The organism is Lacipirellula sp. (assembly GCF_965279485.1).
Classification (GTDB): domain Bacteria; phylum Planctomycetota; class Planctomycetia; order Pirellulales; family Lacipirellulaceae; genus Lacipirellula.
This window is the reverse complement of sequence record NZ_CBDIIC010000002.1, coordinates 4,027,128-4,142,470: the sequence shown is the minus strand read 5'-3', so window position 1 is coordinate 4,142,470 and position 115,343 is coordinate 4,027,128. Positions and strand designations below refer to the sequence as shown.

Below are 115,343 nucleotides of genomic sequence, written 5' to 3'. Positions count from 1 at the left end.
TTGAAAAGCCGGATCGGGCGATAGTCCCGGATGGAAGTATTCGTAGGTCGGGTTCACGTTGCCCGCAGGCGGTGGGCCGCCGATCCCACCGGTGGGACTTGCGACGCTTCCTTCGCGCAGTCGCCAACCGTAGTTCTCGCCGCCCGCGCTACTAGCTGGCTGGAAGTTGATCTCTTCGCGGCGGTCTTGGCCGACGTCGCCGATCCAGAAATCGCTCGTCTGCCGATCGAAGCTCGCCCGCCACGGATTGCGAAGGCCGATCGCCCACAGTTCGTCGGCGCCATCGACGCCGACGTACGGATTGTCGGCGGGAATTGCGTAGTTCCGCTCCGGATCGGCCGGAAAGGCGTCGCCGTTTACGTCGACGCGCATGACCTTGCCGAACCAACTGTTCTTGTCCTGCCCATGGTTCGACGGGTCGCGCTGCATGCCGCCGTCGCCCTGCGTGATGTACAAATTGCGCTCGCCCGCCGCGACTTCCTGCGGGCTGAAGCCGAGCCAGCTGCCGTTGTGATTTGAATGGGGCTGGTTGAGCGACAAAATCGTCCGCGCACTCAACGGGTTGGCGAAGTTCGGATTGCCGGGATCAACCGTGTACTCGCGCACGACCGTCTTGAACTCCGACAGGCTGCCATCGACCGTTGGCGGCGTGCCGACGTGATTCACCGCCACGTTGACGTAGAACTTGCCGTTCGTCTGGAAGTCGGGATGAAACGTCATCCCGAACAGCCCGACCTCGGGAACCGCATATTCCTCGAGCAAGCTCGTGTCGTTGATCGTCAGAAACGGATTGTTGTAATCCACGAGTCCCGTCGTCCGATCGTAGATGACGATCCGCCCCAGGCCGCTCGTGATCGGGCTGCCATCGGTCCCGTCGGCCGCCACGCCGCCGAGTTGGGCGATAAAAATGCGATTATTATCGCCTGGCGCCGTCGTCGCGTAGACGGGGATGTGGAGATCGTCGGTCAGCCGCTTCACATGGTAGCCGGCGGCCGCGAGCGGAGTGACGCAGAGCAGTGGCGCAGCGACGGCGAGAAGCGTCGCCGTCGCGGTTCGACGTAGCATCGTCACGGGTTGATCCTCGGAAGAGAGCGGACCGATCAAGATTCGAAGAGAGGCGAACGAAAAGGCATCGAGCGAGTCTGCAAGCGCGCTCGCGCGACGAAGCTATCTATAGCTGCACGCAATCATCGATGCAAAATCGTTGCGCGATCTCTAAATTTATTTCCGCGATATCCGATTGCGACAAATCGACGATCGAATCATCATACGGGCGCTGAAGTTATCTGATTCGACTCCAACTAGTCGTATCGCGTGCTTCGGCGCTTATCGACTCCTTTTCCTTCGCGGCGTCATGCAACGCAACCGATCGTCGCCGACGTTGGTTCGCACGCAAGTCATGCACTGCTCTCTCACCGCGTGAAACGCTTCGCGCGGACAGCGTCGCGGTGCGTACCCATCGAGTCGTGATCGTTTGGTTCAAGACGAGGCAACCGTGCGCGTCGCCTAAGACGCATCTCTCTCTGAGTCTTCAACTGAGGTCTGTTCTCATGAAACTGAGTCGCATCGCTGGTGCTCGTCGCGGCGGAGTCTGCCGCTGGGTTCGTCACGCCGTAGTCCTTGCCGGAACGCTTTCGGCGACCGGTGCGTCGGCCGCGACGATCGCCCACTGGACGTTCGAGACGGACATGATCGCCGGCTCGGCGACGACCGGACAAACAGTGTCGCACCCATCGGCCAACGGGCTGCACGACAACGCGATTCCCGATCTCTCTGGCAACGGCAACCACCTGTCGGCGTTCGCCCAGAACGGCAGCTTTACCGCAATGCTGTTCAGCAACGTCGTGGCGCCGAATGCTCAATCGGGAACGACGCTGAGCATCGAGAATGCTCCGACGGCTTGCTGCGGCGTGCTCGGCACGCAAGACGACCTCGAGATCGGCGGCGTCAACGTCGGCGCCTTGCCGCAGTGGTCGATCGAGGCTTCAGTCAACTTCAAAGGGGTCGGCGGTTACCAAACAATCGTCGGCAAAGACGGCTTCGGCGAAGCAACGAACGGCGACACGCGGCAGGCAATCCTCTACCTGCAGAAAACCAACACGAACGTGTTTCGGATCAACTTCGTCGACGTCCAAGGTTACGTCCACATCGCTGACGGCACGACGCAAGCGGCGATCGGTCAGTGGTACCACCTGTCGGCGACCAGCGACGGCAACTCGCTCAAGCTGTTCGTCAACGGCATCCTCGAGAAGTCTTTTGACATGACGACGACGTTGTCGACTGATCGCTCGATGGCTGCCTTGAACGAAGCAGGTTTCGAGGGAACAGGGACGGTGGCGCCGTACGGCTGGACGACGCACCGTGGCATGTACAACGACGGCCACGGCGATCGCGTGAACGGTTACATCGACGATGTGCGAATCAGTAATGCCGCGCTCGCTTCAGCGCAGATGCTGTTCGTCGCCATTCCAGAACCGGCGACGCTCGCTCTAGCGGGCTTCGCCGTCGCGGGGATCTTCGCGAGTCGCCGCAGAGCATAAACGTCGGCCAAGAAAACACTGGGCACGGAGCAATCTGGCCCCCTCATCGGTCACTCATCGCACTTACAACTCACAACAGTTTCCCTATCGGAGGAGACGATGGCGATACGAACTTTCTGCCTGAGCCTTGCCGCGGTTGCGACGCTGTCGAACTCGGCTTCGGCCGCGCTCAAGCATCTTTACACGTTCAATGACGGCACGGTGACCGACTCTGTCGGCGGGGCCAACGGGACGCTCGAAGCGGGCGCGGTGGTCGTCGCCGGCCAGCTGACGCTCAGCGGCAGCGGCCAGTTCGCCAACCTGCCCGCGGCGACGATCGGCATCAACGCCTACACGAAGACGACGCTGGAGTTATGGGTCAACGCCGCGCCAGCCAGCAACAATCAGTTCACCATGGCCGCCGCCTTCGGTCGGCATGGCAACGCGGGCGCGGGTGAGGACGCTAACCTCGGCTACGATTACATCATGGTTCAGCCGACGCGCGGAGGCGGCGAGCTTTTCAGCCGCGTCGCGATCACCGACGGCACCTACAGCGAAGAGACCGGCGTCAACGGCTCAATCCTCGCCGGGACAGGCCAGAAGTACCTCGCCGTAACGATCGACTCCGCCGGCGTCGACAACACGACGCTCTCCTACTACATCAACGGCGCCCTGATCGGCACAGCAAACGGAACAGACGATTTGGCGGATGTCGGCAACGCCGTCGCCTACCTCGGCAAGTCGGTCTACGCGAACGATCCCTATTTCACCGGATCGATCAACGAGTTCCGCATTCATGACACGATCCTGACGCCGGCCCAGATCGCGGCGAGTTCCACCGCCGGCCCCGCTGGTCTCGCAGGGCCGACGCTGACGATCAATCGCGATACGGGCGCCGTCACACTCTCCAACCAGCAGGCGGCGATTCAGGTCTTCTCCTATTCGATTACATCGGCGTCGGGCGGGTTGAACCCTGCGAGTTGGACGACGGTCGCCGGGCATTTCGATTCCGCCGGCAACGGCTCGTTCGACTCGAACGACGTCTGGTCGACGACCGCGCTCACCAAGACGGCGATCACCGAAGAAGAACCTTTCGGCGACGGCGGAGCCGAAGATGGCGGCACGCTCGGCACGGTCACTTTCAGTACGAACGGCGGCTGGATCAAATCGTTCCGCGAAGACGTCGCCATTACGACGCAAGCCCTCGTCAACGGCGTGCCGACGACGCTGATTCCTGACATCAAGTACGTCGGCAACGGCGGTCAGCCCTTCAAGCGGAGCGACCTTAACTTCGACAACGTCATCAACGGCAACGATTGGATCGTCTTCCGCAACAACAATCTTGTGTCGCTCGATCCGAACCTCTCCGACGCCCAAACCGCCGCGCTCGGCGACCTCAACGGCGACGGCGTGAGCAACTTTCTCGACTTCCGCGTGTTCCAAGCCGACTTCGACGCCGCCAACGGCGTCGGCGCCTTCACCGCGCTGGTTGGCGCCGTGCCGGAACCATCGAGCGTCGCCCTGGGCCTCTCAGCCGTCAGCGCTCTGCTCTTGAGCGGGCGGGCATCACGCCGCCGCACGACGGCCTGATTCGCCCGCCGCAGCCTAAACAACAGCACTCGCACACTGAACTCAACGCCATAAGCGCATAGGGGATACAGCAGATGTTCGGACAACGACGTTACCTCAAAGCAGGACGAATTGCAGCGGCCTCGCTGACGATCGCGGCGGGCGCCGTGGCCGCGCCGCTTCACGCGGCGACCGTCGCTTACTGGCGGTTTGAAGGCGACGGCGTCACCACGCCCACCGACGGCGCCTTCGTTCGCGACACCAACGGCCGCACCGCCGTCCAACCCGACGGCATCCCGGTGATCGACGTCTCCGGCAACGGCAACACGCTCTACACCTGGGACAATAACGCCACCGGTCACCAGTATCGTCCGAACGTCCCGCAAACCACCGTGCTGCAGTCGGGGCTGCCGAACAACTGGAGCATCCAGAACAACGGCGGCTTCCCCGCGTCGTTTACCTGGTCGCAGCAATCGAACCCGAGCGGCATCAACGTCCAAAACTGGGCGCCGACGACGTGGACGATCGAAGCGTCGGTCAACACGACGACGCTCGGCGGCTGGCGGACCTTCGTCGGCCGCGACGGCAACGACGTCAATCCGAACGAAGCAGGCCTGGCGCCTTTCTACTTCCAAAAGGTCGGCGCCGATCTGCCGGATACCGCGTTCAACGATATCGATCACGTTCGCATTCAGTTCGTCGATGCGGCGGGAATTCCTCACGCGGCAATCGATCCCAATCCAATGTCTGCCAATCAGTGGTACCACTATTCCGCCACGAGCGACGGCAACACGCTGAAGCTCTTTAAGGATCAACTCGATGGCGCCGGGTACCAAATGGTGGCCTCGACCGACATCAGCGCTAGCGCCAATCGCGCCATGATCAACCCCGGGGTCGACGTCAACGGCGATAGCTGGGGTTGGACCGTCGGCCGCGGTCGTTACGGTACGAGCGATAACCCGAATGACAACCACGGCGACCGCTGGCTTGGTTACATCGACGAGGTCCGCTTCAGCGACGTGGCCCTCGCCCCGACGCAGTTCCTGTTCAAGCCGCAGCCGAACATGGTGCTGACGGTGAACAAGAACACCGGGGCCGTCGCGATCAAAAACACGAGCGCGTCGCCAATCACCTTCGACTACTACCAAATTGAAAGCCCCGACGCCGACGGGCCCGGCGGGGCGCTCAGCGTCGCCGGTTGGAATAGCCTCAACGACCAGAACATCGATGGCGGACTGGCGGCCGACTTCAATGGCGTCGGTGGCGTCAATGCGGCCGATCTCGCCGTTTGGAAAGCAGCTTACGGCGCGAACGCGAACGGCGACGCCAACAACGACGGCAAAACTGACGGCGCCGACTTCCTCGTTTGGCAACAGCAGTTCGGCCAAACGGCAGGCGAGGGCGATAGCTGGGATGAATCAGCCGGTTCGTCGAACACGATCCTCGCCGAACTGTTTCTCAACGGCTCGACGACGCTCGCTCCCGGAGCGCAGATCAACATTGGCAATGCCTTCAACACGGCGATCTTCGGCGCCGGCCAAAACGGCAATCTCACTTTTAAGTACGGCGTGAAGGGTGATCCAGCGCTCAGCGGCGGCGGCGTGAACTACGTGACCACCGGGCCGATCGTCGCCGTCCCCGAGCCAAGCTCGCTGCTGCTCGCGGCGGGCGCGGGCGTCATCGCGTGCGGCATGCGGACGGGGGGCCGCCGCAAGTCGCACTAACTGACGTCGCAGAAGCCCCGTCTCTCCGAGCCGCTCGCAGGGGCAGCCTCGGAGAGACGGGTCGCTGCGCCTGTACGCCTTGCTTCTCGTTCCCGCGTTCCGCGTGAAAACGAGGCGATGGCGTCAGTGCCGATGCTCGCGACGAAACTGCGCCGGCGTCTTGTGTAACTGCTTCTGAAACACCTGCGCCAAATACGCCCCGCTGCCGTACCCCGATAGCTCCGCCACCTTCGGAATCGGAAAGTCGGTCTCCAACAGCAACCGCTGCGCCCGCACGAGCCGCACCCGCTGCAACTCGTCGTACGGCGTCCGATTGATCGTATTCTTGAACTTCAGCTCTAGGGCTCGTCGCGAAATCTGCAGATGCTCGACGATGTCGTCGATGCCAATCTGCTCGGCGGCGTGGTTGTGCATCAACTGCAGGGCTTCGGCCACTTCTGGGTCGTGCACCGCCGAGGCTTCGGTGGATCGCCGCTCGACGACGTAGGTCGGCTCGACGACGAGTCGTTCGCGCTTCTTCACTTCGCCGCTCATCATGCGGTCGAGCAGCGCCGCGGCGCGATAGCCGCCTGCCTCGGCCGCCAAGGCGACGCTCGACATCGGCGGATCGGCCAGCTCGCACAGCAGTTCGTCGTTGTCGACGCCAATCACCGCCACCTCCAGCGGCACCGAAATTCCCGCCGCGCGGCAGGCGTCGAGCACCTGCCGTCCGCGATCATCGTTGCATGCCATCAAGCCAATCGGCTTGGGCAGCTGCGACAACCAATCGGCGAGGATCGACTGCTCGCGATCCCACCGCCCGCCGTGCCGTCGCCGCGGGCAATCGTAGATGATCGGCTGGAAGCCTGCCTCGGCCAGCCGCTCGCAAAATCCTCGTTCCCGATTGTGCGACCACAGCCGCCCCGGTTCGCCGACGAACGCATACTGATGAAAGCCGCGCTCCATGAGATGCTCTGCAGCCAGCCTTGCCGCTGCGACAGAATCGGAGCAAATCTCGCTGAACTTCGCGAGCTGCGGCAAATCGGTCGGCAGATTCTGCGAGATGTCGAGGGCAATCGTCGGCAGCTTGGCCGCGGCGATCACTTGGGCGATCTTCGCCGTCTCGATCCGCGCGATGATTCCCGTGCCGCCCCACTGTTTCATCTGCGGCAATGCCTGCTCAAAGTCGCCCGGCGTCACATAAAAACGCCACGGCCCGTGCAGTCGGCCGTAGCGCACAATGCCGCGGAGCATCGCCCGGCCGTAGCCGCGCGAGGTCTCGATCAGCAAGGCCACCTTGGGAATATCTTGCTTCATGCGGCGATTGGAGAGGAGGGGAGGCAAAAAGCCAGAACGGGCCCGCGCCTTTGGGCTCCAACTTAACCACGCCGCCGCGAGCCGTCAAAGCAGCGTCATGAGTTCGCCGGTCACCGCGGCCGATCGTTCGTTTCGAGCTCTCCGGCGTCGCAGACGATGACGCCGGCGTCCCCTTCCAGCAACAACCGGCCGTCGTCGTCGATGCCGAGAACACGGCCCGTTACGTCGCCGCGCGGCGAACGCCAGCGGCGTATTTCCCCGATGTAAGCTAGTGCGTCGCGCAACTCGTCGAGCAACGAACTTCGGCCCTCCGCGGGTGTTCCAGCGAAACCGCAAGCTTCCAGCTGCTCCATCGCCGCCGCGACTTCCAGCGCCGTCCGCTCAATAACTTCCGGAACTTCAATGCGACGCCCGGCGGCGTTCGACAGCGTCGTCGCGCGGTGCCGCAGCGGTTCTCCGCTCGCTGGTTCGTCGAGAATCTCCTGGCTGAACTCGACATTCACGCCAATGCCAATGAAAATCGCGTCGCCGCCGTGCTGCGCGCCGACCGACTGCTCGCACAAAATGCCTGCCACTTTGGCGTCGTTGATCAGCAGATCGTTCGGCCACTTCACGCGGACGTCGAGCGCGAACGCCGCCGCCTCGGGCGGCATGCCGCGCGTCGCGAGTTCCAACAGCGATCGCCGTACGCCCACCGCCGTCGCCAGCGACGCCGTGCGGTACGCACTCGACTCCAGCCGCATCGGCCAGGCGATCGTCATCCACGCTCCGCCGCGCGGGCTGAGCCACTGCCGCCCCTGCCGCCCGCGGCCGGCGGTCTGTTCCGCCGCGGTCACCAGCACGCGTTCGCCGGGATGAATCGCCGCGAGCAGCCTCGCTTGGGTGTTGGTCGAATCGGTCACGTCGAAATGAATGCGTCGCATGGTGAGGCCCAGCATACCCCACGTGCGGCGGGGCGAGCAGGCTGCGATTACCGCGTTTTGGGGGCTGAACTTGCCCCCCGCTTCCCGAGTACAATGCTGGCATGCGGTCCGCCGCTCGCTTTTGCTGATCCTCCTCCGATAGATGCAGAACAGGCCACCATGCAAGTTTCGCGTTTGATGCGGCTCGCTGTTTCCGCTCGGCTCACTTCGTTCACGCTCGTAGGCTTCGCCGTTTCAATCGCCGCTGCTGGCTTTGCTGCGCAGGCACTCGCTGAAGAACCACAGAGCGACGGGCCCATCTCGCAAGCGGCCAAACTCTCCGCCGCGTCGTTTCAAGTCGAGCCTAGCTACACCGTCACTCCCGTGGCGAGCGAGCCGCTGTTCGCCAACCCGGTCGCCTTCTGCTTCGATCCCACGGGCCGCATCTTCATTGCCGAGACGCATCGCGTGCACCATGGCACCGAGGACAATCGCAACCACATGGATTGGCTCGACGACGACCTCGCCGCGCAGACCGTTGCCCAACGTCGCGCGTACATCGAACGCCGCATGGCAGACAAGCTGAATCACTACACCGAATCGAGCGAACTCGTCCGCTTGCTCGAAGATCGCGACGGCGACGGAGTCTACGATCACTCAAGCATCTTCTCCGAGGGTTACAACCAAATCGAAGATGGCGCCGCGGCAGGCGTACTCTGGTTGGGCGATCGGCTCTGGTTCACCTGCATCCCCAATCTGTGGGAACTGCGCGACGCCGACGGCGACGGCAAAGCGGAGGAGCGCAAGTCGCTCGCCTCGGGCTTCGGCGTTCACTTCGCACTGTTCGGCCACGACCTGCACGGGCTAACCGAAGGTCCCGACGGCAAGATCTACTTTTCGCTCGGCGATCGCGGGCTGCATGTCGAAACGCCGAACGGGGTGCTGACGAATCCCGACTCGGGCTCCGTGTTGCGTTGCAATCCTGATGGCTCGGACCTCGAACTGTTCGCCACGGGTCTGCGCAACCCGCAGGAGCTCGCCTTCAACGAGTACGGCGACCTCTTCTCGGTCGACAACAACTCCGACTCGGGCGACCGCGCGCGCGTCATTCAGATCGTTGAGGGGATGCGCACCGGCTGGCGGATGTCGTACCAATACCTGCCCGATCGCGGGCCGTTCAATCGCGAGAAAATCTGGCATACGCAAAACGACGAGCAGCCGCGCGGGATCGTTCCGCCGATCGCCCACATCAGCGACGGCCCTTCGGGCCTCTGCTACTACCCCGGCACCGGAATGACGGACGAATGCCAGAACTGCTTTTTCCTCGCCGACTTCCGCGGCGGCGCGGCAGCGAGCGGCATCATGCGGTTTCGCCTCGAACATCAGGGCGCCGGCTACAAATTGGCCGATCACTCGATGTTCATGAAAGGCATCCTCGCCACCGATTGTGACTTCGGTCCCGACGGCAACTTTTACGTCGCCGACTGGATCGACGGCTGGAACGGCACCGGCATGGGCCGCTTCTATCGGGTCGCCGACGACAAGCCGGAACTCGTCGCCGCACGCGAGCAATCGGCGCGTGAGCTGAAAGAGATTCCATCGCTCGCCGTCGACAAGCTGATCGCGCTGCTCAGCAACGCGAACTTCCGCGTACGGCAAGCAGCGCAGCGGCGGCTGGTTGCCATCGGCGCCGATGCCGCGGGGCCGCTGCAACAACTCGCTGCCGATGGGCAGGCCAACCAGTTCGCTCGGCTCCACAGCATTTGGGCGCTCGGCTCGCTCGCGATTAAGCGGCCGGCGCTCTTCAACGAGTTGGCTAAGCTATGCCAAGACGCCGACGCCGAGGTGCGCAACCAGGCGGCCCGCGCCTTAGGACGTGCTCGCAACTTGCCCGACCAAGAGCGCAGCAAGTTCGGCCCAACGCTCGTCGCGCTACTCGAAGATCCCTCGCTCCGCGTGCGAGCCTCCGCGGCGACTTCACTCGGTTCCCTCAAATTCGAAGCGGCGCTCGGCCCCTTGCTGAAAGCAGCCGGCACGGACGCCGCGGCAAACGATCCGATCGTTCGCACCGGCATCGTCGTCGGCCTCGCGGGGAGCCAGCCGGCCGCAGCGCTCGTCGCCTCAGCCAAAGACGCCAACGTCACGCAACGGATCATCCTGACGCTCGCCCTCGGCAAGCAACAATCGACGGAAGTAGCAAAGTTCCTGAACGACGCTGATGAAGCCGTCGTTCTCGAAGCCGCTCGCGAGATCTGGGACGTGCCGATTCCGGCAGCGAACGCGGCACTGGCCAACGTGCTAAACAAGGTGAAACCGACCAACGAGCCGCTGGTCCGCCGCGCCCTCGCCGCGAGCCAAGCGATGCGCACCGCCGAGAATATAAAGCAAGTCATCGACTTCGCACGCAGCCCGCAGGCGCCCGCCGCGATGCGCGAGCATGCTTGGGATCTCGTCGGCCACTGGGCCGAACCGTCACCGCGCGATCCGGTCCATGGCCAATGGCGAACTCTCGCCCCGCTGCCGCAAGCGGAGGTAGTCGCCGCACTTGCGGCGGCGTGGCCGGCAGGGGAAGGGGCGAAGTTCTCTGATTCGACCGGGGCCGTCGTCGCCGCCGAGCTCGGCCTACCGGCGGCGCTAAATGCATTGCCAAAGCTCTTGGCCGAGGCCAAGCTCGACGGCGCCCTGCAAGCCCGCGCGATCGCCGCGCTCGACAATGCCGACGATGCGATCGCCGAACAAGTGATCGCGATCGGCCTGCAGTCAAAGTCGCCCGCGGCCCGCACCGCGGCGGGACGTTTGCTCGCCAAGCGGTTCCCAGCAAAGGCCGTGGGGCAGCTCAAGCAAACAGCCGAGCAAGCTAAAACTGCCGAACGGCAAGCCGCGCTCGAAACGCTCGCGAAGATCGATCTCCCCGGGGCGCGCGACGTGATCGCCGCCTGGATGAGTCGCGTCGAAGATGGCAGCTGCCCGCCGGAGCTGCTGCTCGAAGTGCTCGATGGCGCCAAAGCTTCGGCCGACAAGTCACTGGTGGAGCGTGCTGAGAAATTCGCTGCTAAGCAAGCGGCTAGCGATGTTCCCGCCGAGATCTACGCCGGCTCGCTCGCCGGCGGCAACCGCGCCCATGGTCGCGAGTTATTCCTTTCCAACGAATCGCTCTCGTGCCGGCGTTGCCATTCACTGAAGCCGGGCGAGCAACTCGTCGGCCCCAGCCTCGCCGACGTCGGCGCCAAGCGAACGCCGAGCGAGATCATCGAATCGATCATCCGTCCCAACGCGAAGATCGTCGAAGGCTTCCAAACCACCTCGATGCTTCTCGACACCGGCATGGTCGTCACCGGCATCATCCGCAGCGAAGACGATAAGCGGGCCGTCCTGCTCAATGCCGACGGCAAAGAAGTTGAAGTCGATATGGAAACCGTCGAAGATCGCGTTCAGGGACTCTCGGCAATGCCGGAAGATCTCATGAAGTACATGTCGCCGCATGATCTGCGCGACTTGGTGGCGTTTCTCAGTTCGCGCCAGAAAACGTCCGGCGACGAAGCGGCGGACTCCGCAGCGGGGCACAAGATTGAAGAATAGCCCTAGTCCCCGGCTCTGCCCGCGCGTCGCGTGACATTGGGCAACGGCCCGCGGTGTGGTGACCGACCCCCAGGCGAACCCCCGGGGCTAGAATGCGGGCATGGCCGCTACGCGTTCGCGAAGTTGAACCGAATCTCTGATTGCGTCTCGTCGATCCGCTCGAGCAGCCCCACGTCGACCGTCAGCTCGCCCCACGGGCAGACGTACGGGATGCTGATCTTCCGCAGCACGCTGCCGAAGTCGATCGTGTGGTTTCTGCCGACGACGACGCGCGGCAGGCCGAGCCGCATCTCCAAGTGTTCGAGACCAGCCTTCGCGCGGCCGGCGATCATGTTCGTCACTTCGCCGATGGCGTCGGCTACTTCGGCATTGAGCGATGCGGGCCGTTCGCCCAGCATTTGCTCCGCCACGCAGAGGGCAACCTCGCGTTCGACGCTGAAGACCACCGTGCCGCTGGCCTTCCCCGAGAGACTAATCACTCCGCTAATTTCGTGCGCCGGCTGAAAGTTCGCCCCCAGCGCGAGCGGGCCGCGCTGCAGTTGGCAGTTCAGCATCGTGGAGAAGACGTCCACGGCTGCGCTGAGGAACGGATTGATGTGCTCGGCTTTCACGGTTCTATCGATCAGCTCATGGACCATTCACGGCTTATGTCTGAGTGATTGTCAAACCTAGCACATGCCTATTACGGAATAACGTGGGAAGATACTACCACCCCCGAACTGTGGGGTAACGATCGTATCAGCTTTGATGCGCATAAATTTTCATCATCTCACAAGCAAATACACCGGCTTGACCTAGCTTTCGTTTGTCCGCAAACCTCGCCACGCGTCAACCCGCACGTTTTGAGCGTGCTAGCGCGGCGGGCCCTCAGCGAACTACGGAAACTTGATATGGCCGACGACGATCTCGACCTGATTGCAGAATTTGTCGCCGAATCACGCGACCATCTGAGCAACATTGAAGGCCAATTTCTCGAAATTGAAGCCAATGGGGCCGATATCGACGTCGACCTCGTGAACCAGGTCTTTCGAGGCATTCACTCCATCAAAGGCGCCGCGGGCTTCCTCGGCCTGGTGACCGTGAATCGGCTCGCCCACAGCCTCGAGAATGTCCTCGGCCTGATGCGTACCCGCGAGTTGACGCCCGATTCGGTGAAGGTCGACGTCATGCTCCGCGCGTCGGACGCCTTGGCGAAGCTCGTGAACGACCCCGCGGCGTCGGAAGGCGCCGACATCGATCAACACGTCAGCCAGCTCGACGATATCTTCGCCGGCGCTCAGTTGACGCTCGAAACCGTCGCCGTGAAGACGCATGTCGCCGTCTCCGCGGAGGAGCAACGTCAACTCGATATGACAGCGGCGGTCGACTTCGTCGAGCAAGCGATGTTCGTCGAAGAATGCGAAACAACGCTGGCCCCGGCGCCAATCGTCGAAATGCCCGTCGCGCAGCCGATCGCTGCTCCGGTTGCAGCGGCTAATCGTTCCGATGAGTGTGATCAGCCCACAGCTCCCGCCACGAACGGCGCAACGACGGCCCCCGCCGAATCGAGCATTCGCGTGCAGGTCGGCGTCCTCGACAGCCTGATGAATCTGGCCGGCGAGTTGGTGCTCGGCCGCAATCAGTTGATTCAAGCCTTGAACGCCGACGGGCACGCCGGCATCGATGCGGTCGCCTCGCGGCTCGATCAGGTGACGACGGAACTCCAAGAAGCGATCATGCGGACCCGCATGCAGCCGATTGGAGCCGTGTTCAGCAAGTTCCCGCGCGTCATCCGCGACCTGAGCGCGAAGCTCGGCAAGCAATGCAACATCATCATGGACGGCAAAGAGGTCGACGTCGACAAGACGATCCTCGAAGCCATCGGCGATCCGTTGACGCATCTCGTTCGCAATTCGATCGATCACGGCGTCGAGCGTCCCGAAGCTCGCACCGCGGCCGGCAAGCCGGCGATGGGAACGATCTTCCTGCGGGCGTACCATGAAGCAGGCAAGGTCCGCATCGACATCGCCGACGACGGCGGCGGCATTCACCCGGAAAAGCTGCGGTCGAAAGCTGTTGAGAAGGGAGTCGTCACCGCTGAACAAGCTTCGCGGCTCAGCGATCGCGATGCGATTCGCTTGATCTTTCACCCTGGTTTCTCGACCGCAGAGAAGATCACTGATATCAGCGGCCGCGGCGTCGGCATGGACGTCGTCCGCACGAACATCGAAAAGCTCGGCGGCGCCGTCGACGTCGATTCCCGCCCCGGCATGGGCACGACGATCCAAATCACGCTGCCGCTCACGCTGGCCATCATCCCGTCGCTAATCATTCAGTGCGGCGACGAACGGTTCGCCATTCCGCAGGTCAACATCTCGGAACTGGTGCGCCTCCGCCGCGAAGAGATCGGCAAACGACTCGATCGCGTCAAGTCGGCCGAAGTGCTGCGGCTCCGCGGCTCGCTGCTGCCGCTGGTGCGTCTCAATAACGTGCTGCGTGCCGACGGGTCGACCGGCAGCGAGGCTGACCAAGAGCGGGCGACGACTCACATCGTCGTCGTGGAATCGGGACAGCAACGTTTCGGCATCGTCGTCGACGCACTGCACGACTCCGAAGAAATCGTCGTGAAGCCGCTTGGTCGGCACATCAAAAACGTGCCGTGCCTCTCGGGCGCTACCATCCTGGGCGACGGGCATGTCGCGTTGATTCTCGACGTGGCGGGCATCGCCATCCATCAGCAAATTCGCGCAGCCCACGACGAGGCGATGGCGAGCAAAGGAGACGATGGCGCCGGCGTCAACGCCGACTTGCAATCGGTCCTCTTGTTCACGAACCACCCGAAGGAACACTTCGCCGTTTCGATGGACGTCGTCTCGCGGATCGAGCGGATTCGCTGCGATCAGATCGACGCCGTCGGCGGTCAGGAGCTGGTGCAGTACCGCCAATCGAGCGTGCCGCTGCTCCGGCTGGAAAACATCATCACCACGCGGCCGACCGATCCGCAAAGCTGGGTATACGTCATTGTCTTCACGATCGGCGCGAAGGAAGTCGGTCTCGTGGCCCCCTGCCTCGAAGACATTCGCCGCGTACCGACCGACGTTGACACGCAAACCTTCCAAGAGGTCGGCGTCATCGGTTCGCTGGTGATCAACGACCGGGCGACGCGCTTGGTCGATCTGTTCAAGCTGGCTGAGCGCGTCCACCCCGAGTGGTTCGCTGATCAGCCGAAACCGACCAGCGAGCCCGGCAAGGCGCCGGTCGTGTTGCTGGCCGAAGACTCGACGTTCTTCCGCAAGCAAGTGAAGGCGATGATGGAAGAGCGAGGCTATACCGTCATCGACTGCGAAGACGGGCAGATCGCCTGGAATCGCTTGAATGAAGAGAAGCTTGAAATCGACGTCGTCCTCACCGACATCGAGATGCCGAACATGAACGGCTTCGAGCTCTGCCAACGGATCAAGGATTCGTCGGACTGGGGCAAGGTACCGGTGATCGCCCTTACCTCGCTTGCCGGCGCCGCCGACATGCAACGAGGCATGGACGCGGGCATCGACGATTACCAAATCAAGATGGATCGCGAGAAGCTGTTGACCTCGCTTCACAATTTCACCGGAGCGAAAGCGGGCGCCAACCGCCGCTGCCTGCAGCCCGCTTAACATCAGACCACGTCGACGCCGGCCAACGCCGCGTCGAATCGCCCCCTCGGAGTCGTTTTCATGGTTGCCGCCAAACCCGTTAATCGCCAGAAGAGCCTCGCCGAACAGCAGTTCGCGACGTTCTACGTCGGGCACATGCTGCTCGGCGTCGATATTCGCGTGGTGCAAGAGATCAATCGCCAGAACGAAATTACGCACGTTCCGCACGCGCCGGAGTATGTCTGCGGCGTGATCAATCTTCGCGGCGACGTCGCGACAGTAATCGACCTGCGATCGGTGCTCGGCCTGCCGCGCACGGTCGCCAATCGCGATCGCCGCAACTTGATCGTCCATTCGGGAGACGAAGCGATCGGCCTGCTGGTCGACCGCATCTCCGACATTCTGACGCTTCGTTCCGATGAAATCAGCCCGGCCCCAGCCAACGTCGACGATCTCGACGGACGGTTCATCGCCGGTGTCCATACGCTTCCGACAGGCATCCTCGTACTGCTCGACATTGAAAAGGTACTCGCCGACCAACGCGCCGACGCCTAACGCCATCGCCTCGCATTTACATCCGTTACCAAAACAATCTGCCTCCAACGTTTTCCAGGAGTGACTTCCATGCCCGCTGCCACGCTGAACGCTAAGACCAAGAAGGCGCCTCAATCGAAGGCGAAGACCACCAAGACGAGTCCGAAGTCTGGCGCCGCCAGCGTCGAGTTGCTCGGCCAGATCAACGCCATCAACAAGGTGATGGCCGTCATTGAGTTCGAACTCGACGGCACGATCCTCACCGCCAACGAAAACTTTCTGAACGGTCTCGGCTACGGACTCGACGAGATCCAGGGCAAGCACCACCGCATGTTCTGCGACCCGGCCTACGCCCAAACGAGCGAATATCGCCAGTTCTGGGATTCGCTGGCTCGCGGCAACTTCCAAGCCGGCGAGTACAAGCGCTTCGGCAAGGGGGGTCGCGAGATCTGGATTCAAGCCTCGTACAATCCGATCTTCGACGCCGCAGGCAAGCCGTTCAAAGTGGTGAAGTACGCCACCGACGTCACCGCCGCGAAGTTGCAGAACGCCGACTACCAGGGTCAGCTCGCCGCGATCGGCAAAGCTCAGGCAGTGATTTCGTTCAACCTCGACGGCACCGTCGTCGAGGCGAATGATAACTTCCTCGCTTGCCTTGGCTACTCGCTCGACGAGATCAAGGGAAAGCACCACCGCATGTTCTGCGAGCCGACCTTCGCTCAGTCGCTCGAGTACCGCGCCTTCTGGGAAGCCCTCAACCGCGGCGAGTACCAAGCCGCTGAGTACAAGCGGCTTGGCAAGGGTGGGCGTGAGATCTGGATTCAAGCTTCGTACAACCCGATCCTCGATTTGAACGGCAAGCCGTTCAAGGTCGTGAAGTACGCCACCGACGTCACCGAGCAGAAGCACGCCGCTGAACGGGCCTTGGCTCGCACCGCGAAGCTGGCCGCTTACCAAGAAGGCGAAGTGACGAAGGTCTCGACCGTCTTGAGCGCCGTCGCCTCGGGCGATCTCACCAGATCGTACGACGTGGCCGCGGCCGATGACGACACCCGCGAAGTGTGGGGCACGTTCACCAAGATCGCCGGCGCCGTCAACGCGATGGGCGAGAACCTGCGGCACGTCTTCGGCGGGTTGACGAATAACGCCAACCAACTGGCCGCCACCTCGACTGAACTCTCGGCCACGGCGACGCAACTCGCCAGCGGCGCCGAAGAGACCAACAGCCAAGCCGCCACGGTGGCTGCAGCTGCCGAAGAAATGTCGACGAACATGACCAACATGGCCGCGTCGACCGAAGAGATGACCGCCAACGTGAAGAACGTCTCGACCGCAGTCGAAGAGCTGACCGCCAGCATTGGCGAGATTGCCAAGACGGCCGGCCAAACCTCGGCGATCGCCAACACGGCTGCCCAGCTCGCCGATTCGAGCAACGTGACGATCGGCCAACTTGGCTCGGCTGCCGACGAAATCGGCAAGGTGATCGAGGTGATTCAGGACATCGCCGAGCAGACGAACCTGCTCGCGTTGAACGCCACGATCGAAGCGGCCCGCGCCGGCGAAGCTGGCAAGGGTTTCGCCGTGGTCGCCACGGAAGTCAAGGAACTGGCCAAGCAAACCGCCAGCGCTACGCAAGACATCCGCAGCCGCATCGAAGGGATCCAAGCTTCGACCAGCGAAGCGGTTCGCTCGATCAAGGAAGTCGGCGAAGCGATTCAGCGGGTAAATTCGGCGTCGACCACGATCGCCGCCGCGGTGGAAGAGCAAAGCATCACCACCCGCGAGATCGCGTCGAACGTCAACCAAACGGCCGCCGCTGCGAGCACGGTGTCGACCGCCGTCACCGAATCGGCTTCCGCCTGTGCGGAGATCACCCGCAACATGGTGGGCGTCGATCAAGCCGCGAAGCAAACCGCTCAAGGGGCTTCGCAGACGCAAGTGGTTGGTTCGGAATTGTCGGCTCTGTCGGAACAACTCCGCAGCATGGTCGCTCAGTTCCAACTGTAAGTCAGGACGCAACGGCTGAGGGACGCTCGTAGTCCCACGACGCGCGCCCTGCGTAACGGCGATGAAGGGGGAGAACCCGCAAGTTCTCCCCCTTCTTGTTGCGCGGCTGCAATGTCGTAGTAGGCTTGCGTTGGTTGCTGACTTTTTCGACATCCGTGTTTGTAAATGACTCGCCATGAATCCCTCTCCGCTACGCGTCCTGGTCGTCGATGACTCCGCTCTGTATCGCAAGGTCGTGCGGTCGGTCGTCGAGCAGTTGCCGAACGTTGAAGTGATCGGCCACGCCCAAAACGGCCGGCTCGCGCTCGATCGCATCATTGCCGACAAGCCCGATGTGATCACGCTCGACATGGAGATGCCGGAGCTCGACGGACTCGGCCTGCTCCGCGAGTTGAAAGAGCGGCAGATCAAGCTCTCGGCGATCATGATCAGCACGCTCACCACCGCGGGCGCCCAGGCGACGAGCGCTGCATTGCAGTTGGGAGCGTTCGACTTCGTGCTGAAGCCGACGCTGCCCGATATGGAAGCGAACGCCCGGCAACTGCGAGCCGACCTCACGCCGCGGATCGAAGCGTGTCGGATTATCAGCCGCGGCAAGCTGCCGGTCAGCGGCGACGCAAGAACGCCCGCTGCCGCTGCAATGGGGGCGCCGCTGGCGGCACGCATGGCCGCTGCCGCGCCAAAGCTGCCGTGCCCGTCGCTTCGCAAGACTCCAGAAATCATTGGCATTGGCGTGTCGACCGGCGGGCCGGTCGCCCTCCACAAACTGTTGCCGCTGCTGACGCCCGCGACGCCGCCGGTGGTGCTTGTCCAGCACATGCCGCCGATCTTCACGAAGACGCTGGCCGACGATCTCAATCGCCGCTGCCAAATCGAAGTGGTCGAAGGTCGGCATGGCATGGTGGTTCAACCGGGTCGCGCGATCATCGCACCGGGCGGCAAGCAAATGCGGATCGTGCGCGACGAGTTCCGCACGACCGTTCAAATCACCGACGATCCGCCGGAACGGAACTGCCGGCCGGCCGTTGATTACCTCTTCCGTTCGATCGCCGCCGAGTATGGTTCCCGCGCTTGGGGAGCGATCCTCACCGGCATGGGAGACGACGGCACGCTTGGCGCCCGCGCGATGAAGGAACGGGGCGCCGCGATCTTCGCCCAGGACGAAGCGACCTGCGTCGTTTACGGCATGCCGCGCTCGGTTGCCGAGGCAGGGCTCGTCGACGTCGTCGGCCCGCTGGAGACGATCGCGAGCCGCATCAATGAATCCGTGCTGCAAGGAGCCGGGGTATGAGCAATCTCACGCCAGCCGACGTCGACGCCGTCTGCGACCTCGTCGACAACCTGTGCGGCATCTGTTGGGATAGCTCGAAGAGCTACCTCATCGAATCGCGTCTGTCGAACATCTTCAAGCGGAGCGGCTGCGCGAACTACAGCGACTTCGCGCGCAAGGTACAAGCAAACCTGCTGCCGCAACTGCGCGGCGAGGTGATCGACGCAGTCACGACGCATGAGACGCTCTGGTTCCGCGACAACTCGCCGTACGAAGCGCTCAAGCACAAAATTTTTCCGGAGTTGATCGACGCGAAGGCCGGGACGCCGTATCCGAAGCGGATTCGCATCTGGTCGGCCGCGTGCAGCACGGGGCAGGAGCCGTACAGTATCGCAATGACGCTGGCCGACGTCGTACCCGACGTGCACCGCTGGGACGTGCAAATCGTCGGCACCGACATTTCGCCCGCTTCGGTCGAAACGGCGAGCCGCGGGATGTACAGCGAAATGGAAATGGGCCGCGGTATGGACCCGCAGCGACTGAACAAGCACTTCACGAAGCACGGCGCGCAGTGGAAGATCAGCGACGAGATCCGCTCGATGTGCAACTTCAGCACGCGAAACTTGCACGATCCGTTCGCTGGCTTCGGTCCGTTCGACGTCATTTTCTGCCGCAACGTCGCGATTTACTTCACGGCGGCGGATCGGAAGAACATCTTCACCCGTATGGGGCAGATTCTGCATCCGAACGGCTGGATTCTGGTTGGTTCGTCGGAATCGCTGACCGATGTCGGCCCCAAGTGGTCGCCGCAGTTTCATTGTAAGGCGAACTGCTATCGGCCGACGTTGACGGCCGAGGCGGCGTTGGCGCTGGGCGTGCGGCGGTAATGTCGCGTGTCACGTCGTGTCGCTGATGTCGTATTTCGCATTTTAGGCGACACTAAGCCGAAGTTAGGTAGGTTGGGCGATCTTGCTCGACTCGCCGTGCGTAATGGTCCGCAGCGCAAGGCGCGCTGCGAACTACCCCCCGGATGAACCGGGGGGCTCGCAGACCGGAGGCCCCACGACGCGCCTACTTGGTGCTGTGAACTCGGGTTCACGTTAGCAGAAATGGTGGCCTGGTTTCGACAACTAAATTTGGCCACTTAGCACTTTTACTCGTCGGGCGTGGGAAGGGTGGCCGCTGCGTAAGTCGCTCCGGCGGGTCGTTGACCCGCGGCTACTTTGAGAGGTCTTCGAAGCGTTTGTTGACGATCGGGTATTGCTGCCAATCGTTGTAGTCGAAGTGCCACCATTCGATCGGGTTCACCGTGAAGTTTTGAGCCTCCATCGCTTCGCGGAGGAGCTCGCGGTGGTAGCGCTGCAGCGAGGTGCCGCCGGGGTAGAGCGGGAACGATCGCGGCGACATCTCGTCGTAGACGCCGACCATTTCTATTGGCTCGCCCGTCTTCAGGTCGTAGAGCGTGAGGTCGACGGCGCAACCGCGGTTGTGGCGGGAGCCTTTTTCGGGATCGGCGACGAAGCCGTGGAAGTTGTCGGGAACCGAATCCCAGAACATCTTCGTGACGTACCACGGGCGATAGCCGTCGTGGATCAGCAGGCCGTAACCTTGTTCTTTGAGCGCCTGGTGAGCGCGAACGGTTGCTTCGGCGGCGGGACGCTGCAGGAATGATTGCGCCGACTCGTAAACGGGGACGCCGGTGAAGTTGCGGTCGGTGGCGTAGCGGACGTCGAGTTTGATCGTCGGATCGAGCTTACTCGGCTCGGCGAGGTCGGGCTTGCGGAAGGGGCGGGCCTCTTTCGGAGGCGTTGCGGCGAGGGCTTCAGTCCGCAGCACGTCCATCGGGCGGAGGGGGCGAATCTGGAAGACGCCGCCGGGGAAGTCGCCAAAGTTGCGGCGTTTGAACGTCACGTCGGCGGCAACCGCCTCGGTCGCGGCGCCATTGGCGTCGCGTTTGAAGACGATTTGCTCGGCGGGGTACAGGCCGGCGTTAGGGAAGGCGAAGACATTCTCCGAAACTTCCGTGAGCGGGTAATTGTAGAACCACTCGATGAGCGCCCAGAGTTGGCCGCGGTCTTCGTAGATGTAGAGGATGTTGTGATCCTCGCCGTATTCGCCGAGAAGGCCTTCCCAGCGGCCAGGGCAGGGGGCGGGCTTCGCGTCGGGGAGTCGAGTCCAAGTTTCGCCGGCGATCGCGATCGATTGGCCGTCATCGGCAGGCGTGATCTCGGGGCCAGAGGTGTGCGGATCGTCGACGATGAGCCGCTCGCCGAGGGCGCGGACTTCGCTGAGCAGATAATCGTGGCTCAGCAGCAGTTGGTTGCCGTCGGCGAGCAGGCGGAGCGTGCGGTCGCCGTTCTGGTAGAGGCCGGCACGCGCGCGGGCTTGGCCGGCGGGTAGCGGCGTCGTGAGATCGATCGCGGGGAGCGGCTTCCCTTCGCGCTGCGCGAGCATCAGCCGCAACGCATACTCGGTCAGCCGGCGAACGAAGCCGCCGCCGCCGTCGAGCGCACAAACGGTGGCGACGCCGATCTTTTCTTCCGGCAGGCCGATGAGGTTTGTCGAGTAACCGTAGACCGCGCCGTTGTGGCCGAAAGTGGGGTGACCGTCGAACTGATCAACGCGGAAGCCGACGCCGTAGAGGGGTTTTGCTTCCGTGCCGGCGCCGACCGGCTTGAGCATCGCGGCGAGCGTGGCAGGCGAAATAATCTGTTGGCCATTGAACTTTCCGCCTTCAAAGAGGGCAATCAGAAAATTGGCGAGATCGTCGACGCTGGCGTAAAGGTTGCCGGCGGGAAGCGTGCCGAGGTCGAAGGTCGGCGCCGCGAAGCGGGCCCGCGGCGGGTCGTGCGGGAAGTGGGGCGCCCACATCCAGGCGTCGGGAATCTGTTCGGCGGGAACGCCGGCGCGGAGGAAAGAACTTGCATCCATGCCGAGCGGTTCGAGCAGCGTCGTTTGCAGATGCTCGGCGAACGGCTTGCCCGCGAGACGCTCGACAATGAGACCGGCGGCGGAGACGGCTGTGTTGGAGTACTTGGTTTTCGCGCCGGGTTCGTCGACAAGGGCCGTCTCGTTGAGCGACGCGACGGTCTCGGCGATTGACGGTTGGTTGGCGTCAAAATAGTTGCCGACGGGCGACTCGCGGATGACGCCCGACTGGTGATTCATCAACTGGCGAACGGTCGGCTCCTTGCCGAAGCGGTTTTCCGGTTTGAAGTCGGGGAGGTACTTCGAGACGGGGGCATCGAGGTCGATCTTGCCCTGTTCGACGAGTTGCATCACGGCAACGTCGTTGAAGAGCTTTGAGACTGAGCCGACGCGGTAGATCGTGTGGCGATCGGCGCGGGAACCGTCGGCAGCGTGCTGCTCGCCGAAGCCGGCGGCGTAAACGATTTGGTCGCCGGAAACGATGGCGATCGAAACGGCGGGGAGATTCTTTGAGGCTTGTTCAGCGGCGACGAACGCGGCGAGTTTTTCCGCGATCGCTTCGTAGCCGGGGGCGACGTCGGCTTGCGGGGCGGGCGCGTCGGCGGCGTGCAGCGACGAAATCCGGTGCGCGCCGAGAGTGGCGACGATCGTACACGCGAGCAGCATGGCGGCGCGGGGGGTTCGGATGATGCTCACGCGGGGGATCTCCTGTGATGACTTCTGCGCAACGACGCCGCCGTGCGAGACATTATGCCTCGAATGCCGTCGAGGGCCAACGCACCTGCGGTACGCATCACGGGTTCGATTTTGCGCACAGTGCGCCGCGACGGGGGAATTCGTGCGACAATCGGGCGGTCGTCAGTTGTCAGTGGTCCGTTGTCAGTTGCGAAATGCGCTGGGGGATTAACCCGTGATGTTGCCAAGTTCCATGAAGACGTTGTGCGTGTTGCCGATGGCGTTGTTGCTGTGGATCTCGATGGGGCAGGGCGATGAACCGGCGCAGCACTTTGATGTGTTGATCACCGGCGGGCGCGTCGTCGATGGGACGGGGGCGCCGTGGTATCGGGCCGACGTTGGCGTACGCGACGGGCGGATCGCGGCGATTGGGCGGCTCGAAGGCGCCAAGGGACGCGAGACGATCGACGCGACCGGGCTTATCGTGGCGCCGGGCTTCATCGACATGATGGGGCAGACGGCGAACCCGATGTTCGACGATCCGAAGACTTCGCTCAACTTGCTGACGCAGGGGATCACGACGATCAACGCCGGCGAGGGAGATTCGGCGGCGCCGCTCAGCGACAAGGAAGCAGCCGAGATGGGTCGGCAGACGATGGCCGAGTACTTTCTGGCGCTCGAGCAGAAGGGGCTGCCGCTGAACGTCGTGCAAACGGTGGGGCTGACGCAGATTCGGACGATCGTCATCGGCGAAGAAGATCGCCGGCCGAGCGACGAGGAACTTGCGCAGATGGAAGCGATGGTCCGCGAGGCGATGGAAGCGGGAGCGATCGGCGTCTCGACGGCCCTCATTTACCCGCCGGCGGTCTATGCCACGACCAAGGAGATTGCGGCGCTCGCGAAGGTGGCGGGCCAGTATGGCGGCCGCTACTACACGCACATGCGGAACGAGGGGGCGCGGCTGCTGGAGGCGATCGACGAAGCGATTGACGTCGGCGAGACGGCGGGGACGCCGGTGCACATTTACCATTTGAAGGCGGCGGGCCGCGCGAACTGGGGGAAGATGCCGCTGGCGATCGCGCGGATCAAGGCGGCGCGGGCGGCGGGGATGCAGATCGCGGCCGACGTGTACCCCTACCAAATGAATGGGCTGGGGCTCGAGGCGTTCATTCATCCGCGGCATTTCGCTAAGGGACGCGAGCAGTTGTTGTCGCAACTCGATAAGAAAGAGCTGCGAGCCGAGATCCGTGCGGAGATGGAAGGGGAGGGCGAGTGGGAAAATTGGTATCGGCATGTGGGGAAAGATTGGAATCGCGTCCTCATCGGCAATTGTGCGGATGCGAAGTACGCGCGGCTGGGCGGCGAGAGCGTCGCGGCTATTGCGAAGGAGATGAAGCAAGATCCGTGGGATACGTTCTTTGATCTGGTGCAGGCGCAGTCGTTCGCGTTGCCGCAGACGATGAGCGATGCGAACATCATCGCGGCGATGCAGGAAGATTTTATTTCGTACTGCACCGACGTCGGTCCGGCGGGGGAATCGCGAAGCGTTTCGCATCCACGGGCGGCGGGGGCGTTCCCGCGGGTGCTGGCGCGGTACGTGCGCGACCTCGGCGTGATTTCATTGGAAAAGGCGGTGTCACAGGCGAGCGCCGTCGCAGCGAATGAAGTGATGGCGTACGACCGCGGGCGGATTGCCGAAGGGTTGGCGGCGGACCTCGTGCTGTTCGATGCGGCGGAGATTCAAGATCACTCGACGCCGGCCGAGCCGCGGAAGCTTTCGACCGGCATGAAGCATGTGCTGGTGAACGGCACGACGGTGCTGAAGAACGGCGAGCTCACCGACAAACGGCCGGGGCGCGTGTTGCGCGGCCCGGGTTACCAACGCTCACGGGCGCCGCATGCAGTGGCGACCGGCAAGGTGGGGCCGGGTTTGGAACCAATCGACCGCGTGATGCGGCGGTTCATGGAACGGCACCCGGTGCCGGGAGCGGCGGTGGCGATCACCGACGGCGGTCGGCTGGTGTACGCCCGCGGCTACGGCTACGCCGACGTGGCGAAGCGAGAAGCGGTAGAGCCAGAGAGTTTGTTCCGCATCGCAAGCATTTCGAAGCCGCTCACCGCCACGGCGGTCATGCAGCTCGTCGAGCAGGGAAAGCTCGATCTCGATGCGAAGGTGTACGACATTCTCGATGAGTACGAGCCGTACCTCGCGGAGGGGGTCGAGTTCGACAAGCGGCAACGGGACATCACGATTCGGCACTGCCTGCAGCATCGCGGCGGGTGGGATCGCGACAAGTCGTTTGACGGGATGTTTCAGTCGGCGCGGTTTGCGAAGGCGGTAGGCGAGAAGACGCCGGCGAGCCACACGGCGATCATCCGCTGCATGCTGGGGACGCCGCTCGACTTCGAACCGGGCGAGCGGTTTGCCTATTCGAACTACGGCTACTGTTTGCTCGGTCGCGTGATCGAGAAGATCACCGGGCAGAAGTACGACGACTATGTGAAAGAGCATGTGCTCGCGCCGGTGAAGGTCGATCGGATGGCGATCGGCGCCACGCTGCTCGAAGGTCGCAAAGATGGCGAGGTGCGGTATTACGCCCCGCTGCGCGGGCGGTCGCTCTTTAGCGGCGATGAGCAGAAGACGGTCCCGGTCGCGTATGGTGCGTGGGATTTGGAGGCGATGGATTCGCACGGGGCTTGGATTGCTTCGGCGGTCGACCTGGTGAAGTTCTCCTCCGCGTTCGACGAGGCGAGCGAGTGCCCGCTGCTGGAGGAGCAGACGATCGAAACGATGTTCGCGCGGCCGCCGGGGCTTGCGGGGCATGATAAGGAAGGGAAGGAGTTGCCTGGGTTCTACTCGGCGGGGTGGCGCGTGGAATGCGATAAAGATGGCAAGCTCGCCTCGGTGGGGCATGGGGGTTCGCTCGACGGGACGAACACGAAGATGGTTCGCCGGGCCGATGGGCGAAACTTTGCCGTGCTATTCAACGGGCGCCAGACGCCGACGACTGATCGCGTCGCTGAAGCCGCGAGCGCGGAGTTGATGCGGGCGATTGATGCGGTGGAGGAGTGGCCGAGGGTCGATTACTTCGAGGCGAAGCTGGAGCCGGCGGCGGGTGCGGGGGAGTAGGCCCCCTAGCCCCGGGGTCGGCCGCCATTCCGGTAGGCTTCGTCCCGCGTGGTGCAACCCCCGGGCGGAGCCCGGGGCTAGGATGCGGCTGCCGACTCGTCGCGTTACTTCGTCGGCACCGTGCGGGGCAGGCGGTTCGCGGCCTCTGGAACCGCTGGCGCTTCCGGCCGCCGCAGCGGCGTCTTCGTTCGCGACGGCAATGCCGAGACGAACTTCAATCCCACGCGGAGCGCGCTCGGCGTCACGCGGAACTGCCGGCGGAACGCGTGCGTCAGGTATGGCCCGCTGGAGAAACCGGTGGCCAGCGCGATGCGGCCGACGCTCATCGACGTGGTGACGATCAACTGGCGGGCGATCTCCAACCGGACACGGCGAATTTCTTCGGCCGGCGTGCGGCCCAAGGCGCGGCGGAAGCGAAGCTCGAGTGCGCGCCGCGACATCGACGATGCACGGACAAGGTCGCGGACCTGGATACCGGCGCTCGCCTTTTCCCAAATCATCTTCACTACCGCGGCCAGCGCGGGGTCGTCGACGGCAAACGCTTCCGTCGAACGGCGGGCGCATACTCGCAGCGGCGGAATCAACAGCGGCTTTTCCGGAATGGCGCCGCCGTCGATGATCGACGTAAGCATCTGGCAGGCTTCGAACCCGATGCGGTGCGTCGCGAGCTCGATGCTGGTGATTTCGGGCAGCACCATGCTGCAGAGCAACTCGTCCTCGTCGCCGGAGAGGACGGCGACTTCGCTGGGGATGTCGATCTTATGGGCATGGCATGCTTCGACGAGTTGCCGCGCGGGGAACGGATCGGGAGCGAAAATGCCGACCGGCTTCGGCAGGCCGGCGATCCAGTCGCCGATCGCGCCGTAATCGTTGGCGTCGACCGATGGATCAGGCGAGTAAACGGAGCAGCTGAACCGCTCATCCTCGACGACGCGGCGGAATTCCTCGCCCCGCTGCTGCGGATAGCGATCGTCGGCGGGGGAGAAGTAGGCGAAATGGACGAGTTGCCGACTACGGAAATGCTCGAAGGCCATCCGAGCGCGGTCGACGTCGTCGGTGGCGATGCGGCCGCAGGCGGTATCGTTGAGGAAGGTGGCGCCGACGTCGACGGTTGGCAGGCCAAGATTTTGGATATGCTCTTGCAGCGAACGCTCGCGGAGCATGACGATAACGCCGTCCCCTTTCCAGCCGGAGGGGATGCGGAGGCGGCGCTGCTCGTCGCGGGGCGACACCAGGAGTCGCCAACCGGCGTCGCGGGCGTAGCAGGAAATTGCTTCGAGGACGTTGCGGCCCCACATGTCGTCGAACTCGACGAGCACGGCGACGTCGAGCGGCCGGGGTACGGCGGCAACGGCGGTAGGCGTCGCGGGATCGACGCTGGGCAGCGAGCGAGTCTCGTCAATCATGGCGGGCGAGTGCTTCGGAGGGAGATTCATGGGCCGCCTCACGGCAAGTCGTCGGCGTGCCGCGCGTCGACTCGGATCACTTCACTAGGCGCAGTGTAGCATGACTAGCGGCGCGGCGCAGTGCGAGCAAAATCGCGGCGCTAGCGAGAGACGCAGCGTTTGGGTCGCTCGCGACGCTGGCATGCTGTTCGCAGTGATCTTGGACAACCGCGCAGAATAGCCTGCTTTTCGCGGGATGGAGCGCTGCGGGCCGAGCGGCGTCGCCATGGTCGCGGGGCGGTTGCGGCGACATCGTTGGATCGTGCGGCGTCACGGGGTATGCGTAATATCGACGCCTCGTTGCGCATGGTGATATACCTCTCGCTGAGCTTACCCGCGCAGGCTGGGCCGCGAGCTGTGGGAAAGCTAGCCAATACGTCGGCGAACGTCGTGAGTTAGCCCCCGCATTGGCCCCGGAGGGGCCGAGTCATGTAGCCAGGGGCGCGAGCCCCTGGTAGGCGGTCGGTGTGACATTCTAGCCCCGTGAGGGGCGGCATCGCTCTACTCGACTTCGGAGAGCAGTACCGCCCCTTCCGGGGCTTGAATCATGCGAGATGCTCGCTCCCAGGGGCTTGCGCCCCTGGCTACAACATATCGCCCCTCTCGGGGCTTGGACGAAGCGTCCCGAGTGGTGCGTCGAAGATCGATCGGCCAGCCGCCAACGATCGACCAACGGCCAGCCGACAGCGGCGTATAATTCCTTGTCAGCCGCTTACGCACCGCTCTTCCGCGATACCAACCATGGCCCTCAGCGTTTTGGATTTGTTCACGATTGGCATCGGGCCTTCGAGTTCCCATGCGATTGGGCCGATGCGCGCAGCGGGGCGATTTCTTGAGCGACTGCGGCACGCGCACCTGTTGGAAAAGTGCGAGCGAATCGAGGTGAAGCTGTACGCATCGCTCGCCCTGACTGGCAAAGGACATGGAACCGACAAGGCGATCTTGCTCGGCCTCGTCGGCGAGACGCCGGAAGGGGTCGATCCCGATCAGGTCGATCGGATTGTCGAATCGATTCGCAGTAGCGGCGAGTTGATGCTGCCTGGGGGACGACGGATACGTTTCGACGAACCGCGCGATCTCCTGTTCCTGCGAAACGAGAGCTTGCCCTATCACCCCAACGGGATGGAGTTCCAGGCGTACGACGCTGCCGGCGAGACGCTCGACCGCTACGTCTGCTATTCGATCGGCGGCGGGTTCGTCGTCGACGAACAAGATGCGGCGCGCGATGTAGTGAGCGGCGACGAGACGCGGCTGCCGTATCCCTATCATTGCGGAGACGACCTTTTAGCGATGGCGGCGGAGACGGGATTGTCGATCAGCGCGATGACGCTCGCGAACGAAGAACGGTGGCGGAGCCGGACGGAGATCGAAGAGCGGCTGCTGCGGATTTGGCGCGTGATGCAAGCGTGCGTCGAACGCGGCTGCCGCGAAGAGGGGACGCTGCCGGGCGGCCTCAAAGTGAAGCGGCGAGCGCCGGAACTGTATCGGCGGCTTGCGGCGAAGCAACGTGCAGCGGCAGCCGCAAACGACGGCGATCACGACACGCTCGCGGCGCTCGATTGGGTGAATCTCTACGCGCTCGCCACTAGCGAAGAGAACGCGGCCGGCGGTCGCGTGGTCACCGCGCCGACGAACGGCGCGGCGGGGATCATTCCCGCGGTGCTTCACTACTACCGGCGCCACACGCCCGACGCCGACGACGCGGGAGTGGTGAAATTCCTGCTTACCGCGGGGGCAATCGGCATTCTGTACAAACTCAACGCGTCGATCTCCGGGGCCGAGGTTGGCTGTCAGGGCGAGGTCGGCGTCGCGTGCTCGATGGCGGCTGGGGCGCTCACCGAAGTACTCGGCGGCACGCCGCGGCAGGTCGAGATGGCGGCCGAGATTGGCATGGAGCACAACTTGGGCCTCACCTGCGATCCGATCGGCGGCTTGGTGCAAGTGCCGTGTATCGAGCGGTGCGCCATGGGTGCGGTGAAGGCGATCAACGCCTCACGGATGGCGCTCGGCAGCGACGGCGAGCATCGTGTTTCGCTCGATCGCGTGATCCGCACGATGCGCGAGACGGGCCGCGACATGCTCACGAAGTACAAAGAGACGTCCCGCGGCGGCTTGGCGGTCGCGGTGACGGAGTGCTGAGCGAACCTTTTGCGCTCGCTATTTGAAAGCTGTGGCTCCCTCCCCCTGGAGGGGAGGGCTGGGGAGGGGGGAAGAGCCCTGGTACACGCTCCAGTCACCCCTCCCTAACCCTCCCCTTCAAGGGGAGGGGACCAGAAGTGAATTCTATTTCATCTCGTGGCCTACTCTTTTTCTTCGCCATTCTCGGCTTCCTTCTTTTCCGCCGCTTTCTCCAGCGGCTCCGACTTGCAGTCGAGGTCCCATTCCCAGTCGTTGAAGTAGAGGTTGTGCCCGTCGACTTCGACTTCGCCCCGTTGGAAGTCGATCGGCTCGCTGCGGAAGCTCGTCTTCGCGGGGTGGAGCGTGCGGCCGTAGTCGAGGTTGACGATCAGCCGGTACGGGTCCATGTGGCCGCAGAAGAAATCGCGCACGGCGGGATCGTCGCTCTTGCGGGCGCCGTAAGAGGCGTCGGCAGGGAGCCAGCCCCACGGTTCGATGTAGATTTCAGCCCAATCGTGCATCCCTTCTTCGCCTGGTTTGGTGCCGAAGCCCGACTGCCAGCGAGCCGGAATGCCAGCCGCACGGCAGAGCGTGACGAACGTCGTGTTTTGCACGCCGCAGTCGCCGCAGCGGGCCGCGATCCCCTTCTTCGACAGGCTGGGAATCGTGCTGTATTCCATCTCGGAAACCCACGGCAGGTTTTCGGAGACCCAGTTGAAGATCAGTTGCGCCTTCTTCAGCGAGTTCTTCTCATCGCCGACGACCTCTTTGACGAGCTTCTTCACTTCAGGCGTGAAGGCGATGTGCGGCAGCCGCTGCGCGGTGAACTCGGTAAAGACGTCGCTCTCTTCGTCGTACGGCTTCACCATCTCTGGCTTGAGCGTCGGGACGTACGCAGCGGTGGTGAATTCAAACTCGGCGACGAACTTCGGCGGAGTGCCTTTGTCGTCGACGACTTGCTCGAAGTAGACGGTGCGTTGTGGCGCGCTCGCGGGAGAGAGTTCCACGACCTGCTCCCCCGAATCGGTGGTAACTTGCTGAAGCTGTCCCATGGGGCGGCCCATTCCCATTTCATCGCCAGCGACTTCAATCACCGGCTTGATCAGCTTCACGTCGGTCTGCTGAATCCGATACGCCTGCGGAAACGGCAGCCACGCCCGCACGGTGGCGCCCGGCTTCAACCGCTCGTTTCCCCCCTTGAGCGTCAGTGTGTAAACGACATGATGCTTCACCGGGTAAATCGCCGGCGTGTCGGCCGTCTTGGCGATCGTGTTCAACTCGGCGATGAGGCCGTCGAGGTCGAACCGCTTTTCAGCAGCCGGAGTCTTCTCGCGGCGCTTGCGGGCCTCCTCGCTGACGCGAAAGAGGTTGGCCGCGGCGTTGCGGAAGTACTTATGCTCGCCGTCGATCAGCTTCGAGTGCAGCTTGCCGGCGTCGCGCCACTCTTCGATCTCGGTTTCCTTCACGTCCGAAATTGATTCACGCACCTGCTTGGTAATCTCTGCTTCGTCGTGCGGGAAGTCGGCGCGGGTGCGGTCGAGGACCTCCAAAATCACGGCCGCTTCGGAGGTCGTGGGGAGTTGCGGATCGACGGCTGGCTTGAGCAGTTTTTCCGCTTCGCGGAATTCGCCTTGGGCGATAAGTTCCCGCGCCGCTTGGAGTTGGGCCTTGGTTTCGGCGAAAACGGGCCGGGCGGCCAGCAAGAGGGCCGCCGCGGCGGCGAAGTAAACCAACGAACGGAACGATTTCATCAATGCAACCCCTATGCGTGGACGCCGCCAAGTCGACTTTCAGGGTAAATAGGGAGAGGCGGCGGGGATAGTCGTCTGCTACGATTGGGAGCTTCTATTTTCCTGCCGCCACGGTTGGCCGCACGCATCCTTCGCAAAACCTTTATGCCATCTGCTGTTGAAGCCTCCGGGGGAGAACCGGCGTCGCCGGTTCACGGGGGGCACGATTCGGCCGATCCCCGTCGTTGGAAACTTCTCGCTCTCGCCGCCCTCGGGGTGGTCTACGGCGACATTGGCACCAGCCCGCTTTACTCGGTCCGCGAATGCTTCCACGGCGGCCATGCGCTTCCCGTCACGGAGACGAACGTACTTGGCGTGCTATCGCTGATCTTCTGGGCGCTGACGCTCGTGATCGCGGTGAAGTACCTCGTCTTCATCCTGCGCGCCGACAACCACGGCGAAGGCGGCATCCTCGCGCTGATGGCATTGCTCGCCCCAGCGGGACGCGGCATCGCGCGGCGGACCTGGGTGGTGGTGCTGGGCTTGTTCGGCGCCGCGTTCCTCTACGCCGACGGCATGATCACGCCGGCGATCTCGGTGCTCAGCGCGGTCGAGGGGTTGCGGCTGGCGTCTCGCGATATTTTTCAGACATGGTTCGTGGAGATCATTGCGGTCGTGATTCTGCTGGGGCTCTTCCGCTTGCAGTCGCGCGGCACGGCGAAGGTCGGCGCGCTGTTTGGCCCGTTCATGTTGTTTTGGTTTCTACTACTGGCGGCGCTTGGCGTATGGCACATCCTCGAAATGCCAAGCGTGCTGTCGGCGATCAACCCGCTTTACGCATTCCACTTCTTTGTTGAGAACGGCACAACGGGTTTTCTGATTCTCGGCACCGTGTTCCTCGTCGTCACCGGCGGCGAAGCACTCTACGCCGACATCGGCCACTTCGGCGTGCTGCCGATTCGGGCGTCGTGGTTTGCGGTGGTGTTTCCGTCGCTGCTGCTGAACTACTTTGGCCAGGGATCGCTGCTGCTGCGACACCCCGAAGCGGCCGTCCATCCATTGTTCGAAATGGCGCCCGACTGGGCCCTCTACCCGATGGTGGTGATCGCCACGCTGGCCGCCGTGATGGCGTCGCAGGCGGTGATCACTGGCTCGTTCTCGCTGACGTTGCAGGCGATCCAACTCGGCTACTGCCCGCGGCTGCGGATCGAGCACACCTCGTCCGATCAGAAGGGGCAGATTTACATTCCGGCGGTGAATCGTTCGCTGATGATCGCGGCGATTGCGCTGGTGCTTGGCTTCAAGTCGTCCAGCAACCTCGCTGCGGCGTACGGCATTGCGATCACCATCACGATGGTGGTGACGACGCTACTGTTCTACGTGCTGATTCATCACCACTGGAAATGGCCCACATGGGTGGCGGTACTGTTCGCCGGGTTCTTCCTAGGGATCGACCTGTCGTTCTTTGGCGCCAACCTGCTAAAGATCTTCCACGGGGGGTGGTTTCCGCTGGCGATTGCCGCGGCGATTTACGTGCTGATGAGCACCTGGCAAGATGGCCGGCGGCTGCTGGCCGAGCGGCTGCGAGCGTCGATGCTGTCGACGGAATTATTCGTCGCTGAATTGATGGTGAACCCGCCGATTCGCGTGCCGGGGGTGGCGGTGTTTATGTCGGGCAACCCGATGGGTACGCCGCTCGCGCTGCGGCAGAACGTCGCCCACAACCATGTACTGCATGACCGCAGCATCATCCTCGGCGTGCAAACGGCCGAGGCGCCGCACGTGCCGGACGAGCAGCGGCTGGAGACCGAAGAGATCGGCGAAGGTTTTTATCGCGCGACGCTGCGGTACGGCTTCATGGAAGAGCCCGACGTTCCGGCCGACCTTACTAAGCTCGATTGCCTCGGCGCCGACTTCGACCTGAAAAAAGTGAGCTACTATCTCGGCCGCGAAACGTTGCTGGCGACGCCGCGCGCGGGAATGTATATGTGGCGCGAAAGTCTGTTTTCTTTCCTGTCGCGAAACGCCCAACCGGCGACGCTGTTCTTTCACCTGCCGCCGGATCAGGTGGTGGAGATTGGCGCGCAGGTGGAGTTGTAGCGCTGGCGCGTGACGGCCACCTGATTCACATGTGTGGCCCCCTCCCCCTTGAGGAGGAGGGCTGGGGAGGGGGTGGAACCCTAGTACACGCTTCAATCACCCCTCCCTAACCCTCCCCCTCAAGGGGAGGGGACCACAAGGTTCATGTTCATGAACCTCCAGCAAATTCAGTGGAGCGGGCATGCAAGTTGTACCGCCTGCAACGCCCGCGGAGTTCGGCATTTCTAACCGCGCAAGCGCGTCGCGTCGTGCCGGCGGGGTATAGTTTGCCGTCCTGCAGCGGCTGGCAGGCGTGCAGCGAATCCTCGGCCGCGTCGCTTACGGTCGCTCAGCATGAACGCCTCCGCCACCGATTCGAAGTGCGAAGACGCAGCGCTCCGCCGCCAGCCGGCAAACTGCGGCAACCTGCCGGCTCGCGGTCTCGCCCTCGCGGCGCTCGGCATTGTCTACGGCGACATCGGCACGAGCCCGCTCTACGCGCTGCAAAGCTGCTTCGTGGGCGACGATCCCGTGGGGACGACGCCCGCGAATATCCTCGGCGTCCTGTCACTGATTCTGTGGGCCCTCACCCTCGTGGTGACGGTGAAATACGTCATCTTTATTCTGCGGGCCGACAACCATGGCGAAGGGGGCATTCTGGCTCTCACCGCGCTGTTGTCGCCGCTGGCGAAGAGTCCGCGGCGGCGGCAAATCGTCATCACGCTCGGACTGTTCGGCGCCGCATTCCTGTACGCCGACGGCATGATCACGCCCGCAATTTCGGTGCTCAGTGCTGTCGAAGGCTTGCGACTCGCCGAGCCGACGCTGGAGCGGTACTGGATCATCGCGATCTCGATCACGATTCTACTCGGCCTGTTCCGGTTGCAATCGAGCGGCACGGCCAAGGTCGGGGCGCTCTTCGCACCGATCATGCTCGTCTGGTTCGCCGTTCTGGCGGGACTCGGCGTGTGGCACATCTTGCAGGAGCCTGGCATTCTGGCGGCGGTGAGCCCGCATCATGCTGTGCTCTTCTTTTCTAACAACGGAACTGCGGGGTTCCTTGTGCTGGGGACGGTCTTCCTGGCGGTCACCGGCGGCGAAGCCCTCTACGCCGACGTCGGCCACTTCGGCGTGCGGCCGATTCGCTTATCGTGGTTCGCGGTCGTGTTTCCCGCGCTACTGCTGAACTATTTCGGCCAGGGCGCGCTGCTGCTCCATCGGCCGGCGGCGGTGGCGAACCCGCTGTTCGAAATGACGCCGCACTGGGCGCTCTATCCGATGATCATCCTCGCCACGATGGCCGCAGTGATCGCGTCGCAAGCGATCATCACCGGATCGTTCTCGCTAACGTTTCAGGCGATTCAGCTCGGCTTCTGCCCGCGACTGCGGATCAAGCACACCTCGGCCGAGCAGCGGGGCCAGATTTACATTCCCGCGGTGAACCATCTGCTGATGGCGGCGACGATCGCGCTGGTGCTGATGTTCCGTACGTCGACGAACCTCGCTGCAGCGTACGGCATCGCGATCTCGATGACGATGACCGCGACGACTGTGCTGTTCTTCACGCTGATCGCGTTCCACTGGAAATGGTCGCGGTGGATCGCCGGCGCTTTCTTGCTCTTGTTCCTGCCGATCGACCTGTCGTTTCTCACGGCCAACTTGGCGAAGGTGATCCACGGCGGTTGGTTCCCGCTGCTGATGGCGGCGCTGATTTACCTGGTGATGAGCACGTGGCGCGAAGGACGCCGGCTGACGCTCCGCGAGAAGGGGCTGAGCATCTTGCCAACCGAGGCGTACCTCGAGAGCCTCTCGTCGCGGCCGTTGCTTCGCCCCACGAATACGGCGATCTACCTCACGGCAAACGTCCACGGGACGCCAATCGCGCTCCAGCAGAATGTGATCCACAATGGCGTGCTGCACGAACATGTAGTGATCCTCCGCGTTGAGACGGCGGAAACGCCGCGCGTAGCGGCTGGCGATCGGATCCATGTCGAGCCGATTGAAGGCGACGTCTACCGAGTCGCGCTACGGTACGGCTTTATCGAACGCCCCAACGTGCCGTGCGACCTAGCGGCTGCCACGTTGGGAGGCGAGCCGATCGATCTGGAGCACGCGAGCTATTTTCTGAGCCGCGAGATTGTGCTGCCCAGCGAGAACGGCGGCGGCATGTGGCGGTGGCGCGAGAAGCTGTTCGCGTACATGGTGCGGAACTCGCACGCAGCGACGACTTACTTCCAACTGCCGGCTGATCGGGTGGTGGAAGTTGGAGCACAGGTGGAGTTGTAGCCCCGGGCTCCGCCCGGGGGTCGGTTTCCATACCGGTCGACGTCGTCGCGCATCGTGCTACCCCCGGGCAGAGCCCGGGGCTAAAAGAATATGCGTCGAGCCTACTTCGCCGCCGTCTCTTGCGATTCGGCGGGCGGTAGCTCCGGCGGGCGCATCCGCAAATACGGCTCCGAAGCCGCTTCCAAAAACGCCTCCAAATCGGACAAATCCTGGTTATTCAGCCCTAGCGGCTTCAGCAGCGACGACTTCTTCGGAAAGAGCGGGTCTTCCAACTGGTGCTCGTGCCGGCGAATCGTCGGCATGCCGACGTTGTACATGTTCAGCACGCCGCGAGCCGTCGGGAACAAGCCGTTGTGCATATACGGCCCCGACTTAGCAAAGCTCCGCAATGACGGCGTGCGAAACTTACCGACGTCTTCCGTCTCGCCGGTAACGGCGTAGCGGCCAAGGTCTTCATACTTGCGGCCGTAGTAGCTGAGGCCGACTTCGTGGAACTCGCCGTCGGCCATCAGCGGGCCGTAGTGGCAGTTCATGCAGCGTGCCTCGCGACGGAAGAGGTCGAGGCCAAGGATCGCGTCGTCGCTGAGAGCCGACTTGCGACCTTTCAAAAAGTGATCGAACGGCGTGCGGCCGCCAGTGATCGTCCGTTCGAAGCACGCGAGCGCTTTGGTCACCCGGTCGATGTCGATTACCTCTCCGCCAGCCTCGGCGGGTCCGAACACTTCCGTGAACTTCTCGTGGTAGCCCGGAATGGCGCCAAGCTTTGCCGACAAATCAGCGGGCGCTGAGCGCATTTCGTCTTGGTTTAGCAGCACCTGTTGCGCTTGATCTTCAAGGGATTCCGCACGGCCGTCCCAAAACAGCGACGTGTGATACGCGGCGTTCATCAAGCTGGGGGCGTTGCGGTCGAGCGGCTTGCGATCCATGCCAAACGACGTAGTGCGGCCGTCGCCCCATCCTAGGTCGGGATCGTGGCACGATGCACACGCCATCTGCCCGCTCCCCGAAACGCGCGGGTCGAAGAACAGCATCTTGCCGAGTTCTACTTTCTCGTTCGAGAAAGGGTTGTCCTCCGGATGCTGCACCTCGGGAAGCAGCCCAATCTCTTGCCACTTCACGCCAGCGTCGACGGTCGGCGCTGGCCACGTCGATGGCGTCTTACGGTAGATCTCACGGAGTTGGGCGGCAAGCTCCTTACGTTCGTCGTCGGTTCGCTCGAGGCGACGCGGCAGACGACGTAGCACCGTCGGCGGCAGTGGACGGCGCTGCGGAGCAGGGGCTGCGGTTGCATCGCCAACGTCAGCAGATGCTTCGTTTGCGTTTGCGGTCGCTTCCCGCGTCGCAGCGGCAGCCGTTGCTTTCGCGGGCTCGGCCGCTGGCGCCGGTGGGGTCGCCACCGCTTGAGCATTGGCCACCAGCGACGTTTGCCCTACGACCAGAGACAAAACGAGCGCAGCCGACCGCACGAATGCGGCCGGCGCGCTTACACGGTATCTAGTCACAAGTGACATGCTTCTAGTTGTAAAGAGGTGACGTTACCGCACCGATTGTCGACGACGCAGGCCTGCAACGCCAGCCACGGCGAGCGTGCCGAGCAGCAATGCCGAAGGTTCCGGCACCGCGGCCGCGACCGGCGCCGCGGCAATAGCGCCGAAGTTACCCTGCCAGATCGCGAGATCATCGCCATCGACCAACCCGTCGCCATCCGCATCGGCGCCCGTGCCCGGCGTAACGCTCGTGCCGAACTGCTGCTGCCAGGCGAGGAAATCGGCGCCATCGACGACGCCGTTCAGGTCGAAGTCGCCCGCCAGGCCGGCGCTGAACCCGAACACGTTGAGCACGTCGTCAAGGAACTGGCCGACGTAACCGCGGCTCGTGAGCTGCGTCTTCGTGATCGGCTGATCGAGGACGTTCAGCCACGTGTCGGCGAACAGTTGCAGATCGACGAGGTTGACGATGTTCGCATCGACGGCGTTCGCCGCGTATAGCGGATCAACGCTGGCAAAGTCGCCGCTCGTCCAGGTCTTGTTGGCCGTCGGGCTGGCGGTGTAATAGTTGGCGCCGACGACGTCGAGATCGACGAGGTCGAGCACGCCGTCGAAGTTCGCATCGCCGTTGGGGAGGTCGACGAACTGTTGGAGAATCTTGACGTCCTTCCAATCGACGACTGAGTTGGCGTTGAGATCGAACTTGTAGTGATCAACGTTGGTAAGGGCCGTTCCGCGCGTCTTGAGCGCTGCAGAGAACGCGGTCATGTCAGCCGTTTCGCCAGCGGCGCCGTTGCGATCGAAGTCGCCGACTTCGAAAACGTAGGCGCCTGCAATCGAGTTGACCGGAGTGCTCTCGGCGTAGAGGATTTGCGTAATCGAGCCGGCGGTCGGGTGGGTCACAGTGCGGGGTTGCATTCGCAGCGTGTTGCCGTTCGGATTGGGCGATGTGTTCAGCACGCCCGTAAACACGATGTCGCGCTCGGCGTAGCTGACGACCTTTGCTAGGCGGCCTTCAACGTCGAGCTTGAAGATGCCGCGACGTTCCGGCGAGCTGTCGGAATTATTGAAGTAGAGGTTGCCTGCTTCATCAGCCGCCATCGCGAAGCTGGTCGGCTCTTGATCGGCGCCTGCGTCGAGAAACTCGCGAAAGGCTTCAACGCTAAGGACTTCTTGACGGGCGGTCAGCGTCGTCCCATCGTAGGTGAACTTGTCAACGCCGCCTAAGTTGCCCGTCGATCCTCCGCCGCGAACATAGATCGTGTCGACGCCGCCATTAGAGATCACGGCAGGTTCCGTATTGATGTCATCTTCGGCGACCAGGCGAGAAACAGCTCCAGTGACGGCATTCAGCTTCCACAGGCCGCCGAATGCGGTCGTCGGGTTGCCGCTGTCAGCGAAGTAGAGCGATTGCCCATCGCCCGACCAAGCAAACTGCCGGCCCTGATTGGTCGACGTGCTGGTCGTTCCAATGGCGGTTTGCATGTTGCTGAGCGTGGCGAGCGTCGTGAAGACGTCGCGACCATCGCCCCCTTCCGCCGACTGGAGATTGTACGAGTAGAACCGCTTCGTCGCCGCCGGATCGGTTGTGGAAGAGGTCGGGAACCGCGTGAATCCGCTGTCGGCAATGATTGCCATTTGGTAGGGGGCGATCGCCGTCGGTCCCGAGCCAATCGTTTTGGGATTGAGCAACAAGCCGCTCTGCAAAGCACTGCTTACGGCTCGATTCACGTTGCCGTCGCGGTAATAGAGCTGCAACTCAGTTTCCGAGACATAAACGGCGCTCGTTTGCGTCCCGCCGACGTTCGAGATCTTCCGCAGTGCGGCGCCCGCGCCGAAGGCCGTCACATACATCGAATCAGTGACGGGATCATATCCAAACGTCGACAGCGAGTTCCCACCAGTCGCGAGCGTGCTCGGCACGACGGTGACGAGCGTATCGATCGCCGCGTTGGCTGTGGAATGGCAGCATGTAAGAATCGCCGCCGTGAGCAATCCAGGAACGGCCAAGAAGCGAGGGGTTCTCATCAGAAAGATCTCAATAGGTGAAAATGCAAAGCGGTTTATTAACGGACCAAAAGCGTTAAGCTCACGACCGGCGACGACTAATCGCCAATGACAAAGTACTCAACGTGGCCATCCAAGCAGAGGCGGTTGTATCCACGCGAGCGGAAGCCGACGTGCGGCATGACTTGCTCGGATTGAGCGTAGGTTTTCTCTCGCGGCTCGCCATACAGGCCAGTAGTTCCGGGCCTGATGTTGTAGTTATCCCAAACCCAGACAGTGCTGGCTGGCTCCTCGATATTTCGATACTTTAATATCTCTGCAATATTGAATGCGTAAGTATTACCGAAGTCTTGCATCCAGTCTGGCTCTGAAGGGCAGACCCAAATACCAGCATTTGGGGGCAGGTACTTCTCGTTGACAAATACCGCTTCCAGCCCGAAAGTTTCAGGCAGCGCCGCGCGATCGCCGATCGTCTTGCTACCGGGCGCCATCCGATAGCTCCAGGCGCCCGTTATTTCCTTGTAGGGGTACAAGCCTTTGTGAAGTTCACGGTATTCGTGGCTCACCAGTCCGATCTGTCGCAGGTTGTTGAGGCACTGCGTGTACCTCGCCTGTTCGCGGGCGGCTTGGACCGCAGGCAGCAACAACCCTAACAGCACGCTGATGATCGCAATCACGACCAGCAGCTCGACGAGCGTGAAGGCGGCACGAATATTGTTGCGGTGGTGATCGCTAACCATGGATCGCGTTACGAAGAATTCGAAAAGGCTTCGCAACGAGGTTGAAGTAAAAGTCAGCCCGGGTGGGACGTCACATCCGACGAGACGTTGCGGTGGCGTGGCTGACAGGCGGGTAGAACGGCCTAGCTGGCTTCGCTGCGCTTTCTAAGCACGAGACTCTTGATACTGAGTCTCAGTTCCTAAAAGAGTACTCGCTGAGGCCTCCTTCCAACAGGGGGAGCGCTGCCCTTTTTGCGCAGAGTTTTCTCACCGAGAATTGCGTGAAATCGGCACTTTAGCGGGTAAACTGGGGCTCCCAACTGCAGCTGCCCGCCTGTTCGTGGAAACGTTGGCGGGACGGCTTGGGCCTTCTCCCCAACCCTTTCTGATCGCGTCGCCATGCGCATTTTACTCTGTTGGCTCGCCGTTTTTGCCGCCTCGCTCCTCGCAGCGACTGCCCACGCCGAGCCCCCGCCAGTCGTCGCGAAGGCCAACCCGCTGCCGGTTTACATGCACTACATGCCCTGGTTCGACGCCCCTGCAACGCCTAGCGGCGAGGGTTGGGGTCACCACTGGACGATGCGCAACCGCGATCCGAACGTCGTCGACGCAGCCGGTCGCCGGCAGATCGCGTCGCACTACTACCCGAAGATCGGCCCGTACGCATCGAGCGATCCCCACGTCATCGAGTACCACCTGCTGCTGATGAAACTCGCCGGCGTCGACGGCGTGCTCATCAACTGGTACGGCGAGCAAGGGACCAACGGCGACGTCGAGCAACTGCTGAAGAACTCCAACGCGATCGCCGACCGTGTCGGTAAGTACGGTCTGAAGTTCGCCGTCGTCTTCGAAGATCGCTTCGCCGCGAACCTTGGGCAGGCGCAAGCGAACATGCGCTATCTGCGCGAGCATTACTTCCAGCGGCCCGAGTATATTCGCCATGGCAACGAGCAGCGGCCGCTGGTGCTCGTGTTCGGACCAATCACCTTCCAGAAGCCGGCCGAGTGGGACGCAATCGTCGCCGAAGCGGGCGAACCGCTCGCGCTGCTGACGCTGCCTTACGAATCGGCCGAAGCGGGCGCGAACGCCGCGGGCGAGTTCCAGTGGATTTGGGAAGATGAAACGAAAGATAACGCGATCGACGTCCTCGCCGACTTCCTCAAGAATCGTACTCCGCAGTTATCGACGGTCTGCGGCGTCGCCTATCCTGGCTTCAACGATTACTACGAGGAGGGAGGCGACGGCGCTATCGTGGCGTTCGAGATTCCGCACGATGACGGCAATACACTCGCCCGCACGCTCGAACTCGCAAACAAGCACCGCGACGAACTCGCCATGCTGCAGCTCGCCACTTGGAACGATTTTGGCGAGGGGACGATGTTCGAGCCGACCGTGGAGACTGGTTTCGACTATCTCTCGCAGGTGCAGAAGTTTACCGGCGCTCCCTACAAACAAGCGGAGCTTGAGCTTGTTTACCAACTCTACGAAGCGCGCCGGCGGCATGCCGGCGATGCGGCGAAAACAGAGTTACTCGATCAGGTTGCGGAACTGTTGAATGCTTTGAAGATCAACGAAGCCCGCGCTCTGCTGCACAAGATTGAAACGCGGTGACACTGTAGGGTGGGTGCTCGCACCCACCTTTGCCGCCTCAGTCTGTCATACCGCATGACGTATACGAGGTTTGCCTCACATTCTGCCTGTGAATGAGCGGGCATCAGCCGCACGCGGGCGAGGTGGGTGCGAGCACCCACCCTACGAAATGGGCCGACGCCCTCTAACGGGAGACGTTGAGCTTCTGGAGGCAAGCGGCAATCGTGGCGCGCTGTTCGGCAGTCGCGGGGCGGAACGTCGCGGCCATTTGCTCATCGCAAATCCCCAGCAGCGCGAGCGCGGTCTTGATGCCGCGGATCGCGCAGGCGCCGTACTGGCCATCTTCGTAGATCGCCGAGAATTGGTTGAGCTGCGCTTGCAGCTGCTCGATCGCTGCGCCGTCGCCGCGGAGCGCCGCGTCGTAAAGCGCCACGTAGAGTTGCGGCCAAACGTTCGCGCCGCCGCTCACGCAACCGTGGCCGCCGACTTCCATCGTGTCGACGAGCAGGCTTTCCGAACCGGCAAGCAGCGACCAATCGGGACGGCGGTGAAGCTCGTTCGCCACTTCGCGGAAGTAAGCGAGGTCGCCCGAGCTGTCCTTCAAACCGTGAACGTTGGGCCATTCCATCGCGGCGCGCACCACTTCGAGCGAGATCCACGTCTTCGTGAGCCCCGGCATATTGTAGAGGTACAGGGGCAGGGGGGACTCGTCGTGCAACGACTTGAAGAACGCGAGCAGTTCTCCTTGTTCCGGCGGCACGTAGTAGGGCGTCGTCGCAACGATCGCGTCGGCGCCGGCAGACGCGGCATGGTCCGTGGCGGCGAGCGCTTCGACAAGCGATGTGTCGGAAACGCCGACGAGCACCGGGATGCGACCGGCAACTTGCTGCGTGACGCATTCGACGATCTCGCGGCGCATGCGCACGGAAAGCGCCGCCGCTTCGCCCGTGGTGCCAAGCACGAACAGCCCGTGCACGCCGCCGGCGATGATTCGTTCGGTGAGCCGCTCCAACCCGGCGACGTCGAGTTCGTCGCGCGACTTGAGCGGCGTAGCCAGCGGCGGGATGATGCCGCGCAAGGGGCGGGGCCAATCGCGCTGAGCGGCGGCAAGGTTCGGCGCTGAATGTTGATTCATCGGGAAGAGGTTACCACGGTCGTGCGGTTTCATTTAGAATGCGGCTCATCTTGTCTGGTCCGCGGCGAAATGCATCGCCCGCCGGCCGTTCGACTCACCGACAACCGGCGTCAGTCTACCATGCGGCGTACCGTTTTACTCGTCGTCTCCACGGTGCTGGGGATCGCGTATTTAAATGATGCGTTGCTGCTGGCGGGAGAAGGACTGCAACGCTTGCAGTATGCTGCGGGCGCCCCGGCGGTCGATCTGGGCGTTGGGTTGTGGGCGTGGCCGATGGCGTTCGATTGGGACGGCGACGGCGATCTCGACCTTGTCGTGTCGTGCCCTGATGTGCCGTTCAATGGGACGTACTTGTTCGAGAATCCGGGCGGTAATGCAAAGCTGCCGGTGTTTAAGCCTCCGGTCCGCGTGGGTCCTGGCTTTCACGACATTGAGGCAAGCGACGTCGAGGGCGAGACGCGGTTGCTTGTACCGGGGCATGAACTCGTCGACTTTCGCGAGAACGAACTAAGCCAGAAGAAACGAATTTATCCGCTCGACAACATTCACCCGGTAAAAGTCCGCGGCAATCAGTGGCGGCTCGTTGATTATGACGGCGACGGCGTGCGCGATCTGATCGTCGGCGTCGGCGATTGGAGCGAGTATGGCTGGGACAATGCGTTCAACGCGGCCGGCGAGTGGACCAACGGCCCGCTGCATGGGTACGTCTACTTGCTGCGAAACGGCGGGACGAACGAGCAGCCACAGTACGCGGAACCGGAAAAGCTGCAAGCCGGCGGCGCCGTACTCGACGTTTACGGAGCGCCGACGCCGAACTTCGGTGACTTCGACGGCGACGGCGATCTCGACTTGCTCTGCGGCGAATTTATGGATGGATTCAACTACTTTGAGAACGTCGGCACGCGCACGACGCCGGAGTACGCGGCGGCACGGCGGCTGGTCCATGACGGACGGCCGCTGGCGATGGATCTGCAGATGATCATTCCAACGGCGGTCGATTGGGATCGCGACGGCGATCTTGATCTCATCGTGGGCGACGAAGATGGCCGCGTGGCGCTCGTGGAGCACGCGGGCCAGGTGGTCGACGGGCTGCCGCAGTTTTTGCCGCCGGTTTACTTTCAACAGGAAGCCAATGCGCTGAAGTTCGGGGCGCTGGTGGCGCCCGTGAGTTTTGATTGGGACGGCGACGGCGACGAAGATTTACTTTGCGGCAACACGGCGGGGCACATCGGATACATTGAAAACCTCGATGGCGGCAATCCGCCGCGATGGGCGCCGCCGGTGCTGTTGGAAGCGGACGGGAAACCGTTTCGCATTCAGGCCGGCGTGAATGGTTCGATCCAAGGCCCTTGCGAAGCGAAGTGGGGCTACACGACGTTCAGCGTTGCCGATTGGGATGGCGACGGGCTGCCCGATGTTGTGCTGAACTCGATCTTGGGCCGCGTGGCGTGGTTGCGAAACATCGGCACGCGGACGGAGCCGCAGCTCGCAGCGGCGGAGCCAGTCGATGTGGCGTGGGATCTTGCGGAAGGCCAAGCGCCGCCGAAGCCGGCGTGGACTTGGTGGACGCCCGGCAAGACCGAGCTTGCCCCCGAATGGCGAACGACGCCGGTCGCGGTCGACTGGACCGGCGACGGGCTGTGCGATTTGGTGATGCTCGATCACGAAGGGTATCTCGCCCTGTTCGAACGGTTCCGCGACGGCGATCGGTTGCGATTGAAACCAGGACGGCGTGCGTTCCGGATTGAAGGGGACGGGGCGTTCGACGGCAATCACAATCGTATCGGCACAGATGCGACAGGGCTGCGGCTCAACGCGATGGCGGCCGGAAAGAGCGGGCGGCGGAAGTTGTGCGTCGTCGATTGGAACAACGACGGCCGGCTCGATCTTATAGTGAACAGCACGAATGCGAACTTACTGCTCAACGTGAGCGAGTCGGATGAAGTCACAACGTTTCGTGATTTAGGGCCGGTCGACAAATTAAGACTCGCGGGGCATGACACGAGCCCGACGACGGTCGATTGGGATGGGGATGGCGTGCGGGAATTGTTGCTGGGGGCGGAGGATGGGCATTTTTACTATTTGGAGCGGGATGAGTAGGCCCATCGCTCCCATGAAACTGAATCTTCAGGTCCACTCCCCTTGAGGGGGAGGGTTAGGGAGGGGTGATGGAAGCGGGTACCAGCGATCTACCCCCTCCCCAGCCCTCCCCTCAAGGGGGAGGGAGCCACACATTCAATCTCTCAATCTCTGCTCGCCGCCATAAATAAACGTGAACCGACATCAACATGGCTGACGCTCATCTCGCCCACGTCGATCTCGCCGTGCTCGTCGCGTACCTCGCCGCGGTGATCGGCCTCGGCATTTGGTTCGCGCGACGGCAAGAGGGCGCCGACGACTACATGTCGGCCAGCCGTTCGCTGCCGGGGTGGGCGGTCGGGTTGTCGATGTTCGGATCCTACGTGAGCAGCATCTCGTTTCTCGCGAACCCCGGCAAATCGTACGGCGGCAATTGGAACGCATTAGTCTTCTCGCTGGCGACGCCGATCGCGGCGGCTGCAGCGGTGCGGTGGTGCGTGCCATTCTTTCGCCGCAGCGGCGAGGTGTCGGCGTACGAACACTTGGAGCATCGCTTCGGCCCGTGGGCGCGAACGTACGCCGTCGCGTGCTTCCTGCTCTACCAGATGTCGCGAATGGGGACGGTGGTGCTGCTGCTCGGCATGGCCGTGGCGCCCCTCACGGGGTGGTCGATTCCGGCGACGATCATTTGCACCGGTGCGCTGATGACGATTTACACGATGGCCGGCGGCATCAAGGCAGTGGTGTGGATCGGGGCGCTGCAAAGCTTGGTGCTCGTGGCGGGCACCGCGGCGTGCGTACTGGCCGTCGTGTGGAAAGTTCCCGGCGGCGTCGCGGAGATAGCTCGCACGGGGATGGAGTTCGACAAGTTCAGCCTCGGCAGCTTTGGTGCCTCGCTGAGCATGCCGACGTTTTGGGTGATCCTCGCCTATGGGCTGGTGATCAACCTAAGCAACTTCGCGACCGACCAAAGTTACGTGCAGCGATACATCACGGCGCGCGACGATCGCGAAGCGGCGAAGAGCGTGTGGCTAACGGCCGCGCTGTACGTGCCGACCTCCGCGGTGTTTTTCTTCATCGGCACGGGGCTGTTCGTGCTCTATCGCGCGCAGCCGGAACTGCTCGACGGCGTCACGAAGGCCGACAAGGTCTTTCCGCACTTCATCGCGACGCAACTTCCGGCGGGGATGGCGGGGCTGGTGGTGGCGGCGATCTTTGCGGCGTCGATGGATTCGAATCTCAACAGCATGGCGACGCTCACGCTGTGCGACATTTACAAGCGTTACTTCCGCCCCGCGGCGGGCGAGCGGGAATCGCTGCATGTGCTGCGGCTCGCAACACTCTTCTGGGGCGTCGCCGGCACAGCGATGGGACTGGCGATGATCCGCGTCGAGAGTGCACTCGATGCGTGGTGGCAGCTCGCGGGGATGTTTTCGGGCGGCGTCGTGGGACTGTTTTTACTCGGCTTGATGACCCGCGCGAACAACGCCGCGGGGCTAATCGGCACGGTGACGGGATTGATCGTGATTGTATGGATGATGCTGCCGTCGTTCGTCGACGTGCCGGCCGAAGTGCGGAGTCCGCTCGACGCGAATCTTACGATCGTGGTGGGAACGCTGGTAATCTTCCTGGTCGGCTTGGGCGTTTCGAAGTTATTCATAGCCTCTGGCTCCGCCAGGGGGTAGCGCGGCGAACGACTACGCCTGCCGGCATGGTAGCCGACCCCCGGGCGGAGCCCGGGGCTAGAGTAACGCGGCTACTCGGTGCGAAGACGCAGCTCCGCGCAGACGGGCAAATGATCCGACGCCAGCTTCGCCGTCGGCGTGCGCGGCTGCCGGAGTGCGACCACTTCAAAGTGTTCACTCGCGAAAATGTAGTCGAGCCTCCGCACCGGCATCGTCGAGATAAACGTTGCGCGTGGTTTGTAGTTCGGCGCGCGGCAGGCGACGTCGACGAGTCTTCTGCCAAGCGACGCGCAAATGGGCGACTTGGGGCCGGTGTTGAGATCGCCGCAGAGGAGCACTGGTTCGTCGGCTGGAATCTTGCCGAGCCATTCGTCGCCGAGCAAGATCGCCGTTTGCCGTTGCCGCTCCGCGCGGCGAAGGCCGAAGTGGGTGTTGATCACATGAACGACGCCGGCGGGCGTTTTCAGCTTCACCCACATGGCGCCGCGGGCTTCGCTCCGTTTGGCATGATCGGCCGCGGTGAGGTGAGCCGACTGCACATGCTCGAGCGGGAAGCGGCTGATGACGGCCAGTCCATACTGCTCGCCATCCCAATCGGCGACGGCGTAGTAGTGGTGGCTCATCGATAGCGCCTCGGCGATCATCCGCGCCTGCTCGTGGCGGCGGGAGCGATGGCGATTGGCGTCGACCTCTTGCAAGGCGATCACATCGGCGCGGCAGGAGCGGATCACTGAAACGATTCGCTCGGGGCGGATCTTGCCGTCGATGCCGATGCAACTGTGGATGTTGTAGGTCATCACGCGGAGCGGTTGCGTCGACTCGTCGTCGGTCGCTGGTGCGGATGAGACAGAGCTAGGTACAGCATCGTGATCGCGATGATGCGCCAGCGGCCGATCGGGATGCACGAACCGCCACGCGCCGCGGTAGAGATCGACGCCGCGAATGTAACGCTGGCCGTCCGCGGCGCGGCGATGGTGCAGATGAATCGCGTGCGGAATCAGCGCGAAGCCGCGGGTCTCTTCGCTGCCGATGCTGCCGTGGGCGCCATTCTCGTGAACGAACGTGCTCGGCTCGCGTTGGTTGCTCCAACCGCTTACCATGAGGTCGCCGGCGTCGGGATGCTCGGCGAGTCGCATCAAATCGCCCACCGCCTCGGCGAGGAACGGGTGGTCGGGGCCGAAAATCTGCACGGCGTCTTCCGGCAGCCGCCATTCGCCGAGCGGGTTGCGGGCTTCAAGCCGGCCATGCTCGCCGCGGAACAGCACGAGCGGAACGTGCTCTTCCTGCACGAGCCGGCGGGCATAGTCGCGCAGCTCCGCGTGCGACAATTTAACTGGCAAATAAATGTGCCCCAACGGGCCAAGCGCCGTGACGATGACATCGTTCTCCAGCTCTTCCGCCGTCGCCTGCGGCACGTCCTTCCGGCCGCGTTTCATCCGCAGCAGATGGCGGTCGCGTTGATCGGTCTCGGGCCCGCGGGCGCCGTAGTCGTCGAGGCCGCGAACCTTGCGGCCGGCAAGCGTGCCGGCGCTGAACGCCCGTTCGGCGGCTTGATGAATCGTCGCTTCGGTTTCGTTCTCGTAAATCGCGGTCCGCTCTTGGCCATGGTCGGAAAAGACGATCACTTCGTAGTCGCGAGCATCGGAGCGATGGGCCGTGCGGAAAACGTCTTCGATAACGCCGTCTATTCCCTTGAGCCCCCAGTGGGCGAACCAACTGTCGGGCCCGCGGCGGTGAGCCTGTTCGTCGTAGCCGAGAAAGTTGCCGTAGATAATCGGCGCGCCTTCTTCGACAGACAGCTTGAGCATCACGCGGAGCCATTCGCGCATGACGATCGACACGCCGACGCGCGACGGAATCGAGTGTAGCTCAGCCCGCCAATGCTGTCGGCCGGCGAGACCGCGAATCATGTCACCAACGGCGATGAAGAACTCAAGGATCGCCAGCGCCGTCACCCGCAAGATCGTGAAGAAGTACAGGGCGGCGACAATCGCGAGCTTCCAAGGGCGCGTCATGTCGCGCAGGTTGGCGGCGTCCATCGTTTCGGCGCAAAAGCGCGACTCGACGGCGCCGGCGGCGTAGATGTTCGAGTACGAACGGCCCCCTTCGAGCAGCGGCTGATGCTCGGCGGCGAGCCGCGTGCCGACGCGTTTGGCCCACTCTTGCTCGTACATCAGCACCGTCTCGCCCGACTCGCGATTGAGGAACTGAAACGCCGGCACGGCGCAGCGGGCGCCGAACATCACCTCGGCTTGCACCGCCGGCGTCGTCGAGGGGAGACCGGAGTAAAAGCTAAGATGCTCGAAGTGGCCGCGATCGATCAGCTTCTTCAGGAATGGCATCCGCCCGTCGGCGAGGGCCCGATCGAGCTGCGTGCGGGCGAGGCCATCGATCTGCAAGATGACGAGCCCCGGTTCGTCGCCGTGTGGCGCCGAGAGATCGCGCTTGAGCAACCGCGCAATCCACCGCGTGCGGCTGATCTTGCGGCGCCAGCGACGCTTCAACAGTACGAGCGGACTAATCAAGGTGGCTCCGCGTGGCTTCAGTTTCGACGACCGCGGCGGCCAGCGCGCTCGTCTTTTCGAGGAACAGGTTCCACTCGATTTCGAGCCGGCCGAGCAAACGGTCCCACGGGCCGGGGTCGGCGTCGGGGCGTTGCGAGTGCTCGGCGACGAGCGATTCGTAAAGTTCCAAAATGCGATCCGCGCACACGTCGAGGCCGAACGAGCGAATCGACTGCCGGGCGATGTCGCCGCGGCGGGCGAGGGCGGCGCGATCGTGCGAGATCTCGCGGAGCGCGTCGGCAAATGTTACTTCCGTGGCGTTGGCCGGCAGCATGCGGCCGGTGACGTCGTTCAGCACGTCGCGAACGCCGGGGCCGTCGAGCGCGACGACCGGCGTGCGGGCAGCCATCGCTTCGGCGAGGACCATCCCTTGCGTTTCCGACTGCGAACTAAACGCGAACAGATCCATCGCCGTATAGGCGTCGACAAGATCCTGCCCCGTGTGCGAGCCGGCCATCACGAGTTGCTTCGCGTCGGCGAGTTCGCCGACGGTCTGTTCGATGTCGGCCGCCGCTTCGCCGGAGCCGACGACGAGCCAATAAGCGTCGGGATGCTTGGCGAGAAAGTAACCGACCGCGCGAGCGAGGTAGGCGAGATTCTTCTCGCCGGCAAGCCGACCGACGTGGCCGATCACCAGCGCATCGGCCGCGATGTTGTAGCGTTCGCGCATGCGGCGGCCGTCGCCGTTGCCGAAGCGGTCGAGATCGATGCCGGTCGGAATCGCGGAGATCGGCTGCGTCACTTGCCGCTGCACGAGCAGTTCGGCAATCGATTCGCTCGGCGCGATCACGTGCGTGCAAAGGTTGCAGTACTCGGTCGCCATTTGGATCGCGACGCGCTGCAGGGCTTCGGAATCGAGCGGCACGTAGCGGGTGTACTGCTCGTAGAGCGTGTGGTGCGTGAAGACGAGCGGCAGCCGCCGCGTCCAGGCGGCGCGGAGGGCTGAGTCGCCGAGCAGGAACGGGTGGTGGCTGTGGATAAGCTGCGGCTGAAACTCGTCGAGGTAGTCGGAGATCAACAGCGGCTGCGGCAACTGCACGGAGAAATCGCTGCCGTTGAAATGCTGAATCGCGGGAATGCGGAGGACGAACTCGGTCGATTCCTCGGCGCCCTCGAACTGCGGCGCGATCACCCGCACATCGTGGCCGCGCCGGCGGAATTCCTCTTCGTACGTGCTGACAGAGCGAGCCACCCCTCCCACATGCGGGAGGTAGGTGTTCGTGAACATGGCGATTCTCACCGCTGCGATCCTTCTGCGAGGGTGTGGTCGTGCCGTGCATGATCGTGCCGCGCGGCGTGGGCGTGATGGTCGTCCGCGGCGGCTACCGGCATTGTATCGTCGCGGACGAGCGGGAGGTCGACGTTCGCGTCGGCGGCGACGATGCGCTCGAAGCCAGGGATGGCGACTTCCATACGGGGCAGGGCGCCGCGCCACTCGGCGTCGATGCGGAGCGTTGGTTCCACGCGCGGGTTGGCGATCGTCACGGTCACGGCGCCCCACGGCGTAAGCATCGGGCCGAACTGCAGCGCATCATCCGATTCGAACCATTCGGCAAACAACCCCGAGCCGATGACGAGGCGATCGGCTTCCTCGCGGACGAACAGACTGCGAATCATCATCGCCCACTCGGCGGCGGCCCAGCCATGTTGCCCGTCGCCCATGCAGCCGCCGCCGGTTTGCGGGTGAATCGCTTCAGGCCATTGGCCGGTGGGCGAGGCGAGCTGCGCGACCGCTTCGACGAGATCGCGGTAACGGGGATCGCCCGCGCGGAGGAGCGTTTGGGCGATGTCGAGCGTGAGGTAGGCGTTCACGCCCGAGTGGATCATGTCTTGGAAAAATCCGCCGTGGAGGAAGCAGCGGCGGAGCAGGGCGTCGACCGTCGCCATGATCGGCGGGGCGCCGGGAGCGAACAGATGCAGCGGATAGTCGGCCACCAGCGAACCAACGGCGCCAGCGTCGATGCGGCGATGAGGCGACGCGGGAATGCCGCTGAGCGAGCGCCACGCGGGAATGCGGTGGATGCTGCGATCGATCGCGCGGCGCAGGTCGTCGGCCTTCGCGGTCGCCGCGTCGGCGTCGCGCTGCTCGCCGCGGCGGGCGTAAATCGCGCCGGCGCTGCGGAGACCGGCCTCGGCCCAAAAATCGTCCCAGTAATAGTGATCGTTCGGGCCGAGATGTTCTGCGCTAAACCCGGCAGGGAGCAGGCCGACGTGGAGCGGATCGGCGTCGTCCATCACGCGCTTGTTGTGAATCCAATCCACGGCACGCGGCACAGTGGCGAGCAAGTCGTCGGACAGACGCTCGCCGGTGAGTTGTTCGAAGCGATCGAAAAACCACAGCACCTGGCCGTTGGAATCCCACTCGCCTTCTTGCGAACGGAAGTAACCGTTGCGAAGTTGGCGGGCGGGGAACTGCTCGATCATTCGCCGGCAACGGTCGACCATGCCGACGGCGAGCAGCGAATTCATCATGATGCAGGCGTCGCGGAACCAAAACCGGCGATAGGTGTACGGCCCCGGCACAACTTCGTCGGCGGAGAGAAGCAGCATCGTCTGCACCGCCGCGTCGTAGAGGGATTGCAGCTTGCGGTCGGGGACTTGCAGTTTCGCGACGGGCTTGCGCGCCGCGCTCCAGGTGACGCGAGGATTAAAACGTTCGAGATTGCCGAGCGCGGCGAGTTCCTTCTGCAACGGGACGCGCACGGTGAGCATTGTTTCTCCATTGATTGGACAGATTGCCGCGGCAGTCGCCATGCCGACGCTGCAAGCGACATGCGGTTGATCGTGATTGCCGCCGATGCGATCGATGCTGCCATGGAGAAGGCTCGACACGTCGCCGTGGGCGTAGTCGGAGACGAGCATTTGAGCTGCGGGACGGCTGAGCATCACTTCGGTCTTGTCGTTCACAAGCCAACCGGTTTGCGGTTCGCTGGCGTCGATCGTGTCGATGAACTGCACCCCCTCGGGATTGTAGGGCCGGAGCGCGACGACGAGTTTGGCGGACGACTCGGCAGTGGCGACGATTTGCAGTTCGGCGACCGGCTGATCGTGCTCCACGACGACGCGGGCGGTTTGCTTGAGCGTCGCCCCATGCTGGCGTGAGAGCGTCACCACGGAGAGATCGCCGCTGCCGCTCTGATCGATCGCGAGTTCCTGCCGCACGGCCGCATCGGGCAAGCGGCTGGGGGCGAGCAGCTTGCCATCGTCGCCGACGATCCAACAATCGATCGACCAGCCATCTTGCAGCGGCGTGAACAAGCCGCGGGGATCGACGATCGGGTAAATCGAAAGTTCGGGCAGCCCGACCGCGGTCCAGTTGCGGTGAGTGAGGTTCACATGGCTGAACGAGAACGCCCGCGGAATGAACGAGACGTCGTTCGGATCGAACTGCCGCTGAACCCAGTAGGGCCAAATCCAGTCGAGGTTGTGCTGGATCGCCTTCGTGTTGACGATGCCGCGGGCGTGGAACAGGACGCCGGCGCGAAGCAGTTCTATCGGCTCCGCCACCTCAGAAGGCTGGGCAAAGCTACGAATCCGCGCGAGCCACAGGGCAGGGTCGGCGATGCCGTAAGCCCGGGCGGCGCGCTTGACGATCGACTTCCATGGCAGGAAACGGAACATCGTGGTCGGCCCCCTCTCAAGCAAGCGGGCGTCCTGGAGGCAGATTGGCTGGAAGTACGCCAATCGCTGCATACGCTATGCCGGTTTTTGAAGTGGCTGCGGCTGACGAAGAATTCGACAGGATTACAGGATTTCGCGGATCGACAGGATTAGTTGCGGGGAAAAGCGCGAACGAGTTGAGCGGAGCTTTATGTTGCTTCTTTTTGCTCTTTAAAAAATCCTGTTAATCCGTGAAATCCTGTCAATAACCCAATCGAACCAACCTTCAGCAGAGAGTACGGAGCTATTTCTACTCGGGTCGATCGAGCTTGGCCGCAGCCTGCTCGTCGTTTACTAGCTTCGCGTACGCCGCCCCGAAGAGAATCACGATCATCGCGTAGTAAGTCCACAGCATGATCGCCATGAACGAGCCGATCACGCCGTAAGCCGTCGGCAGATTCTTACGCAGCACGTACATCGCCAGCACCTGGCGGCCGACTTCCCATAGCAGGGCGGCGAGTGCCCCGCCCGCGAAGGCCGCCTTCGCGCGGACGTGCGTCTTCGGCACGAACGTATAGAGCGCCGTGAACGCCAAGAAGTTGAGTGCGATGTGAATTACCGGCTGCGACAACTGCCGCACCCATGCGGGAACTTCGACCGTCGACTGCACGATCGATTCCACCCCTTGCCAGACGATCGAAACGATCATTACAGCGATCACGAACGCCCCGACGCCGATCAGCATGATGAGCGCCTTCAGTCGCACGAACACCAGGTTCGTGATCGCCTTGCGAATCCCCTGCTCGCCGGCGTTGGGGCGATCCCACAACCGGTCGAAGGCGTAGTCGAGCTCGGTGAAAATCGCGACCGACGCGATCAGCAGCACGATGAGTCCCACCGAACCGCTGGCGCCCGCCTTCTGCTCGACCGCGTTGAACGCTTCTTGAATCTGATCGCGCAGCGTCGGCGACGCTTGCTCGGCGATCGCGGCGAGGACCCGCTGCTGGGCGTCGTGGCCGACGGCCGTCGTGCGGAACGCCCAACCGAGGCCGGCTACAAGCACCAGCAGCAGCGGAAAAAGCGAGAAGGCAAGGTAATAGGCGACCGCGGCCGCCATCATCGTCCCGCCGCGATCGGCGAAGTGATGGTAGGCGTTCCAGATGCGAACGAAAAAATTGCGGAGGTTGGCGATCATAGAGCAGGCGGCTGGCTAATGACCAATCAGGGCGACTGCCGGCCATCAGGTGCCGTAAGTGTCGGGGAAATGAGCGGTCTGAGCGTGCAAACCGGCGAGTTGGCGACCGCGGCGAGCCCCGGCACGGCAAATGCGTTCCCCCCATTGGGAGGAGCAACTGCCAGCCTCCGCCAGAGGACGCCGCATGCATTCCACACGCCCACCACTTCATCGACCAACCTCGCCCGCCGGCCAAACGGCCGCGGCGATTCTAACGTTTATCGCGATTGGATTCGCCACCGCTGCCCCCGTCGCTCGCGCGCAAGGTCCGGCGTCGGCCGAAGCGACCAAGCCGATCGTGCCGGCAACCGAAGTCGAAGCCGCCGCGCAAGTGCCGCCGAAGGTCGACGTCCAGCCGCTCGCTGACGACGTCGACATCGCGTCACGGCTTGAGCGGATCATGATCGCGACGAAGTGGTTCGTCGACCCGAAAGTCGATGTCCAAGAAGGCGTCGTGTTTCTGGACGGCCAGGCCAACCGCGAATCGAGTAAAGAGTGGGCGACCAAGCTCGCTGGCAGCACGCAAGACGTCGTCGCAGTGGTGAATCGTATGACCGTCGTCGAGCGTTCGGCGTGGGATTTTTCGCCCGCTTGGGAACAGCTCCGCGTCATGGGCCGTACGGCCGTGCAATCGTTGCCGGCGGCGATCATTTCAATCTTCGTGCTGGTTCTGACCTTCTTTGCCACGATCCTCGCCACGCGGATGGCGCGCCGGTTCGGAACGAAGAAATTCCGCAACGCGCTCCTCAGTGAAGTCGCGGCCCGCGCGGCGGCGATTCCGGTGATCATCATCGGCCTCTACCTCGCGATGCGCGTGTCGGGGTTGACGCAAATCGCGGCGACTGTGCTCGGCGGCACGGGGCTCATCGGCATCATCATCGGCATCGCATTTCGCGACATTGCCGAGAACTTTCTCGCCAGCATCCTCATCAGCATGCAGCGGCCGTTCCAAGCCGGAGATCTGGTGACAATTACCGAGCACCATGGCTTCGTGCAAAAAGTGACGACCCGCGGCACGATCATCGTGACGCTCGACGGCAATCATGTGCAGATTCCCAACGCGACGATCTACAAGAGCGTCATTCGCAATCACTCGGCTAACCCCAACGGGCGGCTCGATTACATCATTCGCATCGGGTACGACGACTCGATGGAGCGGACGCAAGAAATCGTGCTCAAGGTGCTGCGCGAACATCCCGCGGTGCTCGCCGAGCCCGAGCCGCTCATTCTGGTGGAGGAGCTAACGGCGAGCGGCATCAACATTCACGCGTATTTTTGGATCAACGGTCGCGACTTCAGTGGATCTCGGGTTCGCTCGGCAACGCTGCGGCAAATCGTGGCGGCGCTCGCCGAGGCAGGCATCACGATGCCCGACGCCCGCGAGGTGATCTTCCCGCTCGGCGTGCCGCTGATCGAACCCGAGAAGGCCGAGGCCCAGCGAATTGAGCGGGAAGAGGAGGAGGCCCATGACCCGGCGCCGCCGATCGTCACGCGATCGGAAGGGGGCCTGCGCAACGAACGCGAAGTGATTCGCGAGCAAGTGAAGCAATCGAGAGAACTGGAACCTGGCAGCAACCTGCTAAAGGAAACGGCTACCGCCGAGTAAGCATGCTGAATAGATTCATCGAGTTGCACCGCTGAGGAATCGAATAGAGGCAGATCGAACCGCCATGGATGGATTTGGCCCGTCAACACTTTGAGGCCTACCAATGGAACTATTTCACCTGACTGTCGGCGAAGGTCCGCTGGCGTCGGCCGCGATTCACAATGGGCACGCCTTCCGACCGGAGGTGACGGATTACGTGGCGCTCACCGACGCCGAGCGACTCCGCGAAGAAGATCCGTTCACGGACGTGCTGGCCGATATCGCGCCGACGCGCATCGTCGGCGAGCGCTCGCGGTTCGAGATTGACCTCAACCGCCCACGCGACGAGTCGGTCTACACGACGCCGGAGCAGGCGTGGGGCCTGAAGGTGTGGCGCGAGTCGCTGCCGGCCGAGCAGATCGAACGCTCGCAGCAGTTGCACGATTTGTTCTTCGGCTCGATTCGTGGATTGCTGCAGCAGATGGTCGCCAGCTACGGCCATGCGATCGTACTCGACATCCACTCATACAACCATCGCCGCGACGGCCGTGACGAACCAGCTGCCGACGAGGCTGGCAACCCCGAAGTGAACATCGGTACCGGCTCGATGGACCGCGCGTATTGGGCGCCGATCGTCGACCCGATCATCGCCTGTATGCGCAGTTGCGAAATCAACGGCCGGCCGCTCGACGTGCGGGAGAACGTGAAGTTCCAAGGAGGCTACTTCTCGCGTTGGATTCATCGCGAGTTTCCGCGGACGGTCTGCGCGCCGGCGATTGAATTCAAGAAAACGTTCATGGATGAGTGGACTGGGGATGTCGATCATCCGCACCTCATCAAGCTGCGTGATGCACTCCGCGGCTGCGTGCCGCATTTGGAGGAACGGCTGGCGGCGATGCGTTGAACTACTTTTTCAGTTAGCGGTGTGAATTTCAACTACGACCCGAGGGGTGCCACTGGCATCTTGCCAGTGCAGAAGTGCTGAACGAGTACCCACACCACACTGGCAAGATGCCATTGGCACTCGCTGAACACCCCAATTATTTCTTCTCGACTAAACAGCCTGCCGATGCCTGCCCATTCCGCCGACGCCGACTTTGACGCCCTCATCGCCGTCGTGCGCGATCGGCTGAGCCGGAACATCCGCATTCGCCGCAATCTACCCGGCGGCGGCCGATTGCGGCTCGATCGGCAGCTGCCGTTTTTGTGCGTCTATCGGACGCCGCCGCGCGACGAAGTCCCCGACGAGGGAGAAGCGAACAAGACGCTACGGCGCGATCGCAGCGCTCAAGAACTCGTCACCACGGAAGGCGCCTACCTCTTCGCGAGCGGCGATCCGCAACACGCCGAAGGCCTCAGCCAACTCTGTGCGGCAATCAGCGACGTGCTCCGCGACCACCTCGGGGCGCTGCTCGTACTGGAGATCTGGTCGATCGACGACAGCGCCGCTGATGCGACGTCGCGCACCGCGCTACGGCCGAGCTTTCGCATCGCCGCGCCCGCACATGAATCGCTTGTCGGGACGATCGAGGCGCTCGCGGAAGGATTGCGGGCGATCAAGCTTCATGGCCTGCGGGCCGACGTTGATATTGTCGAAGACGACCAGCCGGGAGCGCCGGGGCTTGCCAGTCTGACGCGGGCGTGCGGCGCCGAACGCTGCCTGACGATCGGCCTCGGCGTGCGGCCGGTCTATCGCGATGCGGCGACCGGCGAAGTGTATCCGCTCGTGCTGCAATCACTGCGGCGGCAACTGGCCATGGCCATTCGTAAGGGGGTCTTCGCGTTCACTGGTCGTGAGAAAACCCAATCGCTCGCCCACTACGAAGCGCTTGGGCCGTCGACGATCGCCAAAGCGGCGCGGGTGGTCGACCAGCAGCTGTGCGAGATCTCGCAGTCGTTCGACTTCCTGCTCCAAGTGACGCCCGTGAACGCTGAGAAGGCGTGGGAAGATTTCGAAGCGAGCAACTACGCCAAGGCTCCAACGCTCCACTATCGGCCGTTGCCGTACCATCCGAGTTTGCTGAAGCGGCAGCTCTATTCGATTCCGATCGAGCATGTCGAAGACGCGAGCCTGATGCAGCTGTTCGAGCAGAAGCAGGACGAGCTCGACAAGCAACTCGATGCGCTGAAGCATTTGGGGACGCGAGCGTTTTACTACGACAGCCTCCATTTGTACGGCTCGCCCGACGAAGATCTGGTGCGGCTGGCGGATTCGATTCTCGATCACACCCGCGCGGCGGCGGACGACATTCACGAGAACTGTGTTCCCGCAGAGAAGGTTGCCGCCGCGGCCCGAGAGCATATCGACTACTACCACCAACGTTTGCCCGACTTTCAGGCGAGCGTGCAGGTTTGCGACACGATCGCGTCGGCGTTGATGGTGGCGCAGGATCGGCTGTTCATCTCCGAGCGATCGAGCATCCGCCCACAACGATTGGAGCCGCTGCTGCATCACGAAGTCGGCACGCATTTGCTCACCTACTTCAACGGCCGGCAGCAACCGTTAAGACAGTTGTACGCAGGGTTTCCCGGTTACGAAGCGCTCCAAGAAGGGCTGGCAGTGCTCGCCGAGTACCTGGTCGGCGGGCTGTCGGTCGGCCGGACGCGCACGCTAGCCGCGCGGGTGCTCGCCGTGCGATCAATGCTCCGTGGCGGATCGTTCATGGAGACGTTCGAACTGCTCCACGATGAACACCACCTTGGGCCACGATCGGCCTTCATGACCGCGCTGCGGGTCCACCGCGGCGGCGGGTTGAGCAAAGACGCGATTTATTTGCGGGGCCTGCGCGACTTGCTCACGTACTTGCGGGAAGGGCACGAGCTTGAACCCCTCTATGTCGGCAAGATTTCGCTCGAAGAGGTCCGATTGGTCCAAGAATTGCGTCGTCGGGGAGTGATCCAGCCGCCGGCCCTATTGCCGCGGTTTTGGGATGAGCCGAACTATCGAGCCCGGCTCGCTAACTGCCGCCGCTTATCGCTTGTCGAACTTTTGGAACAACTCCTATGAGAATCGGCTTTGTCGTCAACGACGTCGCCACTGAACAGGCGAGCTACACCACGACGCGGCTCGGCATGTGCGCGACTAATCACGGGCATGAAGCGTGGACGCTCGGAGTGGGCGACTTCGTTTACAAGCCCGACGGTTCGATCCACGCGAACGCCCGCGCCGCAAGCGGCAAGGAATACGACTCGCTTGAAAAGTACATGACGGAGATTCAAGGCGAGGACGCCCGGCAGGAACAAATTTTGCTCGACGACGTCGATGTGCTGATGCTGCGGAACGATCCGTCGGAGGACACGGCTGAGCGATCTTGGGCCCAAACGACCGGCATATTGTTCGGCCAATTGGCAGCCCAGCGCGGCACGATCGTCGTTAACGATCCGAGCAATTTGGCGAACGCACTCAACAAAACCTACTTTCAGCACTTTCCCGAACAGGTGCGGCCGAAGACCTGCATCAGTCGCGATCCGGAAGAGATCAAGGAGTTCATCGCCGCGCAAGGCGGGAAGGGGGTCATCAAACCGCTGCAAGGCTCGGGCGGTTCAAGCGTCTTTCTCGTGCGGAAGGCCGACGCACCGAATCTCAACCAGATGATCGAAGCGGTGATTCGAGACGGTTACTGCATCGCGCAGGAATACCTGCCCGCGGCAAAGGAGGGCGACATTCGCCTCTTCGTGATGAACGGCCGGCCGCTGCAGCACAACGGCAAGTACGCCGCGTTTCGCCGCGTGAACAAGACCGGCGACATGCGCAGCAATATGCACACCGGCGGCGAGAGCGAAGCGGTGGAGATCGACGACGATGCGCTGCAACTCGTCGAAATGGTCGGCCCCAAATTGATCGCCGACGGGATGTTTCTGGTCGGACTCGACATCGTCAAAGACAAGCTGATGGAGATCAACGTCTTCACGCCCGGTGGACTGGGGAGCGCTCAGCAAGCGACGGGAGTCGACTTCGCGGAGATCGTCATCGCGGATCTGGTGCGGAAGGTCCGCGGGAAGAAGTATTACGGGCGGAATATTAGCAACGCGCAAATTGCGACGATGTGACGATTGGTCAGTTGTCAGTTGCTGCATTCCTAGCCCCGGGCTTCGCCCGGGGGTGGCGTCACGCGCTACGACGCGTAGCGAATTGGAAACCGACCCCCGGGCGGAGCCCGGGGCTAAAGCAACCCTTGCGCTGACGCCCCTACGGGGCCACCGTCTGCCAATGCCCGCCGAACAATTCCGCGAGCAAATCATGCTCGGGAAACGGATGGCCGCGGTGCATCGTGAACGCCTCGACAAACTCGGCGCCGACTTCGCTGCCGCGGTCGGCGTTGTGGCGACGCATCGCGTCGATGTATTCGTCCATCCCGTGATGAGCCCGCAACCACTCGCGCTGCGAGGCGTGGCAAGCCAACATCTCGGCCTTGCGTTCCATCTGCGCGGTCACGTCGACGTAGGTCGACGGCGTGACGACCTCGCCGGTGTAGGGATCGGTCGCGCCGACCGGGTCGCAGTAGTAAAGCCACGGGATCGCCGAGCCCGCGAGCAGCGGCAACGTCGACGAATTCGGCGCCCCGTACCCAAACGCGGCGCCGCGAGCGAGCAGGTGGGTCTGCTCGTGATCGATCATGTAGTCGTGCCGCGGGTGGGTGAAGAGCAGTGTTGGCGCCACCTTGCGGAACAGGTCGAGCGTCTTGCGAATCGTCTCCTTCGAGTAGACGACGTTCAAATCGGGCTCTTCGAGACAGTGATAGGTCGCACCAATGCACGCGGCGCCGGCGATTCCCTCAGCCTTGCGAATGCGGGCGATTTCCTCCCGCGAGTACATCGTCGTCCCGCAATCGCCGTTGGCGACCGTGGCGATATGAATCTCCCACCCCGCCTCCGCGAGGCGAATCAGCGTCCCGGCGCAAAGAATCTCCGCGTCATCGGGATGGGCGAGCAGGGTGAGCGCGACGCGACGGGCAGGAACGGAATGCATGGCGAATGCTACTGCGGGGATATGCGGGCTGAAGACTCGCATTATTCAGCGCGAGCAGCCAGATTTCGAGTGCAAACGGCGCCAGTTCGTTTGCTAGATATTGCGTCAAGTGACGCCGGCCAGCTTCATCAAAATTGAATGGCGGGCCATTCGAGCGGCAGCTAGTCCGCCACGCTCGCTGCAGGTTCGGCGAGCGGTGACGCTGGTTGCTGAACTCGCTCGCTGGTGTCAGCCGCATCGCTGCGCATCAGTTCCGCCATCACTTCGAACGCCAACCGCATGTAGAACCCCGGCACGAGGTAGATCATCAAGAAGCATGCCGCAACGCCAAGCCACTCCCACACGCCCAAATCCTGGGGCGGCCCAATCCAAAACAGATAGAACGGCGCGAAAGAGACGGAGACGCCCGTCAATGCGGCGACGGGCCCCATGATCCAGGGCGACTTGATGCGGCGCCGCCACTTCGAATCGACTTTCACCGAGACGTAGTTGATAGGTTCTTCCCACGGGCGGCTCCTACTTCGGCTGCTAACCCAAAACGCGTAGGCAACCATCGCCAGAAGTACGATCGACGACCAGGCTCTCATCCAGGCGGGTACGTCTGCCGGCAGCATCCAGTGCATGAATGCCAACAACACGCAAGCCGTCGTCGTGGCAAGCAATAGTCCGCGTATGGTGAACTGAACAGGACCTTGACCTGCCGGCATTGCTTTCTCCGTTAGCCAATTGGGGCGCTAGAGCGCAGCGCGCATCCGCAACAGCAACGTCGATGAGGATGCCGAGCTGGCATACTGCTGAGCGGCATCGCCGCCCCGCAAAGAGCGTCTGAAAAGGCAGTATTGGCGACGGCACGAGTCAAAGCAAGCCGCGCAACGTCGCCTCGCGACGATTTGCGCATCACTAGCAGCCCGCAGACCGACTTCGCACTACCGATAGGACTCGCGCTAACAGTTAAATCAATTTCACGAGATCGCCCAGCGAAACGCAGAGCTTGCCGCCTCCCAAGACTTCCGGCTTGTCGACGCATGCCTGAACGTTCAGACTTTTAGGATCGGCGACGTCGAACTCTCCGCTGGCATGCGTGGTCATCGCGTAAGCAGTGACTTTTTGAGTCAGCACTTTGATGACATGCTTGTGACGAATGCGAGCCTTGAAGGAAACCTTGGTTCCATCGACGTCGAACTTCTCCAACGATACGCTCCCTTCATTCCCTTGAGCGAGAGGCTGCAACAGACGTTCTAGCTCTTGTCGTATCTTCTGCAATTTCGGATCGGTCGGATCGTCGGGCCGCTTGATGGGCGGATCCTCAGTCTGTTTCTGCGGGGGCCCATCGGACTGATCCGCCTGCCACGCACCGATGAATCCATCGACCAAACGACGGCATTCGCCGATTAAGAGCGACGAAGCTTGCTGCAAGGAAGTTCTCGGCAGTAGGATTCCCGTCAACTCCTTCTGGCGCCAAGTATCCACGATCGCGCCGCCGCTTGAATTGTTCGGATCGTTGCCCACCCGGGGCAGCGGCACAACTTCCCTCAGCGTGGTATCGACGGCGTAGAGCGCAGCGACGCCGCCCAGGTAAGCGATTTGCCGAACATCGGCGGCGAGGGAGACAACCAGAGTCGCCGGCTCATCTCGACTAACGCTGAGGCCGGCTTGCGTGAGTCGCGATTCAAATTGCTTCTGCAGTTTGCCAGGATCCAACTGCCCGTAGAGTGCGGGGAGTTGAAGGAGCTCGGCTTGTACTTCAACGGCAAGCCCGGCGAGCCCCCGCAGGTTTCCCTTGATCACCGGGTTGATGGCTAAATTGTTGGAAGGAAGCGTCATCGTTGTTAGCCTCAAAAAAGTAAGTGATTGCGGATCGTGAGATTGGTCAGAGCAAGTGATGCGGTTTACCGATTGCCTCAATCGAAGAAGCCGCCCACCGCGCCGCCGACAGCCGTGCCAACGAGTCCGCCAATGGGCCCGCCCACCGTCGTGCCAATCGCTCCGCCGGCCGCGGTTCCGAGAGTTTTGAACAGGCCGCCCGCGATTCCCGGAAGCTCGGGGAGGCCTGGCAGCCCCGGAATAATCGAGTCGTCCGATTCCCCGCCGCCTCCGCGCTGAGCGCCTTCGCCGCCGCCAACAGACGTGCCGCTCGGACCAGCGGCTCCTCCCGCAGCGCCGCCGCTCCCGCCGCCGCCCGCGGCTGAACTAGCGCCTCCCGCCGCCGCACCACTGGCTCCGCCTGCCGCCGGCCCCGTCGCGGAGGCTGGACCGCTGGCAGTTGCAGGCGCGGAGGCTCCACCAGGTCCCGCGGCAGGTGCGGAAGCGCCGCCAGAAGCGGGCCCCGACGCGGGTCCAGCCGCCGCACCGCCGGCCGATCCAGTGGTGGCCGGAGCTGAGGGCGCGCCCGCAGCAACGCCGCCCGTGCCGGTGGCGGCGCCGGCAACCGGCGCCGACGGACCGCCCGCCGCGGTGGCGCCGGGAACGCCTCCGCTGACAGGCACTCCCCCGCCTACCGGCGTTCCTCCCACGGGGACGCCGACTGGCGATGCGCCGCTTAGCGGAGATGCCGCCGAGTGCGACGGCGTGTTGTGAGCCACGATCACCGGGGCTTGAGCCGGGGCGTGGTTGTGGCAGCAGTCGTGGTGTTTACCGTTGGCGGCCATTTCCCGCGTGGCGCCGAGCGTGGCGGCGAAGGCGGCTTCTTGCTCAGCACGCGAGGCGGCGGCGGATGAGATGAGCGATCCGCGCTGACATTCATGGAGGGCTCGTTCAAGTTGCTGAGCGCGACTCTCCGCCGCCGCACCTATGGTGCTGGCGCGCAGCAATTCCTGCGAGTGCTGCTCGCTTCGTTCATGGCAACGGCGGAGCTTGTCGCTCAGCCGCTGCGCTTCTTCACGCGAGGCGCCGACAAGATGCTCGAGCTCGTGAATGCGGCGGTCCTTGTCTCCCTTCGTCTGCGTGCAATGGTCGAGCCGTTCTTCCAACCGCCCCGCTTGCGCGCGGCACTCGTGAAGGGCGTTGCGCGTTTGATCGGCGTCGTGGTGCGAGGCGTGGGCGCGGTGCTCAAGCTCTTCATACTTGCGTTTGAGCCGCTTGTAGCGGTCGGACATTTCCTCGATCTGAGCCTTGAGCTGCGTCGTATCTTGGCCGAGATCGCCGCATTCGTCCTTGTAGCGATCAAGTTCGCGCGTCAGCTCGTGACCACGCGTTTCGCACTCTTCCAGTTCACATTTCAAATGTCGTTTCTGATCGGTGAGCCGTTCGTTGTCGTCGCGCGAGCGGTCAAGCTCGCCTTGCAGATCGCCGACGCGGTCGCGGCACTCGGCCAGCTTGTGCTCCAAGCGACGAATCTCCTCGGCCTGCTCGTCCATCTTCACCGAATGGCCTGCATGATCGTTCTTCCAATCGTCGCGTTCTTTCGTGACGCCGGCGAGCCGATCGAGCAAGCGAATCGTGCGGAACCACCAGAGGAGCGTGGCAAGAATCAGCAGCGCCAGGAAGGTGAGCGCGAGTACTAGCCATGTCCAATAAGCGCGGCGGTAGCCGTCGCGGCTGAGTTCGACGTCGTGCTTTTCGGTTGTCAGGCGTTCGATCGTGGCAAGTCGAGCGGCGCTTTCATCGGTAAGCTTCGTGTTCTCTAGTGCGAGGCGTTGGTTGTCGGTCGCAAGATTCGCGTTCTCGCGCTGCAGGGCTTCCTTTTCTCCTTTGAGGACCACGACCTGATCGGAGAATGCGTTCCGTTCGCGGGTAAGGTCCTTCACTTGTTGCGACAGCTCAGTGTTTCTCTCGAGAGCGGTACGCAGCTGCTCGTTAAGCTTACCGTTGGCGAGGGTGAGCTCTTCGAGTTGCTTCTCAAGCGAAACGCGATCCGTGCGGCAGTGGTCGAGAGCCGTCGCCTGCTGCTTCGCGCGAGCGGCGCGGTCGAGTGTGATTTGCTCAAACAGTTGCCGGCAGCGACTAAGGGCGGTCGGCAGCTCGGCGTGCGATTTCACCGAACTGTACTCGCCGTGCCGGCCACCTTGATTCGCCAGATCGCGCAGCTTTGCCGAAATAATGTGGTTGTCGCCGACGCCAATCACTTGGAAGTAAAGCCGGTCGCCGTAGGCTTGCGCCAAGTCGCGGATCGGGGCCCCGTGGCTGAAGGGATCGCAATCGACGCCGTCGGTCGCCAGCACGATGAGCGGCACGGCGTCTGGCTTCGAAGCGAGCAGTCGGCGGGCTTCGACCAGCAGTTTGTCGAGCTTCCCTTCGCCGGCAGGGACGAGCCGCATCACCGTGCGGCGGAGGTGGCCGCGGCCGTCGGTGGTGAGCGGTAGCAGTTGCCGCAGGGCGGTCGCCTCATCATGGAGCGCGACGAACGCCGCGGGAATGTTTTCCGGGACGCCGTCGGCGATGTCGAGCGCCGCCCATTGCGCGATCGCCATGCGGCGTTCGCGGCCCGAGGGCCAGGCCATCGTTTGCGTCGCGTCGATCAGCATGACGACGTCGGTGATCGGCGGCGACGCGGCGGGAGGCGCATGCGAGTGCGGCGCAGCAACCACGGGCAGCGATTGAGCCGCAGGGGAGGGGAGAGGTTCCTCGTGCGCCGCGGGAACGACTCGCGCCGGGATCTCCGACGATGCCGCGTGCCCCACGAGAATCGGGCCGGAGATCGCAGCGTTCGGCTCCTCGAGCGACGGCGTCTGCCCCGCAACGCGACCGACGCTCGCGATGAGGCAGCAGCCCGCCAGCAACAAGTTGAGCCCCATTCTCCCGATTAATCGACCCATCATTCAGCTCCTGCAACAAAACGACGCGATGTGAAACTGAGCAAGCGAGGTCGATTGTTACGGACAGACAAAACGCGTCAACTATGTGGCAGATGAGAGTTGGGTGACAGTAGTGTGTCACTCTAAAAAGCGGACGCTGACTGGGCTTTCAGCTTGACAGAACTGCTCGCACGGCATGCGTACCGGTGCTCGCATGGCCGCGCGAACGCGAGATTCGCGAAGCATGCACTCAATCGAGAAGAGGATTGAAACCGTCGCGTGCTGCCGTCGGCTAGAAGCCAAAGCTACACGTCTTCGGGCGCCGCTTGGAGTTCAGCGACAGCTTCAACCGCGGCGGTGATCGGCGGCACGAGGCCGACGCGTTGGTAGATCGGCAACACCTGCTTCCGCAGCGACGGCAGCCGCATGATGAACGCCGCTGCGCCAACGATGCAGAGGACGCCGTTGATCCGCGCGGCGAGTGGGGCGCCGAACTGATTGGCGAGCGTGCCGGCGAGCAAGCTGCCGACCGGCACGGTTCCCATGAACGCCATTGCATAGAGACTCATGACGCGGCCGCGCTTGTCGTCGTCGACAATCGTTTGCAGCAGCGTGTTGCAGCCGGCGAGCGTCAACAACATCGAGAACCCCGCGATGAGCAGGATGCCGCAAGAAAGCCAAACGCTCTGCGAGAAGGAAAAAGCGATCATGCTGGCGCCGAACGTGACCGCGGCGCCGCCGATCGGTTTGCCGAGCCCAACGACGCTACGGCGATTCGCGAGATAGAGCGCCCCAGTGAGAGCGCCAGCTCCCGATGCCGCGAGTAAGTAGCCGAACGTCTGGGCTTCGCCGTGCAGGACGTCTTTCGCGAACACGGGGAGCAGCGTCGAAATCGGCATACCGAGCAAGCTGACCATGGCGATCATCATCAACAGCGCACGGATCGGAGCGAAGCCGAACGCGTACTTAAACCCTTCCGCCAAGCCGCTGCTAACGCGACCGAGACGCGGAGCAACGCGAACGGGCAAATTGGTCATCGCCGCCAGCGCGGCAATCACCGCAGTGTAGGAGATGGCGTTCGCCAAGAAGCAGGCGGTGGCGCCCCACCTGGCAAGGATGGCGCCGCCGACTACCGGACCGATGAGCCGCGACAGGTTGAACATCGACGAGTTGAGCGCGATTGCGTTCGGCAAATCGACCCGCGTCGGCGCCATGTCAGACAAAAACGCCTGCCGCGTCGGCATATCGAAGGCGTTCACCATGCCGAGCACGGCGCTCAGAGCGATGATCTGCCAGATCTCAATGTGCCCGGTCCACGTGAGGGCCACGAGCGACACTGCCTGGATCATTGAAATCGTTTGCGTGACGAAGAGCGTCCGCCGACGATCGAACCGATCGGACATGACGCCGGCGATCGGCGAGAGAAAGAACGCGGGGATCTGCCCGCAGAAAGAAACGAGCCCCAGCAGAAACGAATCGTTAGTCAGCTTGTAAACGAGCCACGACAAGCCGGTCGTTTGCATCCACGTGCCCATCATCGACACCCCCTGTCCGACAAGGAACAGGCGGTAGTTGCGATGAGCGAGCGCACGAAATGCGTTAGGCAGCGGCATGCGGCGAGTGCGTGGCTAAGTCGCTTGAGGAATGCGGGGGCGGGGATTTTTTACCACGAAGCACACGAAGACGACGAAATAACAAATTGAAAGGCAGGAACCGCGAATGAACGCAGATGAATTTGACAAATGCCTTTGCATTTATTTGCGTTCATCGGCGTCTATCTGCGGTTCCAACGATCGCATTGCTACTTTGGTGTGCTTAGTGTGTTTCGTGGTAAAAATCCCCGCATTAAAGAACGCTCGTTTGACTACGCCTCAAGCTCCTGCAGCGCCTCGAGGACCTTATGATCGTGCCCGTCGACCTGCACCCGCTTCCACACCTTCGCGACCTTCCCCTGCGCGTCGATGAGGTAAGTGCTGCGCTGGATCCCCATCGACACCTTGCCGTACATGTTCTTCTCGCGCCACGCGCCGTACTTTTCGGCGACGGCATGATCGACGTCGGCGAGCAGCGGGAAGTTCAGCTTGAACTTGTCGCGGAACTTCACATGACTGGCGACGTCGTCGGCGCTGACGCCAAACACCTTGGCCCCATGCTTTTGCAAGTCCTTCTTCAGATCGCGGAAGGCGCAGGCCTCCTTGGTGCAGCCGGGGGTGTCGTCCTTGGGGTAGAAGTAGAGGACGACCGGGCTGCCGGCGAGATCGGCCAGGCGAACCTTCGAGCCATCGTCGGCTGTCAGAGTGAAAGCAGGCGCCTTTTGGCCGGGTTCAATCCAGTCGGACATCGGGGGGGTTCCTGGAGTGCGTGAGAGCAATTCGAGTGGTCGCCGCATTGTATCGCTCGCGGCGTGGAAACAGCAGGCGTGACGGGCGCCCCGCTCGGCGGCTAGTTCCCCGGGTTTTGCAGGCATTTGCCCGCCCGCTTCGGCACTCCCTTTGCACACGAAAATAGGTTACAATTTCAGGCTTTCGCGCAACGCGCTGGCCCTCGGCTAACAAAGCCGGGCCGCACGTCGCACCGCTTCATGTTTACGCGCCGCTCCGCGGCCAACGAGTTGAGCTATCGCTACGTCATCCGATCCATTGAAGTCCGCCGCCGACCGCAGCTACCAACTGGCGATCGCCGCCGCCCGCACGGCTGAAGAAAACCGCGCCGAGAACATCGTCATCCTCGACATGCGGACGATCACGCCGGTGTTCGATTACTTCGTCATCGGCACCGGCAACAGCCGCCGGCAACTCCACGCCATCAGCGAAGAAATCGAGCACGTGCTCGAGGACGAACTGAAGGATAAGCGGATGGGGATCGAAGGGTACCAGGAAAGCCGCTGGATCCTGCTCGACTACGGCAACGTGGTGATTCACCTGTTCGATGCCGAAACGCGCGAGTTCTACGCGCTCGAAGATTTCTGGAGCGAAGCCCAACGCGTCCCGCTGCCTTGGAAGCCTGAGGAACCGGCGCCGGCTGAAGCGCCGAAAGGATAAGTCTCTCGCAGAGACGCGGAAGCGCAGAGGAATGCTTGGGGAGCTTGGCTCAGCATTCGACCGCCGAGGTACCCCTTAGAGTCCCTCTAGTTGCCAGCGATAAGTTGTCGATCCAGCCTTTCTCCCTCTGCGTCTCTGCGCCTCTGCGAGAGACCAGCATCAATCGAGCTAGAGTCGCATGAACATTTTGGCTGAACTGCGAGCACGCATAGCAACCGCGCTGGTCGAAGTGGCGGGCGCCGAGCAAGAGGTCGCGGAGCTCGCGGCGATGGTGCTCCCCAGCCAGGATGCGAAGTTTGGCGAATACCAAGCGAACTGCGCGATGCCGCTCGGCAAAAAGCTCGGCAAGCCGCCGCGCGAGGTCGCGGCGGCGCTCGTCGAGAAGCTCAACGTCGCCGACCTCTGCGAGACGCCCGAAATCGCCGGCCCGGGATTCATCAACCTGCGCCTGAAAGATGCGTTCGTCACGGCGAAGCTGCAGGCGGCGCTCCCCGACGTCGATCGCATCGGCATCGCCCCCGTCGCGGCGCCGCGGACGTATGTGGTCGACTATTCGTCCCCCAACGTCGCCAAGCCGATGCACGTCGGGCACATCCGCTCGACGGTGATCGGCGACGCCCTCTGCAGTGTGCTGAAGTTCGTCGGCCATCGGACGATCAGCGACAACCACATCGGCGACTGGGGCACCCAGTTCGGGATGATTATCTATGGCTGGAAGCATTTTGGCGATGAAGCGGCGTTCAAGAAGACGCCGGTACCGGAACTGACGCGGCTCTACCGGCTGGTGAATTCGCTGGTCGAGTACCACGCCGTGCGCGACGAAGCGCTACCGGCCGCGGCGACGAAGGTGGGCGAGCAGGAGAGCCGCGTCTCGCAGCTGGAACTCGCGCCAACGCCCGCCGACCCGGCCGAGCAAAAGAAGCACGCCAAGCGCATCAGCCAGGCGCAGGGCCAACTCGCCGACCTGCGTCGCGAGTACAAAGAACTCGAAGCGAAGATCACCGAGTTCGAAGCCGACACCAAACAAAAGGCGCTCGCCGACGCGCATCCAACAATCGGCCAAGCCGTACTCGCCGAAACAGCCGCGCTCCACGCGAGCGACGCGACGAACCGCGGCCTGTGGGAACGATTCCTGCCGCCGTGCCTCGCAGAAATCGAAGAGACCTACAAGCGACTCGGTGTGACGTTTGATTACGCCCTCGGCGAAAGCTTTTACGAAGACGATCTCGCCGGCGTCGTCGAGGATCTCAAGAAAAAGGGCCTCGCCAAGCCGAGCGACGGCGCCATGTGCGTCTTCCTGCCGGGGCAAGAGGCTCCGTTCCTCGTGCAGAAGAAGGACGGGGCGTTTCTCTACGCGACGACCGACCTCGCGACGATCGCCTACCGCATGCGGGAGTGGAAGCCCGACGCGATGCTCTACGTCGTCGACCATCGGCAGTCGTTCCACTTCGATTCGCTGTTCGCCACCGCGCGGCTATGGGGCATCGAGAACGTCGAATTCCAGCACATCAGCTTCGGCACGGTGCTCGGCGACGACGGCAAGCCGTTCAAAACGCGTTCGGGCTCATCGGTCGGCCTCAGCGGGCTGCTCGATGAAGCGGTCGAACGGGCGTTGGCGATCGTCAGCGCGAACGACGACGCGCGGCCTGAACCAATGCTCTCGACCGACGAACGGCAAATCGTCGCCGAGCGGGTCGGCATTGGGGCGATCAAATACGCCGACCTCGCGCACAATCGCACGAGCGATTACAAGTTTAGCTACGACAAGATGCTGGCGATGACCGGCAACACCGCGGCGTACATGCAATACAGCTACGCCCGCGTCAGCAGCATTTTTGGCAAAGGGGGCGTTGACCCTAACCAGCTGCGGGCCAGCAGCGCGCGGATCACGATCGATCATCCCGCCGAACGGGCTCTCGGCGTGGCGATTCTGCAGTTCAGCGAAGCACTCGATCGCGTCGTCGGCGACTATCGGCCCAACTACCTCACCGACTATCTCTACGAGCTGGCGGGGAAGTATTCGTCGTTCTTTGAGAACTGCCCGGTGCTGAAGGCAGAGAACGACGACCTGCGGACGAGCCGCTTGCTATTGTGCGACCTCACCGCGCGAACGCTTGCGCGTGGCCTCGATCTGCTAGGCATCGAAGTCGTGGAGCGGATGTAGGGTGGGTGCTCGCACCCACCTTTACCGCTCCGAACTCAGGGCGGCATCGTGCGCTCAGGACGCTGCATCGATCCGCTCGTGAAATTGCTCGCGGGCGATTGGCTTCATACGTACAAGGTGGGTGCGAGCACCCACCCTACGACGCGGCTTTCTGCTGCTTCGCTCGTTGCTTCGCCTTCTGCTTGGCCTTCTTCCCAGGGGCTTTCTCATCGCCCCACTCTTGCCGAGCCTTCCCCGGCCACGGCCCCACATCGGCCCGCTTGGCCCACGCTTCCCAATCAGCGATCAGTTCCTTCGCCAGTTCCGGCTGCTCGGCGATGACGTCGTGCTGCTCGGTGCGATCGGCGTCGATGTCGTAGAGTTCCCATGGCCCCTTGTGTTTCATCACCAGCTTCCACTTGCCGCGACGAACGGCCCGATTCCCTTCATGCTCGAAGTAGATCGGATTCTTCCGCTCCAGCTTCTCGCCGTCTATCGCGGGCATCAGATTCACCCCTTCCATCGGTTGAATCTTGTGGCCTTCATAGTCGGTCGGGTACTTGGCGCCGGTGACGCCGACGACGGTCGCCATCACGTCAACAAGATGCCCCGGCTCCTTCACGAGCTTGCCGTCGCGAGCGGTCGGGATGCCATCGGGCCAGCTGACGATCAACGGCGTCGAGATGCCCCCCTCATGCGTGAAATGCTTGTAGCGGCGGAACGGCGTGTTGTTGAGCGTCGCCCAACTCTGGCCGAGGAACACCCGCGAGTTCGGCCCGCCGGGGTTCTCGCCTTCGTAAATGCCGCGCGGGCCCGACTCGGCATTACCGCCGTTATCGGACATGAAAAAGATAATCGTGTTGTCGAGTTCGCCCCGTTCCTTCAGTCCCGCGACCAGCTTGCCGACGTTCTGATCAACGCGATCGAGCATCGCCGCGTAGATCGCCATGATGTGATCGAAGCGATCCTTTTCTTCATCGCTCAGTTCTTCCCAATTCGGTACTTGCTCCGGAATCTCGCTGAGCGGCCACGCCTCGTCGACGATCCCAAGTTCGATCTGCCGCTTGTGCCGCGCCTCGCGCAGCTTTTCCCAATTCTGCTTGTACTTGCCGCGGTACTTGGCGATCTCCTCCGCCGGCGCCATCAACGGGAAGTGCGGGGCGCAGTACGCAAGATACAGGAAGAAGGGTTTCTTCTCTTCTCGCGCTTCGTCGATGAACTTCATCCCCCAATCGGTCCACAGGTCGCTGCTATACCACTTCTCGCCGAAGATGGGGTCGTCCTTCTGCTTCTTCTCGCCATTGAGAAAGATCTCCGGCCGGTACGGCTGCTTCCGGAAGTAGATACCGCCGGCGGGTGAGTTGAGCACGCGATCGAACCCGCGTTCCCATGGCGGCACGCCGTGCGATTGGCCCAGATGCCACTTACCCGTCATGCAGGTGAAGTAACCGGCGTCGTGCAGTACCTCGCCCATCGTGACGCAATCGTCGCGGAGTCGGCCGGTGGTTCCCTTCGAACCCTCGTGCACGATGTTTTCCAAATGCCCCAGCCCCGCTTGATGCGGATACAGGCCAGTGAGCAACGACGCCCGCGTCGGACTGCAACGGGCCGTGTTGTAGAACTGCGTGAAGCGCACGCCATGCTGCGCGAGGGCATCGATGTTCGGCGTAGGGATCTCGCTGCCATAGCAACCGATGTCGGAGAAGCCCATGTCGTCGACGAGGATGACGACGACGTTGGGACGCTTCGGGGCGTCGGCGGCGCGCACGGCGACGACGCTTGAAGCGAAAGCCAAGATCGCGAGAGTGGACAGAAGTGCGAGTCGCTTCATCGGTGGGCCGCCTACGGTGGGGAAGTGCGGCATCGGGAGGGCCGCTACAGCCCAAGATGCCTCAACCGCAAGCTCGGCACAAGCAGCAGCAAGCTAGAGTTTCTGCCGTCGCGGCGAACAGCCAGCAAATTTGCTCGTGACGGCGAATTTTTATCCGCCGCTTGTGCTTCCGACGCTTCGGATGCGAACGCCGCGATCTCAGCTGCGAGGAATCTCCTCAGCCTCCGTCAACTCCAGCACCCCATCGTCGTCCAACCGCTTCGAAGGGAGAAAGACGTTCTCGATTAGCCACCGGCCGCCGATCATCAAATACAAACCGGCGAGCGCGTAGAACAGATCGCCGTAGAAGGTGGTCGGAAAGGGAACATCGAACAACATTCGTGAGTCATACTCCGACGCCGCTAACTGCCATGTGGCAACCACTTGCGCAAGATCAGAAATGACCCCGGTCATGCCGCCGATGAAGATATAAACGCCAAGTAATCGCAGCGACGTCTGAATGATCGGCAGCAGATCGTAAGTCGTCGGGTAACCGCCGTTGGAGCGGAGTGGTTGTTCATTCGACACGGCGGTGATCCTTCACGTGGCAGGTGCAAACGCGCCAATGACTCGCCCGGGCCCAGGGTAGAGCAGGAGGAGTTCAACCTGCTCGTTGGCTAGCAGATTGATACCATATCGCTTCATCCGCTGAAACATGGCCCGAGAAAATCCAACACCTTCAAAACAAGGCGAGCATTGCTCAGTCGACCTTGCTCGACGGCTCATCGCCATCGACAGGAGTGCTCAATGCTTTTAGCACCGCCGGATCAACATCCTCCGCAATGAGTCGCACGGAACCATCCGCCATCGAAAAATAAGCCCCGCCCCGATTCGGCGGCCCGCCAAATGTGCCGGGTCCGCGATTGATTCCCGCCGCAGGGTCGCGAACATTGTTCGGCCGGCCCCAGGGGCTGAAGTCGGCATTCACTTCGCCGAGGAGAATGGTGCTGGAGGAGCCGTCTTCAGGCTGAGTGCGAATCAGTTTGCTCGCATCGACTAAGCGACTATTTGCAGAATAGTTATTGAGCCCGTAACCCTCGTCGTCGAAAAGTGCCGGCGGGCTTAATTCCGGATTGATGAAGTCAGGGATGATGCATTTGAAGTATTTTTGATTGCTTGGAGCGTTCCACGGTTGCTGCATGTCAATTCCTTCGCGAGAGATTGGAACGTAGGCCGCGAAGGGAAGAATCATCGTTTCCCAACTAATGGCGTTAGCTTGGCCGTCGCGAAGATGCGCTGCATCTGGAAAGCGACTGTAGATTTTTAAATACTGCTCAAGCCCCTGAGCGGCGTATGGAATGGCCTTCTCCGTTTGATCGCTGAAGTAAGGCTCAATTGCCGTTTCCGTTAGCGAAGCCTTTGAGTTGGCCAACCACCCAACCTGATGCACGATGCCAACCATCGCGATGCCGGCGGCGAAGGCAACGATCACCATCGCTACAATCGCGGCGGTCCAGCGGAACTTCCAACGCTGCGGCGAGGCCTCGACTGCTGACGTGGCAGATGCTCGAAATTGCTTGAGAAACCAGTGCAGCCCGAAGGTGAACAGCACGAACGCCGTCACGCCCATGATGATCGTCGGCCAATAAACGCGAACCTGAGGGAGAACTCGCGCCATAAAACTCGTCCAACCGAAGACAAGCGCCACGGCAGCCTCCGGCGTGGCGTAGTTGCCAACGACAATGAGCGTGACGACCGCAATCGCGGCGAATAGCCACTTCATCGGTCGCCCCCTTCCTCGCTACTCGTCGCCGTCAGATCGGGCGCTTCGACGCGAGACTGATCATTGGCGGGCGCCTCGCCGCTTGTCGCAGGAGGTTCAGCAAGCTGGTACGTATACCCGCGTTGCTCCCAGGCGCGCGGCGTCATCAGTTCGCGCGCCCCGGAGATCATCGTCAGCACGATCACGAACAGCAGCCCCCACAAGAACACGCCCGCCGCCGCTCGGCCAAAGCTCAGCCGCGGCAAGCGGGGGAAGTCGCGCTGCACATAGTTCCACAGCAACATCACTACGGCCGCACACGCCGCGAACACAAACAAGAAGAATGAGATCGCTTGAAACCGCTCAAGCGCCGGCGTGCTGAGCTGCAGGACGCGGGGGACTTCCAGCGGCAGCGGGGCAGGCATCCCGGCCTGGGCGACCGACCCCGGAGCCATGATCAGCAGCCATACGAGTGGCGCGAGGCGACGATAGAGCATCTCGACTCCCTGGTAGGAGTTCGGGAGTGAAATATGATGAGCGTAGCGGTGAGATGAGTGTAGCGATTCTTTGAACGCGGCGCCAAATATTTCATTCCGCAAGACCGCGGGGACACCCCCCGCGGCTCGCTTGGTGGCGATTAACGGCGCAACAGGTCGACGGTCATCGAAGTGTTGTTCGCGACCGGCAGCACCGGAGCAAAAGGATTGTGCCGCGCAAGACGGGCGCCGCCCCACGGATGGATTTCAACACCGAGATACGCGTCGACGGCGCCGGTGTCGACGGGCGTCATGAAGTTCGACTCGCCGAACAACGCCACATAGTCGCCGAGCGGCACGTACAAGTCGGAGCCGAAAACGAGGCATTCGTCTTGCGGCGGGTAGTCGCCCAGGACATTCGCTTCGCTATGCCCCTCGGCGACGCCGACCCAGCAACCGATGGCGGCTTGGTTCTTCCAGGTGTGGCGGGCGTACACGCTCCCTTGCGTGATGGGGCGGAGCAGTACCGTCACGGCGCCGTACTGGCCAGCGTCGTTGTTGTCGCGAATCGCGGCTTGGACGCCGAACTCGTTCGCCGGGCTAACTTGCCAACCAAGCCGGCCGCGGTATTGGCCGAGCGTAAAGTTGTCGTAGTACTCCTGATAAAGAAAGTCGTAGCCCAGCCCCCAGACGAGGCCCGCGTCGGTCCGTTGAAAGAGGCCGACGGTCGTGAAGCTTTGCGTACGCGATGAATTGTCGATCAATCGGTCATTCACCTGCACCGCATTGGCGGTGGCGTTGATCGCGGTTCCCATCTGCAGGCCGAGGCCCGCTTCCTCAAGCACCGGCATGCCGAAGTTAAGGTGCGAGCGCCCGCCGAAGTGCGCATTCACGCCAAAGTCTTGCGGCTGCTTCGAACCCTCGTAGCCGACGAACAGACTGAGCGTGTCGCGCCAGTTCCAGGCGTAGGGGGCGTAGATCTCGTGCGACGCGAGGTCGACGTCTTCGCCGATGGGAAGTTCCGCGTAAGCGTCGACGATGGCGCTGTCAGCTAAGAGGGGCGAGGACTGCGACGCGGGTTCGTCATAGCGAGACGAGGCCGCGTTCATCAAATCGTCTTCAGCAATGGCGGGCGAGTTCGCCGTGAGCAGAGCCGCCAAGATCGCGCCGCGGCTCAACGTGCGTACGGAGAGTTGGCGTGCGATGCGGTGGAGCGTGGCGAAGCCGTTTGGCATGGGTCGATCCATCGACGTTGGAACATGCTTCGATTCGCAAGTGCGAACCCGGCATGTGCGATTGCTCAAGATGCTAGCAGCCGGGAATACTTAGACCGCTAGGGTGTTTCCATCAACAGATCGAGTCGCGCGGGGGCAGGCTTGATCGATGAGCGCAAAGCGCCGCATTGAGGAAGCGTGGAAAGATTTGTCGCGCGGCGCGACGCCCGTATCTGCTAGCACGCCGAATTGGCGCCAACAACATCAGATTTCATCGACGAGCTTCTCGACTGCGTCGAGCTGGTCGTTAACGCGAGAAGTGAACGTGCGACGGTCGACCCAGTGCTTGAGCGCTGCATATGACTCTTCGCAAATGGCGAAACCGGCATCGCAATCCATGATTTCGTAGATCTTTTCGATCGGCATGCCGTCGCGATAGGGACGGGCAGCGGAGAGGGCTTCGAAAATGTCCGCGACCGACAACAAACGTGCTTCGAGAGGCAGATCCGCCGCCATGATGCCGCGATGGTAGCCGCGACCATTGAGCTTTTCGTGATGAGCCGCCGCGATCTCGGCCAATCCGCCAAGCCCAGCGACGCGACCGACGATTTGCTCGGTGAACGCGGGATGCTTCTTCAACTCCGTGAACTCGTCGTCGGTCATCTTCCCCGGCTTATCGAGGATGAGGTTCGAGACGCCGAGCTTGCCGATGTCATGCAACAATCCCGCGCGGCGAATACCGCGCAGCTCATTGGGATTGAAGCCAAGGACTTCGCCAATGCCGACGGCGATGTCAGCGACGCCTGCGGAGTGCTTGAAAGTCCAGGGGCTCTTCGCGTCGACCACCTGCGCGAACGCCGCAGCAATCAAATCGAGTTGCGGTTCGTCGGCAATGAGCGCCGCATCGGGCGGCTCGAATGCCGCCACCTGCTGGTGCGGGTTCGGATGATGCACTCGCCGCCAAAAATCAAAATCGTCGCGCGTGGCGAGGAACGCATCGACGAGTTCGGGATCAAACCACCGACCGCGGCGATCCTCGGCGATATCGATCGCCGCCAGCAAGCCTTGCTGCGAGAAGAAGACTTCCACTGTTTGCGCGAGCCCCATGATGCGGGCAAGCGGCGAGATCTGCTCGCCCTTTAACCCCAGGGGGTGGCCCTTGCCGTTCCAATGTTCGTCGAGCTGATGGATGGCGGTGGCGGTCGCCTCGGGGAAGCCAAGTTGCCGAGCGATCATTGAACCGCGCTCGCAGCGCGTCTGCACGAGTCGCTTCGGGCCCGATGGACCTTGCAGCGCCATCGAGACCATCTTCAGCAGTCGCTCGAGACGCGTGCCATTGGGCGCGACTTGGTTCTGCACGAACTGAATGCTCGCCGTCATCTTCGGCCAGTCGATGGTCTTGATGTCGCGTTTCACCTGCCGGTCGTCGGCGCCGAACAGGTAGCACATCTTCGCGGCGTTGCTGGAGCAGCCCAGATCCTTCAACAACAGACCGTAGAACAACGCCGATTGATCGATAGCCGGCAGCTTAATCTCCCGCGCAATCCGCATGCCGATGAGGCACGTCCGCGCGGCGTGGCCTTGCGGCTGGCCTTCGGTGATGTCGAGCGCGTACGACATCGCGGCAATCACTTCCGAGAGGCGGATCTCTGCGGCGGCCGATGAGCCTGAGGGCGCTGCGGGCGAATTGAGTTCGCCGGCGAACGGCAGCGAATCGGCGGACGGCATGGCAGAATCTCGGCAGGGCGACGAAGGCGCCCGCCGCCGTGAGCAGAGGAGCGCAAGGGTGATCACCCTAAAACCTACGTCGCGCCGGCCGGTGGATTGTGGCCAGCCACAGCGGTGCGAGGCGAAAGCCTGCCGCACGTTCGTCACAGGCGTTACAGACGACCGCGGGGATAAATCCCGCGGTCTTTGCAGTCCACACATCCACGCCGCAACGCACGACCTCCGCGCTAGGCGTCGGCTTTCGTCGCGGCGGGAACGCGATGCTCAAACCGCCCGAACACCATCCGGCCGGCGCTCGTTTGCAGCACGCTCGTCACTAAGGCCACGACGTTTTCGCTCACGTGCTCGCGGCCCCCTTCAATAACGACCATCGTGCCGTCTTCGAGGTACCCGACGCCTTGGCCCGACTCTTCGCCTGGTTTGATGACGCGAACCTGCAATGTTTCGCCCGGCATAAACATCGGCTTGAGGGCGTTGCTCAACTCGTTGAGATTGATAACGCCGACGTTGTGCAGCTTCGCCACCTTGTTGAGGTTGTAGTCGTTGGTAACGACCTTGCCTTCGAGGTGCTTGGCAAGCAGCACCAGTTTCTGGTCGACCGGCTGGCCAGCAAATTGCGGAAGCTCGCGGTCGAAAATCACCAGATCGACCTTCGCATCACTGCGAATGCGATTGAGGATGTCGAGCCCCCGCCGACCGCGGCCTCGCTTCAGCTTATCGCTCGAGTCGGCGATCGCCTGCAACTCGGCGACGACGAACTGCGGCATGATCAACTGATTGTCGATGATGCGAGTTTCAATGACGTCGGCGATGCGACCGTCGATGACAACGCTCGTGTCGAGCACCAGCGGTTTAAGCCCTTTGATCTCTTTCGCGAATTCAACGTACGGAATGATGAAGCGAAAGTCGTCCTTTGTTTGCATCAAAATGCTGACGCAGGTGTAGCAGAGGATCATGCCTAAAATCAGCGTCACCCACGGCGCCCAGTTCATCTGCTTTGCGGTGTCGGGCTCCAGCCATGGGCTGAGCGCGATCATCATCACATAAGTAAGGAAGAGTCCAATGATCAATCCGAAATAAACGGCGGTGATCGTGTCGAGACGCTTGCGCCCGGAGAAGACGTCGACCGCAATGACCGATCCGGCGAGCATGATCAGTCCGCCGACGACGAGCCACGGAACGTACGGCTCTTGCGGCAGTTTATCGGCCTGAATGATCTGAAAGCCAACGCCGGCGGCGACCAGAATGAAGACGCAGCGCAGGATGACCAGTGCCATAAAAATTTCGGCTGAAGGCGGGATGATGGCGCACGAGGGGACCGTCGCACAGGCGATGATAGTGCGGCGCGTGCCTGAAAAATATGTATCCCCCAAAAACTCGATTCTACCACCCGCAGATGGCGGAACCAATTAGCAGAACCTAACTTCCGACGCCTCGGCGGGCCGCCGAAGGGTGGGATTACGCCGACCAGGGGGGGATATCGATCAGATTCCTCGGGAATGCTCCTCGAGCGCCGCATGGTCGGTCATGCAGGCGAGATAGTCGCCGACGGCTCGGTGGACCCCTTCGGACTCGGCGATTGCGAGGAACCGGCGGGGCAGGGGAGCGGGGTCGGCGACGTACTGAGCGAACATCTCGCGCAGCGCTGCGCCCGCACGAGCGCGTTGGTCGAGGACGATTGGGTGCCGATACACGCGATCAAACAACAGCCGCTGCAGCTCCATCTTCTGCTCAGCAAGTTCCGGCGACGAGGCAATGAGCGCGTGCGGCTGAAATGCAGCGAGCAGCGCGTTCGAGGGATTCACTTCGGCAAGCCGTTGCCGCGATGCTTTGATGAGATCGCCGATGAACAGGTCGAGCAGTTCGTGCACCGCCGCGCGACGGAACTGGTGAGCGTCGAGGTTCGCATAGCGACGGCGTGCGTTCACCGCGGCCAAACGCCAAATCGACGAAGCATCGAGTTCGTTGACGTCGATCATGCCGAGTTCCACGGCATCGTCGGCGTCGTGCGCGTTGTACGCAATGCTGTCGGCCGAGTCGACGGCTTGCACCTCAAGCAGCCGCCCGCCGGCGTCGACGGGCCGCAGCTTGTCGCTGCGCGATTGCTGGCCAGCGAGAATCTCCCGCGACAGGTTCAGCCCCGGGAAGTCGGGATAGCGCGTCTCCAGCACCTCGAAGATCCGCAGCGCCTGACGGTTGTGATTGAACCCGCCGTGATCAGCCAGACACTCATTGAGCACGTCTTCGCCAGCGTGGCCGAACGGAGGATGGCCAATATCGTGCGCCAGCGCGAGCGCTTCGATCAGGTCTTCATTCAGCCCGAGCGTCCGGCCAACCGTGCGAGCGATCGACGCCACCTCCAGCGTGTGTGTTAGCCGCGAGCGATGATAATCGCCCATCGTGCCGGTGAAGACTTGCGTCTTGTGAGCGAGCCGGCGGAACGCACTCGAGTGAACGATGCGATCGCGGTCGCGCTGGTACGGGCTGCGGTAGGCGTGCGTCGGTTCGTCATGCACGCGCCCAGCCGTGTGGCGGCCATGCATCGCATAAGAAGCGAGGCGAGCGTCGGGGTCAGAAGCGGAAGCGGTTTCCACGAGGCACTGAATCGAAAGGAGCAGTAAGCAATAAACAAGCCATTCTAGCACGACGGAGGTAGCCGCGGCTCAACGAGCCGCCGGAGCGGTCCATAAAACGGCTTGCCACCTCTCCGCCTCAAACCCCACGCCGCCACGCACGGTAAACGTCGGAAATCCCCCCCCCTAGCCCCTCCCTGCCAGGGAGGGGAAATCCTCAATGCGACTTGGTGAGGGCTTCCCACAACTCCCGCAGCGACTGCGAAATCACCCGCGAGTCGCCCGTCACCGGCATAAAGTTGTTATCGCCATTCCACCGCGGCACCAAATGCCAATGCAAGTGCCCCGGCACCCCCGCCCCCGCTGACCGGCCGAGGTTCAACCCAATATTAAATCCCTCGGCATTGATCAGCTCGCGATAACGCTGCGTGTAGCGAACGAGCGACTGGATCGCCTCGAGGTGCTCGGCGTCGGTCAGCTCGCCAAAGTCGCCCACATGCCGCCGCGGCGAGACGAGCAGATGGCCGTTGTTGTACGGGTAGAGATTCAGCAGCGTAATCGTGTGATTACTCACCTCAAGCACGAGGTTCTGCTGACGGGCCGCCCGTTCGTCGGCGTAAGCGGCGGCCGCCTTGCAAATGAAGCAGGTCGGCTCGGCGCCGGGGAGCCAGGCGATCGGCTCCAGCGGGGTCGGCTCGACGCCCCTCGCACCGGCGATGTAGTTCATTCGCCAGGGGGCCCAAAGGCGTTGTTCGTCCATTGTCTCGATCCGGCGAACGCCCGCGGGCGGCAAATTGCCGCTGAGAACTCGCCTGCTAGCTAGAGTCTCGATGCTCTGGTCGCGCGGCCCGGTTCTCACCATAATCCGCGGCGCCAGCTAATGCCCGCCCCGCCTCTGTTGTATCCCGATGCGTTTCCGCGTTCAACTCGACATGTTCGCCGGTCCGTTGGATCTGCTCCTCTACCTCGTGAAAAAACACGAGCTGGAGGTGCTGCAGATCCCGATCGCCCGGGTCGCGGAGCAGTATCTCGAGATCCTCGCGGTGATCGAGGTCATCGACGTCGACGCGGTGGGCGATTTCCTTGAAATGGCAACGCAGCTGATGGAAATCAAGTCGCGGCTGATGTTGCCGCGGCATGAGGAGATCGAGGAAGAGACGGTTGACGACCCGCGGCAAGAACTCGTCGCCCGGCTGCTAGAATACAAACGCTACAAGGAAGCCGCCAACCAGCTCGAAGAACGGGCCCGGCAGTGGCAACTCCGCTACGAGCGCCGCTCCGACGACCTCAGCGAGGCGTCGCAAGATCCGGCCGACCAGCCGATCCACGAAGTCGAGCTATGGGACCTCGTAAGCGCGTTTAGCCGCGTCATCAAGCAGAAGAGCGTCGAAGTCGCGACGAAGATCCGCTACGACGACACGCCGATCGAAGTCCACATGGAGCGGATCAAAGAACGGCTGGCGACCGAAGGGCGGATTCTCTTCACCGACTTCTTCGAACCGGGCATGCACCGCTCGCGCATGGTGGGCCTGTTCCTGGCGGTGCTGGAGTTGATCCGCCACCATCATGCCTGCGTCGAGCAGGAAGAACTGTTCGGCGAAATCTGGGTGCTGTCTCCGCAAACGGCGGCCGCTCAAACCGACGACGCCGCGGCGGCTTAAACTTGGGTGGCGTGCTCTGCCCAAGTGAACATCCTTTCGCCCAGCCCCCTCTACCTCTACATTGGGTAGTCCCCGCCGCTGCCGCATCCCTGCCTTTACTGCTCGGTTCGATGGTCGAAAACGCCCCCGTCAAAACGATTCAACATGGCCCGCTCACCATCGAGGGCTACTCGCGGGCGGCCGTGCAAAGCTACTGGCGGCTGCCGGAACTAAGCATCGGCTTCGACCTCGGCGCCCAACCGTGGGGCTTCATGGGGACCGAAACGTGGTTCGTCAGCCACGGCCATCTCGACCACATCGCCGCGCTGCCAGTGTACGTCGCGCGGCGGCGGATGATGAAGATGGAGCCGCCGGTCATCTACCTGCCGCAGGAAACGATCGCCCCGGTGCAGGAGATCCTCAAAAATTTCGTCCGCCTCGACCGCGGCCGCATGCCGTGCGACCTCCGCCCGCTCGTGCCTGGCGACGAGATCGAACTCTCGCGTGAACTCGTCGTCACCGTGAGCGCCACGAAGCACACCGTGCCGTCGCTCGGTTACGTCGTGTGGGATCGCCGCAACAAACTGAAGGCGGAATACCGCGATCTGAGCGGCGACCAAATCCGCGACCTCCGCATGTCAGGTGCCGCCGTGACCGAAGAAGTCCGCCAACCGCTCGTCGCCTACGTCGGCGACACGGCGCCAGCGGGCCTCGACGCCTGCCCGGCAATGTACGAGGCCAAGATCCTCATTTGCGAAATGACGTTTGTCTCGCCCGAACACCGCAAAGAAAAGATCCATAAGTTCGGGCACATGCATCTCGACGATTTCGTCGACCGCAAAGACCAGTTCAAAAACGAACTAGTGATCGCCGCCCACCTCAGCACCCGCTACGGCGCGTCGTCGGTGGAGCGGATGGTGCGGAAGGCGCTGCCGGACATGCTCGATGGGCGCCTGATGCTGTGGCTTTGAGAAAACCACACATTAAGGTCCCCTACCCATGAGGGGGAGGGTTAGCGAGGGATGAATGCAGCGGGTACCAGGGTTCATCACCCCCTCCCCAGCCCTCCCCTCAAGGGGGAGGGAGCCACAACACTCTAAGTGGCCTCGATAGCAACAAAAAAGAGTCGCCGATGCAAAGCATCGGCGACTCGTCACATGCGATCTCAAAGGTAGCTCTGCGAGAGCCTACAGCGCATCATCCGGCACAACTTCGTCGCCGCCGATCGTGCCGGCCGCGTTGAAGACCTGATAGTCGACCTCGTTCTTCAGCCCGCGGACGTGGCCGTCGAGGAAGACGAAGTGCGTCAGGCCGTTATGCTCGCTGCCGAACTTCGTGTTGGCGCCGTCGTCGGGGCCTTGCGCGATGCCCGAGACAGTGCTGCCCGGAGCGCCGAAGCGGGTGCCGGCGAAGATCGTCTTCGGCGAATCGCCGGCGAAGAAGGCGTTGTCGCCTTGCTCGTAGTGCAGCATATCGGGGTTGTTGTTCGTCGGCACTTGCGGCTTGTGCTTCTCGCCGATGCCGAGCGTGTTCGACAGGCCGTCGGTGACGTCCTTGTCGCGAACCTTCGAGTAGCTGTAAATGGCGCCGCTCTCGTTCGAATCGGGACGCAGGTCGGGACGCAGGTTGCTATCGGGACCGTTGACGGCGACCGGAATCACGCCGTTCATAAAGTCGAGTCCCGCCACGGCGGCGTAGTCGCCCAGGGCGGCGGCGGCACGGTGCTGCGGTTCCGGCGGGGTGTCGTTGTTGTCGAAGTCGCGATCGGCCGCGGCCGTGCGACGGCTCGGGCAAGCGTACGTTTCGACCGGCGTCCGCATAGCGGTCGCGTTTACGGCTTCGGTGACCTCTTTATTTTTGTCGAACGATTGATAGATGTTTGCCTTCTCAAGGTACGGCAGCAGTTGGAAGGCCCACGACGTTGCCTTCTGGACGGTGCCGTCGCGGCCCATCGGGAACTGCTTCTTCACGTCGTGATGGGTCTGAACGGCCAGACCGATCTGCTTCATGTTATTGACGCACGAGTTGCGTCGAGCGGCTTCACGCGCCGCTTGGACGGCCGGCAACAGCAGGGCGACCAGCATGCCAATGATGGCGATCACCACCAAGAGTTCCACAAGCGTGAAACCGCGGGCCATGCGATTGTTTCGTCGGCTTGCCATAAAAAACATCTCCACTGGGGACTAACGATCGTCGCGGAGGGAATGCCGCCGTATGCGGCGATCGCGGGGGTAGGAACGTCGTCTCGCTCGATCAATGAACTCGAACGACGTTGTCAAAGGCAGGTAAGTTGATCGCTGTGATGGACCAAACCTAAACCGCTGACGTTGGGCCTGACAACCCTTTTCTAAAATTTGATGCGCAAAGGCGCTGAATGAGTACGCACAGAATCTGTGCATTTCGTTGCGATTTCTTGCAACGAGGCCGCTAACTCGCGGTTTTCACAAGAGTTACGTCGCGCGCACAGGCGTCGCAAATATCGACGCCAAAATTGCCTACGAGGTCGCCCCAATTTAGCTAATTCACCGACAATCACTAGTTGTCGGCGAAGGGAGACTATGCGCTAGCGCGGTCGAGCGTCGCATCGAAGTCGCGACATAAAATGGAGATCAAAATACCCCATTAACGCAATTCACTCGCCGCCCGCGGAAGAAACGGGCGTCTCGGCCGCTTCGCGCTCGGCCTGCAAATTCTGGTTCGCCCGGCTCACCGTCATGCTGCCGAGCATCATCTCGTCCCACGTCTGATCACCCCACCGGACGAACTGCGAAGGATCGGGGTTAAGCGGATTTTCTGCCGAATTGTCGAAGTGCCCCTCAAGCTTCATCACCGTCCCAGCCGGCAAAAACTTCGGCTTCTTCAGCAGGTAAACGATCTGCCAGTTGAAGTCGTACCGCGGCACGTCGAGCAAGATCTCTTCTTTGCCGTCCGGGTAGTGGGCCGTGAAGCGAAACGCCTTGCCGCGGAAGTGCATGTGCGGCGTCAGCGTGTAGAGGTAGGTGTCTTCGTTGAACGTCTTCTCCGCCGCGATCGGATAGTTGGGGTGATTCGGCGGAATCAAAAACTTAAAGTTCATCGCCGCGGCGACGCGAACTTCTTTCTCAACCTTCTTGGGATCGGAGAAGACCACCGCCGCTTCGCTCCGATCGGTCGTCGCTTTGCCGTTGGGCGTGTAGTGAACCTGGAAACCAAGCTTCGAGCCCGCCGGAATTCGCACGGCGTATTTCTCCGGCCCGACGATCGGCGGCATCCCCGGCGCGAACGCTGCGATCGCGTTGTACAGCGGATCTTGCGGACGATGCTTTTCCTGCCCCGGCGGGATATAGAACAGGAACAAATGGTGCACCACTTCCGGATTACCCGGCCGCGCCTCAGCGCCATACACCCATTTATCTTCCGTGAACCCCGGATCCCAAATGAAGTACTTGTACGGCACGGTACCGTTCGCGGGGACTTCGAACTCGACCGGCATCTTGTAAACGGCGTCGGGCTTAGGAAGCTGCCAACCGTCGACGAACGCCCGCGGCGGCGGCATGTCGCTCGGATCGCCCTCGGGCGTGCCGGCGTCGACCCATTTTTGGAACAGCTCTTTTTCTTCGGACGTGAGTCGCGCATCGTTGAGGAACTCGCCATGCGCGGGGTTCGCGCTCCACGGCGGCATGCGGCCGTCGTCGATCACCTCGAGGCACATGTCGGCCCACGCCACCACGTCGTCGTACTTCGTCAGCGTGAACGGCGCGATCTGCCCGTCGCGATGACAAGTAACGCAACGATTTTGCAGCATCGGTGCAATCTGCTTCGCGTAGGTGACGTCGCTCGACGTTTGCTTCGGCTCGCGACGACCGATGAGACAGCCGACCGGCTGCGTCTCCGCCACGGCAACCGGCTTGTCGGCGAGCAGCGACTCGATCGCATCGACAAGTTCAGTCTTCGTCGCACGATCACGAGCGACGCCGACGCCGTACTGGTCGTCAATCCGGCCGCGATAGCGCACGACGCGATCGGCATCGAGCATAAACGCCTCCGGCGTCCGCGTGGCGCCAAACTCGGCGGCAATCTTCGCACCGGGGTCTTTCAGCAACGGAAACTTCACGCCGAACTTCACGCCGTAACCGGCCAGTTCTTGCAGCGTATCTTGCTGATTTGGATTGACGCCCACGAACTGCACGCCGCGCTCGGCGAACTGCTGTTCCATTTCGCCCAGCTTCTGGCCATAGAGCTTCGCGAGCGGACACTCCGTGCCGAGGAAGACCACGACGACGACTGGCTTGTCCTTCCACTCGCTGAGCGAGCGCTTGGCGCCGGCGTGATCGTTAAGCGTGAAGTCGCTGATCCGCGCAGCGGCCATCGGCTTCGCGAGAGACGATGCGGGGGCTTCGCCGAGCGCCGCAGGGACGGCCACCGTCAGCAGCACGCTAACAACCAGACAACAATTGGTTAATAAATTTGCGAGACGCATCATCGCCGAAATCCTTGAGGCGAGCTAAAAACTCGAAGCCGGGGTTTATGTTATCGCACGGGCAAGTTGAAAGCCAACGTTCGGCCTCGCGATTGACGCCGCGCGTACGGCGATCGACTGGCGACGGCGGCCAGTGCAATCGCGAAGCATTTCCCTATAATGCAGCGTCTTGGCCCCGCTATTCGTTACGCATTCGCCGCAGCAAGCAGAAGAGATTTATGGAAGAGGGCCCCGTCGGAAAGGATTTCTGCGAGTTCTTCGCTGGCATCGGCCTCGTCGATGAGGCGTTACGCCGCAGCGGCTGGCAGTGCGGTTACGCCAACGACATCGACGCCAAAAAACGGCAGATGTACGAGGGCAACTACGGCCCGTCGCCTCACTACCACGAGGGCGACGTCTGGCGCGTCGACGAAGTGATCGCCCGCATCCCCGGCCGGCCGTTTCTCGCCACGGCGTCGTTTCCCTGCACCGACATGTCGCTCGCCGGCAAACGCAAAGGCCTGGCGGGCGAACAATCAGGCTCGCTGTTCGGGTTCTTGCAAGTGATCGAACAACTCGCCGAACGCCGCCCCCGCGCGGTGCTGCTGGAAAACGTCCCCGGCTTCCTCACTTCGCACGACGGCCGCGACTTCGCCACCGCCGTGAACGAGCTCGCTGCGCTCGGCTACTGGGTCGACAGCTTCATCATCGACGCTCAGTGGTTCGTCCCGCAAAGCCGCCCGCGAATGTTCCTCGTCGGCTACCAAGCTGACCTCTTATCGCCGCCGCTGGTCGTGAAGCCGAAGAACTCGCGCAGCGAGAGCGCCAACGATCCGTGGCACGCAGCGATTCTCGAAGCGGAAAAACTGCGCCCCGCACGGCTCCGCGCCGCGATGGAAGCGATCGAGCCCGCCACCGGTTGGGCGACCATCGACTGCGGCAACCCAATCGCTTCCCGGCTGACGATCAGCGACGTCATCGAATTCGGCGACGAACAAGCATGGTGGGAACAGGCTGAAGTCGATCGCCACTATGCGATGATGTTCGACCGCCACGCCGAGCAAGTCGAATCGCTGCGTCGGCAGGGCGGGGCGCCGCGTGCGCTCACCGCATTCCGCCGCGTTCGTCTCGGACAGCAGCGAATGGAAGTCCGCTTCGACGGCGTCGCCGGTTGCCTGCGCACCCCGCGCGGCGGCAGTGCCAAGCAAATTATTCTCGCCCTCATCAACGGCGAACTACGGATGCGGTGGATGACGCCCCGCGAGTACGCCCGCCTCCAAGGCGCCGGCGACTACGCGCTGCCGGAAAACACAATCCAAGGCCTCTTCGGCTTCGGCGACGCGGTGTGCGTGCCGGTGATCGAGTGGATCGACCGCCACATGCTAACGCCCGTGTTCGAAGCTTCTGAAGGGTTCAGCGGTCAGGGTTCAGGGTTCAGCAAACACAGAGCGGCCGCATCCTAACTGCCCACTGCTCACAAAACCTGAACCCCGAACCCCAACACCTGAACCCTCCCATGGACCAATTCACCCCCGCCGAACGCAGCCGCGTCATGCGGGCGGTGAAGAGCGGCGACACCACGCCCGAGCTCATCGTCCGCCGACTCGTCCACGGCATGGGATTCCGCTATCGCCTCCACGGCAGCGACCTGCCGGGCAAACCCGACGTCGTCCTGCCGAGGCTCGGCAAAGCGATCTTCATCCACGGCTGCTTCTGGCATCGCCACGCCTGCCCGGCCGGCCAATCCACGCCGGCGACGCGCATCGATTACTGGCAAGCGAAGTTCGACCGCAACGTCACCCGCGACCGATCAAACCTCCGCAAACTCCGCCGCCTCGGCTGGAGCGTGCTCGTGGTGTGGGAATGCCAAACCCGCGTCGCTAAACGCGAAGCGCTCATCAAGCGACTCGAACGCTTTCTAAGCAACTAAAAAAAGCCGCGGCGACCAGCTTGAGGCCGCCACGGCTCGCACGATTCCATGCTTGAACCCTAAGCGTTCAAGTCAACCGTCCGATTCCTACGAGCAACGACCAAGCAACACCCGCTCGCCGCCAGTCCCAGCACAATCGTCCCCGGCTCCGGCACGGTCGCGGTGGCGTAGGTAATCTCCAACTGCGGATGGAACGCCGCGGTCGCGACTTCGCTCGAGTAGAACGTTCGTGCCGTACTCGACGCCGCTTCGCTTTGATTGACGAGCATCCAACCAAAATTGCCGCTCGGGTTCGTGAGCCACGACTGCACGTCGGTGATCATCGCCGCGCTCGTCCAGGTCTTCGCGACGTTCGTTAGCGCGTCGACGAGCAGCGAAGCGCTCGGCGCCGCGAAATCGCCGCCGGGAGTCGTCCAGAGCGACGTGCCGTGGAAGTTTGAGTTCCACGTCGCATCGCCATTGCCGGCAACGGCGCCTTGGCCCTGGCCGCCGACGTTGTCGGTTGGCGGCGATTGCTGCAGCGTCGTCCCTTCACCCCAATTCTTCGTGAGCCGACGCAAGTCGATCGTCACGTTCGTGGGCGAGTTGCCGCCGTCGCCGCCGCCGCTGCCGGCGACGCTCGCCAGCGTGAGGTGTAGCTTCACATCTTGAATGATCGCCCCCGCGGGCAGGGCGCCCGCAATGTCGAACGCAATCGCCCCCCGTCGCGGAGAACTCTGAGCATTCGTGCCGGCAATCAACCCGTTGCCGGCGCCGCTGCTGTTGCCGACGTTGTTCTGGAAAATCGACGCATCTTTGCTGGCGCCGAGCACGATCGTCGCGGCCTGCGAGAGTGGCGCCGTCGCCAGGGATACGCACAGGGCCAACAACGCGAAACAACGAACCTTCATCACAAACTCCTTCAAGCTAGGCCGCGACGTGAGCAAGTCGCCACGGCAGTGAAGGATCAAGCGATGGGCTGAGCGAACTGCAACGCAGAATTCTGAGAGTGGACGCCCTAACCGCCGGCGATGGCGCCGACGACCATGAACGGTTCGACGCCCGCAGCGACGGGGGAGGGGAGCGGTTCATCAGGCGAGTGATGCGAAACGTCTTCGTTGCAAGCGAAGAACCGCAGAAATGCCCGCCGCTGCTGCGTACCATGCTCGCGAATCGTGCCGCGGAGCATCGGGTAGCGGGCTTCGAGCGCGTCGAGAATCGTCCGCTGCGTCGGCGCCCCTTCGACAGCGACCTCAACTTCGCCGTCAACGCGGGCGAGCGTTCGCAAATGCAGCGGCAAGATCACGCGAACCATGACAATCTGCGCGGCGCACAAACGCCGCCGCTGCGTTAGAGAGTTTGAACTTCCACCGAAGTGACCGCCGGCAAATCGCGCACGATCGCCGACCACGTGTCGCCGCCATCGGGCGAGGCGTAAACCTGCCCGCCAGTGGTGCCGAAGTAAACGCCGCACGGATCGCAGCGATCGACCGCCATCGCGTCGCGCAGCACGTTGACGTAGCAATCTTGCTGCGGCAGGCCGTTGGTGAGCGCCTCCCACTCGCCGCCGCCGGTGCGGCTGCGATAGACCCGCAGCTTCCCCTCCGGCGGGTAATGCTCCGAGTCGCTCTTGATCGGCACGACGTAAATCGTCTCCGGCTCGTGAGCGTGCACGTCGATCGGAAAACCAAAGTCGCTCGGCAGGTTGCCGCTCACCTCGCGCCACAAGTCGCCGGCGTTGTCGCTCCGCATGACGTCCCAGTGCTTTTGCATGAACAGCACGTCCGGCCGCGAGGGATGGAACGCAATGCGATGGACGCAGTGGCCGATCTCGGCGTTGGGGTCGGGAATGTATTCCGAGCGCAGCCCCTGATTGATCGGCCGCCACGTGAGGCCGCCGTCGTCGGTGCGAAAGGCGCCCGCCGCGGAGATCGCAATAAAGATCCGCAGCGGGTTCTGCGGATCGAGCAAAATCGTGTGGAGGCACATCCCGCCGGCGCCCGGCTGCCACTTCGGCCCCTGGCACGCCCGCAGGCCGGGCAGTTCTTGCCACGATTGTCCGCCGTCGCGCGAACGAAAGATCGCCGCATCCTCAACGCCGGCATACACCTCGTCCGCATCGGTGAGCGACGGCTCCAGATGCCAAACCCGTTTGAACTCCCACAGATGGGGCGTCCCGTCGTACCACTGATGCGTGCCGGGGTCGCCCTCGTAGGCAAACTGATTGCCGACCGGCTCCCACGTCTGGCCGCCGTCGCTCGAACGCTGGATCACCTGTCCGAACCAACTGCTCGATTGCGAGGCGTAGATCCGGTTCGGATCGACCGGCGAGCCCTTCATGTGGTAGATCTCCCACCCGCCGAAGTGGGGCCCCGAGACGTCCCACTTCCGCCGCTGGCCGTCGGACGTGAGGATGAACGCCCCCTTGCGCGTGCCGACAAGAACCCGAACGCCGCTCATGATGAGAACTCCATGAAGAGTCGAAGCGATGCAGGGAAAACAAAAAGCCCCGATCTTCGATCGGGGTCTTTCGCGTGATTCGCAGTGTAGCCGACGCCCCAGGAAGGAGTCATCTAGACATTCGCCGCGTCAAAAGCGGCCTTCACGTCGACGGCGAATCCGTGCAAGACATGCGAAGCGGCCGCCTCGCCTTCGCGAAAAACGCCGTGCCGCTCGTACTTCGCCTTCGCGGCGTCGAGTCGCAGCACGATAATCTCCCGCTTTTCTGGATCGACGATCCAGTATTCTGGGATGCCGGCCTCGACGTAGTCGAGCACTTTCTGCTGGTGGTCCCGCTGGCGGCTCGCATCGTCGGCGCTGACGACTTCCATCACGAGATCAGCGCCTGACCAATAGCGATTGCTACGCCGGCTGTAATTCTCTTTGGAAATGTAAACCACGTCGGGTTCGCGGATTTTGTTCGGACGAACGCGAACTCGCAGGCCCATGAACAGCGCCAACCCCGAATCCGACTTCGCGACGAAGGCACGCAACGCATCGAACAAGAAGAGCAAGATTAACTGGTGAGCTTCAGTCGGCATCGTCAGAAACTCCAACCGGCCGTCAGTAAACTCGATGAGCCGATTTGTCGAATCAGTCAGCTCAAGATAGTCCTCTTCAGTCCAATCGCCCTGCGATGGGTAGAGCGTGGCAATATCCCATACGGGTTCAAGGCCATCGAAATTCGTGACTGGCAAGGAGGACATATGCGGCGCGTTCTCAAAAAACGACCTGAACCCTACACAGTTATTCTAGCTTCTCGCACTTCCCGCAGGCAAACAGCCCGCGGCAAGCGTGCCGCGGGCTAAAACAGACTTCGCGCTAGTGCAACCGATGCCCAGGCTTCGCGCCCGAATCAGGCGTCAGCAAATACGCCTCCGTCCCGCCGCCCGCCGCGGCGATCATTCCTTCGCTCACGCCGAACTTCATCGTCCGCGGCGCCAGATTCGCCACGCACACGACCAATCGGCCAACGAGTTGCTCCGGCTCGTAGAATGCCTTGATGCCGGCGAAGACTTGCTTCGTCACACCGCCGCCGAGGCTCAGCTGTAGCTTCAGTAGCTTGCGGGCATCGGGAACCTCTTCCGCCGAGATGATGCGGGCGACACGGAGGTCGACCTTCGCGAAATCGTCGATCGTGCATTCCGGCGCGAGCGGCTCGGCGGCGAGGGCGTCGCCCGAGTCGTTCCACTTGTCGACGGCAGCAGCCGGAGCGGCAGGAGTGGCAGCGGCAGCTTCTTCTTTGCTTTCTTCGATCATCGCGAGCAGGTCCTTTTCTTCAACGCGCTGGAGCATGTGGGTGAACTTGGCAACGGGCGTGCCGACCAGCGGCGTCGCAGCTTGCTTCCAAGAGGTAATCGGATCATTGAGCAACTCGCCCGTCTGCTGCGCGAGCTTCGGCAACACCGGGGCGAGGTAGATGGCAAGTTGGCGGAACAAGTTGAGCGCGATCGTGCAGACGTTCTGCAAACGCTCGGCATTCGCAGGATCTTTCCGCAGTTCCCATGGCTTGTTCTCTTCGACGAACGGATTCGCCCGGTCGGCGAGCGCCACGATCAGCCGCATCGCTTTGTTGAAATCGCACTCTTCGTACGCGGCGGCAATCTCATCCCCCGCGGCGGCGGCCGCAACGAACAGCCCGCCGTCGTCGGGATACTTCGCCGACAGGCCCGTCTTCTCGACGAACTTCGCCGTCCGGCTCGCAAGGTTGACCACCTTGTTCACGAGATCGGTATTCACCTTCGCGATGAACTCGTCGATCGCCATGTCGAGATCGTCGACCCGCGACGACAGCTTCGTCGCGTAGAAGTACCGCAAGTACGATGGGTCAAGGTGATTTAAATAGGTGCGAGCGCGGACGAACGTCCCTTTGCTCTTCGACATCTTCTCGCCGTCGACGGTGAGAAAACCATGGATGTGCACCTTCGCCGGCAAGCTGAAGCCGGCCGTCTTGAGCATCCCGGGCCAAAAGAGCGTGTGGAAGTAAGTAATGTCCTTGCCGATGAAGTGGTGCACCTCGCAATCGGGCGACTTCCACCAATCGTCGAGCTTCTGGCCGTTCCGCTTGCACCACTGCCAGGTGCTGGCGATGTAGCCGATCGGCGCATCGAACCAGACGTACCAGTAGTTGCCGGGGCTGTCGGGAATCTCGAAGCCGAAGTAGGGCGCCGGCCGCGAGATGTCCCAATCGCGGAGCGGATCGCCGAGGAAGTGCCCCTGCAGGTAGTTGGCAATCTCCGGCTGGAGGTGATCGCCCGATTGCGTCCACTCGGCAAGGAAGCCATGCAGCTTTTCGAGTTCGATGAACAGATGGAGCGCCGACCGCACTTCCGGCTTCGCCCCAGTCAGAGTGCTCACCGGATCGATCAGTTCGATCGGCGTGTAGTGTTGCCCGCACACGCTGCAGTTGTCGCCCGGCTGATCGGGCGACTTACACTTGGGGCAGGTGCCGCGGACGAACCGGTCGGCCAGGAACGTCCCCGCCTGCGGATCGAACAACTGCTCGACCGACTCCTCCTTCACGAGGTTCGCCTTACGAATCGCCGCCCAAATCTCATGGCAGAGCGCGCGGTTTTCTTCGCTATGGGTGCTCCCATAGTTGTCGAACTCGATGCCGAAGCCGGCGAAGTCTTGCTCGTGGGCCGCTTGCATGTCGGCGATCACCTCTTCCTCGCTCCGGCCTTCTTGCCGCGCGCGAATCATGATCGCCGTGCCGTGCGTATCGTCGGCGCACATGTAGCGGCAGTCGTTCCCGAACAGCTTCTGGAAGCGCACCCAGATGTCGGTCTGGATGTACTCGACCAGATGGCCAATATGAATGTGGCCGTTGGCGTAGGGGAGGGCGGAGGTGACAAGCAGGCGACGGGGCATGGCGGGAAGGGTGGTGATCGGTGACTGGTGATCCGTGATCGGCGAAATCAAAACGCTTACGAACAATTCATCTCAAACTAGCCGGACCGCCGCGCGGTCCAGTTAGGACCCTCGCGACAGTTCGCAGCAACGCACTGCTAGCACTCGAGGCGTTTGCAAGAAGCGGCCATTCTACCGGCGACGGCGACCGCTCGGGAGTCCACGCCGCGCGATCCGTTTCACTGGGAAAACAGAGCCTTTTCCCGCATCGCTGGTTCACGCCGCCGCGGCTCGCGCGGCTCACGGCACGCGATATGCAATTTGATCCCTGCGAATCGACTCCTCGCCGCTAGCATCCTCGCGGCAACGAGCAGAAACCCCGGCAACGCTGGTGAATCGCCGCAATCTCGCGGACGCTCGCCAATGGTTGCCCTTGTAAGAATTACGAATCTTGGACAAATTGGCCCGCGCGGTGGAGGCAAGAGCTCCCGCCGCGCTGAAACGGCCACACTGACGTACTCCCAAAACTGACAGGCTGCCAATCTGCCTGCGACCGTGAAAAGGATTTTCACTCGCACGCAATGTGGTTGGCGCCGACAGGTCGACCGGACGACACGGAAGTAGTCGCGCGTTGACGCCGTCGCCTCGCAGGCAACCATCGCCTGCGGACGCGACGAGCCTCTGCACGCGGCCCGCGCTTCCTGCCGCCCCGACCTGCCACGACACTGCGGACGAGTTCACGCTCAACCGCCCTGACCGAAGCATCCATGGAGGGAAGCAATGGTCTGGCTGCGTACACTTGCTCTCACGCTCATCGTTTCACTTGCCAGCGCTCAGGCGCTCGCGGAAACGGTGCTCATCGAATTCACCACGCAAAACTGCGGCCCCTGCGCGCGGATGCGTCCCGTGATCCAACGCCTCGCCGCGGAAGGCTACGCCGTTCGCCAGGTCGATGCGACGAGCCAGCCGCAAGCGTGCGATCAATATCACGCTGATCGGTTCCCGACGTTCCTGGTGTTCGTCGATGGCAAGGAATACGCCCGCCTCGTCGGCGGCACGACGCACGAGCAACTTGTGGAAATGATCCACAAGGCGACGGCGATTGCGGCCCAGCAGCCGCAGACGCCCAGCACGCCGCTGCAGACCACGCAAGCGCCGATGTCGCTCGTTGGCAATGCGCCGGAAGCGGCCAACCCGTTCGCCCAGATGCAGCAGCCGCAGCCGGGACGCGTGACGACGCTCGGCAGCGCCACGTCGTCGCCGACGACGACAACAGTCGCCTCGCATGTCGCGAATCCCTTCGGCGCCCAAGCCGCCCCCGCAGCCAGCGCCCCGCAAACGCCGCAAGGCATCGGCGGATCAGGTCCGCTCGTCAACTCGACGGTGCGCCTGACCATCGCCGACGCCGCCGGCCAGAGCACCGGCACCGGCACAGTGATCGACTCCCGCAGCGGCAAAGCGCTCATCCTCACCTGCGGCCACCTGTTCCGCGAGTCGAAAGGGCAGGGCCCCGTGCAAATCACGCTCTTCCGCGCGGGCTCTAATGGCGCCGAGCCGGCCGGTTCCGCTCAGGGGCAAGTGATCGACTTCGATCTCGACCGCGATCTCGCGCTCCTCGTGTTTGAAACCGGGAACCTGCAAGTCGCAGTGACGCCGGTCGCTCCGCGGCAAACGCCACTCGCCGTCGAAGCGCCGGTGACGAGCGTCGGCTGCGGCCATGGCAACAATCCGACTCCCTGGGAGAGCCGCATTACTGCGGTGAATCGCTACCAAGGCCACCCGAACGTCGAGGTCGCTCGCGCTCCGGAAGAAGGCCGCAGCGGCGGCGGATTGTTCAACGCCGCTGGCCAACTGATCGGCGTCTGCTTCGCCGCCGACCCGCAAGGGAACGAAGGACTCTACGCGTCGATCGATTCGATTTACCAAAAGCTCGACGCTCTGCAACTCACCGCGACGCTGCAGACTCCGGCCAACGGCGCGCCGCTGCCGCAGTCGGCGCCTGTGACCCCGCAACTGGCAGCGGCTCCCGCGCCCGCACCGATGGCCGTCGCTCCACAACTGGCGGCCGCGCCATCGCCAGCCCCGGCGCCGTTTGAAGTCCGCGGCCAAAATGCCTCGGGCCCGCCAACCAGCGAGCCGAATGCCGCGAATCCATTCGCCTCCGCCGCACCGATGCAGTCCGCGGCAGTCGACGCCGGCAGCCTGTCGACCGACGAGCGGGCTGCGATCCAAGAGATGGGCCGCCGCGGCGGCGACTCGGAAGTGATCATGATCATCCGCCGCAAAGATGGCTCGGGGCAGAGCGAGATCCTCACGCTCGATTCGGCCTCGCCCGAGTTCATCCGCACCGTGCAACAAAGCAAGCAGCCCTCGACGGCAAACATCGCCACGCAACCCGGCGACTCGCTCCTCCGCTAGCCCCGGGCTCCGCCCGGGGGTCGCTCACCATGCCGATGGAACGCCGCCCCTAATTCACACCAACCCCCGGGCGGAGCCCGGGGCTAGAAGCGCGGCAACGAACTGCGGTGCGCTCTCGCCGGCACATCCGTCACAACCCAACCGGCACCTTACCCAACCATCCGCCGATCGGCCCGCTGCCGCCGGCCTGCCGGTGCATACTCCCGTGCGTGACTTACGATTACGACGCAGGGAGAGTTGCGGCAAACCTCCGCGCTGAAATCAGCGGGGCAGGCGCGCCATGCTCGACCTGTAGCAATGTTGGGACGAAGCGGTCGACACTGACCTCTTACCGGCGCTGCTCACGCCGGAGGTCGCACCGGTCATGCTTGCATTCTTAATTGGCACCACCATCCTGAACCTGTTCCTCGGCTACGCGCTAGCGGTCTACCTCATGCGCGCGTCGCAGGATGCGGAGTACCGCCCGCAGCCACGGCCCGCGGATCGTTCAGGCATGAGTGAACAAGCGTCCGGCCTGTTCGCCGACGCTGCAACATCATCGGCGAACTCCCTCCCAACAGCGACCGTCAACCAAGCCGCAACGACCGCTGCCGCAGGCGGGACCACGGCTGAGCAGGCCGCCTCGGGGCAAACGCCAAGCGCCAGCGCAGCATCCGCAACTGCCGGAGCCGCCTCGACCACTGCCACGGCTGGGACCGGCGAAGAGAGCATCGCCCGTTCAGACGGCGCGGAAGAGCTCGACCAACAACTCCTCGCCGGCATCGCCGACTTCCGCAGCCAACTCGCGAAGCTCCGCTCCGAAACCGGCCAGCCCGAAGAAGGCAAACGCCGTCCCGTGGCTCGGAAGTAATAGAGCGCCTCACGCGCCCTAGCCCCGGGCTCCGCCCGGGGGTCGCCCACCACTCCGATGGAACGCCGCCTCTACTTCACGCCCCCCGGGCGGAGCCCGGGGCTAGGAATGCGAGTCAGCTCACCAGCTCAAAAATCGCCTCAATCTCCACCGACATCCCAGCGGGCAGCGACGTGGCGCCCACCGCACTCCGAGCAGCAATCCCGCACTCTTCGCCAAACACATCGCGCATCAGTTCGCTAAACCCATTGATCACCGCGGGATGATCAACCAGTTCCGGCGTCGCTTGTACGAGCCCGAACGTCTTCACCAACCGGGCGATCCGGTCGAGGCTGCCGCAATGCTTCTTCAACGACGCGAGGATGGCGAGGCCCGTCTGCCGCGCCGCCTGGTACCCCGCGGCCACGTCCATATCGGCGCCGATGCGGCCCTTGATCAGCGTCCCATCCGCCTGCAACGGCCCATGGCCCGAGAGATAGAGCAGCCCGTTGATCTCCACGATCGGCTTGTAGACGCCAATCGCCTTCGGAGCCGGCGGCAGTTCCAAATTCAACGCAGCAAAACGGGCTTCGAAACTCACGGCACTCTCCGGTTAGTTAACGAATTCGTTGGCCGCCAGAAGGCACAGAACACGCAAAAGAGAAGTGCGAGGAATTCGTCCCACACCTCAGTCTTTCTTTTGCGTCCTTATGCGTCTCTTCGCGGCTAAGCAATTAATTCTTCTTGTCTTTGTAAACGCCCCGCGGGTCGACCAGCGGTTGGCCCACTACTTCCCATGCTCCCCCCGCCTCGCGGCGGAAGAAGCAGCTCTCAAACCCCTCGTGGCAAGCGGCGCCGGTCTGGTCGACTTTCAGCAGCACGGCGTCGCCGTCGCAGTCGATGAAAATCTCCCGCACCTGCTGCACATGGCCGCTCTCTTCGCCCTTGCGCCACAGCCGATTGCGGCTGCGGCTAAAGTAGCAGGCTCGGCGGGTGGCGACCGTTTCGTCCCACGCCTCGCGGTTCATGTGGGCGAGCATCAGCACCTTGCCGGTCGCGGCGTCTTGCACGACCGCCGTCACGAGCCCGTCGGCCTTGCTGAAATTCGGAAGATCGTGAGACACGGCAGGCTCGCTCGCGGCCGCACGCCGCAGGGGAGGGGAGTCGTCCAGGGATGATCCATCCCAGGATACCGGTCCCAACCGGCAGGCGTCTACGCACGGAGGGGCCATTCGCCCTCGGCGCCGGTCGTCGTCGGCACGACCCGTGCGGCTGGCAACTTAGGCCCAACGCGCGCGTTGGCCGATCTGGTGCAGGCCGTTCCGCCAGTCGCCGATGGAAAAGAACAGGTCCTGCGGCCTCTCCCACGTTCGCCCCGACGGAGCCCTCCCTTGAACCAACCCGTCACGATTGTCCTGCCGGTCCACAACGCCGAGCGCACCCTCCGCTGCTCGCTGCTGGGGTTGATGGAGTTAGCCGAGACGACCGGCCGCCGGCTGCAGGTGGCGGTGGTGGACGACGGTTCGACCGACGCGACGTATGAAGTCGCCTGCGAACTGGCGAGCGAGTTCCCGCAGCTCCACGTCTTGCGGCAGCCCTACCAACGGGGCCTCGGTTCGGCGCTCGAGCAAGTCCGCTCGCGCCTCGGCGTCACCGACGTCGTCGCCCACAACGGGGTGGGGGAGATCGACCATCAAGAGCTGCTCGCCATCATCAGCGGCGCACCGCAAGCGCGTCCCGCCGCCGCGGCCGTCGACAACCGCGGCACGCGCCGGACGGCTGCATTGCCGGCGCTCAGCGCCCGCATTGCCGAGTCGCAACGCGCCGGCGGCGCCTTCCGCTGGCTGCGGATCGACGAACCCGCCGCCCCGCGCCGCATGCGTCCCGGCACGCCCGTCCTCGGCGCCGCGCTCGATGGTTTGATGCCTGCGATGAACTCGTTCGGCATCCCCTCCGCAGGCCGGAAATAGCGGGGTTTCGCGGCCTGAGCGCATTGCCCCTCCCACGCCGCGAATTGTCCACAAGCTTTGTCAGACAACCAGAAATTCTTTTCAATCGTCTTACCAAAGACGCTCGCCAGCGGTCAAAAAAATTGATCGCATCGTCCTCAAGCACTTGCACTGACGGCTGCTGCCATTCGTAGCGGGCACTAGCGGCGGAGTGCGTCTTTCCGCCACTTGTTTCCCCCCTATAGCGGGCCTACGATAAGGGTGCATTGAAGAGAGTTGTGCCGGCCAGCTGGCTCTCTTCGCTCGACGGTCGCCAGGGCAAGAACCTTACTCGGCTGGTAGGTTTGGCGGCTGTCCCAACAGGCGTCTCGCATCGCACTGATTGCGGCGAGTCAGCATTCTATTCTTATGCCGACTTTTTGCTTCCTCGTTCCATACCCCAGCAGTGGCGTTGCGCTTGGATGCGCGTGGGCGTTGCCGCTCCGGTCGAACAAGTGAAGCACCAGGACACCCCTTCTCTGAACCTCGCCGGCTATTCTCGTCGGCGAGTGGAGGCGCCCCAGCGATGAGTACCGTGGAATACAACTTCAATCTTGGCGGTTTTCACTCTCCAGCCCCGTCGCCGATCGTCCCTCAGACGACCGGAACGCGGCGACAACTCCACCGCATCTGCGACGTGCGACAAGAACAAGGAGTTTCGATCCGCTCAGCCGCGCGTCGGTTGGGCATTTCCATGCAAGAAGTCCGCGAGCAGGAGAACCCTTGCCATGACCTGCCGCTGTCACAGCTTTCCCGCTGGCAAGAAGTGCTCGAAGTGCCGCTCGCAGACCTGCTCGTCGACAGCTCCGGCCCGTTGTCGGAACCGGTGAACCAGCGAGCCCGCATGCTCCGTGTGATGAAGACCGTGAAGGCCATCTCCGAATCGGCAACCGATGCGCCGATCCAGCGCCTCGCCGCGATGCTGATCACCCAACTCGTCGAGGTGATGCCGGAACTGAAAGAAGTCTCGGCCTGGCACACGGTCGGCCAACGCCGGACCCAAGACGAAATGGGCCGGATCATCGAGCGGACAATCCCCGACAGCTTCTTCGGCGATTCGTCTTATTGACTGCGATTGCCGCCAAGGCGCGAGGTTTTCTTGGTTGGGACTCGTGCCTTGGCGGCGCCATTTTCTCCTCGCTCGAACTTTTCTCACCGCAGAGCGGCCCGGCCACACTGCCCACTGCCCACTGGCAGCTTTTGGTCCGTTTCCCCTGCTCGCGGCCAATACCTCACTATCCCCCGCCGCCCAGCCGAATATAATCTCTGAAGTTCACCGGCTACGGCCGCATATCGGGGGCGAACAGGTTTCGACCGGATAGGCGAAGCGTCGGCGGCGTGTCGTGGTTGATCAGTTGGCCACGTTAAAAGCTGATCACAATCTTCAATTGCTGAAGGTTCCTACGCTTTGGCTGCCTAGTTAAATAGGCATCCCGGACTAAGGACTGACGTCGGGTCGGTCCGGACGTCCGTCACCAATCCCGACTAGTCGCACGGCAAACGTTGGATACACGTGCGGCGAAATAAAGTTTCCGACTAGCGACCACGGAGCCCTGTCGACGAGGCGCCGTGCGAGCGAAATCAATTTCATCGACTACACACGTAGAAGTTGCCGTGGAGATATCTCGGGACGCGGGTTCGATTCCCGCCGCCTCCACTTTGCAGGGGATGGTGACACGAGTCGCCATCCCCTGCCTGATTCTGCCGCGAAGTGTCGAAGCTGCGTGATTCTTCGGTGCTATTAGAAGTTCTGCTTTCCGCTTCTTTGTGCCAGCGAGCGTCACGTCGTGACGCGTCAGTATCTGTCGGGTGACCGGCGGTGCGACAAATATGCTGACTGGCCTCGTTGCTAGTACCGGGCACTTGCATTGCCGACAAGGCCTTCGCCTGGTCATCCAATCCGACATGTGTGTACCGCATCGTCATCTTCACGTCCGTGTGACGTGCCAAAGTCCTTGCATCAGTGATCGACGCGCCACTGCGGAACAGCGCTGTTATGTAGGTGTGGCGACCACTCGCATGAAAATCGGCGATGCCGTCGGATGTTTGGTAAGCGATGCCGACACGTTCAAGGTCCTTTTTGACCATTAGCCAGGTCTTTCGACGGTCGAGTTTTGGAAAGAGATTGTCTGTGGGCTTCATGCAACTCGTCCACTCGCGGAGCATTTTAACTAGCTCGGGATGCAACGGTAAAACATCTTTGCGTCTATGTTTAGAAGCGATGGCTTCGACCGTAACAGTGGGCGGACTGCGATCGAACGCAAAGCTGCGAAGGGTTAGGCTGGCCATTTCCGCTCTTCTAAGCCCGGTGAAGCATGAGAACATGTAAATGCGAGCTCGCTCTTCTCCCGAATACCCTTGGATAGATTTTGAACTGTTGCGGGCGGAATCAAGTAGTTTGCAAAATTCGTCGGGCGTAAGAGCGCGCCGCGGATGCCGCACGTCTACTTCTGTATTCAGTCGCACAAGGCCGGAAATCGGGTTGGAAGACAATCGGGTCGTCGTGACGGCCCAATTGCAAAATGAGTCAAATGCTTGGAGATAGTGGTTGAAAGTCTTGTGACCGATACTCTCGCTTATCTGTAATGACCGCACAAACCGTCGCACTGCTTCAGCGTCGATGGATCCCAATGTACTGAATTCACATCCGGAAACGATTCTTCGAACTCGTCCCATAGTCAACTTGACGTGCTTCTCCGTATTACTTTTTAAACTCTCGTGAAAAGCAGTTAGTTGCAACTCGATAGGTAATTTCCGCTGTGCAGCAAGTTTCTCCTGGATAGGATCGATGAGGCCGGACGTTCGCAATCGCACATTGTCTTCTAGCTGAGCAGCGAGCTGCTCTGTCAGTCGCCGATCGGTGAAGCCTTTCTTACGCTGACGTTTCCCAAACTCGTTTGTGAACTCGATCCAGTAAGTAGCGTTCCGCTTGCTCTTTTCGCGGGGGAGCTTGAATATTGAGGCCATGCTTGCGAACTCCAAGAACAGTTTGTTTGACTAACTCTTATCGCCTTCTTGCGGGTAACCTAAAATCCAAGCTTCAATTTCTTTTCGCCGCCATCGAATACTGCTCCCTATTCTAATCTCTTTGGGAAGATGGCCAGCGGCCTTCATTCGAAAAATCTGCCGCGTCGACAAACGCAATAAAATGGCAACGTCATCTATAGTCATGAGAAGAGATGACGTCTCGTCAGGCGAAGAGAAGCCTTTGCTATCTGCTGAACTGGACTGTTTCGTAGGTCCACGGGCGCTGGCGGGGCTATCCTCGAAATTGACATTTGGATTCTTGCGCATTTCTGTAACCTCTGATAACACCGGTGTTGTGAATAATCGCTGAGACGCGTCTACAGTTACGTTCACTCGGTTGCTCTATCGCGACCTTTCTCGAAGAACGTTGACTCCTTCTGAGTAGTAAGGTCGTCCTCTTCCATCCGCTCCTTCAGCCACTGGAGTTGCTGACGTGTTAGATGCGATTCACAGCAGGCGAGAGATATCCGAATCATTTCATGATGCTCTGACTCATTGCTGCTACCGCCCTGCGTGCGGAGAGAAAGCAATGTCGAGAGCGTGCGGCACAATCTGTTCATTTCAACCGTCCTTTCTTTTTGTTGAATCATAGAAAGCTACGTGGCGTTAAGTTCGTACTTGAAATACATCAGTACACATCCGGCTACGGGCCAAAAACAAATTCGTCCGGCAACAGCGTCATCTTCTGTTGCGCAAATGGACGCTGTTGAAGTGGCAGATACCCCGACTCTCCCTTCCTGATGATCCGTCCCGCCGGATTGCGCCGGAGCGGGCCGAAGTTCACCCAAGAGTTTTGCGCGCGGGTTTCAGACGTCATTGCGCGTCGAGCAGAATCGCTGAACATTGAGCTGTGGCAAAGCCATGCATTCTCTTCACCAATCGGACCAAAGTTGAATTCTCCGATGACATGTCCGAAAATGTCGTGAATTGCACGAAACAAATCGTTTATGCATAAATCGCTTCCGTTCGAGATGATGCCAGACGGCCAGTGGCAAGCATGGTCGCTGGTGTCTGCCGACACGTTTGTCGAATCTCCGAAGCCATTAGACGTGCGGAAGAAGTACAAATGCCGATTTGCATCGACGTCATCCATCATTTGGCCAGAGCTGTCATAGGGCTGCTTTTCGAAAGGCCATGGCTCTAGGTGAATACCCGCAGCTATTACGAAATTCCACTGAAGAACACACTCGGCAGCAAACTGCTTGTATGCTGCGGCCACTGACGAGTCATTTGGCGAATGAGTCGCCGCTTCCCAAATATCAGCGATTGCTATAGCGGTCTCAGCATTTACTGACTGCACTCTGCGCAAGCGGCGACCGGAATCGGCCCCGAGATGTATAGCGCGATACTCATATGCGAGATCGCACAGTTCGCGCGAGACGACCCTGGACATGGCTGTGGTTCGCTAGCGAACCGACGGCGTCCAGGCTTTGCCAGGTACTCATCGGAGGAAAAAATAATGAGCCGCCCCTTAGGGGCATGCGTCTAATTGCCTTTCAACGTCCTTCGAGGATGCGATAAGTTGTGACAACGGCAATCCGCACCGACCTCGCATTGCTAGACGGTGTTACGTCGACTTCGATCTCGCCGTGCCCTGTTTCGACTTTGGTCAACAATTCGCCCCACTTCCGCTTGTCACAGCTCCCAAGCGACTTCAACTGCTTCAGCTGATCGTCATCGAGGCAATAGGTCGTGCGTTCTGGACAGCAAATAGTGACACTCAGCTGCTTGTTGTTGCGATTCCGACATAATTTAATTCGCAAAAGTCCACCTTGGGATTCGATTCGCTGGTAGGCCCGAGTCAATGCGATATGAAGTTCAAAGGCGCTGTCAGACATATCCATGTTTCTGTCCTTCGAGAATTGATGGGCCTCGGACTCCGCTAGCGTGCACGGTGCGTTCGCGCAGAATTGCATACAACACCGATATGGTTTAAGGTATATAGGCGAGGCCCTCGGCTCAGGTTTTGCGAACGGTTACCCAATCGCATTCCGGCCACGAAAGAAGTGCTGCATGCACGCCAGTTGCCTAGGCGTATTAGCCTCTCGTTGAACCTCTATTGCGTTTAGCGATGCTAGTCGTTGATGCCCTCTCCCAGGGCGGTACTGACTCGCGCAACTTGTTTCCCAGGTTACGCGTTTACTTCGATCGAGTGCCTGTTTCGCGTCAACGATTCAGGCCCAAGGTTTTTGACCGCGGGCCTCGCACTTTGGCGAACCCGAAGTCGGCGACTTTTTTCCATTCAATATCAGCGTAATTGCACTTTGCCGTCTTACAGATGTCATCCGCGGATCTTTTTTGGATGACCGGGGGGCCCGCGATCATGCCCGGGGATATGCCCCCCCCTTCCGCTTGGTTACAATGTCCACCGAACCAGAGGATCAAGCATGCCTACATCGTGGAACCCAGATAGCGGAGCAAGGTCCGCTTTAGACTTTTACCGACTCGTTTACCGGCACTCTCAGCGACAGCTGTACGAGTTGCTTGTTAGCGAATTGACAGATGGCGATTCGAGGATCAGTTTCGAGCACTTCAAGAGGCGCGTTCTTCGCGGGTACGACACCAACGATGACATTAAAGCCGCAGCTGCTCGCGCCCTTAAGGAAGACATTAGTACATTGTTTCCGAACGCCAAGTCGCCAGCTGTCGACGCGTCTTGGTCCTGCAACACCAGATTTTGGCTAAGCCAAGTTGGATCGCCGCTCCATGGGCCTGATGAAGTCCCATTTCAGAATTTTAAGCCAGGCGACCTCAACCGGTCGCCGATCGAAAGCATTTGGACGGAACTCGGAGAAGCGTCGCTAAGCGTGTCGCGTCTCGACGGCGGGCGGAAGGACCTGGGCGACGTGCTAAAAGTCAAATATCGTTGTAGCGGTAAGGCGACAGCTTCATACATTGGCGTCCATCCGCAGGACCGTCTCCCTAGATCACCTCTGAACCAGCAGTGGATATGCTTTCAGGCACGGTGCACTAGTAAATCGAAAACGGAACCGGTGCTCACTATCCGCGTTTCGGACAGGCATCATTATCAGTGGCAGTTTGCTCCCAGTGAGCTACGTTTTCGATCCCTAAGACCTCAGGCAACTAGATACACCAACTTTTATTTTCGACTAGATGATCATGCGTCATGGAATTTGATGTGGCCGCCACCACACCCTCCTAAAAGACCAGACTTCACTACAATAACAAGAATAGCGATAGAGTTTGGTTTTGGATCGAAGTTGATCGCTTCATCGAAGGGTTCAGCTGAGATCGAAGTAAAAAATCTTTGCCTTTGTTCGTCAGATACATTCATACCGCAATTAAAGGCGAATCAGAAGCGAAGTGATTTCAGGCTGTCACCGGTGTCGCAATAGCGAGCAATTCGCACCGATCGCAGGTTGGCCCGCCAATCCTTTTATCTGCTGATCGCAGATGAACGTCATGCGTTCCTTACTCGTCGATACCTTCATCCTGTCCGCGGCCATATCCGTTCTTGCGAAACCAATCGGCAAGCGCTTCGTCGATAATCGCTTGCCCGGTGTGGGGCGACTTCTTCTTCAGTTCCTGCCGTAAGCAGGCGATCTTGAGCTGGCCGATAGTTTCGAGTCGGAGGCGGGTCGTCACACTTTTCCAGACTTCTTCCCGTTGAACCACGGGAGTATGCCGAGAGCGACTTGAAGGCTGACGGCGCGCTGGAGTATTCACGGTAATTGAATCAGAATCAGTCGGCCTCGGACTTGATACTGGCGGCTCTGCTTGCTGGTCCCCTGCGATTTTGAAGATTGCCGGTCGATCATCGCCCCTTTTTTGCCGAAGCACCTGAAGCACATCACCCACTTCGGCGTCGATGTTTTCGTTCAGCGAGGCCAAGTCATTGCCAAAATCAGGTTGCTTATTCATTGGCCGCGATCCTGTCTGATAAGCGTCCCGCCATGAGTTCAACGAACAAGGCCTCCATGTCCATGGCGCCACCGGCATACTTCGGCGCTGTCTCCCGCGTAACTGCCGAATCGCATGATTCCGCTATCGCATCGAGCCAGCGAAGCTCGCTTTCCGCGACGCGAAATCCTGAAGTTCGCAGTTGTTTTTTCAAAGTGGCAGTTCTTCGGCTCCTCTTGTTGACCTTGTTCAATACTAGAACGGTTTCCGGCTTCCCTTCTCTAACGGTTTGGGAGAGGCGAATTGTTTTGAGGGCATCTTTCAACGCGCGAACGCAAAGCGCTGTTGGTTCCAGGGGCAGTACTGCGAGGTCGGCGAGCATGGTGACGGCGTTTGCCGCTCCCCCTTCCGCGCCCGGAGCGTCGGCGATCACAAAATCATGCGCGGCCATCAGTTCATTGCGAGCCGTCTGGATGGCATCACTGTCGCTGGTGACGCGGACGGTGATTCCCGGTTCGGCGTTTCGCATCCATTCGGAGGATGATCCTTGCGGATCGGTATCGAGCAAAGCGACCCGGTAACCGCGGTCAAAGAGCCAGATGGCGAGATGGCAGGAGAGCGTGCTTTTGCCGACTCCCCCTTTAGTGTTGGTGAATGTAATGAACATGTTTTCGAGCCTCGCACGAAGATTGCCAGCCTGGCAAGACATTATTTGCAAGCGGCACTGGCTGGCATGTTCAGACTGGCCGACAATGCTTCGCCGGATTGATAGGCGTTCGTGGCTGGCCATGCTGGCCAAGCCAACATGGCCAGCAAATCCAGCCAAAGCACTGTCGAAGCCTCAATTGGTGTTACGTACTGCTTCGCAACGTCACCGTAAACCAGCGAGGTTCGTCGTCACACGGCGATCTTCGTAAATGGGTCCTTAGATAAGGCATCGATCCGTTCGCCGAGCAGAAGGAGAATCTGCGGCTCGCCGGAAATATCGTTTTTGAAGGTTAGGCATCGGAACTGCAAACAGATAACTGTCGGATCCTGCCACAGTATCAACCAGCCGCTGATCATCCGCCGTCAGCGGACGCGTCGTTACGGCTTAGGAAAGTGCGTCACGCTACGACATACGAAGCCGCGCTCGCTTTTTACAGACATGCGAAATGTTCCTTGCCACGAACTCGTAGATCGTCAGACGCACGCTTTCGGACTGACAGGCCGTGCTCTTTCAAGCATGCTTTATTTGTTTCGGACATCCAAGGTTATATCGAAGATGCTTCACAGCTGCGCATTAACGATGCACCAATCATCCGTACGTTAAGCCCTTAGAGGGAAGGCGTGCAGGATTTCCTTGCGAACTGCGGTGAAATGAAGCAGAGTTCCTGAGCTGCGCGATCGTCCGCTTGGATCAACTAGAGTGAATCAAGACAGGGAATTGCCTAGAACCTCAAAAAGCGGACGTTTTGGCTCACTACGGTGAACTGAGACAGGCGACTACGGTGAACCGAGACAGAATTACGCTGCCAACTACAGGGAAACGAAACAGGCTACTAGCGTGAAATGAAGCAGGGACTAAAGGGAAACGAGACAGTAAATCTCCTCGCTCTAAGGTGAAATGAGACAGAAAAAACAAGCGTAACTATTCGATAAAAAAAGGCTTTTCAAGGGTGTAACTCTTGTGTTAATAACTTTAAGTAACTTGCAACAACAGAGGACTGTTGTTGCTTTCTTTGAAGGGAATGGATGGAAGATGCTAATCGCAATGACTCACTGTTAACGAAAGCACCGCTGCCATTCGATCTCGATGACGGTCGTGACGAACTGAATCTCGCCGAGTTCCCGCTGGCGGCAATCGCCGACCGAGTTCCTGATAATCAGAAAACGCTCGTCTTTGAGGATCGCATCTTCGATTCGGGTCGGTCCGAAATGATCACGCGGCGGCTCACAATCTCAGCGTCTGACAAGTACGGATTGCCGACTTCACTCGATGACGAAGTGATCCTCGGGCTCATTCAATTGACGAAGCAGAATCGCTTCACCGAACGAAAAGTGAACTTCAGTCGATACCAACTCATCCAAATCTTGGGTTGGCGCCACGAGGGACGGAGTTACGATCGCCTGGAAAAGTCTCTCAAGCGTTGGCTTGGCGTCACGCTCTACTACGACAAGGCATGGTGGGATAAGGACGAGCAAACCTGGGTCGACGAAAACTTTCATATCCTGGAGCAAGTCACTCTCTACGATCAAGAGCGAAGGTTGAAGCGATTGCGCAGCAGCAACTCCGAGCCCCCACTTTCATCTTTCGCCTGGAACGAAGTCGTCTTTCGTAGTTTCAAGTCGGGATACTTGAAGGCAATCGATCTCGGACTCTTCCGACAACTTGAGTATGCGGCAGCGAAACGGATGTACCGTTTTCTCGACAAACGGTTCTATCACAAGTCTCGTTGGGAATTCGATCTCGCAGAGTTTGCCTGCGAGCACATTGGCGTCAGCCGCAACTATGACACTGGTCAACTGAAACGGAGACTTCAGCCTGCAATCGATGAGCTCGAAACCGTGGGCTTCCTCGAAACGATGCCGGTGGCGCAGCGATACGTGAAAATCGGCCGCGGCCAATGGAAGATTGTCTTTATCAAGAAAGCGGTTCCGCAAGTTGAGCTACTCGGCAAGGAAGAATCTCAATCGATTAAGAGACTAGCGGATCGCGGTGTGACGCCGTCCGTCGCTGCGGAACTTGTACGAGAGTTTCCGGTAGAATTGATCGAGATGCAAATGGAGGTGCTCGATCGCTTGCTTGAGAAGAAAGACCGCGAGTCAATCCGAAATCCCGCCGGATATTTGGTGAAGTCAATTCGGGAAGGATATGCTCCGCCCAAGAAGCAACTTCAACCGATGCCCGCTGTAGTCACAGAGATGCCACGAAATAGTTCGCCCATTGAGAAGGCGGCGCCTGATCAATCAGCAGTCGATGCGTACCTCCTGGCATTAACGCCAACGGAACTCGCCGAGCTCGAAGAGACGATGCTTGAGCATGTCGGCGCAACTCTTGCGGAAGGCTATCTAAGGTCCAAACAAGCGAAGACCTCTGCCTTCTCGGTCTACCGCCGCATGGTACTAGAGCGAGGCGCTAGGCAATTCCTTGCTACTCAGTGCAAAGCAGAAAAGTCCGCTGCATAGCCACTTTCTTCTTCCTTCGTCGGCCTGTCATCGTTTGGGGTGTCACCCTGCCGGGGCCCTAAATGATGATAGGTCGCAAGAAGGAAGACTCTTCAATTTCCGATTCCCTCACAGTCCCAAAATCTTCCTTTGTTGGTCCGATTCGTCTTGGGGTGTTCTTGTCGCAAAAGCCGACAAGGCATCATTTCCACAAAATGAGTGTGGCATTAGGTACTAACATTGCTGGCGCCCAGTCATTAAATTGGGAACACGTATCTCAATTAACCAACGTGGTTTCCTGGCTATGGAAATGACACTACCGGAATTACTATCACGGTCGGAAACCGACCTCCGAACCATTGCCAAGGCTCTCGCACTCGCGGGTTTCCATGCCGACGCTTGCCGAATGTTGGGGATGGCATCCATCGTCGCTCACGACTTACGTGAAAAACTCGCCGCCGCCGAAGCCGTGATGCGAGCTGCTCAGTCTGGTGCTGTCGACAAATGCCCGATAACTCCAGAAGCTCCGAAGCCGACGCTTCTTGTACCCACCAGCGAAGAAAAGAAAAAGCGGGCGGGGACGAAGCGCCCCGCCCGCCGACCGGCTTACTTGCCGGTATCGGGGTAGTTGGCTGCGAACCAAGCCTGAAGACCTGAGACGACTGCCGCCAACTCATTAAGGTGCCTTCCGCCGTAGCTCGACGAGTCTTTGAAACCCGCCTCGGTCTTGTACGACCTGCGGATGATTGCCGACGGGAACTTCGCGCCGTCTTTCCCATCATTGAGAAAAACGCTCGCCGACACAGCTCCGATGCGGACGGTGTGAACGGGTTTGTTCGTTGTCTTGTTGCTTTGCTTGTTCATTTTTCTTTCCTCCATAAATTAAAGGTAAATTGCGTTTCCGCACCCCAGCGGATGAAATGCAAATTGCCTGCGTTGGAGGTGTGACAGCGGATGTGGCATCAATGAACGCCGCGCTGCCTCGACCGTCAAAGGGAGTGACAGTTCCGTACGGACTGGCCGCGAGCTTTGCAGAGCAGCTCCTAGCGTGATGCCTCTAGACTGGAACTTGAAAAACAAAGCAGAGGCAACGAATCGGTTCCCGCTCGCTTCGCCAAGTAACCAAGCGAGCGCTGACGCGTAGACAGGGAGAGTCTTTCAATGGATTTTGCAGACGAGTTCGAAATCGATTTCATTACTCGGACTGTGGATATCATGGTGCAATATCCCCGTCCGTATGATCCTACGATGTTACTGAATTGCTCAGTCGGGCTGTTGATCCTATCACGAGAGAGGATGTTTGACCGAATACCAACTTGCCCGGTGAAAGAGTGGGGCATCGGTCCGAAAGAAGTAATTGATTTCGGCGCGTCGAAAATGGACGCTCCCGACTCAGTAAGAAACTTCATGCGGCAATTGCGTAACTGCCTTTGCCATAGTTGCTTTGCGATATATCACGAGGAGGGAAGGTGTGCGGGCATCCATTTTAAGAGCAATATGAAGAACAATTCTTTCGAAGCACGCATTCCGCTCAAAACTCTCAAATACTTAATGGTTACCCTCGCCCACACGCTAAAAGACACAGCATGATTCTGCTGGCGAAGGGGGAGCGAAGTTGATTAGGGATCGCCTGCGTGTTATACGGACACTCAGGGAAACCAGGATAGGTTTTCCCGACTGTCGATGTTCGTTAAACGCTTTGGCAGCAGTTATCCGTCTGGAGAACGCATCCGTTTAGCCTGGTCACCAACCAGGCCAAGGAGAGGGGATTTACCATCCCTCATGCGTTCTGCCGGTAGCGCGTGCTGCATGGAGACATGCTCGGTACGTGCGAAGGAGGCTTGATGAAGTAATCTCGAAACCGCTCGCTGCCTTTGTATGGCAGCGATGACGCTCGAAGTAATCTCATCATTCTATCCTATTGTTCAATGTTCTTTTCTCGCCCCGATGCGGGGCGATACGGAAATTCTCTGACAGAAGTTCTGGTCAGAGCCGTCAGTATTCAAAGTCGGTGCGGCTGCAATGATGCAGCCAAATCCACACGCGGGGTTCGCTTCCTCTAGGAAGGGGCGTTCAACGTTGTCCGGCGTCGGGAGCCACGAGCCTCGCAAGAGGCCGTGTCGGGGGAGTGACGTCCTTCGAGTACACCAGTAAGTCTGGTGACGTGAAAAGCTCAACGATGAAAGGCGGGTAACCGCTTGCCGGTAAATGTTTCGAAAGTCGATTGCCGAGAATCTCGGTCACTCGCGATAGCGAAGGGCCGAGGGGGACAAGTGGATGATTCACACGGTAGGGGGAGCTTCTAGACTCGTACCCCGGAAATCGCCGGGCACGAAAGTGCCAGGTGGAAAGTAGGACGGCCTGGCGGCCGCACCTAGAATCGTTCGCCATGAGGGTCACACCTCTCACCCACGAGATTCGAAACATGAAGGTACTGACTAACGTAGGAATCGCCGTCGAGGCCGGTTGGTAACCGGTGCCAAGGCTCGTCGCCTTGGTGCTTCAAATTCGACGGCGAGGGAGCGGGTCGCAAGTAGAGAGCCGGAGACTCAAGCACGCGGGAGCGTGCGAGAGGTCCGGGCGGTGGTCGAGACGAAGGTCTCGAGCGGTCAGTCGGTGGAACCGACTGGCGGTCATGGCAAGGCAGTCATGACCCGTGCTCGCTTGGGGGTGGTACCCCGAGCATGAGAGCCGACGAAAGCGACGACTGGCTTACTAAGCCAGACGGATAACTGTGCCGGAGGTCCTCCAGGTGGAGGCCTCCGGCGGTCCTTGGTTGGAAGCATGGTGGTCAAACGAGTTCTCTTCGGGAGAAGAGAAGTCTTTTGGCAGCGAATTGGCGGTGGATAGGCGACGTGTGCTTTGCACACGACGGTTTTTCACCGAGGTGTTTAGCAACACGGTTAGCATGAAATTGGGCGGGCTGCTGCTAAGAGTTTAGTAGCAGCCCGCGAGATTGAATGCGGCTGCGTGGCATGGAAGGTTCGCAAAAATCGAAGGCTAGGTTTTTACCTTCGAGGTTTTGCGAAGTCATTTACTCAGCGTGAGGCGAGAACGATGGACAGTTCCGCAACATTTGCTGAGCTGATTTTGCACGAATGTTTTTTCTCCGGGCAAGCAAGAAGCTTGCCCCTTTTTATGACGGTTTGCTGTTTGAGTCGTCATGAAAAGGGGGGATGGAAATGAGAAAGGAACCATACAAGTACGAGACGACTTCGGTTACGGGGTTCGTTCAACGCATTGCGACTTGTCTGCTGCGGCATGGCTACTGTCACTATGTCCAAGGGACGGTCGGCGAGGGGAAAGACCCCCGAGCAATCGATAAAAAGTTGCTTGAAAAGTACGAGGTCGTGCAGAGCGAGTGGACGCGAGCTCGCCGAAAGGAGAAGGGGCTCGCCAACCTTCAGTACGTCAGGTTCGACCGGACCTGGGTGCTGATGGCGACTGAAGGGAGTCACCCGATGAAGTCGGCCGAGCAGTCTCAGCTTCGCGACATCCGCGAAGCTCCGATTCAGATTGAGGGATATTCCATCTATCTGAAGAGGGGGGATTTCAAGAAGAAACGTTCCAAGGATGAGGCTCCGGTGCGGGACGAAAAGTTCCACGCCCGGGTGCTCATCTCCCGGGAGCGGTACACCGAGCTGCGGGCTTACTTCCTGTCCATTGCGTGCCATCGGACGGCGGGCCGACTGGCGATGGAGATAAACGCACTACCGTTTGAACCTTACAAGCCAGTCTGGCGTCAACTCAGAAAGATAGTTCGCCTGATCAATAAGAAGCGAAAGGCAGCCGGTTTCGACCAAGTACTGATGGAGTCGGTCCGCTGGAGAAGGAACATCGTCAAGGCATTTGAGCCGTTGGAAGTCGACCAAGCGGCGTAGTTCGGGTTTGCCTGTAGCAGGGAAACCGTGCTACTATTGAGGAAAGAGGAGCAACACTATGTCAGTATGCATTAACCTTCCATCCGCACTCGAAGCCCACCTTCGTAGGGAGGTCGTCGACCTTGATCAGACGGCTAAGGAAGCTCTCCTCATTGATCTCTACCGCCGCAGCACGATTACCCATCACGAGCTAGGGCTCACGCTTGGCCTCGACCGTTTTCAAACGGAAGAGCTGCTGAGTAAGCACGCGGTCGTTGACGACTTACCGTCGCTTGACACAGTCATGAATCAAGCCGCCCGTCTTGAGCAGCTTCGAGCGAAATGATTGTCGTCTCCGATACTACCCCGCTCCATTACCTGATTCTCATCGATCGGGTTCATCTCCTCCCGGAACTTTTCGGCCAAGTCATCACGACACCAGACGTCATTGACGAAATGAATCAGCAAGCTTCGCCAGAGAAGCTCAAGCAGTGGGTGAAACAGCTTCCTGCATGGCTCGAAGTAAGAGAGCCACAGAATCAATTGCCTGCTGTAGCCAGGCTAGATAGGGGGGAGGCGTCAGCAATTTCGCTAGCGAGCGAAATTGGGGCCCTGTTACTAATTGACGAAAGAGATGGAGTCAGAGTTGCCCAGGCCGCAGGCCTCGAAGTGACGGGCACGCTTGGCGTGTTACTGAGTGCCGCCAGGGAGGGTCGAGTCTCACTCCGAGACTCTTTGGCCGCCTTGGCCCGCACGAACTATCGCTACTCACAGAAACTCTTCGACGAATTGCTTCGCGAGTTCGAATCGAATTCTTAGGCGTGCCTCGGGCGGTGTCAGAACACTGAATTGTCTTCACCGCATCCCGGACACGATAGACGGCGGAGCTGCGTGAGGTACTCCTGGCGATATCTCTCCTGGGTCGCGGCGTCTTCTAACGCCGTCGGTTCTTGAGACGTTGGGGGGAGGACTTCCTGCGGTTTGTCGGTTGTCGTTGATGGTCGGGGGGCGTTCCTTCCATCATGCGGCTAAGGACTCCGCCTGAATTAATAGCGGCTCATTCTCAGCAATCCACTGGCTAGCGAGCTCAATCACTCTTACGAGTTGAGTGTGGTTCTTCGCGAAAAAATTCTGCGAATAACCGGAACGCCCGCTGTGAAGCTTCCACGAGCGGCTGATGGAATACTCGTAATAGGGGAAGCCAGTCGCCGATTGTCGGGGCCAAATCACTGCCGCGACACCTCCCTCACGAATGACGTGGGCGGGTTTCAATTCGCGTGCGTCAGACTTCTTCCTTTTCGATTCACTCTTGCTCTCTGCACTCATACATCCTCCAGATAAAGTTCTGGGAGAATTGTGCGACCAAATTAGTTCTTAAGCAAATTTATCTTCGGGACAAATCCACTAGGGTCGTTCGAGCAGGCCGGGAATGCAATGCCGGCTGCTATCAAATAGAGAAAGATTACTATAAGACCCTGATTCCCGAGAAGTAAATCCAGTACAATGTCCTGCCGCGGGGCATCAACGAGAACGGAGGTTTCGAATGCAACGGATTGTTGTCTGTATTCTTGCCGCAATGGTTTCTTCTGCGGCCTGGGGAAAAGAAATCCCCCTCAAGGAGATTTGGGGCTTTAACATCGCCGGAACAAGCGATGTTAAAGAGTTGGTCCCTCCTCCAAAGAAGGATCCACAGTCAGCCGAGGATTTCATCAACAGCAGTGTAGTAGAGCAAACCGCTCAACTACTCGGTCATCGTAAGGTACCAGCAGAAGGTCGCAAGGCAGGTGACGGCTTCATTGTGGCCGGTGTTGGGAAAGAAGCATTGGAACGAGCGCGGGAAGTGCTTGCGGGTAAGGAAAAATCGCTGAAGGAGATCTCGGCGGAGGGGGAGTTCTCACTGGTTATCTACACATATTTTTCAGGCAGATCATTTTGTCTGGATGACGTGCAAGTCGACGATGGTGAAATCACAGTGGCTTACCACCTGATGGCACATGAGCTAATGAGTTCATCAGCTCACTTCGCTTTGATACCCCTCCCAAAACTTCCTCCCGGTGACGTGAACGTCGTGATGAAAAGATCGGATGACACGGGTCCGGCGCCAATCATTGCTCGGTTGGCGAAGGTCCCAGCGGAGCGAATCGTTAGCGGTTCGTTCAAATTTCGAGTCATCGCAGACGCAAAAATAAAGGAGTGAGGAATGCGAACATTAATTGGATTGTGTGTCGGGTTGGCTATTGCTTCCAACGCGATGGGTTCGGAGTTTACAACGGGCCCTAACGGCATAAACTCAAGGGCTTTAGGCCTTACGGGTGCTGGAGTGGCGATTGGCCAAGTGGAATCTGGCAGGCCCGGCATGCCGATGAAAAACGGAATGCCATTCGATGCCGCCACATGGGTTAATAGCCAAGTGCAACCAGCGAATGTCTATGCGGGCACCAGTGAGGATACCGCCAATTCGGCTCACGTGATCTATGCTCCCCTGGAACCGGAAGAGCAGCGTGAGGGTCTACACGCCACTCAAGTCGCTGGGGTGATGATTGCAAACGCCTCGACTCCAAGCTTGCAAGGAGTGGCTCCGGGTGCAAGCCTTTATTCTTCGGCAATCAACGGTGCACCCGTCGGACTAAGTGCGGATCAGCGGTTTGCAATGTCAGCAAATCGGCTTGCGACACACCCCTCGGACGTAAGAATCATCAACGTCAGTGCTGGCCGGTCAGTTGAAAACTTTCTGCAAGAGACTGATGGAAATCAACATGCGACCCAGTTCGTTGATTGGTCAACAAGCGAGCACGACGTGCTATATGTAATTGGCGGAGCAGAGGCTGCACCTGTCGATATTCCTCAGGACAATTTCAACGGAATTACCGTAGCTGCATCTGATCGACTCGTCGCAGGTTCGGGCCCTTTTCAGAGAGCAGCGGACTTTAATACCTTGGACTTTGATGCATTGCCGGGTGTACGGACCACTATTGATCTCATCGCCCCCGGGACTGATATCGTGATGACGGGGCAAGGAAATACGCCATCAATTGCAAGCGGTACCAGCTTCGCAGCGCCGCATGTGACGGGTACCGCGGCTCTCCTGCAACAGTGGGCTAACCAACAAATTACGGCAGTTGGCTCGCCGCGTTGGACAGATAATGCTAAACAGCCGGAGGTTATGAAAGCCATCTTGCTAAATTCAGCAGATAAGTTGAACAACGTACATGGATCGACTCGTGATATTTTTCAGAAAGATGGCACAACGAAATGGACTCAGACGGCGGCGGGCATGGAACCGGGAGTTTCGTTAGATGAACAGCTGGGAGCGGGACACCTGAATGCGAAAAGTGCCT

At 61.4% G+C, this 115,343-nt stretch carries 83 protein-coding genes, 1 other RNA gene and 1 pseudogene (2 of these 85 cut by a window edge); 38 read left to right on the top strand and 47 right to left on the bottom strand.

The window, feature by feature from the left end; all coding sequences use genetic code 11:
- On the bottom strand, positions 1-1,065 hold the 5' portion of the coding sequence (locus ACQY7R_RS24115; RefSeq protein ID WP_428308916.1) for a PQQ-dependent sugar dehydrogenase. 987 nt of this gene lie to the left of the window's left edge; only the first 1,065 of its 2,052 coding nucleotides appear in the window; its start codon is at positions 1,063-1,065; the stop codon falls past the left edge of the window.
- A gap of 485 nt (positions 1,066-1,550) precedes the next feature.
- Here ACQY7R_RS24115 and ACQY7R_RS24110 point away from each other — a divergent pair, with 485 nt between their 5' ends.
- The 3 genes from ACQY7R_RS24110 (at position 1,551) to ACQY7R_RS24100 (ending at position 5,812) form a co-directional block, all read left to right on the top strand.
- Positions 1,551-2,540: a LamG-like jellyroll fold domain-containing protein gene (locus tag ACQY7R_RS24110; RefSeq protein ID WP_428308104.1), complete on the top strand. Its 990-nt coding sequence runs from the start codon at positions 1,551-1,553 to the stop codon at positions 2,538-2,540.
- Positions 2,541-2,639: 99 nt separating this feature from the next.
- A complete protein-coding gene (locus ACQY7R_RS24105; protein ID WP_428308103.1) occupies positions 2,640-4,109 on the top strand; it encodes a LamG-like jellyroll fold domain-containing protein in 1,470 nt (489 codons plus the stop codon).
- A 74-nt stretch (positions 4,110-4,183) separates the two neighbouring features.
- Positions 4,184-5,812, top strand: coding sequence for a PEP-CTERM sorting domain-containing protein (locus ACQY7R_RS24100; RefSeq protein WP_428308102.1), 1,629 nt, complete (start codon positions 4,184-4,186; stop codon positions 5,810-5,812).
- A gap of 123 nt (positions 5,813-5,935) precedes the next feature.
- Here the strand turns inward: ACQY7R_RS24100 and ACQY7R_RS24095 are convergent, their stop codons facing one another.
- Entirely contained in the window at positions 5,936-7,108 is a 1,173-nt protein-coding gene (locus tag ACQY7R_RS24095; RefSeq protein WP_428308101.1) for a substrate-binding domain-containing protein, read from the bottom strand.
- Between the two features lie 110 nt (positions 7,109-7,218).
- Entirely contained in the window at positions 7,219-8,031 is an 813-nt protein-coding gene (locus ACQY7R_RS24090) for a biotin--[acetyl-CoA-carboxylase] ligase (protein WP_428308100.1), read from the bottom strand.
- Between the two features lie 159 nt (positions 8,032-8,190).
- On the opposite strand from ACQY7R_RS24090, the gene ACQY7R_RS24085 reads away from it, so the two are divergent.
- Positions 8,191-11,589, top strand: a complete 3,399-nt coding sequence (locus ACQY7R_RS24085; protein ID WP_428308099.1) for a PVC-type heme-binding CxxCH protein — start codon at positions 8,191-8,193, stop codon at positions 11,587-11,589.
- Between the two features lie 107 nt (positions 11,590-11,696).
- Here the strand turns inward: ACQY7R_RS24085 and ACQY7R_RS24080 are convergent, their stop codons facing one another.
- Positions 11,697-12,200 (bottom strand): chemotaxis protein CheX, encoded by a 504-nt coding sequence (locus ACQY7R_RS24080; protein ID WP_428308098.1) that lies wholly within the window; start codon positions 12,198-12,200, stop codon positions 11,697-11,699.
- Positions 12,201-12,479: 279 nt separating this feature from the next.
- On the opposite strand from ACQY7R_RS24080, the gene ACQY7R_RS24075 reads away from it, so the two are divergent.
- The 5 genes from ACQY7R_RS24075 (at position 12,480) to ACQY7R_RS24055 (ending at position 19,901) form a co-directional block, all read left to right on the top strand.
- Positions 12,480-15,224: a chemotaxis protein CheW gene (locus ACQY7R_RS24075; RefSeq protein WP_428308097.1), complete on the top strand. Its 2,745-nt coding sequence runs from the start codon at positions 12,480-12,482 to the stop codon at positions 15,222-15,224.
- A gap of 60 nt (positions 15,225-15,284) precedes the next feature.
- Positions 15,285-15,758, top strand: a complete 474-nt coding sequence (locus ACQY7R_RS24070) for a chemotaxis protein CheW (protein WP_428308096.1) — start codon at positions 15,285-15,287, stop codon at positions 15,756-15,758.
- A 69-nt stretch (positions 15,759-15,827) separates the two neighbouring features.
- A complete protein-coding gene (locus ACQY7R_RS24065) occupies positions 15,828-17,744 on the top strand; it encodes a methyl-accepting chemotaxis protein (protein WP_428308095.1) in 1,917 nt (638 codons plus the stop codon).
- Positions 17,745-17,919: 175 nt separating this feature from the next.
- Positions 17,920-19,035, top strand: coding sequence for a protein-glutamate methylesterase/protein-glutamine glutaminase (locus ACQY7R_RS24060; RefSeq protein ID WP_428308094.1), 1,116 nt, complete (start codon positions 17,920-17,922; stop codon positions 19,033-19,035).
- Complete coding sequence (locus ACQY7R_RS24055; protein WP_428308093.1) at positions 19,032-19,901, top strand: CheR family methyltransferase; 870 nt, start codon at positions 19,032-19,034, stop codon at positions 19,899-19,901. The genes ACQY7R_RS24060 and ACQY7R_RS24055 overlap by 4 nt, the downstream gene beginning before the upstream one ends.
- A 331-nt stretch (positions 19,902-20,232) precedes the next feature.
- Here the strand turns inward: ACQY7R_RS24055 and ACQY7R_RS24050 are convergent, their stop codons facing one another.
- Positions 20,233-22,638, bottom strand: coding sequence for a serine hydrolase (locus tag ACQY7R_RS24050; protein WP_428308092.1), 2,406 nt, complete (start codon positions 22,636-22,638; stop codon positions 20,233-20,235).
- Positions 22,639-22,855: 217 nt separating this feature from the next.
- Here ACQY7R_RS24050 and ACQY7R_RS24045 point away from each other — a divergent pair, with 217 nt between their 5' ends.
- The gene (locus tag ACQY7R_RS24045; RefSeq protein ID WP_428308091.1) at positions 22,856-25,747 is read left to right on the top strand and encodes a serine hydrolase; all 2,892 of its coding nucleotides are present in this window, start codon (positions 22,856-22,858) and stop codon (positions 25,745-25,747) included.
- Positions 25,748-25,851: 104 nt separating this feature from the next.
- On the opposite strand, the gene ACQY7R_RS24040 is transcribed toward ACQY7R_RS24045, so the two are convergent.
- Positions 25,852-27,183 carry a substrate-binding domain-containing protein gene (locus tag ACQY7R_RS24040; RefSeq protein WP_428308090.1) on the bottom strand — a complete coding sequence of 444 codons (1,332 nt, stop codon included), beginning with the start codon at positions 27,181-27,183 and terminating at the stop codon, positions 25,852-25,854.
- A 750-nt stretch (positions 27,184-27,933) separates the two neighbouring features.
- Between ACQY7R_RS24040 and ACQY7R_RS24035 the strand changes: the two genes are divergently transcribed.
- Positions 27,934-29,331: an L-serine ammonia-lyase gene (locus tag ACQY7R_RS24035; RefSeq protein ID WP_428308089.1), complete on the top strand. Its 1,398-nt coding sequence runs from the start codon at positions 27,934-27,936 to the stop codon at positions 29,329-29,331.
- Positions 29,332-29,492: 161 nt separating this feature from the next.
- On the opposite strand, the gene ACQY7R_RS24030 is transcribed toward ACQY7R_RS24035, so the two are convergent.
- Positions 29,493-31,061: a transglutaminase-like domain-containing protein gene (locus ACQY7R_RS24030; RefSeq protein ID WP_428308088.1), complete on the bottom strand. Its 1,569-nt coding sequence runs from the start codon at positions 31,059-31,061 to the stop codon at positions 29,493-29,495.
- A gap of 144 nt (positions 31,062-31,205) precedes the next feature.
- Here ACQY7R_RS24030 and ACQY7R_RS24025 point away from each other — a divergent pair, with 144 nt between their 5' ends.
- Entirely contained in the window at positions 31,206-33,140 is a 1,935-nt protein-coding gene (locus tag ACQY7R_RS24025; RefSeq protein ID WP_428308087.1) for a potassium transporter Kup, read from the top strand.
- A 333-nt stretch (positions 33,141-33,473) separates the two neighbouring features.
- On the top strand, positions 33,474-35,405 hold the full coding sequence (locus ACQY7R_RS24020; RefSeq protein ID WP_428308086.1) for a potassium transporter Kup: 1,932 nt from the start codon (positions 33,474-33,476) through the stop codon (positions 35,403-35,405).
- A 101-nt stretch (positions 35,406-35,506) separates the two neighbouring features.
- On the opposite strand, the gene ACQY7R_RS24015 is transcribed toward ACQY7R_RS24020, so the two are convergent.
- From ACQY7R_RS24015 to ACQY7R_RS24005, 3 genes are all read right to left on the bottom strand, one after another.
- Positions 35,507-36,907: a cytochrome-c peroxidase gene (locus ACQY7R_RS24015; RefSeq protein ID WP_428308085.1), complete on the bottom strand. Its 1,401-nt coding sequence runs from the start codon at positions 36,905-36,907 to the stop codon at positions 35,507-35,509.
- A gap of 33 nt (positions 36,908-36,940) precedes the next feature.
- Complete coding sequence (locus ACQY7R_RS24010; RefSeq protein WP_428308084.1) at positions 36,941-38,920, bottom strand: hypothetical protein; 1,980 nt, start codon at positions 38,918-38,920, stop codon at positions 36,941-36,943.
- A gap of 77 nt (positions 38,921-38,997) precedes the next feature.
- Entirely contained in the window at positions 38,998-39,639 is a 642-nt protein-coding gene (locus tag ACQY7R_RS24005) for a DUF1559 domain-containing protein (RefSeq protein WP_428308083.1), read from the bottom strand.
- A 378-nt stretch (positions 39,640-40,017) separates the two neighbouring features.
- Here ACQY7R_RS24005 and ACQY7R_RS24000 point away from each other — a divergent pair, with 378 nt between their 5' ends.
- A complete protein-coding gene (locus ACQY7R_RS24000) occupies positions 40,018-41,229 on the top strand; it encodes a glycoside hydrolase family 99-like domain-containing protein (protein WP_428308082.1) in 1,212 nt (403 codons plus the stop codon).
- Between the two features lie 163 nt (positions 41,230-41,392).
- Here the strand turns inward: ACQY7R_RS24000 and ACQY7R_RS23995 are convergent, their stop codons facing one another.
- Positions 41,393-42,343: a dihydrodipicolinate synthase family protein gene (locus ACQY7R_RS23995; RefSeq protein WP_428308081.1), complete on the bottom strand. Its 951-nt coding sequence runs from the start codon at positions 42,341-42,343 to the stop codon at positions 41,393-41,395.
- Positions 42,344-42,463: 120 nt separating this feature from the next.
- Here ACQY7R_RS23995 and ACQY7R_RS23990 point away from each other — a divergent pair, with 120 nt between their 5' ends.
- Both ACQY7R_RS23990 and ACQY7R_RS23985 read left to right on the top strand, forming a co-directional pair.
- A complete protein-coding gene (locus ACQY7R_RS23990) occupies positions 42,464-44,443 on the top strand; it encodes an FG-GAP repeat domain-containing protein (RefSeq protein ID WP_428308080.1) in 1,980 nt (659 codons plus the stop codon).
- A 188-nt stretch (positions 44,444-44,631) separates the two neighbouring features.
- Positions 44,632-46,107, top strand: a complete 1,476-nt coding sequence (locus ACQY7R_RS23985) for a sodium:solute symporter (RefSeq protein WP_428308079.1) — start codon at positions 44,632-44,634, stop codon at positions 46,105-46,107.
- 71 nt (positions 46,108-46,178) lie between these two features.
- Here the strand turns inward: ACQY7R_RS23985 and ACQY7R_RS23980 are convergent, their stop codons facing one another.
- The 4 genes from ACQY7R_RS23980 to ACQY7R_RS23965 form a co-directional block, all read right to left on the bottom strand.
- Positions 46,179-48,632 (bottom strand): endonuclease/exonuclease/phosphatase family protein, encoded by a 2,454-nt coding sequence (locus ACQY7R_RS23980; protein WP_428308078.1) that lies wholly within the window; start codon positions 48,630-48,632, stop codon positions 46,179-46,181.
- Positions 48,625-49,911, bottom strand: a complete 1,287-nt coding sequence (locus ACQY7R_RS23975; protein WP_428308077.1) for a glycosyltransferase — start codon at positions 49,909-49,911, stop codon at positions 48,625-48,627. Before ACQY7R_RS23975 ends, ACQY7R_RS23980 begins: the two co-directional genes overlap by 8 nt.
- Positions 49,908-52,292 carry a hypothetical protein gene (locus ACQY7R_RS23970; RefSeq protein ID WP_428308076.1) on the bottom strand — a complete coding sequence of 795 codons (2,385 nt, stop codon included), beginning with the start codon at positions 52,290-52,292 and terminating at the stop codon, positions 49,908-49,910. Before ACQY7R_RS23970 ends, ACQY7R_RS23975 begins: the two co-directional genes overlap by 4 nt.
- Before the next feature lie 289 nt (positions 52,293-52,581).
- Positions 52,582-53,466 carry a YihY/virulence factor BrkB family protein gene (locus ACQY7R_RS23965; RefSeq protein WP_428308075.1) on the bottom strand — a complete coding sequence of 295 codons (885 nt, stop codon included), beginning with the start codon at positions 53,464-53,466 and terminating at the stop codon, positions 52,582-52,584.
- 184 nt (positions 53,467-53,650) lie between these two features.
- Here ACQY7R_RS23965 and ACQY7R_RS23960 point away from each other — a divergent pair, with 184 nt between their 5' ends.
- The 4 genes from ACQY7R_RS23960 to ACQY7R_RS23945 all read left to right on the top strand — a co-directional run bounded on the left by ACQY7R_RS23960 (position 53,651) and on the right by ACQY7R_RS23945 (position 59,140).
- Positions 53,651-55,111 carry a mechanosensitive ion channel domain-containing protein gene (locus tag ACQY7R_RS23960; RefSeq protein WP_428308074.1) on the top strand — a complete coding sequence of 487 codons (1,461 nt, stop codon included), beginning with the start codon at positions 53,651-53,653 and terminating at the stop codon, positions 55,109-55,111.
- Between the two features lie 103 nt (positions 55,112-55,214).
- Positions 55,215-55,994 carry an N-formylglutamate amidohydrolase gene (locus tag ACQY7R_RS23955; RefSeq protein WP_428308073.1) on the top strand — a complete coding sequence of 260 codons (780 nt, stop codon included), beginning with the start codon at positions 55,215-55,217 and terminating at the stop codon, positions 55,992-55,994.
- A 165-nt stretch (positions 55,995-56,159) separates the two neighbouring features.
- On the top strand, positions 56,160-58,097 hold the full coding sequence (locus tag ACQY7R_RS23950; RefSeq protein ID WP_428308072.1) for a flavohemoglobin expression-modulating QEGLA motif protein: 1,938 nt from the start codon (positions 56,160-56,162) through the stop codon (positions 58,095-58,097).
- A complete protein-coding gene (locus ACQY7R_RS23945) occupies positions 58,094-59,140 on the top strand; it encodes a glutathione synthetase (protein WP_428308071.1) in 1,047 nt (348 codons plus the stop codon). The genes ACQY7R_RS23950 and ACQY7R_RS23945 overlap by 4 nt, the downstream gene beginning before the upstream one ends.
- 139 nt (positions 59,141-59,279) lie before the next feature.
- On the opposite strand, the gene ACQY7R_RS23940 is transcribed toward ACQY7R_RS23945, so the two are convergent.
- From ACQY7R_RS23940 to bcp, 6 genes are all read right to left on the bottom strand, one after another.
- Positions 59,280-60,059 carry a PIG-L deacetylase family protein gene (locus tag ACQY7R_RS23940; RefSeq protein WP_428308070.1) on the bottom strand — a complete coding sequence of 260 codons (780 nt, stop codon included), beginning with the start codon at positions 60,057-60,059 and terminating at the stop codon, positions 59,280-59,282.
- A 161-nt stretch (positions 60,060-60,220) separates the two neighbouring features.
- Positions 60,221-60,766, bottom strand: coding sequence for a hypothetical protein (locus ACQY7R_RS23935; RefSeq protein ID WP_428308069.1), 546 nt, complete (start codon positions 60,764-60,766; stop codon positions 60,221-60,223).
- Between the two features lie 244 nt (positions 60,767-61,010).
- Positions 61,011-61,883 (bottom strand): hypothetical protein, encoded by an 873-nt coding sequence (locus tag ACQY7R_RS23930; protein WP_428308068.1) that lies wholly within the window; start codon positions 61,881-61,883, stop codon positions 61,011-61,013.
- Between the two features lie 77 nt (positions 61,884-61,960).
- Positions 61,961-64,813, bottom strand: a complete 2,853-nt coding sequence (locus tag ACQY7R_RS23925; protein ID WP_428308067.1) for a hypothetical protein — start codon at positions 64,811-64,813, stop codon at positions 61,961-61,963.
- 284 nt (positions 64,814-65,097) lie between these two features.
- The gene (locus ACQY7R_RS23920) at positions 65,098-66,405 is read right to left on the bottom strand and encodes an MFS transporter (RefSeq protein ID WP_428308066.1); all 1,308 of its coding nucleotides are present in this window, start codon (positions 66,403-66,405) and stop codon (positions 65,098-65,100) included.
- 251 nt (positions 66,406-66,656) lie between these two features.
- The gene (gene bcp, locus ACQY7R_RS23915) at positions 66,657-67,133 is read right to left on the bottom strand and encodes a thioredoxin-dependent thiol peroxidase (RefSeq protein ID WP_428308065.1); all 477 of its coding nucleotides are present in this window, start codon (positions 67,131-67,133) and stop codon (positions 66,657-66,659) included.
- Positions 67,134-67,431: 298 nt separating this feature from the next.
- Here bcp and rsfS point away from each other — a divergent pair, with 298 nt between their 5' ends.
- Together rsfS and argS are read left to right on the top strand one after the other, a co-directional pair.
- A complete protein-coding gene (rsfS, locus tag ACQY7R_RS23910; RefSeq protein WP_428308064.1) occupies positions 67,432-67,833 on the top strand; it encodes a ribosome silencing factor in 402 nt (133 codons plus the stop codon).
- A gap of 178 nt (positions 67,834-68,011) precedes the next feature.
- The gene (gene argS, locus ACQY7R_RS23905) at positions 68,012-69,997 is read left to right on the top strand and encodes an arginine--tRNA ligase (protein ID WP_428308063.1); all 1,986 of its coding nucleotides are present in this window, start codon (positions 68,012-68,014) and stop codon (positions 69,995-69,997) included.
- 136 nt (positions 69,998-70,133) lie between these two features.
- On the opposite strand, the gene ACQY7R_RS23900 is transcribed toward argS, so the two are convergent.
- The 9 genes from ACQY7R_RS23900 to ACQY7R_RS23860 form a co-directional block, all read right to left on the bottom strand.
- On the bottom strand, positions 70,134-71,807 hold the full coding sequence (locus ACQY7R_RS23900) for an arylsulfatase (protein ID WP_428308062.1): 1,674 nt from the start codon (positions 71,805-71,807) through the stop codon (positions 70,134-70,136).
- A 198-nt stretch (positions 71,808-72,005) separates the two neighbouring features.
- Entirely contained in the window at positions 72,006-72,374 is a 369-nt protein-coding gene (locus ACQY7R_RS23895) for a hypothetical protein (RefSeq protein ID WP_428308061.1), read from the bottom strand.
- A gap of 172 nt (positions 72,375-72,546) precedes the next feature.
- A complete protein-coding gene (locus ACQY7R_RS23890) occupies positions 72,547-73,569 on the bottom strand; it encodes a hypothetical protein (protein ID WP_428308060.1) in 1,023 nt (340 codons plus the stop codon).
- Positions 73,566-74,045 (bottom strand): hypothetical protein, encoded by a 480-nt coding sequence (locus ACQY7R_RS23885; RefSeq protein ID WP_428308059.1) that lies wholly within the window; start codon positions 74,043-74,045, stop codon positions 73,566-73,568. The genes ACQY7R_RS23890 and ACQY7R_RS23885 overlap by 4 nt, the downstream gene beginning before the upstream one ends.
- Positions 74,046-74,185: 140 nt before the next feature.
- The gene (locus ACQY7R_RS23880) at positions 74,186-75,259 is read right to left on the bottom strand and encodes a DUF6666 family protein (RefSeq protein ID WP_428308058.1); all 1,074 of its coding nucleotides are present in this window, start codon (positions 75,257-75,259) and stop codon (positions 74,186-74,188) included.
- A gap of 243 nt (positions 75,260-75,502) precedes the next feature.
- Positions 75,503-76,966: an HD-GYP domain-containing protein gene (locus ACQY7R_RS23875; protein WP_428308057.1), complete on the bottom strand. Its 1,464-nt coding sequence runs from the start codon at positions 76,964-76,966 to the stop codon at positions 75,503-75,505.
- 227 nt (positions 76,967-77,193) lie between these two features.
- Positions 77,194-78,243 carry a PIN/TRAM domain-containing protein gene (locus ACQY7R_RS23870; RefSeq protein ID WP_428308056.1) on the bottom strand — a complete coding sequence of 350 codons (1,050 nt, stop codon included), beginning with the start codon at positions 78,241-78,243 and terminating at the stop codon, positions 77,194-77,196.
- A gap of 207 nt (positions 78,244-78,450) precedes the next feature.
- Positions 78,451-79,560, bottom strand: coding sequence for a dGTP triphosphohydrolase (gene dgt / locus ACQY7R_RS23865; protein WP_428308055.1), 1,110 nt, complete (start codon positions 79,558-79,560; stop codon positions 78,451-78,453).
- A 196-nt stretch (positions 79,561-79,756) separates the two neighbouring features.
- Positions 79,757-80,299, bottom strand: coding sequence for an HIT family protein (locus tag ACQY7R_RS23860; protein ID WP_428308054.1), 543 nt, complete (start codon positions 80,297-80,299; stop codon positions 79,757-79,759).
- A 148-nt stretch (positions 80,300-80,447) separates the two neighbouring features.
- Here ACQY7R_RS23860 and ACQY7R_RS23855 point away from each other — a divergent pair, with 148 nt between their 5' ends.
- Both ACQY7R_RS23855 and ACQY7R_RS23850 read left to right on the top strand, forming a co-directional pair.
- Positions 80,448-81,200 carry a segregation and condensation protein A gene (locus ACQY7R_RS23855; protein ID WP_428308053.1) on the top strand — a complete coding sequence of 251 codons (753 nt, stop codon included), beginning with the start codon at positions 80,448-80,450 and terminating at the stop codon, positions 81,198-81,200.
- A gap of 110 nt (positions 81,201-81,310) precedes the next feature.
- Positions 81,311-82,150, top strand: a complete 840-nt coding sequence (locus ACQY7R_RS23850; protein ID WP_428308052.1) for an MBL fold metallo-hydrolase — start codon at positions 81,311-81,313, stop codon at positions 82,148-82,150.
- Between the two features lie 216 nt (positions 82,151-82,366).
- Here the strand turns inward: ACQY7R_RS23850 and ACQY7R_RS23845 are convergent, their stop codons facing one another.
- Both ACQY7R_RS23845 and ACQY7R_RS23840 read right to left on the bottom strand, forming a co-directional pair.
- Positions 82,367-83,341: a DUF1559 domain-containing protein gene (locus ACQY7R_RS23845; protein ID WP_428308051.1), complete on the bottom strand. Its 975-nt coding sequence runs from the start codon at positions 83,339-83,341 to the stop codon at positions 82,367-82,369.
- A 470-nt stretch (positions 83,342-83,811) separates the two neighbouring features.
- Positions 83,812-85,641: a redoxin domain-containing protein gene (locus ACQY7R_RS23840; protein WP_428308050.1), complete on the bottom strand. Its 1,830-nt coding sequence runs from the start codon at positions 85,639-85,641 to the stop codon at positions 83,812-83,814.
- Positions 85,642-85,856: 215 nt separating this feature from the next.
- On the opposite strand from ACQY7R_RS23840, the gene ACQY7R_RS23835 reads away from it, so the two are divergent.
- Both ACQY7R_RS23835 and ACQY7R_RS23830 read left to right on the top strand, forming a co-directional pair.
- Positions 85,857-87,080, top strand: coding sequence for a DNA cytosine methyltransferase (locus ACQY7R_RS23835; protein ID WP_428308049.1), 1,224 nt, complete (start codon positions 85,857-85,859; stop codon positions 87,078-87,080).
- Positions 87,081-87,133: 53 nt separating this feature from the next.
- Positions 87,134-87,547 carry a very short patch repair endonuclease gene (locus tag ACQY7R_RS23830; RefSeq protein ID WP_428308048.1) on the top strand — a complete coding sequence of 138 codons (414 nt, stop codon included), beginning with the start codon at positions 87,134-87,136 and terminating at the stop codon, positions 87,545-87,547.
- Between the two features lie 59 nt (positions 87,548-87,606).
- Here ACQY7R_RS23830 and ACQY7R_RS23825 read toward each other — a convergent pair whose 3' ends face one another.
- The 5 genes from ACQY7R_RS23825 to metG form a co-directional block, all read right to left on the bottom strand.
- Positions 87,607-88,437, bottom strand: coding sequence for a DNRLRE domain-containing protein (locus ACQY7R_RS23825; RefSeq protein ID WP_428308047.1), 831 nt, complete (start codon positions 88,435-88,437; stop codon positions 87,607-87,609).
- A gap of 107 nt (positions 88,438-88,544) precedes the next feature.
- Positions 88,545-88,841, bottom strand: coding sequence for a MoaD/ThiS family protein (locus ACQY7R_RS23820; RefSeq protein WP_428308046.1), 297 nt, complete (start codon positions 88,839-88,841; stop codon positions 88,545-88,547).
- A gap of 35 nt (positions 88,842-88,876) precedes the next feature.
- Positions 88,877-89,986 carry a WD40/YVTN/BNR-like repeat-containing protein gene (locus ACQY7R_RS23815; protein WP_428308045.1) on the bottom strand — a complete coding sequence of 370 codons (1,110 nt, stop codon included), beginning with the start codon at positions 89,984-89,986 and terminating at the stop codon, positions 88,877-88,879.
- Between the two features lie 113 nt (positions 89,987-90,099).
- Positions 90,100-90,732 (bottom strand): Uma2 family endonuclease, encoded by a 633-nt coding sequence (locus ACQY7R_RS23810; protein WP_428308044.1) that lies wholly within the window; start codon positions 90,730-90,732, stop codon positions 90,100-90,102.
- A gap of 115 nt (positions 90,733-90,847) precedes the next feature.
- A complete protein-coding gene (gene metG / locus ACQY7R_RS23805) occupies positions 90,848-92,896 on the bottom strand; it encodes a methionine--tRNA ligase (RefSeq protein ID WP_428308043.1) in 2,049 nt (682 codons plus the stop codon).
- 759 nt (positions 92,897-93,655) lie between these two features.
- On the opposite strand from metG, the gene ACQY7R_RS23800 reads away from it, so the two are divergent.
- The gene (locus ACQY7R_RS23800; protein ID WP_428308042.1) at positions 93,656-95,293 is read left to right on the top strand and encodes a trypsin-like peptidase domain-containing protein; all 1,638 of its coding nucleotides are present in this window, start codon (positions 93,656-93,658) and stop codon (positions 95,291-95,293) included.
- A 364-nt stretch (positions 95,294-95,657) separates the two neighbouring features.
- Positions 95,658-96,143: a hypothetical protein gene (locus ACQY7R_RS23795; protein ID WP_428308041.1), complete on the top strand. Its 486-nt coding sequence runs from the start codon at positions 95,658-95,660 to the stop codon at positions 96,141-96,143.
- A gap of 115 nt (positions 96,144-96,258) precedes the next feature.
- Here the strand turns inward: ACQY7R_RS23795 and ACQY7R_RS23790 are convergent, their stop codons facing one another.
- Both ACQY7R_RS23790 and hisI read right to left on the bottom strand, forming a co-directional pair.
- Positions 96,259-96,723 (bottom strand): RidA family protein, encoded by a 465-nt coding sequence (locus ACQY7R_RS23790; protein WP_428308040.1) that lies wholly within the window; start codon positions 96,721-96,723, stop codon positions 96,259-96,261.
- 133 nt (positions 96,724-96,856) lie between these two features.
- Positions 96,857-97,246, bottom strand: coding sequence for a phosphoribosyl-AMP cyclohydrolase (hisI, locus tag ACQY7R_RS23785; protein ID WP_428308039.1), 390 nt, complete (start codon positions 97,244-97,246; stop codon positions 96,857-96,859).
- A gap of 267 nt (positions 97,247-97,513) precedes the next feature.
- On the opposite strand from hisI, the gene ACQY7R_RS23780 reads away from it, so the two are divergent.
- From ACQY7R_RS23780 to ssrA, 3 genes are all read left to right on the top strand, one after another.
- Complete coding sequence (locus ACQY7R_RS23780) at positions 97,514-98,092, top strand: glycosyltransferase family 2 protein (RefSeq protein WP_428308038.1); 579 nt, start codon at positions 97,514-97,516, stop codon at positions 98,090-98,092.
- A 544-nt stretch (positions 98,093-98,636) separates the two neighbouring features.
- Positions 98,637-99,179, top strand: coding sequence for a helix-turn-helix domain-containing protein (locus tag ACQY7R_RS23775; protein ID WP_428308037.1), 543 nt, complete (start codon positions 98,637-98,639; stop codon positions 99,177-99,179).
- A gap of 226 nt (positions 99,180-99,405) precedes the next feature.
- Positions 99,406-99,770: a transfer-messenger RNA gene (gene ssrA, locus ACQY7R_RS23770) on the top strand.
- Positions 99,771-100,024: 254 nt separating this feature from the next.
- Here the strand turns inward: ssrA and ACQY7R_RS23765 are convergent.
- From ACQY7R_RS23765 to ACQY7R_RS23735, 7 genes and pseudogenes are all read right to left on the bottom strand, one after another.
- Positions 100,025-100,786: pseudogene (locus ACQY7R_RS23765) on the bottom strand (tyrosine-type recombinase/integrase); the annotation flags it as partial.
- Positions 100,787-101,107: 321 nt separating this feature from the next.
- Positions 101,108-101,404, bottom strand: coding sequence for a helix-turn-helix transcriptional regulator (locus tag ACQY7R_RS23760; RefSeq protein WP_428308036.1), 297 nt, complete (start codon positions 101,402-101,404; stop codon positions 101,108-101,110).
- Between the two features lie 62 nt (positions 101,405-101,466).
- Positions 101,467-101,727, bottom strand: a complete 261-nt coding sequence (locus ACQY7R_RS23755; RefSeq protein WP_428308035.1) for a hypothetical protein — start codon at positions 101,725-101,727, stop codon at positions 101,467-101,469.
- Between the two features lie 53 nt (positions 101,728-101,780).
- Complete coding sequence (locus ACQY7R_RS23750) at positions 101,781-102,530, bottom strand: hypothetical protein (RefSeq protein WP_428308034.1); 750 nt, start codon at positions 102,528-102,530, stop codon at positions 101,781-101,783.
- A 103-nt stretch (positions 102,531-102,633) separates the two neighbouring features.
- Positions 102,634-102,981: a hypothetical protein gene (locus tag ACQY7R_RS23745; protein WP_428308033.1), complete on the bottom strand. Its 348-nt coding sequence runs from the start codon at positions 102,979-102,981 to the stop codon at positions 102,634-102,636.
- Positions 102,982-104,569: 1,588 nt separating this feature from the next.
- Complete coding sequence (locus ACQY7R_RS23740) at positions 104,570-105,019, bottom strand: hypothetical protein (protein WP_428308032.1); 450 nt, start codon at positions 105,017-105,019, stop codon at positions 104,570-104,572.
- Positions 105,012-105,788: an AAA family ATPase gene (locus tag ACQY7R_RS23735; RefSeq protein ID WP_428308031.1), complete on the bottom strand. Its 777-nt coding sequence runs from the start codon at positions 105,786-105,788 to the stop codon at positions 105,012-105,014. Before ACQY7R_RS23735 ends, ACQY7R_RS23740 begins: the two co-directional genes overlap by 8 nt.
- Before the next feature lie 944 nt (positions 105,789-106,732).
- Here ACQY7R_RS23735 and ACQY7R_RS23730 point away from each other — a divergent pair.
- On the top strand, positions 106,733-108,166 hold the full coding sequence (locus tag ACQY7R_RS23730; RefSeq protein WP_428308030.1) for a replication initiator protein A: 1,434 nt from the start codon (positions 106,733-106,735) through the stop codon (positions 108,164-108,166).
- A 585-nt stretch (positions 108,167-108,751) separates the two neighbouring features.
- On the opposite strand, the gene ACQY7R_RS23725 is transcribed toward ACQY7R_RS23730, so the two are convergent.
- Complete coding sequence (locus tag ACQY7R_RS23725; RefSeq protein ID WP_428308029.1) at positions 108,752-109,009, bottom strand: hypothetical protein; 258 nt, start codon at positions 109,007-109,009, stop codon at positions 108,752-108,754.
- A gap of 297 nt (positions 109,010-109,306) precedes the next feature.
- On the opposite strand from ACQY7R_RS23725, the gene ACQY7R_RS23720 reads away from it, so the two are divergent.
- The 6 genes from ACQY7R_RS23720 to ACQY7R_RS23695 form a co-directional block, all read left to right on the top strand.
- On the top strand, positions 109,307-109,735 hold the full coding sequence (locus tag ACQY7R_RS23720) for a HEPN family nuclease (RefSeq protein WP_428308028.1): 429 nt from the start codon (positions 109,307-109,309) through the stop codon (positions 109,733-109,735).
- A gap of 1,592 nt (positions 109,736-111,327) precedes the next feature.
- Positions 111,328-112,026 (top strand): hypothetical protein, encoded by a 699-nt coding sequence (locus tag ACQY7R_RS23715; protein ID WP_428308027.1) that lies wholly within the window; start codon positions 111,328-111,330, stop codon positions 112,024-112,026.
- 58 nt (positions 112,027-112,084) lie between these two features.
- Positions 112,085-112,351, top strand: coding sequence for a hypothetical protein (locus ACQY7R_RS23710; protein WP_428308026.1), 267 nt, complete (start codon positions 112,085-112,087; stop codon positions 112,349-112,351).
- The gene (locus tag ACQY7R_RS23705; RefSeq protein ID WP_428308025.1) at positions 112,348-112,824 is read left to right on the top strand and encodes a DUF3368 domain-containing protein; all 477 of its coding nucleotides are present in this window, start codon (positions 112,348-112,350) and stop codon (positions 112,822-112,824) included. The genes ACQY7R_RS23710 and ACQY7R_RS23705 overlap by 4 nt, the downstream gene beginning before the upstream one ends.
- 724 nt (positions 112,825-113,548) lie before the next feature.
- The gene (locus ACQY7R_RS23700) at positions 113,549-114,202 is read left to right on the top strand and encodes a hypothetical protein (RefSeq protein WP_428308024.1); all 654 of its coding nucleotides are present in this window, start codon (positions 113,549-113,551) and stop codon (positions 114,200-114,202) included.
- Positions 114,203-114,205: 3 nt separating this feature from the next.
- Positions 114,206-115,343, top strand: the 5' portion of a protein-coding gene (locus tag ACQY7R_RS23695) for a S8 family serine peptidase (RefSeq protein ID WP_428308023.1). It continues 50 nt past the right edge of the window; 1,138 of the gene's 1,188 nt are visible here — the first part of the coding sequence; it begins with the start codon at positions 114,206-114,208; its stop codon lies beyond the right edge, outside the window.

Bases quoted from the DNA above. Each gene is read 5' to 3' on its own strand.
- ACQY7R_RS23700 (WP_428308024.1), top strand. From the start codon at position 113,549: ATGCAACGGATTGTTGTCTGTATTCTTGCCGCAATGGTTTCTTCTGCG.
- ACQY7R_RS23835 (WP_428308049.1), top strand. From the start codon at position 85,857: ATGGAAGAGGGCCCCGTCGGAAAGGATTTCTGCGAGTTCTTCGCTGGC.
- ACQY7R_RS24000 (WP_428308082.1), top strand. From the start codon at position 40,018: ATGCGCATTTTACTCTGTTGGCTCGCCGTTTTTGCCGCCTCGCTCCTC.
- argS (WP_428308063.1), top strand. From the start codon at position 68,012: ATGAACATTTTGGCTGAACTGCGAGCACGCATAGCAACCGCGCTGGTC.
- ACQY7R_RS23735 (WP_428308031.1), bottom strand. From the start codon at position 105,788: ATGGCCAGCCACGAACGCCTATCAATCCGGCGAAGCATTGTCGGCCAG.
- ACQY7R_RS24045 (WP_428308091.1), top strand. From the start codon at position 22,856: ATGTTGCCAAGTTCCATGAAGACGTTGTGCGTGTTGCCGATGGCGTTG.
- ACQY7R_RS23830 (WP_428308048.1), top strand. From the start codon at position 87,134: ATGGACCAATTCACCCCCGCCGAACGCAGCCGCGTCATGCGGGCGGTG.
- ACQY7R_RS24085 (WP_428308099.1), top strand. From the start codon at position 8,191: ATGCAAGTTTCGCGTTTGATGCGGCTCGCTGTTTCCGCTCGGCTCACT.
- ACQY7R_RS23825 (WP_428308047.1), bottom strand. From the start codon at position 88,437: ATGAAGGTTCGTTGTTTCGCGTTGTTGGCCCTGTGCGTATCCCTGGCG.
- ACQY7R_RS24090 (WP_428308100.1), bottom strand. From the start codon at position 8,031: ATGCGACGCATTCATTTCGACGTGACCGATTCGACCAACACCCAAGCG.
- ACQY7R_RS23810 (WP_428308044.1), bottom strand. From the start codon at position 90,732: ATGTCCTCCTTGCCAGTCACGAATTTCGATGGCCTTGAACCCGTATGG.
- ACQY7R_RS24070 (WP_428308096.1), top strand. From the start codon at position 15,285: ATGGTTGCCGCCAAACCCGTTAATCGCCAGAAGAGCCTCGCCGAACAG.
- ACQY7R_RS23725 (WP_428308029.1), bottom strand. From the start codon at position 109,009: ATGAACAAGCAAAGCAACAAGACAACGAACAAACCCGTTCACACCGTC.
- ACQY7R_RS23840 (WP_428308050.1), bottom strand. From the start codon at position 85,641: ATGATGCGTCTCGCAAATTTATTAACCAATTGTTGTCTGGTTGTTAGC.
- ACQY7R_RS23935 (WP_428308069.1), bottom strand. From the start codon at position 60,766: ATGCCGGCAGGTCAAGGTCCTGTTCAGTTCACCATACGCGGACTATTG.
- ACQY7R_RS23990 (WP_428308080.1), top strand. From the start codon at position 42,464: ATGCGGCGTACCGTTTTACTCGTCGTCTCCACGGTGCTGGGGATCGCG.
- ACQY7R_RS23920 (WP_428308066.1), bottom strand. From the start codon at position 66,405: ATGCCGCTGCCTAACGCATTTCGTGCGCTCGCTCATCGCAACTACCGC.
- ACQY7R_RS24005 (WP_428308083.1), bottom strand. From the start codon at position 39,639: ATGGTTAGCGATCACCACCGCAACAATATTCGTGCCGCCTTCACGCTC.
- metG (WP_428308043.1), bottom strand. From the start codon at position 92,896: ATGCCCCGTCGCCTGCTTGTCACCTCCGCCCTCCCCTACGCCAACGGC.
- ACQY7R_RS24020 (WP_428308086.1), top strand. From the start codon at position 33,474: ATGAACGCCTCCGCCACCGATTCGAAGTGCGAAGACGCAGCGCTCCGC.
- ACQY7R_RS24055 (WP_428308093.1), top strand. From the start codon at position 19,032: ATGAGCAATCTCACGCCAGCCGACGTCGACGCCGTCTGCGACCTCGTC.
- ACQY7R_RS24075 (WP_428308097.1), top strand. From the start codon at position 12,480: ATGGCCGACGACGATCTCGACCTGATTGCAGAATTTGTCGCCGAATCA.
- ACQY7R_RS23970 (WP_428308076.1), bottom strand. From the start codon at position 52,292: ATGTTCCGTTTCCTGCCATGGAAGTCGATCGTCAAGCGCGCCGCCCGG.
- ACQY7R_RS23860 (WP_428308054.1), bottom strand. From the start codon at position 80,299: ATGGACGAACAACGCCTTTGGGCCCCCTGGCGAATGAACTACATCGCC.
- ACQY7R_RS23850 (WP_428308052.1), top strand. From the start codon at position 81,311: ATGGTCGAAAACGCCCCCGTCAAAACGATTCAACATGGCCCGCTCACC.
- ACQY7R_RS23875 (WP_428308057.1), bottom strand. From the start codon at position 76,966: ATGCCGTCCGCCGATTCGCTGCCGTTCGCCGGCGAACTCAATTCGCCC.
- ACQY7R_RS23880 (WP_428308058.1), bottom strand. From the start codon at position 75,259: ATGCCAAACGGCTTCGCCACGCTCCACCGCATCGCACGCCAACTCTCC.
- ACQY7R_RS23760 (WP_428308036.1), bottom strand. From the start codon at position 101,404: ATGCGCAAGAATCCAAATGTCAATTTCGAGGATAGCCCCGCCAGCGCC.
- ACQY7R_RS23740 (WP_428308032.1), bottom strand. From the start codon at position 105,019: ATGAATAAGCAACCTGATTTTGGCAATGACTTGGCCTCGCTGAACGAA.
- ACQY7R_RS23930 (WP_428308068.1), bottom strand. From the start codon at position 61,883: ATGACGCTTCCTTCCAACAATTTAGCCATCAACCCGGTGATCAAGGGA.
- ACQY7R_RS23710 (WP_428308026.1), top strand. From the start codon at position 112,085: ATGTCAGTATGCATTAACCTTCCATCCGCACTCGAAGCCCACCTTCGT.
- ACQY7R_RS23800 (WP_428308042.1), top strand. From the start codon at position 93,656: ATGGTCTGGCTGCGTACACTTGCTCTCACGCTCATCGTTTCACTTGCC.
- ACQY7R_RS23925 (WP_428308067.1), bottom strand. From the start codon at position 64,813: ATGGGTCGATTAATCGGGAGAATGGGGCTCAACTTGTTGCTGGCGGGC.
- ACQY7R_RS24060 (WP_428308094.1), top strand. From the start codon at position 17,920: ATGAATCCCTCTCCGCTACGCGTCCTGGTCGTCGATGACTCCGCTCTG.
- ACQY7R_RS23775 (WP_428308037.1), top strand. From the start codon at position 98,637: ATGAGTACCGTGGAATACAACTTCAATCTTGGCGGTTTTCACTCTCCA.
- ACQY7R_RS24030 (WP_428308088.1), bottom strand. From the start codon at position 31,061: ATGAAATCGTTCCGTTCGTTGGTTTACTTCGCCGCCGCGGCGGCCCTC.
- ACQY7R_RS23745 (WP_428308033.1), bottom strand. From the start codon at position 102,981: ATGGATATGTCTGACAGCGCCTTTGAACTTCATATCGCATTGACTCGG.
- ACQY7R_RS23820 (WP_428308046.1), bottom strand. From the start codon at position 88,841: ATGGTTCGCGTGATCTTGCCGCTGCATTTGCGAACGCTCGCCCGCGTT.
- ACQY7R_RS23795 (WP_428308041.1), top strand. From the start codon at position 95,658: ATGCTTGCATTCTTAATTGGCACCACCATCCTGAACCTGTTCCTCGGC.
- ACQY7R_RS24010 (WP_428308084.1), bottom strand. From the start codon at position 38,920: ATGAGAACCCCTCGCTTCTTGGCCGTTCCTGGATTGCTCACGGCGGCG.
- ACQY7R_RS23985 (WP_428308079.1), top strand. From the start codon at position 44,632: ATGGCTGACGCTCATCTCGCCCACGTCGATCTCGCCGTGCTCGTCGCG.
- ACQY7R_RS23950 (WP_428308072.1), top strand. From the start codon at position 56,160: ATGCCTGCCCATTCCGCCGACGCCGACTTTGACGCCCTCATCGCCGTC.
- ACQY7R_RS23730 (WP_428308030.1), top strand. From the start codon at position 106,733: ATGGAAGATGCTAATCGCAATGACTCACTGTTAACGAAAGCACCGCTG.
- ACQY7R_RS23815 (WP_428308045.1), bottom strand. From the start codon at position 89,986: ATGAGCGGCGTTCGGGTTCTTGTCGGCACGCGCAAGGGGGCGTTCATC.
- ACQY7R_RS24065 (WP_428308095.1), top strand. From the start codon at position 15,828: ATGCCCGCTGCCACGCTGAACGCTAAGACCAAGAAGGCGCCTCAATCG.
- ACQY7R_RS24110 (WP_428308104.1), top strand. From the start codon at position 1,551: ATGAAACTGAGTCGCATCGCTGGTGCTCGTCGCGGCGGAGTCTGCCGC.
- ACQY7R_RS24095 (WP_428308101.1), bottom strand. From the start codon at position 7,108: ATGAAGCAAGATATTCCCAAGGTGGCCTTGCTGATCGAGACCTCGCGC.
- ACQY7R_RS23960 (WP_428308074.1), top strand. From the start codon at position 53,651: ATGCATTCCACACGCCCACCACTTCATCGACCAACCTCGCCCGCCGGC.
- ACQY7R_RS23900 (WP_428308062.1), bottom strand. From the start codon at position 71,807: ATGAAGCGACTCGCACTTCTGTCCACTCTCGCGATCTTGGCTTTCGCT.
- ACQY7R_RS23945 (WP_428308071.1), top strand. From the start codon at position 58,094: ATGAGAATCGGCTTTGTCGTCAACGACGTCGCCACTGAACAGGCGAGC.
- ACQY7R_RS24025 (WP_428308087.1), top strand. From the start codon at position 31,206: ATGCCATCTGCTGTTGAAGCCTCCGGGGGAGAACCGGCGTCGCCGGTT.
- ACQY7R_RS23870 (WP_428308056.1), bottom strand. From the start codon at position 78,243: ATGGCACTGGTCATCCTGCGCTGCGTCTTCATTCTGGTCGCCGCCGGC.
- ACQY7R_RS23705 (WP_428308025.1), top strand. From the start codon at position 112,348: ATGATTGTCGTCTCCGATACTACCCCGCTCCATTACCTGATTCTCATC.
- ACQY7R_RS23715 (WP_428308027.1), top strand. From the start codon at position 111,328: ATGAGAAAGGAACCATACAAGTACGAGACGACTTCGGTTACGGGGTTC.
- ACQY7R_RS23995 (WP_428308081.1), bottom strand. From the start codon at position 42,343: ATGAATCAACATTCAGCGCCGAACCTTGCCGCCGCTCAGCGCGATTGG.
- ACQY7R_RS23940 (WP_428308070.1), bottom strand. From the start codon at position 60,059: ATGCATTCCGTTCCTGCCCGTCGCGTCGCGCTCACCCTGCTCGCCCAT.
- bcp (WP_428308065.1), bottom strand. From the start codon at position 67,133: ATGTCCGACTGGATTGAACCCGGCCAAAAGGCGCCTGCTTTCACTCTG.
- ACQY7R_RS23965 (WP_428308075.1), bottom strand. From the start codon at position 53,466: ATGATCGCCAACCTCCGCAATTTTTTCGTTCGCATCTGGAACGCCTAC.
- ACQY7R_RS23750 (WP_428308034.1), bottom strand. From the start codon at position 102,530: ATGTCCAGGGTCGTCTCGCGCGAACTGTGCGATCTCGCATATGAGTAT.
- ACQY7R_RS23720 (WP_428308028.1), top strand. From the start codon at position 109,307: ATGGATTTTGCAGACGAGTTCGAAATCGATTTCATTACTCGGACTGTG.
- ACQY7R_RS23855 (WP_428308053.1), top strand. From the start codon at position 80,448: ATGCGTTTCCGCGTTCAACTCGACATGTTCGCCGGTCCGTTGGATCTG.
- ACQY7R_RS23845 (WP_428308051.1), bottom strand. From the start codon at position 83,341: ATGGCAAGCCGACGAAACAATCGCATGGCCCGCGGTTTCACGCTTGTG.
- ACQY7R_RS23955 (WP_428308073.1), top strand. From the start codon at position 55,215: ATGGAACTATTTCACCTGACTGTCGGCGAAGGTCCGCTGGCGTCGGCC.
- ACQY7R_RS24040 (WP_428308090.1), bottom strand. From the start codon at position 27,183: ATGAATCTCCCTCCGAAGCACTCGCCCGCCATGATTGACGAGACTCGC.
- ACQY7R_RS24100 (WP_428308102.1), top strand. From the start codon at position 4,184: ATGTTCGGACAACGACGTTACCTCAAAGCAGGACGAATTGCAGCGGCC.
- ACQY7R_RS23890 (WP_428308060.1), bottom strand. From the start codon at position 73,569: ATGAAGTGGCTATTCGCCGCGATTGCGGTCGTCACGCTCATTGTCGTT.
- ACQY7R_RS23885 (WP_428308059.1), bottom strand. From the start codon at position 74,045: ATGCTCTATCGTCGCCTCGCGCCACTCGTATGGCTGCTGATCATGGCT.
- ACQY7R_RS24105 (WP_428308103.1), top strand. From the start codon at position 2,640: ATGGCGATACGAACTTTCTGCCTGAGCCTTGCCGCGGTTGCGACGCTG.
- ACQY7R_RS24035 (WP_428308089.1), top strand. From the start codon at position 27,934: ATGGCCCTCAGCGTTTTGGATTTGTTCACGATTGGCATCGGGCCTTCG.
- ACQY7R_RS23755 (WP_428308035.1), bottom strand. From the start codon at position 101,727: ATGATTCAACAAAAAGAAAGGACGGTTGAAATGAACAGATTGTGCCGC.